A 108,374-nucleotide genomic window follows, 5' to 3' on the forward strand; every position below is an offset into this window, starting at 1 on the left:
GGTATTGGCTGAGTAGATAATATGCGTTCGTACTTGAGACGCGCCTTATGGAGCGACGCGAGGCAGTAGAAATACGTGTCTGCGTCGTCCCTCACTGTGACGAGACGCTCGAAGAACGTCGTGCAATCAAGCCCGGCAATCTTCAAGTTTTCCAGGGACTGATTCGAAAAGAACTCAGGCAGCTGCTTTGGCAGTTCTGGAAAGTGCTTTTGCAGATCAAGATCAGCCACAATCCTGGCAATCAAATAAACACAAATATCATCCGTCAATTCCACAGCTTGTCCGCTACTACCTAGCGATCGGACTTTCTCCAGAATTGCCATTTGCAGCTTTGTCAGTCCCATAAACTCGCCTGATAGCGTCCACCGGTACTCACCCGAAACCGCTTCGTCACTTTTTTGGTGACGGCAGCAAGGGCGGGGCTCATTCCCTCGGACAGCGTAGGAACGAAGCTCAACAATGCTCCACGGGCTTTCGACTTCTGACTCAGCAGCAGATCCTGTTGAAGAACATGGGCAATGCACTGGGCCAAAAGCGGTGGAACAGCGTTGCCGATCAGTTGGATTCGATCCGCTACACGTCCACGGAACTCGAAGTTTACTGGAAACGACTGCAGTATTGCACATTCTCGAATGGACAACGGCCTATCACTTGATGGGTGTATAAACTCGCGGAGAGCCCCGCTGGTGATGGCCTTGGAAGGTTCGTCGCACTTCAATCGCCGAATACCCGCGGGGGCACCGCCACGCCGTTCCGTCGGTGTACCATCCATCACCCTCCGAAAAGCACGTCGTCGATAACTCTTGTGCCATAGCTCTTCTGGCAGATCCTTCATCCGTTCTCCCGGACGAAGAAGCTTTGCCCGTGCCAAATCATCAGCCTTCAGGGGCACGTAATAATGATCTGAAAGCGGAGCCGCCTCTGGGTCTCGAGAAGGCTCCGGCAAATCGCCCAGTGCGTGCAGTAGCGTAACAGCTGGCGCAGACGCTCGCCCATTTGCCAAATGGGCGCCGGGCGCTCCGAGAGCGGAATGCGTCGATCTGGGAAAGCTCGGCTCCCACCCAAGACCGCCTATTGCGATAACTCGCTTGCGATGCTGCGGTACCCCGAAATTCGCGGCATTGACCTTTCGAACATGCACGAAATAACCAGCCTGAATTACTGGTTCTAGCAGTTCCAACACAAAACTGCCGTGGCTTCCGGTTAGAAACCCTTCAACATTCTCGAAGACGAACGCGCGCGGCTTGTGTCGAGCAACTAAGCTTGCGAAGACAGACACAAGCGTGTTTCGGGCGTCATCAGTTCGACGTGTCCCGGCGGAGGAGAATCCTTGACACGGTGGCCCACCTACGATCACGTCGACAGGAGGGAGCTCTAAAGCCCGAGTGATTTCAATCTGTTGACAATCGTGCGTAAAATTCGATTGATACGTCTCAACTGCGGGAAGCCACGCGTCATAGGCTGTTACAACGCGAAAGCCTGCTCGCTGGAACCCCAGGCTCACCCCTCCTGCACCGCAAAACAAATCGACCACGGTGAATGCAGTGTTGCTGTCCTGCTCAACAACTTCAGACGAGACTGGCTTCTTGCATCCTGCCATAAGATTGAATCGTAATGCGATTTGTCAGTAGGTCAACGCGTTACGTCCAGCTTTGCCCCCACCGCCGTCACTGGCTCGCGCACGATTTCGCAATCGGGTAGCGATTCCAAGAACGTTCGCCCGTACGGTTTCGTGGAAATCCTCGGGTCGAGGATCACCACCATGCCGTGGTCGCGGCGGCTGCGGATCAGGCGGCCGAAGCCTTGTTTCAGCTTGATCACCGCCTCGGGCAGTTGGTACTCGACGAAGGGCTTGCCTCCCGAACGACGGATCGCTTCCAACCTCGCCTCCAGTAATGGCCGGTCGGGCACGCTGAAGGGGAGCTTCGTGATGATCACGTTCGTCAATGCGTCGCCCGGCACGTCGACCCCCTGCCAGAAGCTGTCGGTGCCGAGCAATACCGCGCGGGGATTCGCCTTGAAACGCTCGATCATCTGGTGACGCGGCAACCCATCGGCCTGCGAGTAAAGGGCCAGATTGCGCCGCACGAGCCACGTCATGAGTTCCGCTCCCACGCGACGCATCATCTCGTAGCTCGTGAAGAGGACGAAGGCGTGGCCGTCGGTCCGGTCGACGTAACGCTTGACCATATCGACCACGCGACGATCGTACTCGGCGCCGTCGGTGGCCGGGTCGGGCATCCCTTCAACCAACACCAGCTTGGCCTGCTCGCGATAGTTGAAGGGACTGCCAAGCTTCAAGCGCGCCGTTTGGGTCAACCCGACGCGCGATTGGAAGAACTCGAACGACGACTGCTTGCCGACGGCCAGCGTGGCACTCGTCATGACGACGGTCGGCACCTGTGAGAACAACTGCTCGCGCAAGGCCGGGCCGACGTCGATCGGCGCGGCGGCCAGGCTCGTGCGCGGGCGGCGCCCCTGCCGCGTCTCGATCCAGTAGACGAAATCGCCCCAGGCCTGCTCCTGCCAGGCGTTGATCTCTTCGCTCAGTCCCCGCAAACGCTCGCTGGCACTAGTAAAGTCCTGGCGCTGCTCGGTGCTGTCGAGATCCTGTCCACGATCCTTGACCAGCTTCGCCAGGCGATCGAGCACGGGCGAAAGGTGATTCGGAATGGCCTTTGGTTGATCGATGCGGCCGTTCGAGCGGCCATGCGCGGCGTGCCAGTCGCGAATGGCGTCGAAAAACTCATCGCTTCGATCGCGGCATTCGAGCACCAGCTTTTGCGCCTCGACGGCATGATGATGGACGAGCAGCCCCTTGTTCGTGCGATCGTTGTAGAGCTTCGACAGCGTGTACTGCACCTGGCTCGACGTGACCCCGAGGCCCAGGTGGTCGCCGGCGGCGGCCTCCATGTTGTGCGCTTCGTCGAAGATGACGATGTCGTAGTCGGGCAGAATGCTGACCCCCTGCCGGCGCAGGGCGAGGTCGCTGAAGAACAGGGCGTGGTTCACCACCAGCAACTGCGCGTTCTGCACGCGACGGCGCGCGCGGTAGTAGAAGCAATCGGCATGCGTGGGACACTGGCGCCCCATGCAGTTGCCATGCTCGCTCTGCACTTCGTCCCACACCTGGGGCAGCGGCCGGTACGAAAGATCTGAAAGGGATCCGTCCCCCGTGTTTCGTGACCACTCGGCGATGGCGCGCAGTCCCTCGAATTCCTCCTGCTGGCTGAAGATGCCCCCCGCACGAGCAATGGCGTTCTTCATCCGCCGCAGGCTGAGATAGTTGTTGCGTCCCTTCACCAGCACGGCGGCGAACTCGAGGGGGATCACGGCGTTCAAGAGGGGGAAGTCTTTCGACATCAACTGCTCTTGCAGGCTGATCGTATGCGTGGCGATGACGGCGCGGCGGCGGGGGGCCTTGTCGTCGGTCGCTTCGCCGGCGGTGGCCAGAATGGCCGGCACGAGATAGGCAAAGCTCTTGCCGACGCCGGTCCCTGCCTCGACCACCAAGTGGTGGCGATTGTCGATCGCCGCGGCGACGGCCTCGGCCATGGCCAATTGCTCGGGTCGCTCTTCATAGCCGCTCAGGCGCGCGGCGATGCGTCCCTGCGTCCCCAGAATGTCGGCTACCGAAAGCATGAAAAGGGCGATCCGTCGTTGGTTTTGCGCGGCGAGGCGGTGCGCTCAAACTACCACGAATCGAAAACAGGGAGTAGGCGAGGCCGGGAGCAACCGCATCGCAACTCATTCTCGCCTGCCGCTGGCGCTGGGCGTGGCGGCTCGAAGACGGATTTGCTCGCCGTAACGGTCGCCTGGAGCCGTAGGTGAATCGGGGGCAATCTGCTATCTTCCGGCCAGTCCGACGGTGGCGCTATCACCGCGGTAGCGATTCCAGGATCATCAACCCATGCCGATTGAATTCCGCTGCACGAATTGCGAGAAGCTCCTGCGCGTGCCCGACGAGACAGCCGGTCGCCAGGCGAAATGCCCCGCGTGCGACACGGTGCTGGCGATCCCCCACGCATCGACGAGTGGTCCGTCGCTCGCACCGCCGCAGCCTGCGTCTGGCGAGGCGAATCCGTATCAGGCTCCATCTCTGACGAATACCCAGGCCGACCGCAGGACGAGCGCGGCGGGGCCTTTTCCGACCGCGCCGAAGATCGATCCGCTCGCCGTCATCGGCCGGGCGTGGGAGATCTTCAAGCTGAAGATGAGCTTCGTCATTCTCGTCGTCGTGATCGGTTTCGGCCTGCAGTACCTGGTTTCGTTCGCGATCGCCTTCGGCAACATTATGCTGCGAGCGGCCATGCCGGGAATGGGCGTCTATCTCGCTTCCGAGATCGTCTACAACCTGGTCGTCAATGTCTTCAATAGCTGGTTGTGGTTCGGCGTTATCCTGGCACTACTAAGAATGACGCGCGGCGAGCCAACCTCGGTGGGCGATATTTTCCGCGGCGGTCGGTTCTTGCTGCGCGCGATTATCGCCACGATTTTATTGTGGCTGGTTTCGCTGCTGATCGTGGCGCCGTTTGTGGCGCCCGGCGGAATTCTCATGATGGTACGCGGTACGAATGACACCGTGGCCACCCTGGTGCTCGGCGGGGGCTTCTTGCTGGCGATGATTCCGCTGTTGTACGTCTCGATCTCGATCTTGCAGTACCCGTTCCTCATCGTCGACCGCGACTTGGACGCGATCGCGGCCATCACGCTTTCGTGGAAGCTGACGGCGGGAAATCGGTGGCGTTTGCTGGCCCTCTATTTCATCGCGGGGCTACTGGCCATGGGGGGCGTCGTCGTCTGTTGCGTGCCCGCCTTGATCACGATTCCGCTGGCCGTCCTCACCTCGGTGGTGGCCTATCTGACGCTGACGGGTCAATCGTCGATCGAGAGCTTTGCGCGCGAGACCGCGCCGCCGACGGCCTAAACGCCGTTGGGCGATCGTCTTTCAGATGCCGGCGCCGGCCATCAGCTCGAGTTCGACATCAAGGGGGCGCCGGCTGTTTTCTTCGGCATACCAGGCCATGTCGTAGAGCAGCGTCTCGGCGTCGGCACGGCGCGCGTCGCTACGCTTCGATTCCTCGACCGTCACCGTGCGTGGGCGGCTGAAGTGAATGACGTAGCCGCCGTGCAAAGGCGAGTGCGCCATCGGTTGCACGGCGCCACCGGCCGAGACGGCCCGCGAGAGAAGCGTATACGTGCCCGGTTCGGTGGTCTCCCATAGGAACTCCCACATCGTCCACGAATAGCGCGCGGTGGGCCCCACGAGGTTGGCCGATTGCCAACTGCGTCCGCCGTCGGTGCTGACTTCGACCGCCTGGATGGCATCCTCGCCGGCCCAAGCCACGCCGAAGAGGCGATTCGTTCCTCGTCCCAGGCTCTCTCCTTCGAGCGGACGAATGAACTCCGATTTGATCGCCATCGGCCCCACGACGAGGCGATCGCGCCCGCCGAATCCTTCGCGCTCGATGGTGTACTTCGTCGACTGAAAGTAGCCCGTGAAGGGCCGGTCGACCAGCTCGATGTCGGTGAGCCATTTGACGCTGGCGACGCCGTACCAGCCGGGCACCAGCAGGCGGGCCGGCGCGCCATGATTCGGCTCGAGCAGTTCGCCATTCATGCGCGTGACGACGAGCGTATCGGGATCGAGGGCCTTGCGCAGCGGCAGACCCCGCGCGAAATTCATGGGGGCGGGATGATCGGCCTCGCTGCCTCGATCCGCGCCCGTGCCCACGACTTCGACGGCCTCCGGCTCGATGCCGGCCTCGTTCAACAAATCGGCAAGTGGCACGCCCGTCCATTCGGCGTGTCCCACGGCGCCTGCTCCCCACTGCACGCCATGCGCGAGGGGCTTGAGAAAGGAACGTCCGTTGCCCGCGCATTCCATGGTGGCGAAAACGGTGCGTTCGGGCCGCTGCAACAATTCAGCCCAGGAGAGCACGAGCGGCCGGGCGACCAGGCCGCCGATCGTCAGCCGCCAGGCGTGGCGGTCGATCTCGGGGACGCCAAAATGATTGCGGACGAAGAAGAGCCGGTTCGACGTCACCCAACTCCGCATCGAGCCCAGCGGCGTCTCGCTGTTTTCCGGCGCAGACGTGACGAACTTGCGTTCTTCGTGCATGGTAGTTCGTGGAGTTGGAGTTTGTTGTTCGTTGCCTAGTAAATTCCACGGTTGGGCAGTAAGCCGTGCCACTAGCTGGCCTCGTTAAATGCCGGCGGCGTCGCTGAACTCGGTCAGCATCAACTCCTGTCCGCGCGTATTATCGAGGATCGAGTAGGTTCCCATGATCCGCAGCGGCGGCGTATACACGTGCAGCGTGACCAGGTCGGCCGTACCCGCTTGCAAATTCGATACCTGGTGCAGGTCGAGATCCTCGCTACCGATCACCAAGCCGGCGACATAATCGCGCGACTCGACCGCGCGAACCTGGCCATTGGGAGCGAAGTCGAAGCGAGTCTCCGTCATCGTGCCGCGCAGCACGCGCACGGCACAACTCGACCCGGCGTGATCGTGAATCGGAGAACGCTGCCCGTTCAGCCAGCACAGAGCCAGCACGCTGTACCACGGGCCCGTGGCGATCAGGTTGCGCGCGTAGTGGTGTGGCGAAAAGTGGAGGAATTCTGCCAGTTCCTGGAGGTCGACCTCGAGCGTGGCCAGGCGCGCACACAGTTCGTCGAGCGGGGCGCGGCCTTCGAGCCGGTCGAGGTAGTCGAACAACGGGGCAAGCGATGCGAGGGTTGCCGCCATGAGCGATCCCACGAGCAAGTCGAGGTGCGGCGGGGCACAAGGCGTCCGATATCTCGATCGTAGCTCAGCCTTGCGAACGACTCCAGCGCACGGCGCGCCAATTCGCCAACACTCTACAGTAGCTCGTGGATCGGCGTGGGATCTTCCAGCACCGGTGTCGGGCGGCCGCTGTGATCCAGCAAATGTAACGCCGGATCGACCCCCAGACACTCGTAGATGGTGGCGTGGATATGTTCTGGGCGGACGGCGCGGGTTTGAGGGGCGTAGCCCTTGGCGTCGGTCGAACCGACGATCTGCCCGCCGCGAATGCCGCCTCCGCCCAGCAGGCAAAACATGGCATTGCCCCAATGATCGCGGCCGGGCGTGCCCATGCTCCCCGCCGGCCCACCGTTGCCGCCGTCGTTCATGCGCGGCGTGCGGCTGAATTCACCACACAGGATGACGAGCGTGGAATCGAGCATGCCCCGCGCATCAAGATCGGTGAACAAGGCCGAGACGGCGCTGTCGACCAGGGGCAGATAGTTCTCCATGCCCGACTTCAAGTCCCAGTGGTGATCCCAGCCGCCGTAGTGGACGGTGACAAAGGTCGAGCCGGCCTCGACGAGTCGCCGCGCCAAGAGCGTGCTTTGCCCCCAACTGTGGCGGCCGTACATGTCGCGGATGCGCGGGTCTTCGCTCGAGACGTTGAACGCCTCGCGCGCGCTGGGCCCCGAGATGAATTGATACGCATCCTGGTCGAAGCGATCCATCGCGTCGAACAGTCCGTTACGATCGACGGCGCGCGGAATACGGTCGAGCCCGGCGAGCAGAGCACGGCGGTCGTCGAGCCGATCGACGGTCAGCCCACTGGCGAGATTCAGATTCTGTACCTGGAATCCTTCGGCGTTCGGATCGCCACCGGTCTGGAAGGGATCGAACTCGACCCCCATCCAGTTGCCGGCGAAATATCCCGGCGACAGACCGATGCTGCTCGCCAGCGGCACGCTGATGTAGGCCGGCATGTCGCGGCGACGCGGGCCGCGCTCGCGGGCCACGATCGAGCCGAGCGACGGAAACTTGCCCGACGTGTTCGCGCCGCTGACGCCCATGTCCTTCGTGGTGAGCATGCGATGCCCACCCGAGAAGTGGTCTCCCGTGTCGTGGTGCAGCGAGCGCACGATCGAGAACTTGTCGGCGATCTTGGCCTGTTTGGGAAACAGCTCGCTGATCTCGATGCCGGGCACGTTCGTGGGAATCGGTCGCCAGAGGCCGCGTACTTCGGCCGGCGCCTGGGGCTTGAGATCGTACAAATCGAGATGGCTCGGTCCGCCGTCGAGCCAGATCAGAATGGCCGAGGTGTCGCGGCGCGGAGTACCTGCCGCGCGAGAGAGATCCTTGGCGCGCAGCACGCGCCCCAATCCCGCGGTGGCCATGCCCGCCACGCCCAACTGCACGAAGCTGCGTCGCGAGATGCCATCGCAATACCGGCGCGTGCTGCCCATGTCGATCCGCAACATGGTCCGATCCTCTCTTCGTGAGCCCCGAGGAGACAAAAACACCGATCAACGACCGTTGATCGGACAGTATTCTGCTCCCTGCCGGGGAACAAAGTCAAGTCATCGAAACGGCACCCCGCGTGCTCGGAGTTGTTCGTTTAATTCTGGACAGGCTCATCTTGGGCCAGGTCCCCCGTGACGAAGGTCTCGACCTTATTTCGCTGCAGGTGGAGAAACCAGGCGACCGCCGTGGCGATCAGCAAGAAGGCGGCCCCCATGGCCAACGACTCGTAGTTTCGCCTGGACTCGGCCCCGACCTGCGAATACTCGGGGTCATCGGGAAGATAGGTGATCGGCGATTCGCCCACGCGCGCCAGTTCGTGGTACTGGACCTCGCTGACGCTGAATTTCTTGCGATACGCCGTGTCGCTTCCCTCGGGCGTGTAGTCGAAGGTCAACTTGTAGATGGGGCGTCCCCGGTTCGTGTACTCGATCTTCGCCTCGTGAAGTCGACCGACGACCTGACGTCCCACCTTGCCCAGTTGCAGCGAACGATAGAAATCGTAGGCGCCCCCACCCAACAGAATCAGGCCGCCGAGCAGGGCCAGCCATTGCAGGATGAACAGTTTGCGATTCAGCCGCGGATAGACTCGGGGCGGTTGCGGAGAAGCGCCGGATCCGGGCGACGGAATCGATCGAGTTTCGCTCATCGAGAGATATCCCCCAGGAGGTTCGCGGATCGCGGAATCTTATTCACCCCTGCGCCGCCAATGACCCCAGGGCGACCGACGGGAGCCCGGCCGGCGTGCCAGTGATCAGTACATTCGGGCACACTTGCCGCGCAGCCATCAAGTAAGATCCGCGACGGTTCCTCCAAAGGTAGTAGCTTCATCTCCGCGGGCCAATCCCAGGCCGCTACAGCCGCTTCAATCGCTACGATTCACCAGCACTTGTCACGGGGGGGCGAGTTTGCGGCCCCATTTATTGCCCTGCCGAGTTTGTCCGCCTACAGTAAGGGTTTGCGTCGCGAATCGTTAGATTTTGCCTGTTCCGGCAAGGAGGTCGGACCACGCGCATCCGACACCTTCGAAGCGGAAACTATGCAAGCCAAACTCGTGGTCGTGGGCGGCCGCGCCACCAAGCAGGAAGTCGACGTACGACTTCCGTTCGCGATCGGCCGGAGCGATGAGTCGAATCTGACCATCGAGCACCGCTCGATCAGCCGGCAACACTGCGAGCTGCTCGAACGCAACGGCCGGCTCGTCGTGCGCGACGTGGGTTCTGCCAACGGCACCTACGTCGGCGATCGCCAAATCTCTGGAGAGGCCGTGCTCGAGCCGGGCGATACGTTCACGGTCGGACCGCTCACGTTCCGCGCCGTCTACGAAGTGGCCGCAGCCACGGCCGCGCCCGTGGCCGAGCACCCCACGGCCGGCGCCACGCTGCTCGAAGAAGACGCGGCCACCCCGTCGAGCGATTTGTTGGCGTTGCCAGACGAAGCATCGGAAGTGGATTCGTTCGATCTCGAATTATCGGACGATATCGATCTGCCCGAGATCGCGCGGGGCGACTTCGAGGAATCTGCCGCTCCGTCTACGTCCGCATCGCCCGCGGCCGATGCCGCCGATCTCGACCTGCCGCTTGACGACTCGTTCGACGACCTGCGCCTCGACGACGAGTTGCAGGAAGAATCGCTCAGCCTCCCGCTCGATGTCGATGAACCACCAGCGAACGAAGTACCGGCCGATCTGGCCGCCGAGTTGGATCTGGATCTTGCATTGGATCTCGAACCGAGTGAAACGATTCAGTCGTCGGTGAAGTCGGACGAATCGCTCGAGTTGAATCTCGATCTCGACGACGATTTCACCACCGAGCCGGCGATCGCGTCCTCCATGACCGAAGACGATTCGCCGACCGAGATCGGCGAATACGTCGATCTGCGCGGCGAGGACGAATCGCCCTCGGCGCCCGCGTCGGCAGTGCCCGCGGAGTTCCAGGAACTCTCCGATGTCCCCGCCGATCTTCTGGCCGAACTCGAGGCCCAGGCGCCCGCCGAAGAGATCGAGATGACGAGCCTCGAGGCTGCCGCCGAGGCGCCGGAAGCGCCGGCCGAGGAGGCCTCTTCCCCCGTGGAGGGCGAGTTGTCGTTACGCGACTTCAGCGACTTCTCGCACGTCGATGACGCGCCGTCGCAGGAGCTGTTTCTGGTCGATGGCGAAGAGGCGTCCCATCTCGCCGCTGAGATCGAACCGAGTGACGACGCGGAAACGCCCTGGGTCGATCTCGCAGACGAGTTGCCCGCATCTTCGCACGACTCGGTCGCAGAGCCGGCCGAGGAACCCGCGGTCGACGCGTTCGAGGAGGCCTTGCCGCTCGAGGCCCCCCTCGCCGAAGACGAATTCCTGCTCGAAGCTTCGCTTCCCCTCGAGGAAGAGCTCGAGATCGAGTCGGTGGTCGAGAACGCAGCAGACGACGAACTGCCGTTGCTTGATGCCGCGGCACCGGAGCTAGACAACCTTCTCCTTGAAGAGCCGCTGGCCGAGCCGGCGTCTTCCGAGCCACTCCCGTTCGAGGAATCGGTAGCGGAGGAGGCCCCTCTCGCCCCAGCGTCGAGCGCCGACGACGACAACGACCTAGCTCTCGAGTTGAGCGACGAGCTATCGCTCGACGAGGAGCCGGCCTCGCTCGTGGCTGCGTCTCCGACAAGTGAATCCACGGAGCCCGACTTCACCGCCTGGATGTTCGAGGAGTCTCTAGCGTCCACCGAAGAGACACCGACCGAGGTCGCACCGCAGGACGCAGAGCTCCCGTCGCTCGACGAACCGCGCGACGAGCTGGCCGAAGCGCTCTCGCTCGATGCCGAGCTGCCATCGCTCGACGCGGCGATGCCAGCGCTCGGCAACGACTTACCCTCGTTGGAAGCGGAATCGGAGGAGATCGAGTTCGCCGATTTCCCGTCGGACGACGTGGCTCCAGCGAGCGATGCGGTCGCGACGTTCGACGAGCAACCGATTGCTGCGAGCGACATACCGGAACTCGATCTGCCCGGCGTCGAAGGGTCGGCCGAACCGAGCGCCGAAGAGTTTTCCTCGCTCGACGAACTTTCGTTCGAGGAGGAGCTCGACGAGGCGGCCGTGGCTCCGCTCGAGCCCGAGGCAGCGATCGACATCCCTGCGGACGAGCTGAACCTGCCCGCGACGGACACCTCCGCGACGGCCGAAGTGGAAGCCACCTCTGACGACGTGAGCTTCGACGATTGGATTGCCGCCGAGATGTCGACTCGTCCGGCGACGCCGGTCGAGGAGCAGGTCTCGCTCGAGGCACTCGATGAGCCGGTCTTTCCCCCCGTCGACGAAGACTCTTCTCCATTGTCGGCCGATCCCGATTCCGAGTTGAATTTCGACGAGCCGTCGTCCCTCGACGAGGCGATCTCCTTCGATGAAGTGCCTTCGTTCGACGACGGGCCGAAGCTCGAGGCGGGCGCGCCGGTCGACGAGGACGAGTTGAACTTCGAGGATTTCGCGGCCCCAGCCGACGGACATGAAAGAGTCGAACTGCCGGCCGTGTTCGAGGAATCGGCTTCGCTCGATCTGGATGCGCCCGAAAACGAAGTAGCCCAGGCTCCAGTCGAGTTGCCTCCTACCGAACCACCGAAGGCCAAGCGAAGCTGGTGGCCGTTCGGGCGCAATCGCGAGCCGAAGCCACCTAAGCCGGCCAAGGCCCCCAAGCCTGCTAAGGGGAAGAAAAAGAAAGAGAACCAGACGCTCGACGCGACGGCCAGCTTCCCGCTCGACGAAGCGCCGCTCGAAGAGGCCCCCCTTGAAGAGGCACGGGTCGAGCCAACCTTCTTGCCGGACGAAATCGAGTTCTCGCTCGACGATGGCCCCCAGTTTGCCAGCGACGAACCCGTGTTCGACGAGCTCACAAACAGCGGCGTCGGGACGCTACCCAGCGAGCCATCGAGCTTCGCCCCTGTCGACCCGCTCGACGAGTTGAGCTTTCCGCTCGACGACGGTGGCGCGGAGGTCTCTCGCTCGGAGCTCAGCTTCGACGAACCGAAGTTCGAGGAGCCGACGTTCGACGCACCAGCAGTGCAACCATCTGCCCACGAAGCAGCGGAATTCGAGGAACTGAGCTTCGAAGAACCGCTGATGTTTGAGGAGGAGAGTTCGTCAGAAGCAGCCGTTCCGCCGGTGTTCGACGATACGCCGGCGACGCCTGCCGCGCGGCTCGAGCCGGAGCCCCCTACCCCGGCCGCCGAGCAGCCGGCCAAGGCGCGCCGCGGTTGGTGGCCCTTCGGGCGTAAGAGCAAAGCTGCTAGTGCCGCGGCGGATCCGGCGCCGGCCAAACCGAGCCGAGCCGAGAAAAAGAAGTCTCGCGACACGCTGGTGCCCGACGACCTTTCGGCCGCCGACTTGGATCCCGCGTCCTCCCTTGTCGAAGAAAGCGACAGCGAGCGGATCGCACGTCGCCTTTCTGGCCAGCCGCAACCGGTCGACAAGTACCCCAGCTTTGGCGATGATTTGCTGGAACAGACCGAGGCGAGTCGCCCGGCTTCCACGACCGCGGCGCAGGAAGAACTGCCCGCGTTCGATCTGACAGACGAGGCGCCCAACTTCTCGCTCGACGAGGAGGCCGAAGCCCCTTCGTTCGAAATGGAAGAAGAGTTGCCCGAGTTCGTCGACGATAGCGACGCCACGACGACGGCGAACAAGTCGCGTGCGTCGGGGAGCGAGGGAGCCTCGAGCAAGCCGGATGCCTGGACCGACCGCGCGTCGCACGGCGAAGCGCGCGGCCAACGTCGGTCTCCGCAAGATCCAGAAGACGACTGGGATAGTTTCCTCAAGAGCTTCGACTCTTAGCACCCCTTTTCCGCGAGGCAGTACGTGAGCAAGCAATCCCTTCGGCTCGCGTGCCCCTTGCTGTGCCTGCTCGCACTCGTTGCGCGGGGCGGGGCTGCCTCGCACCCCGCGGGCAAGCCGAATCGCCTCTCGCGCGAGACGAGCCCCTACCTGCTGCTGCACGCGCACAATCCGGTCGATTGGTATCCCTGGGGCTCCGAGGCGCTCGAGCGTGCCCGGCGCGAGAAGAAGCTGATCTTTCTCTCCATCGGCTACTCGAGCTGCCATTGGTGCCACGTGATGGAACGCGAGTCCTTCATGGACCCGGAGGTGGCAGCCTATCTCAACGAGCACTTCGTCTGCATCAAGGTCGATCGCGAGGAACGCCCCGATCTCGACGAGATCTACATGACCTCGTTGCAGTATTACCATCGCCTGGTCGGTTCCTCACAGAGTGGCGGCTGGCCGCTGACCGTGCTTCTGACCCCCGATGTCAAGCCCTTCTTCGGCGCTACTTATCTGCCGCCGCGCAATAGCGAGGATCAGGTGGGCCTGCTGACGATCCTCAAGCAGGTGTCGGAAATCTGGCGCGACGAGCCGCAGAAGCTCCAATCGGGCGCCGATCAATTGACGGACATCGTGCGGCGCGCCTTGCGCGAACGGGCCCTGGCCGGTGGTTCGCTCCCCGACGTCTCGCTGGCCGATCAGATCGAGACCGAGCTCGCCAGCGAGTTCGATCCCGAGTTCGGCGGTTTCGGCTACGCCGAGTTCGACGTCCAGCGGCCGAAGTTTCCCGATCACTCGAATCTCGCCTTCCTGCTCGATCGTCTGGAACGGGCCAGAGAGGCCGGCACATCGGAAGAAAAACTCCTCCTGCTGCTCGATACGACTCTTACCGCGATGGCCACCGGCGGTATCCGCGATCATCTCGGCGGCGGATTCCATCGCTACAGCACCGATCGCTTCTGGCGCATTCCGCACTTCGAAAAGATGCTCTACGACAACGGCCAACTGGCCAGCATCTACGCCCAGGCCTTCGCGCTGACCGGCAACGAGCTGTATCGCACGGTCGTCACGGAATTGCTCGCCATGGTCGAGCGAGATTTCCTCTCACCCGAGGGGGCGTTCTACGCCGCGCTCGATGCCGAAAGCGAGGGTCGCGAAGGGGGCTATCACGCCTGGAAGAAGGCCGACCTCGAAGCGGCGCTCTCGGCCGAGGAGTTCGCCGCCTTCGCACCGGTCTATGGACTGACGCGGTCGCCGAATTTCGAAGACGATCTGTACGTGTTGTTGCTCGCGCAATCCCCCGCCGAAGTCGCCAGCCAACTCGGAATCGACGAAGCCGAATTGCAGAGCCGTCTGACGACGGCGCGCGAGAAGCTGCTGGCCCTGCGCCACGAGCGCCCGCAACCACTCACCGATACGAAGATCCTGACCGACTGGAACGGTCTGATGATCGCCGGCTTCGCCGACGCGGGGCGGGTCCTCGACCGCGACGAGTATCTTGCCACGGCCAAGCGCGCGGCCGAGTTCGTCCTGGCCAAGCTGCGCGGCGACGACGGTCGGCTGGCGCACGTCTACGCGGGGGGATCGGCCAAGGCCGGCGCTTACCTCGACGATTACACCAACCTGGTGGCCGGGCTCATCGCGCTGCATCGCGCCACCGGCGACGCGCGCTGGCTCGACGAGGCCGACGCCCTCACGCGGAAGCAGATCGAGCTCTTCTGGGATACCGAAACCGGCGGCTTCTACTTCACGTCAGGCGATCACGAGGACCTGCTGGCCCGCAGTAAACGGGGCGTCGACTCCGCCACGCCCGCGGGCAACGGCGTCGCCGCTCTGAACCTGATCGCGCTGGCGCAACTGCGCGATCAGCCCGATTACCTCGACTACGCCCGCAAGACGATCGCCGCCTTCGGCGGCCTGGCCGAACGGGCGCCGTCGGCGGTGACCACGCTGGCCCGGGCACGCCTGGAACTGGCGCACGAGCCAGACGAAAAGATCGAGGAATAGCCTTCGCCGCAAAGAATGGGATGGGTCCCGGTTGGAATAGCAAGTTTGCTTACTTCACGTGTAGGCCGGCGGCTTCCGCAAGCTCCGCCTCTGTGAGGATCCGGCCATGCGCCACGCATTGCGGGACTACACAAAAATCGATTAGCCTGTGCGAGGGTCCGAGTCGGGGGCATCTCGCGGGAGCGTCCTTCCATGCCACACAATGAGCCCTTGAATCAGGCGCTGCGCGATCCGTTCCTCAGGGATGGCTTCCTTCATCTGCCGGGCTTCTTCGATGTCACGGCCATCGAAGAGCTGGCCGCCGACTTCGAGCGCTACATCGCCGACGTCGTCCCCACGCTGCCGCCGGCCGATGCCTTTTACGAAACCGACGGCTCGCGGCGCGAGCTCAAGCAATTGCAGCGGATCGAAGAACACGACGCCCGGCTCGGGTCACTGCGCGAACGGTCCGAGATTGTCGCCCTGGCCGAACTCTTGCTCGACGGTCCCGTCCGGGCGCTCGGTGTCGAGTGGTTCAATAAGCCGCCCGGGTTGAATCGCCCGACGCCTCCCCACCAGGACGGTTACTACTTCTGCCTGAAGCCTGACGCCGCGATTACGCTGTGGATCGCCCTCGACGATGCCGACGAAGAGAATGGCTGCCTGCGCTACGTGGCCGGCAGCCATTTGCTCCCCATCCGCGAACACGGCCGCAGCAGCGTGCTCGGCTTCTCGCAGACGATTCTCGACTTCGGTCCCGACGATCTCGCGCGCGAATATATCGGCCGCTTGAAACGGGGGGATGCACTGGTCCATCACTCGGGCACGATCCACCGGGCCGAGGAGAATCGCAGCCAGCGACCCCGGCGTAGCGCCGCGGTCGTGTTTCAATCGGTCGCTGCCGTCCGCGACGAAGCGGCCTGGCAACGCTACCTCACATCGTCCAAAGCCCAGCAAAAGGAACTGGGGGCAATCGCCTAGCGTTCTCCCCTACGGCACTCCGCGACTTCGCCCTTTTCCGCGTCTCCGCGCGAGCTTTCCCTCTCCCCCCGCTATGACGAAGAACCGCTCGATCCAGCGCTCGCTCGACCTGTACGAACGAGCCCAGCAACTCGTGCCGGGGGGAACGCAGTTGCTCAGCCGGCGTCCCTACATCTTCGCCGCGGGGGTCGCGCCGATCTTCGCCGAGCGAGGCTTGGGCTCGCGTCTCTGGGACGTCGACGGCGGCGAGTATCTCGACTACGGCATGTCGGTGAGCGCGTGTATTCTGGGCTATGCCGACCCGGTGGTGAACGAAGCCGTGCGCTCGCAGCTCGATCGGGGCGTGGCGTTCAGCCTCAACCATCCCGCCGAGTTGGAGCTGGCCGAGCGGCTCGTCGCGACCGTTCCCTGCGCCGAAATGGTGCGCTATGCCAAGGGGGGCGGCGAAGCGTGTGCCCTGGCGATTCGCATCGCGCGCGGCACCACGGGGCGGGACGTCGTCCTCTTCTGCGGCTATCACGGCTGGCACGATTGGTATCTCGCGGCGAATCATGGCGAGCCCGACGCCCTCGATGCCCATCTACTGCCGGCGATCGATCCGATCGGCGTGCCACAGGCGCTCTCGGGCACGGCCATCCCCTTCCCTTATGGCGATGCCCCCGCGCTCGAGGAGGCCCTGGCGCGGCAGCGGGGCCGCGTGGCCTGTGTCATCATGGAGCCGATGCGTTCCACGTTGCCTCGAGACGGTTATCTCGCCACGGTACGCGAGCTGGTTCACGACGCCGGCGCGTTGCTCATCTTCGACGAGGTGACCACCGGCTTTCGCCACGCGGTGGGGGGCGTCGAAGAGTTCCTGGGCGTCGTGCCCGACATGGCGGTCTTGGCCAAGTCGCTGGCCAACGGCTTTGCCATGGGGGCCGTGGTGGGGAGCCGCGCGGCCATGGAGCCCGCCGCGCGGATGTTCATCAGCAGCACGAACTGGTCGGAGCTGGTCGGCATCTCGGCGGCCCTGGCCACGCTGGGCGAAATTCGCCGCCGCAATGTCCCCGGCATCCTGCGCGACTATGGCGAGCGTTGGATGTCTGGCTTCAATGCCCTCGCAGAAGAACTCGACGTCGACGTGCATCTGCACGGGCTGCCGGCCGTGCCTCAACTCTTCTTTTCGCCCCAGGGTGATCCCGACATCCAACGCAAGCAGGGGGCGTTGTTCTCGCAAGAGATGTGCCGCCGGGGCGTATTGATCCACTCGCATCCCACGCCCAGCGCGGCCCACACGGCCGACGACCTGGCCGCCACGCTCGCGGCGGCGCGTGAATCGCTCCTCGTGCTGCGCGACGCCACGCGTGCCGGCCGGCTCGACACCGTGCTCGAGGTCGGGTTGGAACGGCCGATTTTTCGGCGTTTAGTGACGTAACTCGTGTCCGGCACGCTTCCCTTGCCGATTGGTTTCGTGGCGTATATTTTTGCGGACCGCGACCGCCCCCGTCCGGGGCTCGGTTGCGCGCAGTCCCCGCGAGCCACGCGACGTGAAATCCTTTGTTGACATTCTGGCCACGATTCCGCACACGCCCGCGCTGCGGCGCGTGTGGTGGCTCGTCGCTTCGCTCACGCTCTATTCGATGGTCGTCGTGATCATCGAAAACAACTGGATGGATAACGAATTCGACATTCGTCCGAACATCCATGAGTTCATCGGTATCGTGCTCGGTTTGATGCTCGTCTTTCGCACGAACACGGCCTACGACCGCTGGTGGGAAGCCCGCAAGCTGTGGGGACAACTTACCAACGAGTTGCGCAATCTGACGATCAAGGCGGTAACGTTGATCCCCACATCGCACGAAGAGACCAACGTGCTGGTCGATCTGCTCGTGGCGTTTGAATACTCGCTCAAGGATCATCTGCGCAGCATCGCCAGCCTGGCGTCGCTGCCGGGCTTCGAGCACGACCCGGCCCGCCCCGCGCACGTGCCGGCCTACGTGGCCGAGCGAGTCGATCTGTGGCTGGGCAACCTGCGCCGCGCGGGCCGCATCGACGGCTATACGCTGCTGGCGCTCGACCCGCACGTCCGCGCCTTGATGGATATCTGCGGCGGCTGCGAACGCATCCTGCGCACGCCGCTGACTTACTCGTACCTGCAGTTTCTGCGGCAGAGCATCGTCATCTATCTGCTGGCGCTCCCCTGGGCTCTGGTACACACGGCCGATCGCTGGACGGTGCCCCTCGTGGCGCTGGTGGGCTATTTTTGATCGGCGTCGAGTTGATTGCCGAGACGGTCGAGGAACCCTTCGGCACCGACGAAGACGACCTGCCGCTCGACACGCTCTGCAAGGGCATCGAAGTCAGCCTGCGCGAAATCGCCGAGCGCACGGGGGAACTGGCCGACGACATCGTTCCACCGGCGCCTACCACCTAGGATTCCGGTGGAGGGGCTCGACAAGGCAGGCCACGCAGCCGCCCTCTCCCGCGCGGGCATGATGCAACGAGCCCGTTCCCGTATAGATAAAATCGCCGGCGCGGAGGTGATGAATATCGATAAACATCTCCCCCGCGATGATGTAGCACTGCGATCGGTCTTCCTGCCGCAGCTCGGAGCAGACACTCCCGGGCAGCATGCGAATCAGGGCCGTGTACTGCCCGCGGGAATGATCGACGTGCAGTACCTGCATGGTGACCCCATCGTACGGGGTGTCATGCCACACCGCCTCGCTGGCCCGCACGATCTGGATCGCCGTCTGGGAGGCCTGTGCGACCGGCACTTCGGCGGCTCCTTGCGGATCCGCCGAGGAGGCCTCGACGGGCGCCGGGGGAGGACAGAAGGCCTTGGCCACGGAATCGAGCCGACCTAAGGCCGCCGCACAAGCCGCGCAACCCTCGGTCAGATGCTGATCGAATCGGCGGCGTTCCTCGGGGGTCATCGCCCCGGTCACGTAGAGTGCGGCGAGTTCGGTCGGTCGGCCGAACGGATGATCGGAGGACATGAGTGGGCCTGGTTTTTGGTGCCGGTTGGCTGGGGGCCAATACCGGACATCGCGCAGCTGCCCACCGCGCTACAATGAAAACAACTCAACCAAGAGAATTCCGGCAGGGGGCGGATTTTGGCGGCGGATTCCACGCCAACGCCAAATCTTGTCGACGAAACTGGTGGATCCTCGAAGCCCGACACATGAACTCCGTGCCGAGCAGGTGGGTAACTCCATTCTCAATTTGCTCCCCACTTCGACAACCCACCAAATGGGCGACATTGGTTTCGCCCGCTAGCAGTGCCCGAGTAACCCCCTGTAAGACAACTCTGGCATAAAATCGGGATTGCCGCCAAAAAGTTCGTCGGCTAACAAGCGTGGGTGATGCCCGGCCGGGCGATATCCTGTCCGGTCTCTACGTCGGTTCGTGAAACCTTACCGGTCGAGCGGGGTTACTATCTGAGTGCCTCGTCGACAAGCCGCGGAACCTCGGCCGGGCACAATCAACACAAGCATTAATCTGGCAGTAGGTTACAACGACAATGCTTGCCACAAACCTTGCTCGAATCGCGGGCCGGCCCCGCTCGCCACGTGCTTTTACGCTGGTCGAATTGCTAGTCACCATCTCGATTATTGGCATCCTGATTGGCTTGCTCCTGCCGGCCGTTATGTACGCGCGCGAGGCTGGCCGGCGCGCCACATGCCTTTCTCGCTTGCAGCAGATTGGCCTGGCCATGCAGAACTATGTCGATTCGCACGGCCAACGGGGGGTCTTTCCGTATGCGGCCATGCTGCCCACCTTAACGCCCGACCGCCCGAGTCTGGTGACGGTGCTGGCCCCCTACATCGAGAGCAGTCAGGCAATCTTCGCCTGCCCGAGCGATGCCGCCCCCACCGACGACGACAGCAATGAGGGCAAGAACTACTTCGAGAAGGAAGGCATCAGCTACGAGTACCCCTCGTCGCGACTCGAGGGAAAAACGCGTCGGCAGTTGCTGGTAAACAGCCGCGGCGAAGAAGCCTATTCCTCGTCCGATGTCTGGCTGAGCTACGACTATGAAGAGTTCCATGCGATGCCTGGAACGAAAGGGTCGAGGAATTTCGTTTACCTCGACGGGCATGCTCAACCGTTCTAGAGCCCTGGAAAGATCGATCGATGGCTACGCGCTACGAATTTGCGAAGAAGCGTCCGAGCAAGTCCACTTCAAGTTCTGGACGATGGAAATGGGTCGGGGTGGTCACCGGCCTGCTCGTCGTGGGTGGGTCGACCGTCTGGGGTGCGAAGTACCTGTGGGCTGCCCGCCAGGTGGCCGCCGTGCGCCAGGCGCGCGAACAGCTCTTCAGTGAAGAGATGCGCAATCTGCCCGAGGAAGAGCGACGAGAAAAGTTCAATGCCCTGCGCGAACAGTACGATGCCCTGCCCGAGGCCGCGCGCGATCAACTGCGCGAGGAAGGGCGGCAGCGGTTCGAGCAGATGATGGACAATCGATTGAAAGATTTCTTCGCCCTTCCTCCGGAGCAGCGCGTCGCGGAGATCGACAAACAAATCGACCGCGAGGAACAACGCGCCAAGGAATGGGAAAAACGCCGCGCGGAACGTGAAAAGGAGCGTGCCTCTCGTGGGCAGGAGGGCCAGAGCCAGAACGGAAATCGCGGCAATGGCAGTCGTGGCGATGGCGAGCGCCGTGGCGGAGGTTCGGGCAGCGCCGCACCGGGCGGGGGCGGCCCCGGGGGTGGTGGTGGTGGGGATCGGGGACGTGGCGGCGAGGGGGGGCGGAGCAGCTATCGCGATCCGCAACGCCGCAACGAATGGCGCAAGAAACGCCTCGATAGCACGACACCCCAATCTCGCGCCATGCGTGCCGAGTATCGGCGACTGGCGGATCAACGCCGTCAGCAACGGGGGCTTCCGCCGTCGCGCGGCTGGGGCCGCGGCTAAAGCGCCGTTCGTGTCCCCCCTTTCATCGGCGGTGAACGTGCGCGGCCGCGCTACTCCATTTTGGTAGAGCCTTTTCGGTCGCGCGCTCTACCAAAGCGGTGTAGGCGGCAAGTCGGCCGAGCCGACACGGCCCCTCACGTCCCGTACGAAGAAAAAATTCTATTCTCGTCGTACGCGTCACTTACGACGCCATCTCGAGGCGCGCGTCACTCTCTGGCGCACTGCTTGCCTTAAGGGTCGTCCGTTGCCGGCCGAGTGAGACTCGTCGAAACGAGTCCCTGGCAACGAGCACGACGCACGGTCAAGTTTCCGTGCGGTATCGGGGAAGTGCCCCATGTCTGCCACATTCCCTCGCGGTTTATCGCTCTGCATCGTCGACCCGCGTTCGACCGACTACGACGATCTCATCCGCCTTGCCCAGGCAACGGCACTCGTGGTGCGATTCTTTGCCCGGGCGGGCGAAGCCTTGCGCCGCGAGACCGACGACGAACGGCTGTGGATGGTCAATGTCGACCTGCCTGATCTGTCGGGCTTTGAATTGTGCGAGATGCTGCATCGCCCACCGCGTATTGGTTCGATCGTGTGCCTGGTGTCCGAGGGCTACTCGGCCGACGACGAACGGCGGGCGCGTTGCTGCGGCGCGAGCATCTACACCGGTAAGCCCGTGCCGGCGAGCTTCGTCACGCATTGGATCGCCTCGCTCGTGCCGCGGGCGGGCCCTTTGATTCTATCCACTCCGGCCGCCACTTCTGAAACGGCGGTCGTTCTTCCGCCGCGAAGCGAAGGGTCGCGGCGTCACCTCGTCGCGGCAAGGAGGCCGCGACGCTCTTCAACACCAGGAACCACCACCACGCCTTTCAGGACTCCACCATGCGACTACTCGCCTTCACGCACGAACGATTCGAACTGATCCGTCAACTTGCGATCCCCTGCGTTCGATTGTGGCACGACGAGGATGGCGCCATTCTCTCCTCGGAGCTGCTGCTGGTCAGCACGCTGCTCGTCGTCGGCCTGGTGGCCGGCCTCGATGCGACGCGAACGGCGATCCTGACCGAACTGGCCGATGTCTCGGCCGCGGTCGGCACGATGAACCAGAGCTTCAGCATCGGCGGCACCTTCTCCGAATCGGGCGCCTCGACCGCAGGAAGCCAGTTCGTCGACGCCATCGACCAGGGAGATCCGACGCAGCAGGTCGGCAAGTTCGGCCCGCTGGCCAGCCAGGGCAACTCGTGCATCGTCATCTGCACCACCGCTTTGGGAGAACGTTGAATGCGAGTCGCGCCGTGCCCCGACGCGAAGATGCCTGCGATCGACGCCGCGACGCACCGCGGGATCGGTTGCTCCCCCCTGAGCATCGACGCGCCGTCACACGCACACAACGCGATCGCTGTCGGATGAGGTAGCCCCCCCCAGTCGCCGCGTCTCCTTTCGCAGGAAATGTCCGACGAACTCTCTAGAAGGCCGCTCTGCGTCCCTGCCCTCTGGAACTCGCTCGGGCCAATCCAAGACGACGGGAGCGCGGCGGCTTCGTTGATGGGAAGCGCGAGTACGAATACTGCGCGATCGGCGGCGCTCCGGATCAAGCCAGGCCGTAGCGCCCGTCACTGGGTCCCGGCCGATTCAGACGCTCGATCTCTTCGCGATTCGAACGCGCCGGGGGCTCGCGGGGGGGCAACTGGTTCTCGACCGAAGTGAGAATCACGGCCCACTTGCGGCGTTCGGGACTTGCCAGCGCCGAGCGGTTGAACTGGCGAACCCAGCGTGTGACCGAGGTGAGCGACGTGCCCGTGTCCACACGTTCGATGACTTCGATCTCGCTCGGCGTGTCGGCATCGTGGCGCGGTTCCCAAAACTCCGGCCAACGAACGACGGCAGCCTCGAAACGTCCCATGGTCATGCAATTCGTCCGTACGGTGTCGACAAACAAGCTGTCAGGATGCCCGTTGGAAAAGGGCCTGCCAGCGAAAGACGATTTAAATCCAACGATTGGCTGCCGAATAGCGCGGCCATTCGCCCTGCCGCAACGGCCGGCTGCCCCAGCGGCGCCCGTTGCGATAGCCAAACGGCGGACGCACGGCGAGCTCGCGAATGAGGTTGCCGCGCCGCTCTTGGCGTGACGAGAAGCTCGACCGCGACGGCGTGCGAAAGGCGCCGAACAGCTCTTCGTGCAAACGTTGTTCGATCTCGGCGAAGTCGCGGAGCAACTCGCGGGCGGGCCCCGGCTCGCGTCCCATCAGGTTTTCCTCGAAGCCACGCATCGTGGCCAGCCGCACGTGCATCGCAGGATAAGAATCCCAGAACGACGCCGTTTCCTCCTCGATCAGCCGCCCCTCGAGATAGGCCTGCCCCTCCGTGCTCAGCTCGCGCCAACTACGGGCGAACCAGCGAAACACGTTTTGCGGGCGACCGTTGCCGTGGCGCGAAGCCTCTTCGTCGTACGAGGCGGCGAACGCGTCGAACCGGTGCGCGACGAGCCACTCCTTGATCAGCGTGCGCGCCGCCAGCTCTCCGCCGTAGGCCGCCGCGCTGAAGCAATCGGCACGCAGCTCCTGCTGACGGCGAATCGGCGCCGAGAGCCGCATGAAGACGTGGAAGTACAACCGACAGAAATAGTAGAGCGGATTGATCCAGCAGAGCGGGCTGCGCGCGAGCTTGTCGATCGTCAGGCGGAGCGACTCGAGGAACCGGTAAACGAACACGCCCAGGCTCGTATCGCCCCGGCGGAAGTGCGCCAGCTCGTGTGCCAGGATCACCTTCAATTCGGTGACCGTCAGCACGCACAAGTGGGGCAGCCCCAGGACCAGCACCAGCTTACGATCGGTGGCAATCGAAAAGCGCCGCCGCTCGGTGACATAGCAATCGCCCCCGCAGGCAATACGAATCTCATCGGGGGCGGGGGCATCGACGCGCCGCGCGACCTCGGCCACCTTATCGTACAGTTCGGGATGCTCGTCCCGATCCAGCAGCAGACCATCGACCACGTCGCTCGACTCGTCGTGCAACGTCGTCACCAGCCCGACCATCCCCTTGACCAGCAGCCACACCATCTGCACGCACAGCGGCATCGCCAGCGCCAGGTAGATGGCATAGATGGCCATGCCGATCGGCCCCGACAGCACGCGTTCGTCGACCAGCGCCACGGCCCACTGAATGAGCTTGATGGTCGCCACGACCAACGTGCTGTAGTAACCCAGGATGACCACGAACAGCAGCAAGCGATAGAAATCGATCAGCAACGATTCCTTGCGCCGCGTCTTGCCGAGCGTGACGGGGGGCTCCTGGGGCAGACCGCCGAGCGAGTTGGCTCCCGTCGCATAGCTGCCCTGCCCCGGCGCACGAAACATCGCACGCGCGAGGGTCCACGAACGCGACGCACTATCGAGCCAGGGACGCTGTCGATCCCGTTTCATGAGCGACGACTCTCGAGGCGAATCTGAATCAGATGCGAGGTCCGCCGAACCGGCGGGGGATGGGTGAGTGCCAGTCTACCAGTCGGCTCCCGGGGCCGCCACAAATCGGCAACGCCGGTCTTAACATCGGCCCCGCGGTCAGAGGATGCGCCGCGTCTCGTAATAGCGGCTCAGGGCCCTGACCCGTCGTATCTGATAGGCCACGACCGCCCCCAGCACGAAGAGCATGACCCCGAAGAAGACAGGGCGATCGTAGGCCCGGTCGAAATTCTGCTGCAAATCGACCTGCACCAGGTAGAAATCGGCCACCAGCACCGCGTAGGAAAGGAGCGACATGACGGTGACGAACCACACCAGCCGCACGCGAAACCACAGCCCCGATCCGACAATGATCAGGGGATACCCCACGATCAGCGGGCTGGCATAACCGTCGGCCGTCCGCAGCACGAGCGACAGTAACAGAATATCGAGCGCCCCCCAGGCAAAGATCACCGGCGTCGTCCAGCGCTCGACGCGCATCAGGCGATTCAATACCAGCGAGGCCATCAGCCAGATGGCCATGATCGCCGTCACGCGGTAATGAAAACCGGCGGGCACCGTGGCAAAGCCGTAATAGTTCACCGCCTCGACCAGGCCGAAGACGGCCAGCACCCCCACGCGCGAGGCGAGGGCCGGCGATCGCTGGGCCCAACGCCAGACCTTGGCAGCGACTCCGGGTGGTCGAGCCTCGACCGCTTCGCCCTTTAGCCAGCGTTCGAGATCGTCGGCCAGCGCGGCGGCCGTCTGGTAGCGCTTCTCGCGCGACTTCTCCAGGCACTTCAACACGATCGACTCGAGCGCACGCGGAATAGCCTGATTCCAAAGCCGGGGCGGCGGCGGCTCGCGTTCGATGACCTGCACCAGCGTGTCGAGCGGCGTCGGTTCGCGAAACGGTGGACGGCCGCAGAGCAACTCGTACAGGATCACCCCCAGGCTGTAGATATCGCTGCGTGCGTCTGTATCGATCGAACGGCCGGCGGCCTGCTCGGGGGACATGTAACTTGGCGTACCGGCGATGACCCCCGTCTGCGTCAGTTGCTCCTCGCTGTGGAACATCTTGACCAGGCCGAAGTCGCCGACGAGGGGCTCCCCTTCGCCATCGAGCAGGATATTCGAGGGCTTGAGATCGCGATGCACGATGCCTTGCCGGTGCAGATGCTCGACCGCGCGCGCGATCTTGATGACCAGCCGCACGGCATCGTCGAGCGACAGATCGTGCGGTCCGGCGATCGCGGCCAGGCTGGGCCCCGCAACGTATTGCATCGCGAAGTAGTGCTGCCCCCCCTGCGTGCCAGCGTCGTAGATGTCGACGATGTTCGTGTGTCGCAGGGTGGCCGCGGCGCGAGCCTCGGTCTGAAAACGCCGCAGTTGCTCGGCGCCGGCCAAATGGCTGGCCAGGATCATCTTCACGGCGACAAGCCGCTCGAGACTGCGCTGCCGCGCCTTGAAGACAATGCCCATCCCGCCGCGACCGAGAACCTCCAGCAGTTCGTAATCGCCAAACGAGCACGGTAGCGCGGGCCCCCCCTGCTCGTCGGTGGGCAGCAAGGTCGCGCCGGGCAGGGGCGTCGTGGGAGCCAGATCGCTTTTGCCGGGTGCCGCCCCCCCGTTGTCCGGCGCGAGCCTGGCCAGCGCTGCGAGACAATCGAGCGCCGAAATCCATTCGGGATGCGCCGCCAACAACGCCTCGCGCGAGGGCGCATTCCCCTGATGCAATTGCTCGACGTATCGATCGAGTTCGGCGAACTCGGCCAGATCCTCGGGGGGCAGATCGTGCGCGTCATCGGCTCGTGCCATCATGGGGGGCTGCTCGTGTCAGGCCATCTTCTCTTGCAGCTTCTTGATGGCCCGCATCCACAGCATCTGCACGGCAGGTCGCGTGCGGCCCATGCGCTCGGCAACTTCCTCGAAGCTGAGTCGTTCGAGATTGCGCAACACGATCACCTCGCGATGATCGGGCGAGAGGGTCTCGAGCGCCGCGGAGATCGCCAGTTGATCGTCGCGGCGGGCGATCTGCTGACTGGGCGTTTCGATCGAATCGGCCGGCTCGCCGAAGGCGAAGAAAGTCGACTGATCGGCGCGCTTCGCCGGCACGGCCACCTCGCGCTGCGTGGCACGCTTGGCGGTGCCTCGATAGCGGCGTACGAAATCGGCGGTATTGTGTGCCAGGATCCGCCGCAGCCAGGCCAACCACTCTCCTTCAGTGGCCCCGTGGAAGCGTTCGAAGTCGCGATGCGCCTCCAGGAGCGTCTGCTGCACCAAATCCGACGCGTCGACCTTGGCCTGCAAGTGAGTCTCGATCTGAGTCCGGGCGATCAGTCCCAGGTACGACCGCGAGGCGGCAAACAGGCGATCGCGATCCAACTGCACGCCGCCGCGGGCACGTTCGAGCATTCCGCCGACGTCGAGAAGACTGGAATCGCTCATGGATGGTCCGCGCAGGCCGACGGCGCCGGCTGTTTCGTCACGGGAAGAGAAGTGGGCCACTACGATGCGAGTCTACCTTGCCGCGTGCTGGCACGCCAACGCCGGCACGTCTGGCTCGACGATCGGCGCCCGCGCCGTAAGGCGATAGCTTGCAAAGGCTTGCTCGCAGCGATAGTTTTTTCTTGTCGGCCGCGCGTGATACGAGGCCCGCGCATCGAGCCTTTCATCCTGCCGTGCAATCGCCATGACCGTGTGACCTGCCGGTTCGCCACGGCAACGGACTACTGGTACCAGAGCATGGGGCGCCGCTCGACGTGCGCGCCCGAGAACGACCTTCGCAGCAACTTCACGCCATGAATCGCCAGCCCTTTGCCAAGCCGCCCCGATGGTGGTCGCCGAAGCCGAGCCGCTTCTGGATGAGCGTGTGGCGACCGTTGCGCCGGCGCCAGCAGATCCACGATTACCGCATCACCGAGATCGACGTGCAGGGGCTCGATCATGTCCGCCAGGCGATCGACGCCGGACATGGCATCCTCATCACGCCGAATCATCCCGGCCACGGCGATTGCTATCTGCTCTGGGAGGCGCTCATCCGCCTGCGCCAGCCCTGTTATGTGATGACGGCCTGGCAGGTGTTCGAGATGGCCAAACCGCTCGAACGGCTGATCTATCGCCAGCACGGCTGCTTCAGCGTCGACCGCGAAGGCAACGACATGGCCGCCATGCGCCAGACGCTGCAGGTGCTCAGTGACACGTCGAACCCGATGGTGATCTTTCCCGAGGGAGACGTCTATCACCTGAACGAGCGCGTCACGCCGTTTCGCGATGGCGTGGGCGCGCTGGCACTTTCGGCCGTCAAACGGAGCGGACGTCCCGTGGCGTGCTTTCCCACTTCGTTGCGCTACGAATACACGCAAGACCCGACCCCCGAGCTTAAACGCGTGATGGATCAGCTCGAACAGCGTCTCTATTGGAGGCCCCGGACGGATCTCTCGCTCGAGCAGCGCATCTACCGCTTCGCCGAAGGCATCCTCGAATTGAAAGAGCTCGAGTATCTCGGACGCAATGCGACCGGGACGCTGTCCGAGCGCATCGACCAACTGGCCAAGGAAATCCTCCGCCGGATCGAAGCACATTACGAGGTGCGGGTCGAAGACGAGACGATTCCCGAGCGGGTCAAGACGCTCCGCCGACTGGCGATCGAACGGCGACGAAGACTCTCGTCGGACGACCCCGTCGATCTCGAAGTCGCCCGCGAGCTCGACGACCTGTTCTTCGTCGTGCAGTTGTTCAGCTATCCCGGCGATTATGTCGCCGAGCGTCCGACCATCGAACGCATGGCGGAGACGATCGACAAGTTCGAGGAAGATTTTCTGGGGGCCGCCTCGGCGAGCATCCGGGGGCGCCGCCGCGCCGAGATCCGCTTCGGCGAACCGATCCTCGTCCGCGAGCCGGGCAAGCGCGATTCGGCCCGGGCGCTGGTCCACCAGCTCGAACGCCGCGTGCAGCAAATGCTCGACGATTCGTATCGCCAGGCGAGCAAGGTGCCCGCCTGATCTCCGGACGACGAGCGCCCGACACCGCAAGGGAACACGTATGGATATCTGGCTCCCCTTCTTCTACCACTACGGCGTCGGCGGCGCGGTCTTCGTGCTGAGCCTGATCGTGCTGATCGCCGCGGGCGCCTTGCGGCCGGCCGAACGGGAAGATCGCCGACTGCTCGTGGCCATGGTCGGCGGGCTGGCCCTTTTCATCGCCGGCCACGCCCTGTGGATCTCGCTGGTCAGCACGTAAGACACTGCCCCTCGCCAGTCCGCACGTGCGACAGAAGCGAGGGGGCAAATTGCCCATCGATCTCACCGCTTCGAGCAGAATCACCGACAGCATCCACGCATGAACGCTCACGCCACGCTCCACCCGCTCGACCTTATTGTCCTCTTAACCTACTTTGTGGCGGTCGTGGCGATCGGCTTTCTCGTCGGGCGGTTTACCAAGACCACACACGATTTCTTTCTCGCCGGTCAGCGATTCAGTTGGTGGCTGGTGGCGGTCTCTTGCGTGGCGACCCTCGTTGGTGCGTACAGCTTTGTGATCTACTCCGAATCGGGCTTTCGCTATGGCCTGTGCCTGCTCTACCCCTACATGAACGAGTGGTTCGTCCTGCCGCTCTTCCTGGCGGGCTGGCTGCCGATCATCTACTACAGCCGGGTACAGTCGGTTCCCGAGTATTTCGAACGCCGTTTCGACCGGCGCACGCGCACCGCCGTGCTGATCCTGCTGCTCATCTATCTCGAGGCCTACATCGGCATCAATTTGCTGTCGATCGGCACCTTGCTCGAGGACATGTTCGGTTGGAACATTCTCCTCTCGGCCGCCGTGACGGCGGTCGTCGTGGCGGTCTACATCCACGCCGGCGGGCAGACCTCGGCCATGATGGTCGACCTGCTGCAGGGGTTCTGGCTGCTGGCGGCAGGCGTCTTGGTGTTATTCCTGGGCGTACACTACATCGGCGGGTTCGAAAAGCTCTGGGATGGCCTGCCGCTCGAACATCGCCTCCCCTTCGCGCAGTTCAACCAACCCACCGGCTACAACGCCGTGGGAGATTTCTGGGGCGATGCCATCGTCGGCACGTTTGCCTTCTACATGATCAACCAAGGCGTGCTGATGCGGTTTCTCTCGGCCCGCTCGGTGCGCGAGGGGCGCCGCGCCATGCTCTTCACGGTGATGGTGTTAATGCCCATTGCAGCCGTGGCGGTTACCGGCGCAGGTTGGGTGGGCCGGGCGATGGCCACGCACGAGATTCCTCCGCTCGAGCACGTTGCCGCTTGGGAGACGTCGAGCGACCCAGCCGAGGTGGCCAAGTACGAAAGCACGGCGCGAAACATCTTCGCCATCGTGGCTCGCACGGTCTGCCAGCCTGGCGTCTTCGGCCTGGTAATTGCGGCGGTGATCGCCGCCCTGTTGAGCACGCTCGATACGCTGATCACGGCGGCCACGTCGATCTGCATCAACGATGTCTTCAAGCCGTGGCGGCCCGGTCGCGACGACGCATACTACCTGCGCGCGGCTCGGTTCACCTCGATCGTGGTGACGGCCTCGGGTGTGGGACTGATCCCGGTCTTCATGCGTTCCGAGACGATCTACCAGGCGCTGTCTCTTTTCACCTCGTTGATCTCGCCCCCGTTGGTCGTGGTCGTCTGCCTGGGCATCACCTGGCGGCGGTTCTCCGCGCGTTCAGCTTTTTGGACACTGGTGGTGGGCTCGGCGGCGATGCTCGTTTCGCTCGTCTGGCCGCAACTGGTGGCCCCCTTCGCCCACGGCACCGAGCCCGACCGCTATGGCGACTACCCCTACATGCGGGCGCTCTATGGCCTGGTCGTCTGCGGCGTCATCGCGGCGGTGATCTCCTGGATCGACTGGCGGGTGGGGCCGCGCGACACGCAGGATCGCGAGGGACTCGACATCAACACGCTCGACACGGCGCGGGCACGCTTCAAGGGGGGCCAGCCCAGTACGCGGGGCGTGGGACGCTCGGCGGTGTTCCCCCTGCGCGTGGTCGAGGGGCAGGAGGCCCAGGTGCGGCTGCCGGCCGCCGCGATGGAGCAATTGCAGGCCGAGCCGGGCGATCTCGTCTTCGTCAGCGATCCACGCTGGTGGCTGGGGGGCCTGCGTTCCGCTCACGCCCGGCTGGGGCCGGCGGCGGAGACCGAAGGCGGGCTGCTCATGTCGGCCCAGTGCTTCGACCAGGGTTCGTTGCTGCCGGATCGGCCGGTACGAGTCGAAAAGATCATGTAGGCCGACACCTGGCCGGCCGGCGAAGGACATTCCCAGACGTGCTGGCAGGCGACCTTTCCCCCTGCGTGGACTATAATTATGGCACCTGCCAAAAGGGAGCCCATCGGGGCCGATCGGGCCCGCATTCGCGGAGAAAATAACGTGGCCGACTACGTACCAAGCGTTCTAGGATCGGTGATGAAGGCCGTGGCCTGCACGCCGAACAAGAACTTCGACGACGCCGAATATAACAAAGGTGTAATAGAACCAGCCCGGCGGATCCGGCGTATGATGGAAGAACTGGGCGATGCGCCCCCCAGCACCGCACAGATCCGCGAGGCGATCTCGCTGCTGTTGACCATCTTCGAGACGAAGCAGGTCGACATGGAGGAGCGCGAAGACCGCCTGCGAGAGATCCTCGAGCTGCACCAGCTCGAAGCGGTCTTTCCCGACTTGCTGCCCTTGGCGCGCAGCAGCGGGCGGTAGGGCGCTTGTTTGGAGAACTGTCATGTACGCGTATCAGGGAATCGTACGGGGCAGCACCGTGCAACTTCCCGATGATGTCGATCTGCCGAATGGCACCAGGGTACTGGTGATGGTGCCCGAGCCGACCGGCAGCATCGAATCGCTGCTCGAGGCGCTGGCCGCTCCCGAGCGCTGCACCCGCGAGGAAGTCGACGTGCTCGACGCCGCCGTGAACGAAGGCCGCGTTCCGATGTGGGCCCTGCGCTAGCGCGCGGGCTCGAACCCCCGGCCGGGGTAATCGCTCAAGACACGCTCCCCACGATCAGGCTAGAATAGCCGCCGTTTTCGTCGACGGTGCCGCTCGTTCCAGCCTGAGTATTCGCGCGTGAGCCGCTACCCCCTTTTCGATCGATCCCAGATCGCGCTCGATGCCCTCCAGGAGCGTGGCAGCGATCTCACGCTCGACGGCTGCCTGCGGCTCGAGGCACCGTTCGAGCCCTATCCCCACCCCGAGCTGATCGACATCGTGGAAGCCATCGTCGCCGCGCGGCAGGCGGGGCGCCCAGTGATCGTCATGATTGGCGGGCATCCCATCAAGCTGGGGCTCTCGCGCTATCTGGTCGACCTCATCGAGCGGGGCATGATTACCCTGCTGGCCACGAATGGGGCGGGCATCATCCACGACTACGAGTTGGCCCTGGCCGGGGGCACCAGCGAGGACGTCGCACGCTGGATCCAACAAGGCCAGTTCGGCTTGTGGCGCGAGACGGGGCGGCTCAACGAGATCATCGCCCAAGGAGCCTCGCGTGGCGAAGGGCTCGGCGAGGCCGTGGGCCGCACCATCGAGGAAGAACAGTTTCCCAATCGCGAATTGAGCATCGCGGCCGCCGGCTGGCGGGCCGGCGTGCCGATCACCTCGCACGTCGGCGTCGGCAGCGACATCATTCACGCCCACCACAATTGCAGCGGCTCGGCCCTGGGGGCCACCTCGTACACCGATTTCTTGATCTTCGCCCGGGCGGTGCTGGATCTCGAAGGGGGCGTGTTCCTGAACATCGGCTCGGCCGTCACCGGACCGGAGGTCTACCTCAAGGCCCTCTCGATGGCGCGCAACGTGGCGCGGCAGCGCAACGAGCAGATTCGCCATTTCGTGACCGCCGTGTTCGACCTGGTCGAACTGCCCGACAATTACCGCGCAGGGCCCCCGACCAAAGACCATCCGCAGTATTACTATCGCCCCTGGAAGACGATCCTCGTCCGCACGGTAGCCGATGGGGGACGCAGCTACTACTTCTCGGGCGATCACAAGCAGACGATTCCCACGCTGTGGCGCGAGGTGGTCAATCGTCTTCCGGCGCCGGCCGCAGCTTCGCCAGGCGCGTCTCGAGCTCCGGCAGCCCCTCGGTGATTTCGAGCCCGATCGAGAGCGCCCACAGCGGCGCCGCGCCGAGTTGATCGAGCTCGATCTTGACCAGATCCTTGTGCGTACACAGCACCGCCTCGATCTGTTCGCTCGCCGTCCAACGGCGCAACGACTCGACATCGTCGCGCGTGTAGTTATGGTGATCGGGAAACTCGCGCCAGGCGGCGATTTCCATGCCCGCCAGCTCCAGCGTGCGGCGGAAGCCGGCAGGATTCCCCAGCCCGCAAAACGCGCCTACCCGTTTGCCGCGCAGGCTGTCGAGCGACGCCTCGCGTCCCACGGCCGAGCGAAATCCCCCGGGCGCGTGCCGGCATTCGATCCACAGCGCATCGGGCGCGTGCCGGCGAGCTTCGGCCTTGATCGCGCGCCGGCGTTCAGCGTCGACGAGATCGGCCCGCGACAGGGCCAGCACGCCCGCGCGGCGCAGGCCGGACAGCGGCTCGCGCAGTATGCCGCGCGGAAAGACGTGGCGAAAGCCGAACGGCTCGAGCGCGTCGAGCAACACGATGTCGAGATCGCGTGCCAGCCGGCGATGCTGAAAACCATCGTCGAGCAGGATCAACTGTGTCTCGAACTCTTCGATGGCCATGCGCGAGGCGGCCACGCGGTCGGCGTTTTGCACGTGGGGTACGTCGGGCAGAAGCTGCTCGAGCTCGAGCGCCTCGTCGTTGCGCGAGATCGTCGCTCCATAGCCTCGGCTCACCAGTGCCACGCGGATAAAGTCGCGGCGATACCAGCGCGCGAGCCAGGCCACCATCGGCGTCTTGCCGGTGCCTCCCATGGTGATATTGCCCACGGAAACCACCGGCACGCTGAGGCGGTGCATCTCGGCACGACCGCGGTCGTAGCGTCGATTGCGCCACGACATGGCCAGGGCGTAGGGTGTTTCGGCCACGCGCAGGGCCGCCCGCGTGAGAGATGCACCGACGCCGCGACGCCGCCCGCTCGCCAACTCATAGAAGTCGGAGGCGTTCATGCGAGGTAGCCATCCGTAGCCACAAAGTGGCGCAAGTGAATAGCCCGGAGCGCGAGCCCCGGGATCTCACTAACCCTGGGCGACCTTTTCGCAGATCGCCTCGGCCATGCGGCGCGTGCCGACGGCGGTCGGATCGTTGCGGTCGGCCTTCAGGTCGTAGGTGACGTCCTTGCCTTCGGCGATGACCGTGGCGACCGCCTTTTCCAGTCGATCGGCCGCGCTCGTTTCGCCCAAGTGACGCAGCATGAGCACGCCCGAGAGAATCAGCGCGGTCGGGTTGACCTTGTCCTGACCCTTGTACTTCGGGGCACTGCCGTGCGTGGCCTCGAAGACCGCGCCGTCGGGACCGATGTTCGCTCCCGGCGCCACGCCCAAGCCCCCCACCAGACCGGCCGCCAGGTCGCTCAGCACATCGCCGTACAAGTTCGGCAGCACGAGCACGTCGTACAGCTCGGGCTTCTGCACCAACTGCATGCACATGTTGTCGACGATGCGATCCTCGAACTCGATGTCCGAATACCCCTTGGCCACGTTACGGGCAACTTCGAGAAACAGGCCATCGCTGAACTTGAGGATGTTCGCCTTGTGGACCGCGGTGACTTTCTTGCGCTGGTTGGCCCGGGCGTAATCGAAGGCGTACTTCACGATCCGCTCGGTGGCCGAGACGCTGATCGACTTGATCGAGATGCCGGTCTCGCCGGCGCCGGTCTTGATCTTCTTTTCGCAATGCTGGTTGATGAACTCGATGGCGTCGCCGGTGGCGGGCTTGCCACGTTCGAACTCGACGCCCGCGTACAGGTCCTCGGTGTTCTCGCGGACGATCACCAAGTCGAGTGGCACGTCGGCGTAGTAGGTCCGCACCCCCTGATAAATCTTGCAGGGGCGGACGCAGGCATAGAGTCCCAAGGCGTGGCGCAGGTGGACGTTGATGCTGCGGAAGCCCGTGCCGACCGGCGTGGTGATGGGGGCCTTCAAGGCGCACTTGGTCCGCTGGACGCTCTCCATGACGCTGTCGGGCAGCGGCGTGCCGAGCCGCTCCATGACATCGACGCCCGCCTCTTGGACGTCCCAATTGATTTTGACGCCGGTGGCGTCGATCGTGCGGCGGGTCGCCGCGGCCAACTCCGGACCGGTCCCGTCCCCCGTAATCAGCGTAACTTCGTGAGCCATGTTCGTACCTCGTCGCCGGGCGCCTGCCACCCCAGCCAGAAAGCCAGCCAATATTGATAAGCCGCCCAAACTAACAGAGGGCCGGGGCCGGGGTCAATGAGGCGGCAACAGCCCAGCAGGGGCATAGCCAGGGCATAGCCGGGTGGCACGGACGTTTTTCCGGAGCCGACATGCGACCCCATCGGCCCCGAGTCGGAAATTCGTCCGTGTCGCCACTTGTACTAGCTTTCTCGCGGTCCCTGTTTTCGTCGCCGCCAAAGGTACCAACCTCTCCCAGCCATCAGGATGATTAGCGCTGACAAGAGCACCGCGAATGTCGGATAAGAGATCTGTCCCTTGGCAAAATTCCGGTAGATTCCACGAAACAAGTTGAGGGCCATCAAGAATGCAATGATTTCTAGCGCCCAGCGGATTCTCTGCGGCGTAATTGCATCGAGTAGGCCGACGTCGCTACGCGTGGTCTCACCACCGACACGATTCTTTTCAGACGTCCACTGCCTGACAAAATACGTTACGGTGCCTGCGATCAGAATCAGGGACAACAGCTCGGCTAGCCCGAATCCAAATAGCGCGAATAGGACTGTAGCGATCATGGTGACTGTGGTGTTTTTCAACCAAAACAGCTCGTTGTGCCGTTGGTGCCGTCGTGGTCGTTAATCAAGCTTTTTTTGATTCGTGCAAATTAGTGTTCTTTGCTGCGGCCGCCAGGGCCACCAGTTGCGAAAGAACACTAATCGACACTAATCCCCGCTAATCACTTTAATGCGAGCCCTCGCGCAAAATCGTCTGCTACCCGGCTCGAGCGGAGACTATTCCGGGAACTGCGGATGATCACATTTATCGCTGGGCCATTTGCCCCTGCTGAGTCGCTCGATGATGCGCGGGTCATGGCCGCCGTAGCGAACGGCACCACAGCAGCCAACTTCTACCGCACGAATGGCGCGATCTAGCTCCTCTGTTGTCTCAGGCTGGCGCTTGAAATAGCAGTGATACCCACCATCTGCGGCATCATGGTGGGACATGAGTCCGCGCGCTTCATACTCGGGGGCCATGCAGGCAATACAGTGGCCATCCTCGACGTAAAAGTCGCCCGGCGCGTTCAAGGGGAATCTTGGCTTCGGTTCACTGCTCATTCCGGCATTGTATTCCGATGCAACGCGGCCTCAAACAACTCATCGAACCACCACAGAACTCAGCGGGAGGAGCGGAGTAGCACTGACGATTTTCCGGAGCGGACCTAAGACTTCATCCGTACCGAATCGGAAATTCGAGAGGCTCTCTCTGCACAGGCTAAAGGGCAAAGGCGGCCCAAAACGACAGCACGGCCAACAAGACCAGTATTGGCGAAACCAGGATGAAGAGGGTGAGCGCAAGACACCCGAGGAGCGTGACACCGGAATTCGAGTGCTGGTCCGACATGCTTCCCTCCTGGTATTAGTCGTCGAGCGAAAGCGAAAACGTGCCCTGCCCGACGCCGAAATACTTCGACAGGATCGCGACGTTCTTTCGCGTCAGGGGGCGCTTGCCCGCGAGAACCTCAGAAATGGTCGAGCGTCCAATGCCTGTGTCGCTGACCAATCCGCCCTGGTTGACCCCCTTGGATTCCATCAGGAACCTGAGCATTTCGGCATCGCTGGGCTCTTCGAACTTGACGTGCTCATCTTCGTACAGCTCGATCAGGTCACTGAGCGCGTCCAGATATTCACGCGAACCAGCGTCGAGTTTCGGCCGAGCAAGCAGTCCGTTCAGCACCTTCGAGGCAGACGACAGGTGGCGATCGTTGCGGATCGACGCGAGAGGAAATTCGCGACACAGCGCCAGGTAGGTGTCCAGGGCAGCCGGGTTGTTCTTGATCGAGTTTCTCATGGGGTGGCATTCTTATCGATAAAATTGTGGCGATGGCTTTGAGCGTCGGTCTACGGTGGTTGTTTCTCGCTAGTGGGCTGTCGGGCAGGCCGCGGCGCGGCGAAGCAGTTACAGTCCTTTTTCCACAGCCCCTTGTCGTATTCGCGATGGGTCATCACGTCCCCCACGAACACGCGGTGCGTCCGGTAGTCGATCTTGACGACCAGGCGAAACTTGTTGCCGCGGATATTGAAGACGATGCAGTCGCCCACCAGGTCGGCGCTGCCAAAGGTCACGCGCACGTCGGAGAAGTTTTGCCAATCGGCCTTGTCCGCTGTCTTGTACCAGGCCAGCAGCGCGTCCTTGGACTCGCGCCCCTCGACGGTGCTCCAAACTCCCGCAGGATCGCTTTCGAGATGACTCGCATTCGCCCCGCCCCTTGGTTGATCGGCTACAGTCCTATTCTATGTCTATAAAATAGAAACGCAAGGGAGGTATTTCTAAAAAACAGAAGTCTCTTTAGAAGGACCCGTGGGGACGCTGCTAGCGGTCGGCCTAGGGGGCCTGGGCCAGCATTGTTACCGAGCGACACGACACCGGCGCAAGACGGCAGTGTGGGAGACAACTTTCGCTATTTGGTTTTCGCGATTGTAGGATCGCGCCACCAGTAGTATGCGATTGTCGCTCAACGCCATTCGCAGCGCCTACAACGTCGGGCCGATGCTCCAGGGGACGATCTCTTCTTCGCCGATGCCGTGGATTTCGCTTTTCGTTTGCTTGCCACTGGCGACTTCGAGGATGAACTCGAAGATCTCGCGGCCGCACTCTTCGAGCGTTGTGCCCGTCAGTACGGTGCCGGCGTTGAGATCCATGTCGTCGATCATCCGCTCGTACATCGGCGTGTTTGTGGCCAGCTTGATCGACGGAGTCGGCTTGCAGCCGAAGCAACTTCCGCGGCCGGTGGTGAAGACGATCACATTGCAGCCGCTGGCCACTAGCCCCGTCACGCTCGCCGGGTCGTAGCCGGGGCTGTCCATGATGACGAAGCCGCGCGTGGTGATCGGCGCGGCGTAGTCGAACACGCCCGTGAGCGCCGCACTGCCTCCCTTCGCCACGGCGCCGAGCGATTTTTCGTAGATCGTCGTCAGACCGCCGGCCTTGTTGCCGGGCGAAGGGTTGTTGTCGATCTTCACGCCGAACTTGCCCGTGTACTCCTCCCACCAGCGGATGCGTTCGATCAGCTTCTCTCCCACCGCGCGACTGACCGCGCGGCGCGTCAAGAGATGCTCGGCGCCGTAGATCTCCGACGTTTCGGAAAGCACCGAGGTTCCGCCGGCCGCCACGAGCATGTCACTGGCCACGCCGAGCGCGGGATTGGCGGTCACGCCCGAGTTACCATCCGAGCCGCCACACTCGAGCCCCAGCACCAGCTCGCTCGCCGGGATCGGCTCGCGGCGCACATCGTTCACCTGCGGCAATAATTCGCGCACGGCGGCCACGCCCGCCTCGACCGTTTTTACTGTGCCGCCCAAATCTTGCATGCTGAGCGCGGTGATTTTCGCGCGCGAGGGGGACTCGCCCAGTTGCACCAGCCCGCCGTTCTCGATCAAGTGCGAGATGGTGCCGGTTTCGCAGCCCAGGCCGATGAGCAGGTAGCCGCCGACGTTCGGATGGCGGGCGAAGCCCGAGAGCACGCGTTCGAGCTGGCGGTGATCGTCGCCGCCATACTGCAGCCCACAGCCACCGCCGTGCGTGATCGGCAGAATTCCGTCGACATTGGGGAACTCGCGGGCGAGGGTCTCCTTGTCGAAGCGGCGCGCGATGTACTTGCTGACCGAGGCGGAGCAATTCACCGAGGAGATCACGGCCAGGTAATTGCGCGTGCCGGCGCGGCCATCGCGGCGGCGGAATCCGTCGAACGTGCGGCCGACGATCGGAGCCGGCGGCGCGGGCACGTCGGTCGAGTATTCGTAAACCCGCTCGAATTCGCCGGCCGTCATGTTGTGGACGTGGACCCAGTCGCCGGGCGTGATCGGCTGCGTGGCGAAGCCGATCGTTTGGCCATATTTGAAAACAGGTTCGCCGACGGCAATTGGCCGCAGGGCCAGCTTGTGCCCCAAACCGATCCGCTGCGCGAGCCGCACGCGATACGGGCCGGCCACGATTTCGGCCCCCTCGTCCAAGTGTCGCGCGGCAACGCAGGTGTTGTCCGCGGGATTGAGGTACACGACATCGACGGGGGTCCGCGTGGCGGTGGCTGTCATCGGGATGGCTCGGGATCGCTGGAGAACTGGGGTGCGGAAAGGAGGCTCGTACCTAACTGACCGTGCCGGCGGCGGTTGCGGCGTTCGTTTCAACCGGAAAATCGGTGCCCGCCATGATAGGGTTCGCCGCGGCAACGTCTATAATAGAGTGGCTGAGTGCCGGGCGGGTCAAATTGACCCCCGCCGGCCCTGGAACAGATTCATCCCTGCACGCGACCGCGCCTCACCCGCCGGCGGAAGGGCTATGGCCTCGACGATCGAACCCAACGTGACCTCGCGCCCCGGCGGTGAGCCGGAGAAGCCCAACCAGGGTCGGTACGTCGAGTACGAACAATTCATCGCCGCGCAGATTCGCAAGACGCGCGGCCAGGTGAAGGGGGTCGAGATCGCCGGCGCCATCCTGCGACTGCTGGTCGGCGCGCTCGTCTACCTGCTGGTCGTCGCGTTCGTCGACCACTGGATCCTCTCGCAGGGGCTGGGACTCTGGGGACGGTTGTCCGCACTCGCCCTGTTCATCATCGGCGTGGGGTCCTACCTGGCGCTTTACGTCGCGCCGCTCATCGCGCGACGGGTAAACCCGATCTATGCCGCCCACACGATCGAACAGCATCAGCCGACGCTGAAGAACAGCCTGGTGAATTTCCTGCTCTTGCGCGGCAGCCGGCGCGAGTTGGCCCCGGCCGTCTATCAGGCGATCGAGCAGCGTGCCGCCAGCGATCTGACCCACGTGCCGGTCGATACGGTGGTCGACCGCACGCGTCTCGTGCGATGGTCTTATGCCTTGCTGGTCGTCGTGGCGGTGTTTGCACTCTACGTCCTGCTCTCGCCCAAAGACCCGTTGCGCTCGTTGGCACGGATGATCGCCCCCTGGGCCGATCTGCGTCCCCCCACGCGCGTGACGATCGAGGAAGTCCGACCCGGCAACACGCAGGCCTTCCATGGCGACACGCTGAACGTCTCGGCCAGGGTCCGCGGCGTGCGCTCGGGCGAGCCCGTGACGCTGTTCTACTCGACCGACGACGGCCAGACCGTCGATCGGGCGATCGTCATGAACGTGCCCGACGGCGGGTATAGCCACGAAGCAATCTTGCCCGAGAGCTCGAACGGCCTGCAACAGGGGGTGACTTACTACGTCGCGGCGGGGGACTTTGCCACCGAGCGCTACCACGTCGAGATACTGACCGCGCCGTCGATCCTGGTCGAGGCCGTGGACTACGAGTATCCGTCCTACGCCTCGATTGCAAACGGCCGCGTCGAACGCGTCGGCGACATCAAGGCCCTGGTCGGGACGAAGGTCACGATCCACGGCCGCGCCAATCGGCCCATCAAGTCCGCGCACATCGATTTCGATTGCGACGGCAAGCTCGATCCCCATGGCGTCGACGTGAAGGGGCAGGCCACGAGCGTCTCCTTCGATTTGAATCTCGACGACAAGGGCAACGCCCAGTACGGCAGTTATCAATTGATCTTCGTCAGCACGGAAGACCGCGAGAACCCGCAACCGATTCGCCACACGATCGCCGTGGTGCCGGACCAGCTTCCGACGGTCGAACTGGTGTTGCCCGAGCAGGCGGACCTCGAGGTGCCGCTCAATGGCGTGGTAAACGTGGCGGTACGCGCCGCCGATCCCGACTTCGCCTTGCGCGATGTGCTGCTGCACGCCCGACGCGGCGACGACGTTGTATTGAAGGTCAAACTACTAGACAACGCGCGCCATGAAAAAGAATATCGCGGCGCCTACGTGCTCGATCTGTCGAAACTGACGCCTGAAAAACCGGGCCGACCCAAGCTTGCCGCTGGTGACGTGATCGAATACTGGGCCGAAGCCCGCGACATCAAGCTGCCGAGGGCCGGCCATGCCGAGTCGACACGCTACAAGCTGCGCGTGACATCTCCCACCGATCAACAGCAGCGTGAAGAGCAGCTCGCCGAGGCGCAGCAGGAAAAACAAGAGTTCGAAAAACCGTCGGGGGGATCGGACTCGGGTCAGGGGACGCAGAAGGAAGAGTTCCAGCTCGCCTCGCGCGATCCTCAACAAGAGCGGCAAGATCCGCAGCAACAGCCCGGCAACGAGGAGGCCGCAGAGCAACCGCAGCGCGTCGATCCCGAGCGGGATCCGGCCGCCGCCATGAAAGAACTGCTCAAGCATCAGGAAGAGAAGAAAGAGCAACCTGCGCGCGACGAACAGCCGAACCAACAGCCCGAGGGCGAAGATGGCCCGTCGTCGGAAGGCGATCAGGGACAAGGAAAATCGGGCGAGCAGCAGAAGCCTGGGAGCGAACCGTCGCAGCAGCCGGGCGAACAGCAACAGGGGGAACAAGGCCAGGAGGGGGGCAACTCGCAGGGTGGGCAGTCGGGGGGAGAGCAGTCGAGCGAATCGAGTGGCTCGAGCCCGTCGAACGGCGCCGGTGGCGAGCAAAAGGGAGGCGGACAGTCGCAGGCGCAATCGTCGGCCGGGGGCTCTCAAAGCGACACGTCGAGCGACGGCCAGACCGGCCAGGGAGATAACCAACAAGGGGGCGGGCAGAGCGGCGGCGACGCGGGGACCAACGCCGGCCAGGCCGGCGATTCCAGCCAAGGGGGCAAGCCCAGTGGCAAGCCGGGCGAAGGCCAACCCGACGAGCGCGTGCGCGGCGAGCAGGACGCCCCCGGCGAAGGACGCCAAGAACGCCGCACCGACAAGAACGAAGGGGCCAACGACCAGCCAGGCAGCACCGGGGGCAAGCCCAAGCCCGACGACGCCAACAGGCCGGGCGAGGCCCAACCCAGCGGCAATGCCCAACAGCAAGAACAAGCCGGCCAACAGCCCGGCAAGCAAGGCGCCAGCGGCACCGAGGCCCCTGGCAAAGAGACTGACAAGGCCCAAGGGGAGGGCAAGGCTGGCGAAAGCCAAGAGGATTCGCCGCAGTCCGAAACCCAGCAGAACCAGCCGAGAGAGCGTTCGGGCCAGGGCGCGCAATCGGGTCAGTCGGGAGACGCCAACAAGGCCAAGAGTCCTCCTTCGGACGCAAACGTCAACGACAACGCCCAAGGGGGCGAACCCGACGATCCCAAGGGAGAGAGTGGCGCCGGTCAGGCACAAGGCAACGAGCAAGGTTCCCCCTCGCCACAGGAGCAGAACCGCCCGAAGGAAAAGCAGCAGCAGAGCCCTGACTCGAAGAACAAGGAATCGAGCGAAGCCTCGTCTCCCACCACCAGTCCGCGCGAATCGGACTCGCAGGGGGGCGAAGAGGGAGATCGCTCCGGAGGCGGTCAGGAAGGGGGGGGACAAAAAGCGAATCAAAAGGGGACCGGCGGCGCAGGTCAGAACACCGCCGCCGATGAAGGGGGGGGCGCCGCCGAAGGCTCGGGAGGAGGCCCCACGTCCGACCAGTCGGGCAACAAGCAACCGGGTGGCCAGGGCGAAGGCCAGTCGCAAGGCGCCGGCGGCAGCGGCGGTGAACAAGGCTCAGGCTCGAGCAGTTCATCGAACGGCGGCTCCTCGGCAGGGGGCCAACCGGGCCAGGGCAGCCAGGGAGCAAAACCGGACGCGGGGGACGGCGGCCAGGGGGCCGGCGGTCTTGGCGGTGGCGGCCAGAACAACCACGACGAAGCCGCACCGCGGGGGAGCGATTCGACCCCGGAACCCGGCGGCGACGAGGTCGATCTCGCCGCGGCCCGCAAGGCGACGGATCTCGTCCTCGAGCGACTCGAGGATCAATTGAAAAAGAACGATCTCGACGAAGAGCTGCTCGAGCGGCTTGGCTGGACGCGCCAGGACGTCGAGAATTTTGTAAAGCGCTGGCACGAGCTGCGCGACAAGGCGGGCGATCCCTCGTCCCCCGCCGGCGCGAAGCGCTTCGACGATACGCTGCGCCAATTGGGACTGCGCGGTTCGGGCACGGTGCTCGACGGCAACGAGAACAAACCGCTCGAACAAAAGCAGCTTCGCGAATCTTTCCGCTCGACGCCGCCGGCCGATTATGCCGAGCAGTATCGGGCCTATACGCAAGGACTCTCGCGCGGCCGTCCTTCGCCCCCACCGCAGAACAAATAAGCTGGCATGGACTTGCCCCTTCTTTCCTTTCCGACGCCCCCGCGTTACGTGGCCCCTTTTCATCCGAAGGGGGTGCCGCACCACTTCACGGACGTGCTGATCATCGGCGGCGGTCTGGCCGGCCTGCGCGCGGCGATCGAGATCGATCCCTCGCTCTCCGTGCTCGTCGTGACCAAGCACAGCCTGATGCAATCGAACAGTCGCTACGCGCAGGGGGGCATCGCGGGGGTCATGGATCCCGAGGATCAGTTCGAGAACCACATCGCCGATACGATTCGCGCCGGCGGGGCACTGTGCGACGAAGCGGTCGTCGAAATGGTCGTGCGCGATGCCCCGCGGCGCATCGGCGAGTTGGTCGCCTGGGGCACCAGGTTCGACGAAGCGGCCGGCTCGCTCGCGCTCGGGCGCGAAGGGGGGCACAGCCACGACCGCATCGTCCACGCGCTGGGCGATGCCACCGGACAGGAAGTCATGCGCGCGGTGATCGAACGCGTGAAGAGCCTGCGCCACGTGGCCACCTGGCCCGATACGTTCACGCTCGACTTGCTCACGCACAACGGCGTCTGCCGCGGCGCGCTCGTCTGGCACGAGCATCACGGCAAGACGCTCGTTTGGGCCAAGCAGACGATTCTCTGCACCGGCGGCGCCGGGCAAATCTATCGCGAAACCACCAATCCCGACGTCGCCACCGGCGACGGACTCGCGCTCGCCTATCGCGCGGGCTGCGAGCTGCGCGATATGGAATTCATGCAATTCCACCCCACGGTGCTCTACATCGCCGGCAGCAGCCGCAACCTGATCTCGGAGGCGGTCCGCGGCGAAGGGGCCTATCTGGTCGATCGCACCGGACATCGCTTCATGCCCGACTATGACGAGCGGGCCGAGCTCGCGCCGCGCGACGTGGTGAGCCAGTCGATCGTCGCGCAGATGGAAAAGACGCGCCATCCGAACGTCTATCTCGATCTGAGCCATCTCGACGCCGAACACGTGCGAGCGCGCTTCCCCGGCATCGCGGCGGTCTGCGCCGAGTTCAATCTCGACATTGCCACCGACCGCATTCCGGTGCGCCCCGGCGCGCACTACATGATCGGCGGCGCGACGATCGATCTCGCAGGTCGCACCACCGTGCCCGGCTTGTGGGCGGCGGGCGAGGTCACCTCGAGTGGCCTGCACGGGGCGAATCGACTCGCCTCGAACAGCCTGCTCGAAGGGCTCGTCTATGGCGCGCATGCGGGGGCGGGCGCGTCGGCGGCGGCACTCACTATTGCCGACGACTTTCGCGCCCTGCCGATCGAGAATCGGAGCGTGCCGGAGGTCGGCGAGCCGCTCGATCTGGCCGATATTCGCAATTCGCTGCGTAGCCTGATGTGGCGCAATGCCGGCATTCGCCGCGACGAGTCCGGCCTGCGCGAGGCATACGAGACGGTCGACTATTGGTGCCGTTACGTGCTGACGCGGCAGTTCACGCAAGTCGAGGGTTGGGAACTGCAGAACATGCTCACCGTGGCCCGGCTCATGGCCGCGGGCGCCCTCCAGCGGCAAGAAAGCCGGGGGGTGCATCTGCGGAGCGATTATCCCCAGCCGGACAATCTGCACTGGCGGCGGCACATCACGTTCCGCCGCGACGCCTCGGCATGAACCGCGGCCGAGAGCGCGTCGTACAGGGAACATGCTCCCCCATCCGTCCCGCGGCGAGCGCCCAGCGTGGGTGCTCGCGCGAGGGCGGTATTCGTCCCTTCGGACCGTGGAGCGAACCCGCCGCAGGCCGTGCGGCACACTCGCCAGACGACACCGCGTGCCGCACCCTGGGTGTGCAGCGCGCAAGTGCTTGATTGAGGGAAGCTTGCGAATGCGCTACGGCGTTCGGCCACAACATCGATCGCACTGGACAAGCCGAGCCCTTCGGCTTATACAATCGGCGGCAGGCCCGGCTTTTCCGGGGGTTTTTGCACGGCTGAAGGGGAGCCTGCCGACCTTCCTACCCCCGGCTACCGTGCCGCTGACGAAGCCTGGCCCTTCGTCGCCGAGGCCGGCCTTCCACGCCGCTGCCCCGCGTGGCAACGGACCGTTTTCCATGAGCGGATACTGAATCGTTTTCCCGAGATACGTGCCATGACCGACGCAACACGCGCGCCCATGATCGAGGCGATCGGCCTGTCGAAGTTCTATGGTGACTTCGCCGCCGTTCGAGACATCTCGTTCGAGATCCACCAGGGAGAGGTCGTTGCCTTTCTCGGCCCCAACGGCGCCGGTAAGAGCACGACGATGAAGCTGCTGACCGGCTACTTGTCCCCCTCGACGGGCGTCGCCCGGATCGCCGGCCACGACATGGCGCGAGATCGCCTGGCGGGGGCCCAGCGTCTGGGTTACCTGCCCGAGAACGGCCCGCTCTATCCCGACATGACGCCCCGCTCGCTGCTCTCGTTCTTTGCCGACGCGCGCGGACTCGCCACCGACAAGAAGCACCAGCGCATCGAGACGGTGGTCGAACTGTGCGACCTGGGGAGCGTGATCGGCAAGCCCATCAGCAAGCTTTCGCGCGGCTATCGCCAGCGTGTGGGCATGGCGCAGGTGCTGCTGCACGAGCCCGACGTGCTGATTCTCGACGAACCGACCGCCGGCCTCGATCCGAACCAGATTCGCGAAGTCCGCGAAACGATCCTCAAGCTCGGACAGAACAAGACCATCCTGCTCTCGACCCACATCATGCAAGAGGTGGAAGCGATGTGCAGCCGCGTCTTGTTCGTCAACGAAGGTCGCCTGATTTACGAAGCCAAGATCGACGAAGTGCGTGGCTCGGGCAAGCCGCTCGAAGAACGCTTCCACGATCTCACCGCTTCGACCGCGGGCAAGTAAGCCCCGTGAACATCATCCGACCGCGACGACACCGCTGTCGACCCGAACGCCCCACCAGAGTCACACGCAGTTACCGGTAGAAGCCATGAATGCTCATGTGATCCGCGCGATCTTCCGTCGCAATTTCGTCAGTTACTTCAGCAATCCGACGGGATATGTATTCATCTGCGTCTTCGTGCTGCTGAGCGGGATTGCCGCCTTCTGGCCGAACGAGTTCTTCAACGCCAACCTGGCGAATCTCGACCAACTGAATCGCTATCTCCCCTACATCATGCTGGTCTTCATCCCGGCCATCACGATGAGCATGTGGGCCGACGAGCGGCGCCAGGGGACGGACGAACTGCTGCTGACGATTCCGGCGAGCGATCTCGACGTCGTGCTGGGGAAGTACCTGGCCGCGGTGGCCATCTTCACGGTGTCGCTTCTGTTCTCGATCTCGAACATCGTCGTGCTGAGTTATCTGGGCCAACCCGACCTGGGGCTCATGTTCGGCACCTACTTCGGCTACTGGTTGATGGGGCTGGCGATGCTGGCGATCGGCATGGTCGCCTCGTTCCTCACCTCGAACCTGACGGTGGGCTTCATCCTGGGCGCCGCGTTCAACGCTCCGCTGGCGTTCGCGGCCTCGGCCGACGTGATCTTCAGCCCGAAGATAGCCGCCACGATCAAGTCGTGGAGCTTCGCGGAAATGTTCCGCGACTTCGGCCGCGGCGTGATCAGTTTCTCGGGGGTGGCGTACTTCCTGCTCATCGTGGCGGCCATGCTCTACCTGTCGATGGTCTTGATCGGCCGGCGGCACTGGGCCGGCGGACGCGACGGCAAATCGCTCGGGGGCCATTACCTGGCGCGCATCGTCGCGCTGATCGTGCTCGTGCTGGGGGTGAACGTCGTGCTGGCCCATCACGACGCGCGCCTCGACGTGACCACCGAGCGGCTCAGTTCCCTCTCGCCCAAGACGCAGGCCATCTTGCAGGAACTCGACCCGAAACGGCCGATCCACATCGAGGCCTTCGTCAGCCCCGAGGTGCCCGAGTCGTACGTGCAGACGCGTCTCGACCTGCTGACGATGCTCCGCGAGATCGCGGCCCGGGCCGGAAACGAAATCACGCTCGAGATCCACGACACCGAGAAGTACAGCGACAACGCCCGGCGGGCTGAAACGCTCTACGGTATCCGCGGCCAGCAGGTGGCCTCGCGAACGCGCGGCGCAATGAACATTGAAGAAATCTATCTCGGCGTGGCGATCACGAGCGGCCTCGAGAAGGTCGTGGTGCCGTTCTTCGACCGCGGCATCCCGGTCGAGTACGAGCTCATTCGCTCGCTGGGCACCGTGGCGCAGCAAGAGCGCAAGAAGATCGGCATCCTGACGACCGACGCCAAGCTGTATGGTCAGTTCGACATGCAGCGCATGTCGCCGGGCCGCAACGAGCTCATCATCGACGAGCTCGAAAAACAGTACGACGTCGTGCAGGTGAACGCCGACAACCCGATCACCGAGCGTTTCGATGCCCTGCTGGCCGTGCAGCCGTCGACGCTGTCTCCCGAGCAGATGGCCAACTTCCTCGACGCCGTGAAGCGTGGGCAACCGACGGCGGTCTTCGAAGATCCCTTCCCCTATCTCGATCAGAGCGTGGCGGCGACGAGCCAGCCGCGCTCACCGCAAGGGGGTGGTGGTCCCTTCGGGATGATGGGGGGTCAGCAGCCGCCGCAGCCGAAGGGGAACATCCGCGAGCTGTGGAATCTGCTCGGCATCGACTTCCTCGACTCGAAGGTGGTCTGGCAGAACTACAATCCTTATCCCAAGATCGGCCAGTTCCCCACGGAGTTCGTCTTCGTGGGCGAAGGTTCCGGCGCCACCGAGCCCTTCAACAATAAAGACGCCGTCAGCTCGCAGTTGCAGCAGATGCTGTTCCTCTTTCCGGGGGCGGTGAATCGGCGCAACTCGTCCGAGCTGACCTTCACGCCTCTCGTGCGGACCGGTCCGCGCACGGGTGAGGTCGCCTTCAACGAGATCATCGAGCGATCGTTCTTCGGTGGCGGTGCCTTGAACCCCATGCGGCGTCACCTGCCGACGGCCGAAGAGTACGTGCTGGCGGTCCACATCCGGGGGAAGCGTCCCGAGCCCGCCAACATGCCGCTCCAAGGAGACGGCGCTCCCCCCGGCACGACGAATCAGGCCGAAAGCGGCCCTGGTCCCGCTCCCGCGGCGGACTTCCACGAACATGAGGTGAGTGAAGCTCACGCACATGGGATGGATGAAGCGGCCGTGGCGACCCCGGCTCCCGAAGAGGGGGACATCAACGTCGTCGTCGTGGCGGATATCGACGTGCTCTACTCGGCCTTCTTCGCGCTGCGTAATCGCGGGACCGACCCCGACGCCGAAGTGAATCTCGACCTCGACAACGTCACGTTCGTGCTCAACGTGCTCGACACGCTGGCCGGCGACGATCGCTTCATCGACATCCGCAAGCGCCGTCCGGTACATCGCACGCTGGTACGTGTCGAAGACGCCACCGCCGGCGCGCGAAACGCCGCGGACGAGCAGCGCAAGCTTTTCATGGACGAGTTCGACAAGAAGCAGAAGGAAGAACAAAAGAAGCTCGACGATCGCATTGCCGAGCTGCAGAAACGGACCGATCTCGATCCGCAACAATTGCTGATCGAAATCGACACGGCGCGCACGGCCGGCGAAAATCGCCTGACCCGGGCCACCGAGCAGATGCGCGAGGTGCGCGATCGCGACATCGAGCGAATCGAGTCGGAGCTGGCTTCGACGGTTCGCCACACGCAAGACCGGTATAAGCTGGCGGCGGTGCTGCTGCCGCCGATTCCGCCGCTGGTGGTGGCGGTGGTGGTGTACTTCAACCGGCGCTCGCGCGAGCGTGAGGGTGTTTCTAAACAGCGGCTGCGCTAGCCTCCGCTCACCGGCCGGCGGCCGGTGCCACTTTCCCAGAAGAATGACCTGAAACCGGCTTTCGCCCGAGCGAGCGAACCATAGGTGAAGCGATGAGCGAGAACGTAAAAACGGTGACCTTTGTCGTGGCGGCCCTCGTCGTGGGGCTGGTGGCCTGGAGCTCGCTGCCGGCGGCGCCGCAGCAAGATTCCGACACGCTGGTGGGGCAGTTTCTCTCGCCCGACTTTACCGATCCACTCGCCGGGGCCAGTCTCGAGATCATCGACTTCGACGAAGAGAAGGCCGAGCCGAGCATCTTCAAGGTCGAACAGGTGAACGGCCGCTGGGCCCTCCCCTCGCACAGCAATTATCCGGCTGACGCCGACAAGCAGATGGCCCACGCCGCGGCCAGCCTGATCGATCTCGAGATCCTGCGCGTCGATCCGGTGACGCAGTCCGACTTCGAGCTGTATGGCGTGGTCGATCCGACCAGCGCCTCGATCGGCGCCGGCGGCATCGGCAAGAAGATCACCCTCAAGGACAAGGCCGGCAAAACGCTGACCGAGCTGATCGTGGGAAAAGAGGTCGAGGGACAGCCCGGCATCCGTTACGTCCGCGTGCCCAACCGCGACGTGTTGTTCCAGGTCAAGTTCGACCCCAGCAAGCTGACGACCAGATTCGCCGAGTGGATCGAGGACGATCTCTTGAAGCTCAATCCCTGGGACGTGGAAGACGTCGTCATCGATAACTATTCGATCGACGAGGCGCAAGGGCGCCGCATCCAGGGAGACGTGGTCAAGCTGACCTACAACGACAAAGAGGCGCAATGGAAGCTCGACGGGCTGACGGAAGCCGAAGAGCTCGACGCCACGAAACTGAACGACATGAAGACGGCGCTCGACGAACTGCGCATCGTCGACGTGCGCCGCAAGCCTGCCGGCCTGAGCAGCATGCTCAAGTCGGAAGGCGAGGGACGCATCGATCAGCAGGCCCTCCTCTCGCTCATGAGCAAGGGCTTCTACGTCACGCAAGATGGCTCGCTGCTGTCGAACGAAGGCGAGATCGTCACCACGCTCAAGGACGGCGTTGAATACGTCTTGCGGTTCGGAGAGATCGCCACCGGCACCGAGAGTGACGAGGCCAAGCCGGCCGAAGGGGAAGAACCGCTCGCCACCGTCCACGAGACCGGTCCGAATCGTTATCTGATGCTCACCGTGGGCTTCAATCCGAATAAGATCCCGCCGCCGCAGTTGGAAGAGGTTCCGCCCGCGCCGGGGGCCGCCGCGCCCGAAGGCGAACAGCCCGCCGAGGGAGAGACCCCACCCGCCGCCGAGGAAACGCCCGAGCAAAAGGCCGCCCGCGAGACGATCGAGCGCGAGAACAAGCGCAAGCAGGACGAATACGAAACCAAAATCAAGGACGCGCAGAAGAAGGTCAAGGAGCTCAACGACCGCTTCGCCGACTGGTACTACGTCATTCCGAACGACGTCTATCGCAAGATCAGGCTCTCGCGCGACCAGGTGGTCAAGAAGCCCGAGCCGGACGAGATCAAGAGCGACGCCGACGAGCTCAAAAAGCTCAAGGAAGCCGGACTCGAAGCGTCGGGCGCCGAAGAGGCTACGCCCGAGGAAGAGACCAGGCCCGCAGAACCTGCCGAGCCGGCGCCCGTCGAAGAAGCAACTCCAGCGGCAGAAGCGCCGGCCGCGGAAGCCACCGAAGCTCCCCAACCGCAGTAGTGGTCAGGGGTTAGTGGTCTGCCATCTTTTGGCCGTGTACGTTCCCGCTCGGTGGGTGGCAATTCGGGCAAGACAGGCAGTCGTCACAAAGTGATTCCTTTCCATTGACGTTGCCTGGCAATGGCGACCGCGAGTAATATCCGCCCCTCGTCGGGCGCCCGTTCGGGCCTGCTCGAGACGCCGCGCAGGAAGCGTTGGCGAACAGGGGATCGAAAGGAGTCGTGTCCCGTATGCAGTCGGGTCCCATCGTGTTAGTGCGCGCCGTCGTCATGCTGACCTGTATGATCGTTGTCCCGCTGGTGGCGATCTTTTGGAAGCATTGGCCCGAGGCGATCGACCTTGCCCGCCAGGGAGAATGGTCCGAATTGGCCGACATGGGGCTGAAGATCGTCACGCAGTCGGGTCCACAACCATCGACGACCCACGAACCCTCGCAAGAGGCCCCCGCGTTTGCCGCAGACGCCTCGAGCGCTGCTGCCCTGGCCGCGAATGCCAGCTCCGCCCCAGCGACGACAGCGGCGCTGGGGGCGAATCCTCCGGCCGCGTTGACCTCGGCCCCGCCGCAGATGCTGTCCGAGATGACGGTTAACAACTTCTCACCACCAGCCCAAGCACCGCCAGCGGTCGCCACGGTCGGCTACACGGCGCCCGTCGGCGGTAGCGCCATGACCCCTTCCGTGGGAACTTCGCTCTCCGAAGCGGGTGAGACGGCACAGGCCATGCCGGCGCATTTTGCCCACACCCCTCCCCTGCCCTCGCCGGGACCAGGCAACGACGCGCCGCAGGCCAATCCCTTCCGCGACATGGAGCAACGGCTACGGGCCCTGGGGGCGACGTACTATTTGCTCGAGTCGTGGGGCACGACGGGCAATCTCTATCGCTTTCATGTGAAAATGGCCCTGGCGGGAAACCCCAGCTACAACCGCCATTTCGAGGCCACGGACGCCGATCCGATGATGGCGATGCGACACGTGCTCTCCGAAGTCGAAGCATGGCGCAATGGGCAGCAGCTCTAGCCGCTCCTCTGGCCTGACAAACTCGACGCCCTCTCGTGGAGAGCCTGGGTTGTCGCAACTCGTTCCAATACGGTAACTTGCCATCATTGAGAAGATGAGCCTGCGGGCTCCGAGTCGCGACGAACGAGAATCTCTCCATGCGGCGTCCCTCGCCCGGCCTGGGCTCAACGATGGGCAGCGTTTCCTTGCGTTACCGCCATGCGCTGGTAACAGGGCCGCGCCGGGCCTGGGCCGCGCCGCGAAGCGTTTCTCCAGGTCGATTCGAGTCGCCTGGCGGAGTGTCGCGGCGACCTCGGCCCGTGGCCGGACAACGGGACCCCAGAATTGCCCGGGTCGAGGCGGTTTTGCTGCTGGCCCGCGAACCGTTGGGGCCGCGCAAGTTGGCTCGAATCGCCAGCTTGGCGGATGGAACCGAAGCGCGTACATTAGTCCGACGACTGAACGAGACCTATGACCGGGTTGGCTGCGCTTTTCGGATCGAAGAGGTGGCCGGCGGTTACCAGTTGCTGACTCGGCCGAAGTTCGCCTCGTGGCTGCGGCGGTTGTATCCCCCGCAGATCGAGACGCGATTGAGTAGTCCGGCGCTGGAGACCCTGGCGGTCGTGGCGTATCGTCAGCCGGCAGTGCGTGCCGAGATCGAATCGATTCGCGGCGTGCAGTGCGGCGAGATGCTCCGCTTGTTGATGGAGCGCGATCTCGTGCGGATCATGGGGCGTTCCGAGGAGTTGGGTCGCCCCTATTTGTATGGGACGACCCGGCGTTTCTTGGAACTATTCGGCCTGCGTGACCTGGACGAATTGCCCCGAGCCGAGATACTACGTTTACGCGCGACGCCCCCCGCGGCCGGAGTGACCGCGACACCGGCGATCGCGACATCGTTTTCGCACCCTAGTGGTACCGAGGAGGAGTAGGACGTGACTATGTTAGCGGACCCAGAGCACTTGCTGGACGATCCGAGCGAACGGGACACCACGTGCGGTGGCGTCGTGGCTAGCCTGTTGTCGGTCGTGGAATTCCCGCGCGCGGAAGACGACGACGACTTGGAGGATGAAGACGACGACTTCGAAGACGACGAGGACGATGATGACCTCGACGAAGAAGACGACGACGAGGACGATGATGACCTCGACGACGAAGAAGACGAGTGGGAGGAAGTCGACGACGAGGACGAAGAAGAACTCGACGACGAAGAAGATGATGAAGACGACGACGAAGAGTGGGATGAGGACGAAGAGGAAGACGACGACTGGGACGACGACGAGGATGACGACGAAGACGAAGATGAAGACTGGGAAGATGAAGGCGAGTAGCCTTCTCTCCCGGTAAGTCGGAAGAGCGCGCGGCGTCGGTCCTCGAAACCGACCCGCGCTCGTGCTTCGCGAGGATGGTCGCTCGAGCCGCTCTACGTGCTCAGTCGCGAAGCTGGAACAACCGCTTGAGGGCCTCGAGCAGGCCGTGTACGCTTCCTTGCCGCGCCTCGTCGCGCAGCGATTCCAACGGCGGATGGAGCAGCTTGTTCACCAGTCGGTCGAAAGACTGGCGGACCTCGACGCGGCTGCGATCGTCGAGCTCGGGCAGCTTATTGAAGAGCCGCCGCAGCTCGGCTTCCTTGGGCTCTTCCCAGCCTTGCTTCAGCCGCTGGATGATGGGCCCCGTGGCGCGATGGTGCAATTCGGCCATGAAGGAAGAGGTTTCTTCCTCGATGATGCGTATCGCCCCGGGTAGCTCGCGGTCGCGCTCTTTCTGATTGCGGACGCAGGCCGCGCGCAGGTCGTCGATCGTGTAGAGATACACGCCCAGCATGTCGCCGATGGCGGAATCGAAGTCGCGCGGCATGGCCAGATCGAGCACGAAGAGGGGGCGTTGGTAGCGGGCTTCTTCGATGCGGACAAACTCCGCGCGGCGCACGATCGGCTCTGCCGCGCCGGTGGCCGTAACGACCAGATCGGCGTCGATCAGCAGCCGCTCGAGATCGGTCCAGGGGGCGGCTCGGCCGGAGAACTTGGCCGCCAGCTCGACCGCACGCTGCTGCGTGCGATTCACCACCGTGATGTCCTGCGCCCCGGCATCGCGCAGATAAAGCAGCGTCTCTTCGGCCATTTCGCCGGCGCCGATCGCCAGCACGCGCTTGTCGTCGAAGCGCTCGAAAATCTGCGAGGCGAAATCTCCCACGGCCACGCTCGGGATGCTGACGCGTTTCTGGCTGAGCTGCGTTTCACTTTGCACGCGCCGCGCTACTTTCAAGGCCGCCTGGAAGATGGCGTGCGTGAGCGGTCCCGTACTCTCGCGATCGGTGGCCATCTGGTAGGCCTGTTTCACCTGCGCCAGGATCTGCGGCTCGCCCACGACCATGCTGTCGAGACTGGCCGCCACGGTGAACAAGTGCCGCACGGCGTCCTCGCCGGTCCGTTCGAACAGATCGTCGAAGATCTCGTACAGCTCGATGCCGTGGAATTCGGCCAGGAACTCGGCCACCTGCTGGTGCGTCGGCAGGGCGGCGGGTTCTTCCACCGCCGTGTAAACCTCGACCCGGTTGCAGGTCGACAGGAGCACGGCCTCGGCCTCGGGAAAACGGCGGCGGAAGCGCGCCAGCGCCTCTTGGGCCTGACCGGGCGTAAAGGCCAGCCGTTCGCGGACGGCCACGGGGGAGCGATGATGGCTGCAGCCGACCATCTGGACCTTCATGCCGCGCCCTCCCGCGATGGGATCGCGTCGCGCGCGGGGGCCCCGCCGTGGCCCGATTCGCCCAGCAGCGAGATGCCCAGCGCGAGCACGAGCAGCACGAAGCTCGCCAAGGTGAGGTAGGCCGTCTTGCGCCCGGTGCGCGCCGGCTTGTAGAAGGTGTTGAAGACCGTCACCGCCACGAGCCAACCGACCAGCACCAGCGAGCTGACGATGACCGGGTCGTTCCACGGAACGTATTCGGCCTGCTTGCTGTGATTCACCACATTCAGGACCGCGCCAGATAAGACCCCCAGCCCCAAGAGTATCACGGCCAGGCCGATGGAACGGCCGTTCATGCGCTGTAGCCATTCGAGGCTGGGCAATTGAAAGCGTCGCGTGGGGGGTAGCTTGTGCTTCAGACGATAGGCTCCCACCAAATACATCACACCGGTGACAAAGCCCACGATCAGCGTCACCGTGCCCAGCAGTAACAACACCCCGTGCAGCGAGCCCCACACCAGTGAGGCCCGAGTCTCGGGAAACGGGTGCCGATCGGCCACATAGGCGGCAATGCCTATCAAGGCCAGAACCACCGGCAACAAAAAGAGCCCTAACGGGGCGCGGGGATGGTAGTACATCAGGTATAGATAGAGCACGACCAGCAGCCACGCGGCGACGAGATACCAGTCGAACTCGCTCGACAGCGGCACGGCGGTCTGTGCGGCGCGTTGGGCGAGAAAGATCGTTTGCGCCAGCAGGCCCGCCCCGGCGAACGCGACCATCGCCGCGCCGCGCAGACCGCTACGCAGGAAGAGCCGCGTGACCTCGAGCGCGAGGGCGACCGAGTAACTGGCCGCGAAGCAGATGATCTGGATTTGCCAACTCATGGCCTCTTAGCGTGCCCGGGCGGGGGCGGGCACTTCTTCGACCTCGTTGTCGGCATCCAGGCCATATTCTTTCAGCTTCTTGTGCAGCGTATTGCGATTGATGCCCAGCTTGGCCGCGGCCTTGATCTGCACGTTGTCGCACACGGTCATCACCTGGGCGATTAACTCGCGTTCGACGCGATTGACGATCTTGGCGTGCAGGTTGTCCTCGTGCGGGCCGGCATTCGCCACTCCCTGCTGCACGACCTCGTAGGTGAGCGTTTCCAAGTCGACCGGACGCGAGCGGAATACGCTGCGCTGCTCGCGCCCCAACACGCTGGGGGGTAGGAGATCGGTCGTCAGCTCGTCCCCCACCGCCAGCACGACCGCCCGCTCGATGTAGTTCTGCAACTCGCGGACATTGCCGGGCCAGTGGTAGTCCTGTAAGGCCTCGAGCGCCTCGCGTTCGATGTGGACGACGTAGCGGTCGTTTTCTTCATTGTAATAATTGAGGAAGTGGACGACCAACTCGGGTATATCCTCACGCCGCTCGCGCAGCGGGGGGAGATAGACCGGCACGACGTTCAAGCGATAGTAGAGATCCTCGCGAAAGCGGTCGGCCTCGACCTCGTCGCGCAGATCGCGATTGCTGGCGGCGATGACCCGGGTATCGACGCGGATCGTCTGCGTGTCTCCCACGCGTTCGAACTCGCGCTCCTGCAGGACGCGGAGCAACTTGACCTGCAGCTTGGGAGTGGTGGAGTTGATCTCGTCGAGAAACACGGTGCCGGTGTGGGCCGCCTCGAAGCGTCCCGTGCGATTGTCGATGGCGCCGGTGAACGAGCCACGCACATGGCCGAAGAGCTCGCTCTCGAGCAGGCTTTCGGTAAGGGCGCCGCAGTTGACGCGGACGAAGGGGCCGTTGCCGCGAGGACTGAGTTGGTGGACAGCCTTGGCGATCAGTTCCTTGCCGGTGCCGGTTTCGCCCAACAGCAAGACCGACGTCTTCGAGCGCGCCACTTGCCGGGTCAATTTGTAGACCCGCTGCATGGCTTCGCCATTGCCGATGATGCCAGGGATGGGTGGACCGGATTCGTTCACGTGATAGGATCGCAGACTGCGGCTGCTACTCATCGGTCGACACTCGGACGTTGCGCGGCGAGTTGTCGGCGGGGGGTAGTAAGTTGAATTCAGGTTGGCGGTCTCGCGACCGGGCACAGCCGCTACGGGATGGCGACGGGCTCGGGCGCAGGGGTTTCTCGATCGGCGTGAGGCGCGGTGGGTTCGGCGGTCGCCACGCGAGCTTCCATACAGTCGAGGATCGTGCCCAGCACCTCGCGGACCTGGGCGTCTCCTCCTTCGTGTCCGTGGTATTCGTCGTATTGCAGCAGGATCTCGGCGGACGTCAAACGGGTTCCATTTCGTCCGATGCTCTCGCAGAAGGCTCGTGCGGCAGCTTGCCGCAACTCGATCGTCGTGCCCCCTCGACTGGCCATCTGGACCAGCCCCTGTTGTGACGAGGGGGTCACGTAACGCGAGAGGACTTTCATCGCCGAGGCGGCCAAAGCCGGGTTGTCGAGCGCCGCATGCAAAGCGGGCTCGACATAAGTCAGATCGAATACGTGCCCCTTCTCGCTCGTCAGGCGGTCGAGCCATCCCAAGGCGCCCGCCGCCTGTCGATCGCGTACCTGCTGACCAGGCAACTCGGCGCGCGAACGAGCGAGCAGGTCGGCCAACTGGAACTCGAGCGCCGTGACATCGCGCGGACGTACGATCGAGATGGCACGCGGATCGCGCCGCACGAGCCGTTCGGCCCGCGGCATCGACTCGCTCGAGGCGTAGACCGCGACCGGGATGCGGGCCGTCCGGGTGTCTTTGCGCAACTGGTCGAGCAGATCAACGGCGGTATTGTCGTAGAGCGTGGCCGAGATCAGGATCAGCTCGCAATCGGTCGAGTCGGCGGCAAGGTTGAACAACTCTCGACCATCGACCGACGAGAGCGCCAAGTACCCCATATCATTGAGCATGCCGGCAATCGAGCGACCCACATCGCCGCGCGAATCGGCCACGAGCGCCACCGGCCTGCCCGTCGTGGCAAGAAAGCGAGCAAGCGCCTCGGGGACGAAGCTATCTCCCATGAATCTGCGCGAGGGGGCCAGCTTGAGCACGGCATCGAGTGCCGCGTAACGCAATCGCGGATCGGAATGACGCAAGGCCCTCACGAGCGGCGCCGGTCGCGCGCCGACGGGATCGAGCACGTCGGCCGTGGCGATCTCGCCCAGCAGTCGAGCCGCCGCCGTCGCGGAGCTGACGTCTCCTTCGGCAGGAACGTGGGCCAGCAGATCGACCAGGGCAGCGACGCCCAGTTCCTTCACGGCGTCGATGGCCGCCGCGGGCAGCGGTTGATCGAATCCCACGCGATTCCCGGCGGCGGTGAGCTTCGTCTCGAGATAAAGCCGGCGGATCGTGCGGTCATGCGGGGCGATGCCAAACGCACGAGCGGCCAGATCGGCCGCGACGTCGAGTTCCTCTTGTCGGGCGGAGACCCGTTCCTCGACGAGCCCCGGTTTCTCGGCGTCCCAGCGCCAGACGTTGAGCGGCACGTCGGTGACGGGCTCTTGCAGCGAGAGGACGACGCGGAGCAGTTGCCGCGCACGATCGGCGAGTTGGTCTGCCACGGCGGCGGGTGCCGGCGGCGAAACGCCCAACAGGGCCAGGCTCGTCCCGGCCGAGCGGCGCACCGCCGGATCGGTCGCGGGATCGACGGCCAAGGCCAACAGGACCGCCAGAGGATCTTGTGGCTCGACCTTCATGTTCGGTTCGGCGGCCAACAGGCGACCCACTACCTCGACCCCTTGCGCCGCGAGTGTCGCGTTACCCGATTCGGCCGCCGCGAGGGTCGGGGCCAGGGCGGCTTCTCCGATCGCCACGAGTGCCGTGCGCAGGGCTTCGTGTTCGGCCTCGCGCGCGGGGTCGGCCAATCCCTCGATGACCAGCACGGCCGCCGCCTCGCCACCGGCACGCAAGGTGCGCATCGCGGCGCGACGCTGGGAACGATCGGGTTGCGAAAGCGCTGCGATCGCCGCACTCAAACGTTGAGGATCGCGAGCCAATCGGTCGGCCGCGGCCGTGACCCGGGCCGAGAACTCGCCCCCCATCGGCTGCAACTCGACCTGTCGCGCCAGGCGTAACAAGACGCCCGAGCCGAACTCTTCGGCCAGCGTGGTGAGTTGGGCGTCGTCGAGCGGCTCGGCAGCGAGTCGGGTCAGCAAGGGCCGCGCGGCGGGGGCTTTCTTCAAATCGATAAGGACGTTGACGGCCCGCAGCAATTGAGACGGCGTCGTGGGGTTCGTTTCGAGCAAGGCCACGACATCCGAATCATTCGCCAGGGCAGCGGCTGCTTCGTCGTAGTTGATCGCTGGCGCGGCAGCGGGGGCAGGCGTGGCAAGCGGCGTTTCGGGAGCAGCGGGGTCCGCCGGGGCGGGCGCCGCCGGATCGGCAAAGGGATCGACGTCGTCCTGAGCGTTGACGATCGTGCTCATCGCGGCAAATGCCACGACGACGACCATCCAGCACAACGCCCGAACCGGCAACTTTCTTTCCGCTTGCTCGTCACGGCCAGGCATTACTCCCGCCAAAAGAGCAGGGCCAGTCGTGGGCATGGTGTTTTGGATGGGCATAGGAATGCTCCGCGTGGCCTCTTCTCATCTCCTCGATCTCGCGCGTCTCTGTGTACAAGCGCGCGAAACCGGCTCCCCAGGGCGAAGGACTACTTCGCTCCCGCCGTAGCGGGCTGCGCCGACGACGGCTCGCTCGCTTCGTCGAGCGACAACCGCTGGCGCCAAATGCTAATCTGTCGATCGACTTCCGCCGGGGCCGTCGAGCCGTAGCTCGTAAAGGCGGCCACGGCCTGCTTCGGCCCCAGGACCTTGTAAACGTGTTCGTCGAGCAGTTCGTGCGCCTGGCGAAACTCTTCGACGGGTAGCTCGGCGAGCGCCACGCCTCGATCGAGCGCCTTGCGCACCAGGTTGCCGCACAGGTGGTGGGCCGTGCGCTGCGGCACCCCCAGGCGAATCAGGTGCTCCATCAAGGTCGTCGCATCGAGGTGCCCCCGGTCGAGCCCCGCGGCGATCGACTCGCGGTTCAACTGGGCGCCAGCCACGAGGGGCGCGGCCAGTTCGAGGCAAGCCCGCACGGTGTCGAAGGAGTCGAACAGCGGCTCCTTGTCCTCTTGCAGGTCGCGGTTGTAGGCCAGCGGCAGCCCCTTCACCAGCACCAGCAGGGTCTGGAGATTCCCGATCACGCGAGCCGAGCGACCGCGCGTCAACTCCAGCACGTCGGGATTCACCTTCTGCGGCATGATCGACGAGCCGGTGCAGAACGCCTGGGGCAACTTCAAGAAGCCAAACTCGGTGGTGGACCACAGGATCCACTCCTCGGCCCAGGTGCTGAGGTGGGCGGCAATCACCGTGCAGGCGAAGGCGAATTCGAGGGCAAAGTCGCGATCGCTCGAGGCGTCGATGCTGTTGGCGGCCAACGACTCGAACCCCAGCTCGCGCTGTACGAACTCGCGATCGATGGGCAACGTCGTCCCCGCCAGGGCGGCAGTGCCCAGCGTGAGCATGCCGGCCGAGCGGCGGACATTGGCCAGACGCACGCGGTCGCGCTCGAACTTTTCGCAATAGGCGAGCCAGTAGTGGGGCGCCAGAACCGGCTGAGCCCTTTGCATGTGCGTATAGCCGGGCAGGATCACGTCGCGATCCGCGGCACAGCGGCCGACGAAGGCACGCTGCAACTCGCCAAGCAATTGGTCCAGCTCATCGACCGCGGCACGGACCCACAGTCGCAGGTCGGTGGTGACCTGGTCGTTGCGGCTGCGCGCGGTGTGTAGCTTGCGGCCGACGTCGCCGAGACGCTCGACCAGTGCCCGTTCGATATGCATGTGAATGTCTTCCAGTTCCGTGCGGAACGGGAAGTCGCCGCGATCGATTTCGGCGGCAATTTCAGTCAGGCCGGCGTCGATCTGTGCAAACTCTTCCGACGTGAGCAATCCGACCTGGGCCAACATCTTGGCGTGGGCCCGATTGCAGGTGATGTCCTGCGCGTAGAGCCGCCGGTCGAAGCTGATGCTCTCGCTGAAGGCTTCGACTCGTTGGTCGGTCGCCTGCTGAAAGACTCCACCCCAAGGTTTCTTTGCCACGGCCTTGTTCGACTACCTCCTGGGCAGAGTGCGGAATCATCGCCAACTAATTTAAGCTAAATGGCTTACGTCGAAGTGTCAACTCGTCAGAACGGGCGATGTGCAGACGATTGCCTAGATTCTTAGCACGAACTTCTGCCTTTCCGCCAGGGCCCACGCGGCTGCAAACCGGCCTTGCCGTGCGGTTTGCGCCGGCGGTGGAACAGCCACGCGAGATCGCAACCCCAGGCATGGCCGCCAATACCATGTCGCCCGAACTTGGCGACGAATTGAACGCCGTGCGGATCGTGCGGTTTATGACCTTGCTGGGGGAGCAGGTCTTCCCAGTCGCGCGGGGCCGAACGACGCGGCTGGCGGCAAGGGCGGAGCGGGGGTCGGGCGAGTTCCCAGGAGGATCGCGCGGCGACCCGCCATGGCCCCCGCAGAGCTTGCCGAATCGCAAGACACGACCTTGCGGCGCGAAGCGGTTCGGTCCTTGTGTGGGACATCGCACAAATGCTAATCTCGGTGAATTTTACTGACCGCCACCGGGCTCGCCTTGCGCCAGCTCATTCCGTCGAGAAGGGAAGTCTCCGTGCCGCGCCGCGACGACCTGCATAAGATCCTCATCATCGGCTCCGGGCCCATCGTGATTGGCCAGGCGTGCGAGTTCGATTATTCGGGCACGCAGGCCTGCAAGGCTTTGCGTGAGGAGGGATACGAGGTGGTGCTGGTGAACTCGAATCCGGCCACGATCATGACCGATCCCGAGACCGCCGACCGCACCTACATCGAGCCCTTGACCTGGGAGATAGTCGCCAAGGTGATCGAGATCGAGCGTCCCGACGCGGTGCTGCCCACGCTGGGGGGGCAGACGGGCTTGAACCTGGCGATGGACCTGGCCCGGCACGGGGTACTCGAGAAGTACGGCGTCGAGATGATCGGCGCGCGCCCCGATGTGATCGCCAAGGCCGAAGAGCGGGCCCAGTTCAAAGTGGCGATGGAGAAGATCGGCCTCGAGGTCTGCCGCGGCGAGACGGTCCAGACGCTGGAAGAAGCGCGCCGCGTCGTGCAGATGACCGGGCTGCCCGCGGTCGTGCGTCCCAGCTTCACGATGGGGGGGAGCGGTTCGAGCATCGCCTACAACCGCGACGAGTTCGAAATGCTCGTCAGCCGCGGGCTGGCCGCGTCCCCCATCAGCGAGGTGCTGATCGAAGAGTCGATCCTCGGCTGGAAAGAATACGAGATGGAGGTGATGCGCGACGTCGACGACAACGTCGTCATCATCTGCTCGATCGAGAACTTCGACCCGATGGGCATTCACACCGGCGACTCGATCACGGTCGCGCCGGCGCAAACCCTGACCGACAAGGAATACCAGCGGATGCGCGACGCCTCGCTCGCGGTGATTCGCGAGATCGGTGTCGAGACGGGGGGCTCGAACATCCAGTTCGCCATCGATCCCCGCTCGGGGCGGATGATCGTCATCGAGATGAACCCCCGCGTAAGTCGTTCGAGCGCCCTCGCCTCGAAGGCCACCGGGTTCCCCATCGCCAAGATCGCCGCCAAGCTGGCCGTGGGCTATCGCCTGCACGAGCTGCCGAATGACATTACCCGCGAGACGATGGCCTGCTTCGAGCCGACCATCGATTACGTGGTGACGAAGATTCCGCGTTTCGCCTTCGAGAAGTTCCCCGAGGCCGACGCCACGCTGACCACGCAGATGAAAAGCGTCGGCGAGACGATGGCGATCGGGCGGACGTTCAAGGAGTCGTTCCAGAAAGCGCTTCGCGGACTCGAAGTCGGCAGCTTCGGCTTCGGCTGCGACGCCAAGGATCGCTGGGGGACGCCGCAGCAACCCGCCAAGGACGAGATTCGGGCCAAGCTCGCCTACGGCAACTCGGAACGGGTCTGGTATCTGCGCTACGCCCTGCTGTCGGAGATGACGATCGAGGAGATTCACGATATTACGGGCATCGACCCGTGGTTCCTCGATAACCTGCAAGAGCTGGTCGAGATCGAACGCGAGCTGCGCGCCGTGCCGGCGCTCGAGCAGGTCGACACCGGCCTGTTGCGACGCGCCAAGCAGTCGGGCTTCGCCGATCGGCAGTTGGCGACGATCTGGAACTCCACGGAAATGGATGTCCGCGCCGAGCGCAAGCGCCGCGGCATCGTGGCGACCTTCAAATCGGTCGATACCTGTGCGGCGGAATTCGAAGCCTATACGCCGTACTTCTACTCAACCTACGAAATCGAGGACGAGACCCCCGCCAAGCAAGCGGGCGTTCGCCGCATCGTGATTCTGGGGGGCGGCCCCAATCGCATCGGACAGGGCATCGAGTTCGATTACTGCTGCTGTCACGCGAGCTTCGCGCTGCGCGAGCTGGGCATCGAATCGATCATGGTCAACTCGAACCCCGAAACGGTCAGCACCGACTACGACACGAGCGACCTACTCTTCTTCGAACCGCTGACGACCGAAGACGTGCTCAACATTTGCGACCGCGTGCAGCCCGACGGCGTGATCGTGCAGTTCGGCGGACAGACGCCGCTGAATCTGGCTCGGGCGCTGTCGACGGCGGGCGTGCCGATCATCGGCACGAGCGTCGACACGATCGAAGACGCCGAAGACCGCGAGAAGTTTGCCCGCCTGCTCCAACGGCTCGATTTGAAGCAGCCGGCCAACGGCATTGCCCGCACGATGGCCGAGGCCCGCGCCCAGGCCGAGAAGATCGGCTTTCCGTCACTCGTGCGTCCCAGCTTCGTGCTCGGTGGCCGGGCGATGGAAATCTGCTACGACATGGCGCAGTTCGAGCGTTTCGTGGCCGAGGCGTTTGTCGTGGCCCAGGGCCAGCCGGTGCTGATCGACCGCTTCCTGGAAGACGCGATCGAAGTTGATGTCGACGCCATCTCGGACGGCCAGCGGGTGATCGTGGCCGGCATCATGGAGCACATCGAGGAGGCGGGCGTTCACTCGGGCGACTCGGCCTGTGCCCTGCCCCCCTACAGCCTGCCGATGCAGATCATCGACGAGATTCGCGAAGCGACCCGCAAACTCGCGCTGCACATGCAGGTCAAGGGGCTGATGAACATCCAGTTCGCTATCAAGCGCGAAGAAGGGCTGCCCGTCGTCTACGTGCTGGAAGTGAATCCGCGCGCCAGCCGCACGGTGCCCTTCGTATCGAAGGCCATCGGCCTGCCGGTGGCCAAGGCGGCCGCCAAGGTGATGGCCGGCATCACGCTCGAGGAACAGGGACTCGAAAGCATGCCGATCCCGGCTCACTCGTCGGTCAAGGAAAGCGTCTTCCCCTTCGTCAAGTTCGCCGGCACCGACATCGTGCTGGGGCCCGAGATGAAGTCGACCGGCGAGGTGATGGGCACGAGCGACAAGTTCTCGATCGCCTTCGCCAAAAGCCAGCTCGCCGCCGGCGTCGTGCTGCCCGAAAAGGGAAACATCTTCATTAGCGTCGCCGCGCGCAACAAGTCGGGCGTGGTGGGGCTGGCCTCGAAGCTCGATTATCTGGGCTTCAACCTGATGGCCACCTCGGGGACGGCGCGGCTGCTGGAAGAGGCGAACATCAAGGTCCGCCGCGTGAAGAAGCTGCAAGAGGGGCATCCCAACCTGCTCGATCACCTGATCGACGGCGAGATCCAGCTCATCATCAACACGCCCAGCGGCAAAGGAGCCCGCACGGACGAAGGCCGCATCCGCGCGGCCGCCGTGATGTACGGCGTGCCCTGCATCACCACGATGCAGGCGGCGGAAGTAGCCGTCCGCGCGATGGCCGCCCTGCGCGAGGAAGAAATGACCGTGCAATCGCTGCAAGATCGCTTCTGCGAGGCGCAATAACTTGCGTCATAGCCGGTTCACTGCTCAATTCTGCATTGCGGGAGCGCTTCATGGGCTTTGTCCGTCAGGCCTGACGAAGCTGACGTGCCAGCAAGGTCAGCGAAATCGGAACGGCGCAGGCACTGACGGCGGCTGCCAGAGCGGTAATCTCGGAAAGGTTCACGTTGAGCGATCCCTGAATTGACGCAAGAGGTTTCAGGCCAACGTATACTCGACCGTTCCTTGACGGGCAATATGACTCAATCGCCGGGGCCGTTGCAGCCGCGAATTTGCACAAGCTGGGGGACGGCAAGAGCTTGCCGTGAGGCAGCAACGATAGGCGAACGACGCGATTAAGGAGATCGATCGTCACGGATCAGCAGGATAGACGATCGTTCCATCGGGATGAACGATCGCTCCTGGAGTCAGGCGGGCAGGCTCCAGTCGGCCCTGACCCATGATATGGAAAACGGATTCTCCGGAGGCGATCAGATAATCGGCGATGATGCGCCGATGGCATCGCCACCACACGGCTTCCGAACACATGATCGCGCAGCGCCGTGTGCGTCCTTCGTTCAGCAGGCGCTGGAATGCTGCTTGGAACTCTGCCGTGAGCGCGTAGTCGGCATAGTTATGGAAACTCTCGTGCGTCCAGAAACCGTTGATGTCCGGTGACAGGTGTTTGCCCTTCCCGCGACGGCCGCCGAGCTCCTCCGCATGTTCGTAGGTGATGCCCACGGCAGCCAGGGATTCGGGAAGTGCATCGAGGTTGAATTGCGGATTGGACCTCGACCTCGGGAACTTTCTGACGTCGACGACGCAATCAACATGGGGCCCGCGCAGCAGTTCAAGAAAGTCTTCGAGACTGCGATTCGAATGGCCGACGGTAAACAAGGGAAGCTGCATACGTCGCCTTCGTCACGCATAGTCGAGGGCGTTCCCCTTATGGGCCGCGATATGGTCGGTCTTGTCGCTTTTGATCTCGTATTGGGGATCGTCTTCCGAGGCGTGATGGACGTAACCCTTGTAGTTAAAGTCGGAAGTATGAACGGCGATAATCGTCCCCGACACGCGGCCTGCCTCGGAATTCCAGTGGACGTGGTCGCCGATCTTGAACCTCTTTGTCATCGTCTCGACTCCTCAAGATCTGTTTTCATGGTCCGTCCAAACGCTAGGTCCGATGGAGCGTCCCTCGACGGCTATCGCTTTCCTGTTCAGGGCGGCGCCGCACGGTCGTTATTTTTTTCCTCCGGAAGTGAGCACGACCGAAGCCTCGGTTGTCAGCACCCGAAAGGTGAACGTCTCCAGAAAGTACAGTTCGACCACCGTGCTGGAATGGCTCGCGTAGCCAATTGAAATATCCTGACCAATGTCCAAAGAGAAATCGCCGCCCCGAGTCGTGAGCACGAACCCGCCTTCAATGGCGGGGGCCCAGATGATGCCGCCGTCCACGATCCGCTCGATATGGTGAAATACCGGGTAGCCTTCGTCGCTTTCTCCGCTCGCAGCGGTATACGCATCGGCGCCGAGCACCAGCGCATACGGTCCGTTGACGCCGGCAAGTCGCAGTTGGCTGACCGCCTCCACAATCGCCCCTGGATAAGCCTTCGCATTCGACGGAAGCACAGCGCCAGAGTTGCTACTTTCTGCACAAATGCCCTGGATGCCACCCGCGGCATATCCGTTGAAGACAGCGCGATCTTCGGCGAAGGCGATTTTTCGCGCGGCTTCCTTCACCGGCGACCAGTCGGAATCGGTCGCGCCGCGCTCCACGTCGTCAATTTCCTGCCGCGCAAGTTCGAACGGAACGCATAGTTCGATCAGCGTTTGCGCGTCGCGGCGGGCGGCCTGAACCCCGTCGCCGGGGGCTTGAATCTGGTGAAGATGCCCAGTGCCGACCGCCGACAGTTCAAGACCTTGAGGATCTGGAACGTCAACGACCCGTCGCGCCGCCAGATGACGCTTGAGCGTGCGGGACGCCTCGTCCTCGATCTGAGCCCAGGCTTTGTCGGAAATCGGAGCAAGCTCCCGATGGAGATTATTCACTTGTTTTGCCTTCTTTCTTCAGAGAACCGATGCCGAGCGACCCGTCTGTTGAGGCCGAGCGCGCTGGTGGCCTGTCCGCCGCCTTCGGCTTCACAGCGACGTCAGTACTAGTCGCTAGAGAAATTATCTCCGGCGTTACCTTGTCGAGGAAGGTTGCCGAAGGCACGAAAAACAACGTGCCGGTAATTGCACGGCTGAAGTCGAGCAGCCGATCATAGTTTCCCGGAGGTCGACCGACGAACATATTCTGGAGCATCTGCTCGATCCGGTGGGGGGACCGAGCGTAGCCGATGAAATAGGTGCCGAACTCGCCCTTGCCCACATCACCGAACGGCATGTTGTCGCGGACGATTTCAAGCTGTTCGCCGTTCTCAATGATCGTCGTCAAGGCGTTATGGGCACAGGTCGGCTTGACGCTGTCGTCCATTTCGATATCCGACAATTTGTATCGCCCGATGATTCTCTCTTGTTCTTTGATGGGCAGTGCGTTCCACCCCTTCAAGTCGTGCAGATACTTTTGTACGACCACATAACTACCGCCCGCGAAGGCGGCATCTTCTTCGCCGATGATCGTGGCGTTTACCGCCGCTTGGCCCGTTGGATTCTCCGTTCCATCGACGAAGCCGACGAGATCGCGGTCATCGAAGTAGTTGAAGCCATGCACTTCGTCGACTATGGAAACCGCGCCGTCCAGCCGTGACATGATCTGTGTCGCCAGTTCGAAGCACAGATCCATTCGGATGGAACGGATATGAAAGAGAATGTCGCCCGGCGTTGAAACCGCTTGATGCATGCCGTGGACTTCGCGGAAAGGATGCAAGTCTTTTGGTCGCGGTGCGCCGAAGAGCCGATCCCATGCGTCGGAGCCAAACGCCATGACGCATGAAAGCCGCCCTTCGAGGTCGCGGAAACCGACGGCACGCAGCAGCGCGGCCAGGTCGCCGCACAAGGCGCGTACCGCGGCATCGCTTTCCTTACGAGGGTTGATCGTGGCGACGAGAAAGATTGCGGCCCGCGTGAGTTGGTCTACGACTGGTTGTGAAACGGCAGATGGCAAGCCTAACTCCTTGCTGTCCTTTTCAGATTGCCTCATGTGACGTTGGATATCGCAGACGCGGGGCGAAAAGTTTGAGTCTACGCAGCACCGCACCACCGTTGCTTCTCGCGTCGGCCGCGTCGAAATGCACTTCCTTCAATACCATAGCTTCAAGGCGCACAATCCGCGATGCTCCAGACGCCATAAATGGCAAGGTCGCGTTAGCACTGATACGGTGCTCATGGGGTTCTCTCGAGTTCTTCATCTGATCTAGAAAGTAGGTCAGGCACTCCGTACCTGACAATCAATCGAGTTGCCACGTCGAACGATCGTCAGGTACGGGGTACCTGACCTACAAGCTGATTTCTAGTAGTCGGCGCTTGATATTTGGTAAGCTAGTCTCCATGCCTTGATTTGGAGACTTTCAATGGTGGCACTTAATTCCGCGTTCGCGCGTCGCGTTGCCTTGTGGCCCCTAACGTGCCTGGCGCTCTCGGTCACTTTGCTCGCCGGCTGCCAGGCGAAGCAGGAGCTGCGCTTTGGCGGGTATGTCGAGGCCGAGAAGATCGAAGTCGGCTCGCGCGTTGGTGGACGCATTGAAGAGGTGTTCGTCGAAGAGGGGGACGAGGTGCAGGCGGGGGACGTGCTCGTGCGGTTCGAGACGGTCGGCATGCGGGCGCAGCTCGACGAGGCCCGTTCGCGCGTCGGCCGCTTGCAGGCTGAATTGGAAAAAGCGGTGGCTGGCCCGCGCCCGCAAGAGATCGCCCAGGCGCGCGAGCAATACGCCGCGGCGGGGGCGCGGCTGAAACGCGCCACGAACGATCACAAGCGGGCACTCGAACGGGGCGAACGCTTCACCACGAAGGCAGAGCTCGACGAACTCGAAACCCTCGTGCAGGTGGCGCAGAACGACGAACGGGCCTTGGGCGAACAGGTGGCCATGCTCGAGGAAGGGACCCGCGCTGAGGACATCATCATCGCGCGGCGCGCGCTCGAAGAGGCGCAAGCCCACGTCGTGATGCTCGAGGATCAACTCGACGAAGGGGTCGTCAAGGCGCCCGTCGATGCGACCGTCGAATCGTCCGACCTACAGCCGGGGGACCTCGTCGCGGGAGGCGCGCCGCTGGCCACGCTCGTGCGCAGCGATGAACTGTGGGTGCGCTGCTTCGTGCCGACGACGAAGATCACCTTCGTACACCCTGGCCAGGAAGTGACGGTCGAGGTCGATTCGCGGCCCAACGAGCTGTTCAAAGGGCGCGTGCTGCGGGTGAATCGCGTGGCGGAATATACGCCCCGCAACGTGCAGACCTTCGACCAGCGAGAGGACCAGGTCTTCGGCGTCAAGGTGCGGGTCGAGGATCCCGCGGGCGTGTTGCGCCCCGGCATGGCGGCTACGGTGCTCGTGCCGGAGGACGGGGGTGTTACGGCAGCGCCGGCGAAACCTGCTCCGGAAACGCCGCCATCTGCCCAGCCGGCCGCGGAGAGCTCTGCCCCGGCAAGCGCGGTACCCTCGAGCGAGGCTGCTGCCCCTGCGACAGTGGAAGAACCGACGCCTGCGCCATCCGCAATTCCGGCCGCGACGCCATGACGGCACCGCAGAGAGAACGCGAATCGCCGATTCTGTGGTGCCGCGATCTGACGAAGACGTTCGGCACGTTCACGGCTGTGGACCGCGTTTCGTTCGAGGTGCCGCGGGGCTCCATCTTCGGCCTGCTGGGCCCCAATGGATCGGGCAAGAGCACAATCATCCGCATGCTGTGCGGTCTGCTGACGCCCACTTCGGGCGAGGCTGGACTGGACGGCGTCAACGTGGTCGCCGAACCCGATGCGGTGAAGCGGCGCATCGGCTACATGTCGCAGAAATTCAGCCTCTATCGCGATTTGACGGTCACCGAGAACATTCTGTTCTACGGGCAGATCTACGGTCTGCGGGGCAAGCAGCTTGCCGCCCGGCGCGACGAGGTGGTCGAGATGGTGGGCATCGGCGACTACCTCGATCGATTGGCGGGCAACCTGAGCGGCGGCTGGCAGCAACGGCTGGCCCTAGCGTGCGCGCTGCTGCACAAGCCGCCGATGGTCTTTCTCGACGAGCCGACGGCGGGCATCGATCCCGTCGCGCGGCGCCAACTGTGGGACCTGCTCTTCGAGTTCTCGGGACAGGGCACGATGTTCCTGGTCACCACACACTACATGGACGAGGCCGAGCGTTGCAGCAACGTGGGCTACCTCTATCTGTCGAAGCTCATCACCTGCGATAGCCCCGCCGTCCTCAAGCAATCGGAGGTGGTACACGAGCCGGGGACGCACTGGGTCGAGATCGAATGCGATCAGAGCACGCGCGCCTACGTGCTATTGCGATACATGCCGGGGGTGCGCCGGGCGACGATCTTTGGCCAGTCGCTCCATCTGCAGATCGAAGCGGCAGCGCGGCTCGAGTCGCTCGTGGCAGCGCTCGAAGCGGAAGGCGTGCGGGTGTTTCGCACGGGGGAAGTGCAGCCATCGCTGGAAGATGTCTTCGTGGCGCTCACCGAACGACACACCAAGGCCGCCCAGGAGCGCGTCGCAAGCCGGTAGACCAATCGCCGCGAACGCGGTCTTATCGCTTCGCGCACGTTCACTCGATCGCGGCAGGCACCGTGTCCGGCGCCGATTTCTGCTCAGCGTGAAGACGTCGCGGCCACATCATGCGCGAGGGAGTCGAAATCGGTATCGAATCGCACGCTGATGACGCGCCAGGCGTCGGCCTTCGGCAGACTGTCGGCGGCGCTGGCGGAACCGTGGTAGAAGGCAAACTTCCAGACGACGGGAAAGTCGGCCGACTTGTAAAGGTACGTCAGCAGCACCAGGTCCTGGCCGATCCGCTCGGCCCCGACCCGTTCGAAGCTCTGATATTTGCCATACTGCGTACGCAATTGGCCGGTCTTTTCGACGAGCGCCGCGACCGCATCCTTTTGCTGCGCCAACCGGCCGCCAGCCAGCAAATCGAGATAGGCGCGTTCGGTATCGCCGATCGAAACGGCCTCGAGGAATCGACCGGCGCGGGCATCGAGCGCCGCGATCGTCGCATCGTCGGTCGCCGCGGGCTGCTGGGCCGTCGTGGCCAGGGTTCCCACGGCGAGACTCGCCAACAGGGCCGCGGCAATGAGAACAAGTCGACTCCAGGTCATGGTGCAAAATCCTGATACGATTCCGCGCGATCTTGGCGCGAGGCGTGGAGAGTTCAAACGGGCCAGCCGCCTATTGCACCGCGGCGCGCGTCTCGGATCAAGCGGTTTCGCGCGCGGCGTGCTGGGCCAGCGGATGCGCCAGGACGATGTCGCGCCACTCGGCCGCGGCAAAGAAGGAGCCCGTCAGGCAAACGAGGTCGCCGGGCTGTGCCGTGCGGCGCACTTCGTCCCACGCGGTGGCGATGTCGGGCAGCGTGCGACACGGCGTTTGCGAAACCTCGGCCGCCATGCCCAGCAATTCCTCGGGGGGCAGGCTGCGCGGATTCGTCGTATAGCGAGTGAAGACCACTTCGTCGAAGGCGGGGAGCAGCAGGGCCAGCATCGCGGCGACGTCCTTATCGCGCGACGTGGCGAACACCAGCTTGCGCCGCTGTGCGGAGAAGCTCTCGTCGAGCGTCTGCAGCAGCGCGGCGACCGAAGCCCCATTGTGGGCCGCGTCGAGCACGATCGTCGGCCGTCGCGATAGAATCTCGACCCGCGCCGGACAGATGGCCGCTTCGAGCCCTTGCCGCAGCGCAAACTCGGCGAGGCGATGCTGCTCCGTCTCCAAAAGGGCCAGCGTGGCCAGCGCCACGGCCGCATTGGCCGCCTGATGCCGGCCAGGCATGCCGAGGACAAGCTCGTGCAGCACACGGTGACGGTTTCCCGCGTGCAGCGACCAATCGAGCGTGCTGTGCGCGGCGGTCGCATCGAGGCGACGTGCCGGGTGGTATTCGCAGGAAAAATCGCGCCCCAGTTGCCAAAGTTCGCAGCCGCGCTCGCCGCAGACTTCGGCAATGACCGGCTGTGGTTCTTCGCCCAGCACGCCGCTTACCACGGGCACGCCCGGCTTGATGATGCCGGCCTTTTCGCGAGCGATCGAGCTGAGAGTCGGCCCCAACTGGCGCATGTGGTCGTAGCTGATGCTGGTGATCACGGCGACGCGCGGCTCGACGACGTTGGTCGAATCGAGCCGGCCGCCGAGCCCCACCTCCAGCACGGCCCAATCGACCTCCTGGCGGGCAAAGAAGACGAGCGCCATCGCCGTGGTGATCTCGAAGTAGGTCAGTCGCCGGGCGGGGTCGCTTTCGTCGACGTCCATGGCCTCGACGGCGGGGCGCACCTGTTCGACCAACTCGACGAACTGCTCGGCCGAACAGGGACCCTCGGCCAGTGCCATGCGTTCTTCGATACGCGCCAGGTGGGGCGACGAGAAGACGCCCACGCGACGTCCGGCGGCCGAGAGCATGGCGGCGATCATGGCCGACGTCGAACCCTTGCCCTTCGTGCCAGCCACGTGAATGATCGGCAAGCCGCGGTCTGGATTGCCCAGTCGGTCGAGCAGCGCGCGCATCCGATCGAGCCAGAACTCGCGTTCGCGGTAGGGCACCGTGGTGAAGTTTTCGTAATTGACCCGCGCGAGCAGGAACTCCTGGGCGGCGTCGCGCGCGGCGGGGAGAACGATGTTCGACATACGAACCCGGCGGATATTTCCCAAGACGAGTGCGTGCAGTGTACCTGCCGCGTCTGACGATGTCTTGGGGCCGCACGGCCTCGAATTCCGTCCGCGCAAGCATGAAGGCCGGCCGAGGGCGGGATCTCGGGCCGGCCTTCTTCATAGGTAGGTACGGAGGCGAGGCGTCAGGTAGGAGAAAAGGGGGGAACGTAAGGCACTCACCTCAGACGGCGCCGCGGGAAGCGGGTCACTTCCCTGGGCTCGTCCGGGCAAGTCTATCCGCAACGGTGGGCGCTTAGACACCTACCGGTTGGCAGCAATACGGGCGTTCTTGAGCTTCGCCACGAAGCGACTCGCAGAGACGACGGCACTGGTCGAGGTCGCGCTGGATCATGTCCGCCAGCCGACGCTCCCCTTCGCCTTCGGTATGCCGCCATTCGTCGTAGCACGACTCGATGTGCTCGAGAATGTCACGCATCCAGAGAAACTTGTGGTGCCGGTCCATGGAAGACTCCTCCTGACGAGGCTCATCGGTTTCCGTCCATTCGACGCGATCGCCTGTATTGCACGGCGCGTGCCAAATGCGGCCACAGAGGCTCAACGCCGCAGGCTCCAATTCGCGCAAGTCTTTTTCCCTGCGCGAATTGGAGCATTTCGAAGCGGAGCTTCAGCCGGCGCCCAGGAAGCTGCTTTCTCGGAGTTCCTGGTAAGTTTTACCAAGCGTGGGTAAAGAAGAGGGTAGCGAGCAGGCTATTGGCCCTGCCAGCGTCACTTCACCACCTTTTCCATGTTGACGACTTCCTTGCCTGCCCGAGTCGACAGTGCTCGCCAGACGCTCAACTCGACCGAATCGTTGACCGAGTGGACCGAGCCATCCATCATGACAACGTTGACGATACCGGAGTGATAGCTGCGGGCCGTCACCGCGGCGAAGGTTTTCTTCGTCAGATCCTTGCCTTCTTGCTGGTTGGACCAGTCGACGTCGTAGCCAGCGTCCTCCTGGGTGACCCAAACCTGGTAGTTGGGGGTAAAGACGGTCGTGAAACCGCATTGGTGTACGCGGCCGTCGACCCCTTCGGTGTGCCCTGTGTTGCTCATCAACTCGGATCCCATCTTGGCGTCTCCGCCCAAGGTCTGGATGTCGGCAGGGCTCGTCGGCAGGGTGGGATCGGGGTTGGCCTTGCCGGCGTTGCGGTAGTACGGCGTGTAGGCCTTGGCCTCGCTGGCACACATCGTGTTCGACATGCCATCGAGGAAGTCCGAAGGGCGATATTTGCTGTTCGGTGCAAAGGCCCCGTCACCACCGCGATTCGAGTGGGGATCCCACACGAACCAGACACCAGAATTTACCACGTAATTCAGCGGGTAATGTTCCGGGGCATTCGTGGTCGTGTTGATACGTTGCACGTCGTTCGCTTCGTCGGGACAAATGAAAGCGTCGAGCCGTAGCGTGCGGATGAAGGTGCCGTCGGGCATCGTGGCCGAGCCATACGGCTTGGAAAAGTCGATCTGATCGAACAGCGTGCTGCCTTCCATGTAGGGCAGCAGCCGGGGCTGAACGGACCAGCCGTCGCCGAGCGCCGCACCGCCGCTCGCCGAACGCGCGATGCACGTCGTGGGGGGAAATGAGCCCTGCGATTCTTGATAGTTGTGTACCGACAAGCCGATCTGCTTGAGCTTGTTGATGCATTGAGCTCGACGGGCCGCTCCACGCGCTGCTTGAACAGCCGGCAGGAGCAAGGCGATCAGGATACCGATGATCGCGATCACGACGAGGAGTTCGACCAGCGTGAAACCCGGGCGACGTGGCGTGGCTTCATGCGAGGATGCCGAACGGGACAAAACAGAAGCCGAGCAAACGTAACGAGGGGAGCGACGCCCAGATCGAGCGCCAGAGAGGGCGAGCAGCATGCGAAACTCCTGTGCTGTTTCCCGTCTGGCGGCAGCTACTGCGGGACATGTAATTGAGTCTCAATCTCACGAAGCTTGGGTTTTAACAGGTCGCACTCACCTGTCAACGGTGTATGAGGACCCCGCTACCTATCCGCAACTTGGGAGGATAGCCCAACATTTCGGCCTCGACGGGCGGTCATCGTCTCCGGAAATACACCACAAACCATTCTGGAAAAACAACTTATACTGCGGACCACTTCTCTCGACAGCCTCGCTGCTCACGCTCAAGGCGTGGCAAATCCACGCCGATAGCATCGATAGGACCCTTAGGGATTGCGCCATCGACACGATCGGGGGGATCGTCAGGGCGCACCCCACTTCCCATCTGTAGCCGTTCCGCGACCACCGTCTCTTGCCCGTCGTCCGAGTTCTTCAGCAAGAAACGTGACCTGTCGTCGCAACGACGAAAGCGAGTTCTCGCATGCATTCTTCGCCAACCACTTCGTCGGCTCTCGGCGGTGGACACGATGCCCGGGCGATGGCGCTGGCCGTCGGACTAGGCCTGCTGGCGGGCTTTGTCACCGGTCCCAGCTTGACCTTGTTGTGCATCTTGCTGGCGGTGGTGTTATTCAATGCCCACACGCGCACCTTTATCTTCGCTTGGGGCACAGCCTGGATGCTGAGTTGGCCGCTACGGCCCTTCACCGGCGGTTTGGGGAAGCTGCTGCTCGACGATACCTGGTGTGCGGACGTGCTGCGTCATTGGGACGAAAGCCTGCTGCCGGTGCTGCTCGATTGGCATCGCTACACGACCTTCGGTGGCCTGCTCCTCGGCAGCTTCCTCGGCGGGATCGCGGCCTGGCGCGTTTACTGCGCGTTGAGCATGCCGTGCGGCGCGCCCCAAGAGGCCCCAGAAGGCCCCCCGACTCGCCCGTCCTTCGAAGTACGACTGTGTACTCAGTTGCGACGTTTTCTCGTGCAGAGCCCCGACGAGTTGGCGTGCGAAGCACGCTGGCTGCGTCCTTGGGGCGTGCCGGTGGCAGCCCTGTGCTTGTGCCTGATCACGCTGGTGGCTACCTGGCTCGTGCCCCTTTCGATGCGGCGTGCGTTCGTCGAGCGACTGTCCGTGCTCAATGGCGCCGAGGTAACCACGGGCGAGCTATCGCTCGATCTTTCCACCGGTCGCCTGGTCATCGACGACCTGCGTCTGGCCGATCCCGCCGCGCTCGATCACGATCGTTGGCGCGTCGGTCGCGTCGAAGGCTCGCTCAGCATCGGGCTGTTGGCGCGTGGCCGACTCGAATTCGAGACCTTGAAGCTCAGCACGATTCGCGAGAACGTGCCGCGGGCCGAGCTGGCTCAGTTGCGCGGCAACCGCACGGTACACACGGTCATTCGCGGTCTCGAAGAGCCGGTACTGCTGACTCCGTCGGCGGTCGAGGTTTCCAACGATGCACGTACTTCGGAACTCCCCCTCAGTTCGCTGACACGCGACTGGAATTCGCTGGCCGAGCGTCTCCAACTGGTGCGCCGGGTGGTTTGCGGCGTAGAAAGCCTGCATGAACTCGAAATGACGGGCAAGTCGAGCGCCACTCAGTTCGCGCCGATCCGCGGGCGGGCTTGCTTCCACGCGCGCGAACTGACCGTCGAAGGCCTCGCGCGGCGATGGGGTTTCGGACCCAAGTCCTTGCTCACGATCAAGCACTTGAGCAGCGATCCCGGACACGGCGCTCGTGCCACGGAACTGACCCTCGTCGCCCCTGAGTTGGCCGCCGAGATGCGTGCCACGCTGCAATTGCTCGACGACTCTCCTCGACATGATCTGGCACTCGAGATCTACGATTTGCCGCTCGTCCGCGTCTGCCATCCCGACGGCGTGGGGCGTTACCTGGCGGTATCCTCCGGCGTGGCCGACCTGCGGGGCACGGGCACCTGCGATCGTGACGGCTTCGAGCTTTTCGTTCGCGCCGAAGCACGCGGCCTCGAGGCACGGTTCACCACCGATGAGCCGCTCGCCGGTGTTTCGCCGGTTGCCTGGAACGAGGCCTTGCGCCGCTTGAACCCCCTGCGTGGAAAGTTTGTGCTGGGGGGCAAATGGTCGTCGCCACGTATCGCGCTCGACAACGACGAGGTGGTCGCGGATCTGAAGGGACAACTCCGTGCCGTCAACGAACAGGCGCTCGTCGAGATCTTCGAACGACATCGATCGCAACACGTGGCCCAATCGAAAGCCGTCGACACGGCAACGGCGAGCAATTCGCCGGCCGTGCCCGAAGGGGCGTCGAGCACGACGGAGGAAGTCGCCCAGCAGGCATCGCCGGCCGGGGCGGCACCGGAGCAACCTGAAGATCGCTACGCACGCTACCGTCGCTATCAGGCGCAGACCGAGTCGACCACAATAACCGCAGCAGCCACGCCGAGCGTTGCGAGCACGGCGGCAGCTAGCGCGCCCGCGGCCACTCCAACAGCTCCCGTTGCCACGGTGGAGAGCAATCCGCTTTTTCAACAGATGGTTCCCACGGCCACGCCTGCGCCGGCCGAAGCGGATGGCGTCTGTAAATCGTGCATGACGGAATCGGATGGTGGCAACTATCTCCCCCCCGGCACGGAGATTCACGCCCCGCAGGTGTCGATCGACGGACCGACGCAGGTGGCCGCCGATACGGTCACGGAGCCCAACCCTGAATCGAACGCGACGACAGAACCCGCCGCGCCAATCGCCAGCACGGAAACGATGGCGGCTGGCGAACCTCCCTTGCCCGAGACCACCGTGGGCATGGCGACGCCGGCCAGCGTATTTCCGACGCAACAATCGCAGGCGGCTTCCATCTATCGTCCCTACTATGGCTATGGCGCGGCAGCGAATCCCTCTGCTGGCCCCTCGGCGACGGTGACGTCGCAGACGGTGCCGGCGAGTGCGACCGCCGCGGCCACGGCCAGCCAGCAGGTGGCGCCCGCCTCGACGGCGACGTTCAACGGCGTGTCGACCGGTTACGCCGACGGCACGGCGCAGGCCTTGCCGCTCGAAGGGGCACACGATTCCGCGGATTACGCAGACGACATGGAAGAGCCGGCCAGCGCCGATGGCATGACGGGGCGAGCCCGCGCGGCTGGTTCGCGAGTCGCGGCCTGGACGGGGGGCATGGTTTCACGGATGCGAGGCTGGTGGCCGCGACGCACGACCGATGAGGAACGTGCCGCGCTCGCTGGAGATCATGTCGCTCTCGATCCCTGGGCCAGTGAGAACGCCGCCGTCGAATCAGAAACCGAGTCCGCGCCGGCCACTCCCACCGAGCCGGAAGTTCCCACCAACACAGCAACGACACCGCCGGCGCCGACGGACCATAGCGCCATGGCGACGACCGTCGCGGCCGAGCCTATGGCGCCCACGACCGCGCCGACGTGCGAGACTCATCCGCCGACGACCACCGGCCTCGAGCTCGAGGCGCAGCGTCCCTCGGTGTGGCAGCGGATGCAGTTCTGGCGGAGTTGGCGTTAAGCCCCCCGGCCGGCCAGAAAGACCGCGTGCGAAGGTTCACCTGGCGTCGTGAAAAATGATGCCCAGCGTGTAGCGCTCCCCCGCGCGCAGGCGGCTGACGCCGTGGCGCATGTTCACGCGGTAGTGGCCGCGCGTGCCTTGCACGGGGCGCTCGCGGACGGGAAAGATCACCCCCTGCCCTGCTCGCAACGGCACCACTTCGACGCGCGACTGCATGCGCGGCCGTTGCTCGGTGAGCACGAACTCGCCACCGGCGAAATCCCGTTCGGGCTCGGAGAGCAGAATCGCCACCTGCAGCGGAAAGACCTCGTCGCCGTAGACATCCTGATGCAGGCAGTTGAAATCTCCCGCTTCGTAACGCAAGACGAGCGGTGTGGGACGCTGCTGGCCAGCGGCATGGCAACGGGCCAGGTACTCGTCGTGTGCGTCGGGATAAGCCGACTCGAGGCCCAGCGTCCTGTTCCAACGATTGGCCAACTCGGCCAGCGGCGGATAGAACGCCGCGCGCAGTTCGGCGACCAACTCGGGCAAGGGATAGGCAAAGTACTTGTACGCGCCACGTCCGTAGCCGTGTTGCTCCATGACCACATGCTTGCGAAAGGGGGCGTCCTGCGCAAATGCTCGTCGCAACTCGACACATTGTCGGACCGACAAGAGGGGGCCTACGACGGCGTAGCCTTGCTCGTCGAGTTGCGCGGCGATGGCCGTCCAAACGAGCTTGCCGATCTTGCGCTGCAACACCGTGGCGGGTTGGGTAGACTTCGCTTTGGCCATCTGGCTACTCCCCTCGATTCAGGCGCATCACCCCATTGGAACCGCAGCAAGTCGTTTGACGGAGTGAGGAGCACACGGCAAATCAGGTGCGACTCATCCTCCGCGTGCTCGACCAGACCAGCAGATAGCTTGCCGCCAGAAGAACATGGACGGCGTCGACGCGTCGCAACGCGCCGTCGGGGCTCCAGGGCAACAGGTGCAGGCCAAATGCCACGCCCAAGAACAACCCCACGGCGACTAGCGCCGCCGCCATCGCTCGCGGTTGGCGTTCGCGCCGGGCATACCAGGCCAGCAACAGCAACGCCACCAACAGCGACACGCCCAGCAGGGTCGTGAACGTGTCGAGCAGGGGCGAGTCGCGCAGTAGTTCGATGGCCGCCACCCCCACCACCGACAACACGACCGCCCCCCAGCGCGACCAGGGCCAGGGACCGTAGAGCGCGGCCAACACACCGATGGCGAGTGACAGCATGCCCGGCCCACCGGCCACGTCCGAAAGCCAACCATGCGCCGGCGCCACTTGCGTGAAACCACCCAGGTTGAATGCGCCGACGAGCGCCGCCGCCGCGATCCACAGCATGCCCGCGAAGAAGAAATCGTTCCGCGCGCGGGTACTGCCGATGGCCAGAACGACGCAAACGACGCTCAACCCGAAGTCGAGCAAACCGGAGACGAGTGGCATAGGCGGCGGTACTCTCAGAAGAACCAATAAATCGACGCGTGACGGCGCGGGCCGACGAGTGCAACCTTACTGGCCCCGCACGCCGGTAAGGCGGCGGATGTACTGCACCTCGTCCGGGCGATAGGCCGATCCGTCGCCTCGGAAAATATCGTGGAACCAGAGCTCGGGCTCGGCCGTGTACTGGCGGTTCCAGGAATCCCAGGGATAGATCGTCTGCGACTTGCCGGCCACGAAGCCCCAACAATAAGCGCCGATGCCCTGCTCTTTGAAATAGGCCAGGATCGGATCGAAGTAGCTGTTGTTGCCGCGGGCCATGAACTCGGTGCATAGCAGCGGACGGTCGAACCGCTGCAGACTGGCGACACGTTCCTTGACCTGTGGCAGCGAGTCGTAGGTGTGGAACGAAATCACGTCCGATTCGCTCGTCATGCAGCGATCGATCTCGCTCATCCGTTCGTCACTCGACCAGTCGTGCCACCACAGGCCCGTGGTGAGAGGGGCCGCGGGATTGGCACCGCGCGCCCACTCGAACGCCTTGCGCAGAAGCCCCAGGGCCGCCTGCTCCTTGTTGGCCAGCTCGACCTTGCCGTAGCTGTTCGTGTTGGGATTATCGGCCTCGTTGAAGAGATCCCACACCTGCACGCGTGGATCGTCGCGATAGCGGCCGATCACCCCCACGACATACGGCTCGAGCGCCTCGAGACGTTTCTCGTCGGCAAGGATCTCGGCGCCGGGACTCTGGACCCAGCCCGAGTTGTGCAGATGAGGGCGCGGGGCTGGCTGGGTACCGAGTTTCGGGTGCGGATCCCACACGCCGTCGAACAGTACGAACATCACGCCGATCTTGTGCCGCGCGGCGATCTCGAGGAACTGATCGAGACGCTGGCAGAACCCCTCGGCGTCCTGCTGCCAGAGTTGATCGTGCAGAAAGACTCGCACGGAGTTGAAACCCAACTCCTGCGCCCAGCCCAGCTCCTGCTCGATCGTCCTGGGATCGAAGGATTCAGCTTGCCACATCTCGAGCTGATTGATGGCCGAGCGTGGAATGTAGTTGCAGCCGACCAGCCAGCCGGTCCGCTGCTGCCACGCGCGCGCCTCCTCGACCGTCCAGCGTTCGCGCGCTTCGACCGCCCGAGATGCCAGCATTCCCATCATCACGACGACGCACCACCAACGACAACGTACCTGCACGGTCTACTCCCAAGCTTCGTGATTCGCGATTACTGAAGGAACGATTCCATCCGACGGTCGCGCCGCGGCCAGTGCAGCTTGACGACGAACACGCTGGTATTGTAGCTGCCGAGATCGCCGCCGTCGTCGAAGGTCCAGGGAGTACCTCGTCGAAATGCGGCCCGCCGGCAGTCGAGGAGACCCAGGCACGACGATCGTTGGTGCAAAAGGCTCGCAGGCCGTAGCGATGGTGGCCGCCATCGCCAGGCTCGGCACGCCGGCGAAGGGCAGATATACTGGCCCGACGGGAAGCCGTCGGCAGTCACTCACGATAGGAGTATTTGGCGGATGAGCCTCATGCGGAAGTTTGCAGTCCTGGCCCTCTTGTTCCTCGGCATGAGCATCGCCCGACTCGGTGAGACATCGGCGGCTGATCCGGTGCGCCCCTTGGCGTCTTCGATCGCGCGCAGCGTGGTTTTCGAGCTGACCTTTGACAACCACGACCTGGTCTGGCTCGGCGATCCCGCTTCCCCTACCACCTCGGTACACGTCCGGGCCGGCGCGCGTCCCCTGGCCACCGATTTGTGCGTCACGACGATGGCCGAAAACCACGCCCAGGCAGGCCGCCGCTATCTCCGCGAGGCCCGCATTACAAGCGACGGCAAAGAACGCACGGTGCGTGCCTTTACCACGCAGCGCGAAGTGACCATTGGTACGATCGACGCGCAAGGCCGGTTCCTGCCGAACGACTCCTACCTGCAGAACAAGAACCTGCTGCCGAGTTGGCCGCAAGACGTCTCGGCCCTCGAGTACGATGCGGAAGAAAACGCACTGTACTACACGCTCGAAGGGGGCGGTCCGGCGATCCGCGAAACGCTCGATTTCCTGCCTCTCGACCTGCGAGACGGCAACGGACGTCCCATCGCGGGCGAATACTCGATCGCGTACGAGCCCGCCGAAAGCGACGACCGCAGCGCGGCGCCGGTGGTGACACTGAACTTCGAGCACGCTGGTAAGTCGATTCCGCTGGCCACGGCCACGCTGCCCCAGGCCTTTCGGCGCGACGATCTGCAGTTGGAGTCGTACGACAACGCATCGGGCACCTATCTGCCCGAAACGGCCTACCGTCCGGGGGGCGAGCGCGACGCAACCGCCCAACCGAGCGCCACGCTTTCTGTCGCGGGCAAGTTCACCGCGGCCATCAATGCCGGCGGACCCAACCTGGTTTTCAAGGCGGGGCAGGCCGATCGCTCGATCGCACTCCGCCGTCCGAAGATCGAGATCGACGGCAACTTCGACGACTGGCGCAACGTGGCCGGCATCGACGACCAGCGTGGAGACGTTGTGCCCTATCTCGAGTACGTGCCCGACGTCGACCTGCTGGAGTTCAAAGTGGCCCACGACGACGAGCACCTCTATCTCTATGCCCGCGTGGCGGGGCAGGTCGGTCGCACGCACCCCCACGGCGGGCGGGCGTACTTCTATGCCTATATGGACGTCGACCAGAATCCCGAGACCGGCTTCCTGCCCACCCGCGACGACGACTGCTACTACGGCGTCGACATCGGCGACGATTGCGAGGTGCAGTTCGAGTTCGTCGACAACAAGTTCCGCAAGACCTTTTACGGCTTCTGCGGTATCGGCGGCAACGAGAACGTGCTCAAGCAGCAGGTGACGCTCGGCAAGAGCATCTACGGCCGGCTGGACGAGCAGGGCAACGAACGCCCGAACTATAAGGCAGAATATACGTTCCGCGCTGGCAAGACCGAGATTACCGAAGATCTCAAGCTCGGTACGAGCGACTCGATCCTGCTGGCGATCTCGCCCGACGGGCGCGAGGTGGAGGTCGTTTCTTCCTTGGCCGGCTTCCTGAAGGATCCCCAGGGAAAGCCCACCGTGCAACTTGGCCAAACGATCGATATCGCGGCCGGCATGGAGAGCGACAGCAAGGCCTATCCCGGCAAGACACGTTGGGGCGCCGACAGCACGCCGGCGATTCGCGGTTATCGCCTCGAACCGAACTCGACAGCCAGTCCCTAGGCTGACGGATAGCACCTATTCGATGCTTCTCGTGCAGGGCTTATTGAACCGCAACGCGGCACACGACAAGATAACGTTGAGACTCGCGTGAATGCTCGACCGTCGTGTTGCCGACGGTCGCCGCGCGGGGCGAGGGTCCGCTGCTCGAACACTGAGCAGCCCGAAAGGAGTTCATCATGGCCGGAGTCGACCGTCTGGTGCAGCGCATCCGCGACGAGTTTTCAGCCAGCGAAGCAAGCATCAAGCAATTCCAGCAACAGCAAACCGATCTGCACCAGGCGCGTGAGAAGCGCGAGGAGCAGCTCGAACAACTGTTTGGCCAGTTGACCGACGTCTGGCGTCCGCGTCTCGAGGCGTTGGCCAAGGAATTCGGCGATCGCCTGCAAGTGCAGCCGGCGGTAAACCGCGGACGTCGTCAGGCGACCTTCGAGGTGAAATCTCCTGTCGCCTCGATCAAGCTGGGCTTCACCGCCTCGGGCAATACCGACGTGACCGAGCTGGTGCTGACCTACGATCTCGACATCCTGCCGATCCTGATGGAGTTCGAGCGTCATGCCGAGATCTCTTATCCCTTGGATCAGGTCGATCCCGACCAGGTCGCGCAGTGGTTCGACGATCGCATCGTGGGCTTCGTCAAGACTTATCTCGCGCTGCACTCCAACCAGTACTACCTCAAGGATTTGATGGTCGAAGATCCCGTCGCGCACGTCAGCTTTCCCAAGTTCGCGGCGGGGGCCACGCGCGAGCGCGGCGGCAAGACGCTGTATTTCGTCAGCGAGTCGACAGCGGCCGAGTTCGACGCGCAGAACAAGTCGTAACGCGGTTGTTTCACCGGTTACCGGTCAACGTCCTCCCCTCGTAAGAGTCGGTCCTTTCGCACGACCGCATCCATGAGCGAACCCACGACGAAGTTGAAGAGGAAGAAGTACGAGAAAGAGCTCCGCAAGCTACAAGCCGAATTGTGCAAGCTGCAAGAGTGGGTCAAGCACACGGGGCAGCGCATCATCGTGGTCTTCGAGGGGCGCGACGCTGCGGGCAAAGGGGGGACCATTCGCGCCATCACCGAACGCGTCAGCCCACGCGTCTTCCGCGCCGTCGCCTTGCCGGCACCGTCGGACCGCGAAAAGACGCAGATGTACATGCAGCGTTACATGGCCCACTTTCCGGCCGCGGGCGAGATCGTCATCTTCGATCGCAGTTGGTACAACCGCGCCGGCGTGGAGCACGTGATGGGCTTCTGCACGCCCGAACAGCACGCGGGCTTTCTGGCGAAATGTCCGGAAATCGAGCAGTACGTCGTCGAAAGCGGGATCCGGCTGATCAAGATCTGGCTCGAGGTGAGCGACGAGGAGCAGAAGCGCCGCTTCGAGGCCCGCATCGACGATCCTTTGCGCCAGTGGAAGCTGAGCCCGATGGATCTCCCCTCGCGAAGCAAGTGGTATCAGTATTCGAGGGCCCGGGACGAAATGCTCGCCGCCACCGACACCGCACACGCGCCGTGGTACATTCTCCGTTCAGACGACAAACGACGCGCCCGGTTGAACTGCATCACGCACCTGATCCGCGAGATCCCCTACAAGCCCGTGCCGCGTGAAAAGGTCGGTTTGCCCAAACGCTCGAGCAAGGGGCAGTACGACGACGTGGCCTCGATCGCGAAACGCAAGTTCGTCCGCGAAGTTTACTGAGGACCATCCGAGAAGAGATGACACTCACTTGCCCCAACGGCCCCCCTTTCCGCCGGAGTGCGCTATCATGATTCGACGTCGACCCGCGATCGGCCCCGCTGGGAGCGTCGCTGCGCTCGGGCTGATTGCCGTTGTCTTGCCACTGGTCGCGGGCTGCGAAACGGCGGCCGAAGTCGTTTCCCCGGTGCAAGTGCCCAAGGTCACGGTGGCGCCGGTCATCGAGCATGAGACCATCGACTACGACGAGTACACGGGTCGCACCGAAGCCTCCGCCGCCGTCGAAATTCGAGCCCGCGTCTTCGGCTACTTGAAAGATACGTTTTTCAAGGATGGCGACATGGTGCAGGAAGGCCAGCTTCTCTTCACGATCGAGCCCGACGAATACCAGGCCATCCACGAGCAATCGCTGTCGAAGATCGCCGTCTGGGAATCGAAGCTCGAATTGGCGCAGGCGCAGCTCGAACGGCGCAAGGTGCTGCTACCCAAGGGAGCCATCAGCCAGGAAGAGTTCGAGGAATACGTCGCCACGGTGCGCGAGGCGGAAGCCGCGCTAGCCGCCGCCAAGGCCGACGCCAATAAAACGTCCATCGATTTGAAGTACACCGAGGTTCACGCTCCCATCAGCGGCCGCATCGATCGAGCTTACGAAACCAAGGGAACGCTACTCACCGGAGGAATCGGCGCCGGCACGCTGCTTACCAAGATCGTTAGCGAGCAGCCGATGTACGTCTACTTCGACGTCGACGAGCGCTCGCTCCTGCGCTACATGCGCGAGCGGAAAAGCACGAAAGAAACGGCCCCCGGCAGCCTGAGAGAACTGGGCGTGCCCTGCTACGTGCAACTGGCCGACGAAACGGACTTTCCGCACCAGGGGGAACTCGATTTCGCCGATAGCGAGGTCAACACCAGCACGGGCACGGCCCGCGTACGCGGCGTGTTTCCAAACGAAGATCGCTCGCTCGTCAGCGGGCTCTATGTTCGCGTGCGCGTGCCGGCGAGCGAGCGTTACCAGGCCATGCTGATTCCCGAGCGGGCGCTCGCCACCGATCAAGACATCAAGTACGTGTACGTGGTCGGCCAGGAGGGCATCGCCACGCGGCGCAACGTCGAACTGGGGGCCCAGCGCGGCGATCTGCGGATCATCACCGCGGGGCTCGAACCTGGCGAGCAAGTCATCGTCAAGGGGTTACAGCGCGTGCGGCCGGGCCAGAAGGTCGAAGCCGAGACGGAGACCACCGCGGCCTCGTCCGCGGTGGCCGTTGAACCCGCGGCAACGAACGAGCGCGCCACCGAACCGCCCGCCCCGGCAGAGGAGCGGTAATCGGCATGGCCAGCTTCTTTATCTCGCGGCCGATCTTTGCCGCGGTCATCTCGATCATCATCACGCTCGCCGGCGGCATCGCCGTGATGTTGCTGCCGGTGGCGCAGTACCCCGAGATCACGCCCCCCACGGTGCAGGTGAGCTGCACTTATCCCGGCGCGAATGCCAAAGTCGTGGCCGAGACGGTCGCCGCCCCGATCGAGCAACAGGTGATCGGCGTCGAGAACATGCTCTACATGAGCTCGCAGAGCACGAACGACGGCGGTTACAACCTGACCGTGACGTTCGAGGTAGGCACGAATCTCGACATGGCGCAGGTGCTCGTGCAGAACCGCGTCAACCTGGCACTGCCCACCCTCCCTTCTGAAGTCAAGCAGACGGGCGTCAGCGTCAAGAAGAAGTCGCCCAGCATCTTGCTGGTGGTGAATCTGATCTCGCCGACGGGCAAATACGATCAGCTCTACCTGAGCAATTTCGCCACGATCCGCCTGCGCGACGAACTGGCCCAGGTAAAGGGGGTCGGCGACGTTACGTTCCTCGGACAACTCGACTACAGCATGCGGGCCTGGCTCGATCCGAATCGCATGGCCGCGCGCAATCTGGCTGCCAGCGATGTCGTCCAGGCGCTGCGCGAACAGAACGTGCAAGTCGCGGCCGGCGCCTTGGGCCGCCCGCCCGTGCCGACGGGGCAGGCGTTTCAATACACGCTGAGCACCATGGGTCGGCTCGTCGATCCCGAGCAGTTCGCCGACATCGTGTTGAAAACCGGCGAGGATGGACAGGTCACGCGGCTGCGCGACGTCGTCAGCGATCAACGCATCGCTCCCGACGGCCGCACGGTCGGCGGCATTCAACTCGGCGCCAAGAACGAAGACACCTCGTGTACGCTCGACGGTCAACCGTCGGTCGGGTTGGGGATCTTCCAGCTCCCGGGCTCGAACGCGCTGCAAACGGCCGAAGGCATTCGCCTCCGCATGGAAGAGCTGAAACGCACCTTCCCCCCCGATGTCGACTATGCGATCGTCTACGACACGACCCCCTTCATCAACGAGTCGATCGCCGAGGTGTTCAAGGCGCTGCGCGACGCGATCATCCTCGTAGCGCTCGTGGTGCTGATGTTCTTGCAGTCATGGCGGGCCACGCTGATTCCACTCATTGCCGTACCCGTGGCCATCGTCGGCACGTTCGCCGTCATGCTCGGTTTGGGCTTCAGCCTGAACAATCTCTCGTTGTTTGGGCTGGTGCTGGCCATCGGCATCGTCGTCGACGACGCCATCGTGGTGGTCGAGGCGGTCGAACATCACCTCGAACATGGCATGCCGCCGAAGCAAGCCGCCCTCAAGGCCATGAGCGAAGTGTCCGGCCCGATCGTGGCCATCTCACTCGTGTTGATGTGCGTCTTTATTCCCTGTGCGTTCATCACGGGTATCACGGGGCAATTCTTCCGGCAATTCGCCCTGACGATCGCCGTGTCGACCTTCTTCTCGGCGGTGAATTCGCTCACGCTCAGCCCAGCCTTGTGCGCCCTGCTCCTGCGAGCCAAGCACGAGCAACGCGATCCGCTCACCCGCTTGTTGAACCTCGTACTGGGCTGGTTCTTCCGCCTCTTCAACACCGGCTTCAACAAGACGGCCGATCTCTACTCGCGCGGCGTGGGGCTGCTGTTGCGCGGAAGCGCGATCGTGCTGCTCGTTTACGCGGGGCTGTTGTTTCTCACGTATCTGAGCTTTACCCGAGTGCCCACCGGTTTCATCCCGCCCCAAGACAAGGGCTATCTTCTCGTCGACGTGCGCCTGCCCGACTCCGCTTCGCTCGAGCGCACGCAGGCCGTGATGGCGCAGGTCGACAAAATCGCACGGGGGGAGGGAACTCCGGGCAATCACACAGCACACGACGCGCACGACGGCCATCAAGCAGCCGGCGGGGGCATTCCTGGCATTGCCCACACGATCGTGATCTCGGGCCAGTCGTTCGTGCAGAACGCGATCGGCTCGAACTACGGCTCGATTTACGTCATTCTCGACGAATTTCACCATCGCCACGGCGCCGACATGCATGCCGACGCGATCGCGGCGCAACTGCGCGACGCCTGCTACCGCGAGGTGCAAGAGGCCTCGGTGGCGGTCTTCGGCGCGCCGGCCGTCGATGGCTTGGGCAATGCCGGCGGTTTCAAGCTGATGGTCCGCGACGTCGGAGACCTCGGGCTCGACCTGCTGCAAGAGACCTCCGAAGATCTCGCTGCCGAAGGCAACCAGCAGCCAGGCATCGTCGGCATGTACACGGCCTTCCGCGCGCGGACGCCACAGATGTACGTCGACGTCGACCGCGAACGCTGCAAGCAGATGGGAGTCGCGCTCGACGAAATCTTCCTCACGCTGCAGCTTTACCTGGGGGGCTACTATACGAACGACTTCAATCAATTCGGCCGTACCTGGCAGGTGAACCTGCAGAGCGATCCTGATTTCCGACTCACGCCCGAACAAGTTCGCCAATTGAAGGTTCGCAACGCCCAAGGCGAAATGGTCCCCTTGGGAAGCGTCGTCCACATCAGCGACACGGGGGGCCCGGCGATGGTCGTCCGCTACAACGGCGTCACGGCAGCGGCGGTCAACGGGGGCTCGCTGCCCGGCGTCAGTTCGGGCACCGTCATCAAGACCATCGAACGCATTGCCGAACAGGTCTTGCCGCAGGGCATGAATTTTCAATGGACCGAGTTGACCCTGCTGCAGATTCTGGCGGGCAATACGGCCATCGTCGTGTTCGGCCTGGCCGTGGTGCTCGTCTTTCTGGTGCTGGCCGCGCAGTATGAAAGTCTCAGCCTCCCCTTTGCCGTGATCCTGGTCGTGCCGATGTGCCTGCTCTGCTCGATCGTGGGGGTGGCCATGGCCGGCATGGATATCAACATCTTCGTGCAGATCGGCTTCGTGGTATTGGTCGGTCTGGCTAGCAAGAACGCGATCCTGATCGTTGAGTTCGCCAAGGAGAAGACGGCCCAGGGGGTGGCGGCGGCCGACGCGACGGTCGAAGCCTGCCGCTTGCGCCTGCGACCGATCATCATGACGTCGCTCGCTTTCATCCTGGGCGTGGTCCCCTTGGCGTTGGCCGTGGGTGCCGGCGCCGAGATGCGCCGAGCGCTCGGCATCGCTGTCTTTTCCGGCATGTTGGGGGTCACCCTGTTCGGCATCCTGCTGACCCCGGTGTTCTTCTACATCGTGGTGCGTCTCGTCGGCACGAAGTCGTCCGCTCAAAGCGATACCGATCCTCACGCCTCGGTCGCCATCGTTGAGCCAACCGCGGGCAATGGAGAAATGACCGGCACTTCCCCTTCGTCCACAATCCCTGCTCCTTGATTCACCGCGAGCAAGAAAGTCTCCCAATGAAATTCATGGTGGAATTGAAGCTGAAGCCGGGCGGCAAGAACAAGTTGCTCGAGGCGTTCGATCTGCGCGGGCCAAATCGCTATCCGGGCGTGAGCTTTCGCGATGCGTGGATCGACACGCGTTCCGAGTTGATGTTCATCCTGGGAGAGAGCAACGAGGAATCGCTCGTGGCTCAGGCCTGCGAGACCTGGCGGGAGCATGGCGAATTCACCATCCACCCGGTAATCTCGGTCGATCAGGTGTAAGCGCGCCTTGGCCGGTGCGCGGATTTGACCCTGCCTTTTGCCGTCGGCCGATTGACCGAGAATGAACGAAGTCCCGGCCGGGCTGGTTGTGCCTGCTCACCGGGCGCGGTTCATACGGGTGTCTTCGTCCGTTGCGAGACAAGCGAGGTCATCTAGTGCCTTGTCAGAGCCAAAAGTTCGGGTGCCTGGTCCTCGCATCGCGAGCGCGTGGAACTTGGGAACCCGAAAAACAGGGTTTCACGCTGCCCTAGGGGGTAGCACCGACGAGTTTCCGCAGATGGCGGTGAAACTTTTCTCGCGCAAGTCGGAAGCTCGTCGGTGTCGCGCAGCGACAAGAGGTTCGTTTCGACCGGACCGACGTTGTGGCGAGGCTGTGCTGCTGAAAGGTGCCTGCCCGATCGACCCTCTTGTTGCTGCGCAACACCGACGACGGTGCGACTCGAGTCTGTTGTCGTGCGCGACGTCGCGCCGCACCATCGTCGGTGCCACCCGGCTGGGGAACCCGAACTTCTGGTTTTGGCAATGCACTAGCAGTCGAAAAACTCAACTGCTACATCGCAGGGATGCGCACCAGCGCGACGCGAAAGCCAATGTGGTCGTAGCGCCGCCCGGGCTCGAACCGCTGGCGAAACGCCGAGCGACTGGCCCAAGCGTCGTCGGCCCAGCAGCTTCCCCGGCGCGAGCGGGAATAGTCGCCTGTGTCGTTCTTGGTGGCGGTTGCCTGCGCGTCGTGCAAATCGGGGTCGACGCCGCCGGGATATCGCCCATGAAACCAGTCCCGGCACCACTCGCAAGTGTTCCCATGCATGTCGTACAGTCCCCACGGATTCGCCGGGTAACTGCCGACCTTGGCGGCGCGACCGAGCGTCGGCCCCGGCTCGCCACCGTTGTAGGGTTTGTCCCCCTTGATGTTTGCCTGCTTGCTGCCGATCGACTTGCCGAACGAAGTGGCCGTGGTCGTGCCCGCACGGCAGGCGTACTCCCATTGGGCCTCGGTCGGCAGGCGAAACTCCCAACCGGCCGGCAACTCGCCAGCCGCGCGAGCGACCTCAGTCAGCTTGGCGCAGTAACTCTCGGCCTCGGCAAAACTCACGTTGCCAACGGGGAGGTCGTCTCCCTCGGGGAGCTCGGTCGTGAATTCTCCCGGCAACTGTCCCATCACGCGCTTCCAGTCCCCCTGGGTTACCTCATACGTGCCCATCCAGAACCCGCGCGTGAGCGTGATCGAGACCTGCGACTCGAACGGACGGCGCTCGGGTTCGCTGCGCGGACTCCCCATGTCGAACCGATCGGGCGGGCACCAGCAGAGCGCCATCCCGGCGACGTTGCGCTGCTGGCCGGCCTCATTTCCCGCAAAGTCCGCCGCGGACGATTCTGGCGACGACTCTTGAGGCGACCCAGCGGGCGACTTCGGCGCCTGCATCCCGGCTAGTTGCGTGGCCGCTCGGTTCGTACGGTATTTTTCCTCGACGTAACTGCGGAGCGTCTGGGTTCCAAGCCCTTGACCATAGACCAATTCACCCCCGTAGTGCGCGGTCACGACAGCCGTCGCCGAACCACCCAGCGCGGCGCCAAGCGCCAGCAACAATGCGCCCAGCCGCAATCCGCCGGCAAATCGCCACCGCAGTGGTAGAAGCGCCACGATCGCACCCAGCGCTCCGCCGCCGGCGAACTGCTTTAACCTCTCGGCATACGTCGTGTGTTGGTGTAGAGATTCCCAGGCTGCCCCCGGCACGCCGTCGATCCCGTACGGAATTTGCCGCTCGGCCATTTCGCCCGTCCGCTCGCTCACGCTGCATAACATGAAGATCACGACGAAGAGCGCGAGCAGTTGAACGCGAGGCGTCCATCGGTTGCGCAGTGCCATCGCTAATACCGCGGCAGGGATCGAGACGACGAACAGCACGATGGGAAAATGCACGACCGCGGCGTGTGCCCGGGCCGGCTTTGCGACGTCGGCCAGCACCGCGCGCGACAACTTGCGAACATTAGCGCCGGCGCGCTCAGGCCGCTCGTCGACTTGCGCCAGGATCGTGGCCGTCCCGTCCGGATCGAGACGTCGAACTCGCGGATACCAGTCGGCGCGATCGTCCGACGCGACATAGTCGTATTCGAGCACATAGAGCGTCTCGCCCACCACGGCTACCCCCTGGGGAGACCAACGATCGGTGGCGCGCAGGGCCACCGACACCGTGCCGTCGGGCGTAATGCGGAGGACCGCGCTACAGCTTGGCGCGGCAACGTAGACCGTTCCGTCTCCGGCGACATCCAGACCATAGAGGCTCGCTTCGGCGCGGAAATTTTTCAGCCCTTCGGGGCGCTCGCAATCAGGAACGACAACGTTCTCGGCGACGGTCGAAACGGTGCCGTCCGGCGCGATGCGGCGGACAGCCTGCTGCTCGGTGTAATAGAGCGAGCCATCGGGCCCGGCCGCGATGCCATAAATCCACTCGGGATTCACTTCCTCCCCTTGGTAGCCGATCTGGCGCGCCTGGGGCAGATCGGCCAGCGGCTTCGCCCCCTCGCCGGCGGCCATCCGCAGGATCCGCACGCGACCTTTGGCTGCGACCTGTGGATAGTAAAACGCGCCGTCGGCGCCAATGGTTACGGGATAATCTCGCGCCACGATAAGCGTCGGATCAATGCGAGCGACTTCAACATCGCCCGGCTCGAGACTCGCGAAATGTTTGTGCTCGAAGGATTGTTTGCGATCGATCGCCAGGAAGTGCCCGCCCGTACCGGCTTGGGCCGTCAGGCGGCCGGCAGGATCGATCTGCCAGATTCCATAGCCGGTATCCATGAACCAGATATACCCGCGCTGATCGACGACGATGCCCGAGCCCGGATGGGCGAGCGCCGGCGCAGCGGTCATCGTCAATAGCAGGGCGCCGACGAAGCGGGCCATGGCACATCCAGTGGAACGTATCATCGTCTCCCCTCGCGCTTGTTGCGGCGTCCCGTCCGGCGGAGAGCTCCACCGCACATTTCGCCGGGTTACGACTCATCCTACCGTCCATCTGTTTCCTGCAAGAAATGGTTTATTATTGCCGCTATAATGGTTTTTGTTGTTTTACCGGGATCTCTCAGAGGCGCGCACGGTGAGCTCGATTCCCTCGTTGTCGACCGACCAGGTGGCCGCGTTCGTCGAACTGGCGCGGCAGGGGAGTCTTCGTCGCGCGAGCGAAGTCTTGTTGATTACGGAACAAGGAGTGCGCAACCGGCTGATCGCTCTGGAAGCGCGACTGCGGGTTGAGCTCTACCGCAAAGGGCGCGGTCTGCGCCAAGCGACGCCGCTGACGGCGCAGGGCCGTCGGTTCCTGCCGCACGCGATCGCGTTTCTCGATCGGGCCGGGGAATTAACCGAACTGTTCAACCCGGCGGCGCCGCCGCGCGAGGTGCATGTCGCCGCCAGTCAGTACTTGATGCGTTACGTGCTGATTGACACCGCGCGGCGGTTTCATGCCCGGTTTCCGCAGATCCGCATTCGCTTGAGCGTGCATGCCGAGCAGGAAATCGAAAGTGTGCTGCTGCGCGATCCAGACGTAGCCCTGGGGGTCGCCGCGCCTTACGAGCCCCCCGCCGAATTGCACTACCTTCACGTTTTCTCGATGGACTGGAGCCTGATCACGCCCCCCCGCCATCCCCTGGCGCGGCGCAAGACGGTCAAGCTGAGCGACCTCGTCGCGGAACCCTTGATTGTGTTTGAGCGCGGTTCGACCGGGCGCCAACATGTCCTCGACGCCTTTCACGAACAAGGCTTGTCACCGCACGTGCGGATGGAAACGACGACGACCGAGATCGTCGTGCGGATGGTTGAGGCCGACCTCGGCGTTTCGATTGTTCCCTTACTCCCCGGCGGCGTGGTGACGCGCGGCTGCCGCGTGGCGACCCGTCCCATCGCCGATCCGATTCGCCCGATCCACTCCGGCGTCCTCACCCGCCGTGGCGAGACGCTGTCTCCGGCCGCTGGCGAATTTGTCGGCTTCATCCGTGGCCGTCAGCGGATGCGGTACCACTTGCCGGCCTCGCCGCCGGACAGCATGAAAAAGCAGCGGTAGCGTGGCGTTTGATCGCGTTTTGGCCCCGCCTTCAAGAGCGGCGGCTACTGGCCACGTTGCGAACGCACAACGGGTCTGCACGCATTTGGTGATTCCCGGTTAGCGGCACGGTGAGCGCACTGGTATCCGCATCATTGACGGCCGTGGCCGTATGATCCAGTATCCTCTACAGCCTGAAGGTGTCGGTCGTGGAAGAGATGGTCGCGGCGGCGCGCGGGTTGTTTCAAGCGCCGGCCAGCGAAAAGGGAGCAAGCCATGCGCACGAGCAAGATCCTGGAAGGCCTCCAGGCGAGCATCCTGCTGGGAATGTTCGCCGCGTCGGCGATCCTCTGGGGGCAGGCGCCCGAGCGGATACCGGTGCATTGGAACCTGGCGGGCGAGCCCGATCGCTATGGGGGCAAGTTCGAGGGGCTCTTACTCGCGCCGCTGATTGGGCTGGGGCTGTACTTGTTGCTGCTCGTGTTGACGTGGATCGCTTCAAGGTACAGTACCCACGAGTCCTTTGCGCGCGGCTCTCAGATCATCCGCCTGGCCCTGGTCCTCTTCTTCGCGCTGATCCATGCGACGATCCTGCTCGTGGCCTTCGGGCATCCGGTCGACGTGTCGTTCGTCGTTCCGCTGGGCCTGGGAATCCTGTTCTGCATTCTCGGAAACTTCCTAGGCAAAATCCGTCCCAATTGGTTCGTGGGAGTGCGCACGCCTTGGACTTTGTCGAGCGCCGCGAGCTGGCAAAAAACGAACCGGCTGGCGGGCCGGCTCTTTCTGTTGACCGGCGCGGCGCTGATCCTGTTGGCGATGGTACACAACGCTTGGACGCTGGCGATCGTGCTCGGCATGGTAGCGTTTATGGTGATCTGGCTGCCGATCTATTCGTATCGCATTTGGCGTCAGGATCCTGAGCGTGTGACGAAAGTCGATCCGCAGCCCTGACAACCGGAACCAGGAACTCGACCTAGGCGATCGTAGTTGACCGCAAGAGGCGCAACGAGCCCTACGTCATCCAATCCTTCGATCACTCGGGCAAACGTCGTACGGCCTGCGGCGAAGCGAGCATCGCAGATTGCTACTCATTCCGATCGTGCTGTGTCCGGCGTTGCGGTAGGTTCGCCAACAGATGCAGCACCGCGCCGGCCATTGCGAGGTAGATCGCGATCCGCGACCAGGGGCGCGCGAGCCCCGTCAGGTAGGGCTCCGTGCAGAACGCCGCAACGAAGAGCGGCGGCCCCGCGAGCAGTGCGGCCGATCCAAGCAGTTGCAGGACACGCCGCCAGGGTGATTCGGCTTGTCGCAGATACAAGCCCATCACCGTGTTGATCACGGCCGACAGCAGCACGTAGATATGCGTCGAACGATACAGCATCCGCACCGTGTGGTCGTAGCCGCGCAGATGTTCGTGGAACCGGTCCATGTAGAGACCGGTCGCCAGGAAAGCGGCGATTCCGGCAAGACCAACAGAGAGGTGTGCGGTACGGATCCGTTTAAGCATGCGAAAAGCCAATCTCGGTGACGAAGCCCGTCGGCTCTGTCAGACAATCGCTAGTTCGACGAGGTTCGACTTTTTCACCGTGGTCGCGTCGGATTCGCCTCCCCTGCGGGCCAACGGACTCGACTGCGGGGGGATAAGCTCGAATTCGCGAAGCAGGAGAACCGACATGGCAAAACCGAAGCGTAAGCTCACTGCCGCCGAGAAGCGAGCACGGCGCGAGCGAAAGCGGAAGTCTATGATCGTTTTCTCCGAACCTCTTGTCTGTGGACGACTTCTGACGCGCCTGACGCTCCGTCGCCTCCGTCCAATCTGAGCGATAACATGGGAAGGCTTCCCATGTTATCTGCATAGGGGGGTCCTTCGTCCCACGGTGAGCATGAAAGCGAAGCTTCCAACCGCGAGAATGACCACAGAAGACGGTTCGGGAACAATGGCGATCGTTGCTACGCGGAAACCAACAACGTTGTTGGCGCCCGTCGGGTTGCCGCTGTCCCGGTGCGAGGCTGCCAGAACGCTCGCACTGCTTTGCCATGCGCCCCCGAGCGTGCCCCGGTACTCACCGCCAGGCTTGCCGTCAAACAGTGCCTCGTTCCATTCCCACACGTTACCGCCTTGGTCGAATGTGCCATAGGGGCTCAGCGAGTCGACATACGCTCCTACGTCCGAGAGGGCGCCGATGACGTTCGCAAAGTTGGCCGAGTTGCTGCCGCCGAAGAATTGCTGGGGCTTCATACCAGGCGCGCGCACATTCATTCGCTGAGTCTAATTTCTCCGATACCTTCGTCTTTTCTTCCGCCTTGCCATGTGGTGGAATACTTGAGCTGCATCACTCTACCATCGTTCGACAATCGCCCTGAAACTTCCGCGGTAAGCCGCCCCGGCAGCGTTTCGCGCCATTTGATGTCTGCTCCCACGATGACGCCCTCGATGAGAACTGGATTGCGGTTTTCGCCGTTGGAGAAGCGCTTTCCCATGAATCGGTTGTCCGTTCTCGAGTGTACATGGACATAATACGAGCTCCCTGGCACACCTGGCCGAGACGTCCTCGTTCCGCTCCACTTCGTGCCTGCTTGAAAGTGAGCGGACGCCCGCTCGGCTGCTAACATTTGAGCATTCGGCTTAGGTTGTAAGCCCGTGATGCCACCGGCCGCTAATCGTTGACCGGCAGCATTGGCGATCTGGACCTTGCGCAGGCGAGCGGAGGCACCTTTCGTCGCACCAATTCCGACGCCGCAGCCTTGCAGATAGCGGGCGTCATCATGTCGGTCAAATACTCGCACTCCATCGAGTTCGATGTTCTCGCACTTCGAGCCTCGAACGGAAATACGAACTTGATGCCACTTCGCTGGTATTTCCAGTTCCTTTTTCAGGACGGGAACTGCGCTACGAGCAGGCCCAGAGTTGCAGTGCAACTCGACACCGTCGCTACGAATCCTCAGCTCGCGAAAGTGGTACGGATTCGCAACATTAAAAAGAACTTGAACACTTGAATCTTTAAGCGGGGGAGTATGCACTTCGCACGTTATATCGTAGTCGCGCCAGGGCAGATGTCGAAACGTAAGAAAGCCCCATTTACTGTTGTCGTCAAGTTGAATGATCTCGTCTTGTTCGACCTTCCATGCACCAGCAAATACTCGAGCTGCGCCCAATTCCTGCGGCAGGGGAGTCCATTCTCCCCGCCTGAAACCGTCCAGCTCTAATTGAAGGGCCACCGCCCCCTCGACGTCACCGGCCTTGGTCAGCTCTTGAATGGACTGCAGGTAAGAGTCTTCAACCCTCTTGAGCCATTTCTTGAGTAGCCTCAACGGAGGCTTGCCTGTCGCAGACGCTGGCAGCGTACCGTCCATGACAAAGGCCGCTGTTTCGTCGCGGATTGCTTGAACGGCATCAAGGTCACCATTTTTTTGTGCCCTTTCTTCCAGGAGATGCAATGCCTTGAGCAACTCTACTCGGGCATCATCGAACGATTGTTTTGCACCAGCAAGATTACCCTCGGCAGTGGGCGCGTCCGCGCCGCACGACCAATCCAACGGAATGAGGACAAGAAACAACAGCCGCAAGAAGATTCTGACCATTGATAGCGCCCTGTTTTTGTGACGTCCGAATCTCATGAAGCGTCGCATGATGTGCTTCAGCACCGTTTACTTAAATTACGACCACTCAGTCTTTTCTTGACTGTCCACCGTTATCTCAGCGATAGCGCATTAAGCCGAGGTCAAACGGATTGCTATAGGGGGAGGGCACGCCGACGACGCTTGCGATGTCCGGCATAGGCCACCAAGGCCAGCCCGCCGGTCGCAGCAACGAAGAGCGAGCTGGGTTCGGGCACAGAGAAAGTTTGGATGCGATACAAACTGATTCCTCGGCGCGTTTCCAGTCGACGCTGTAAATCCTACGAACGCGTGACTACTACCGACAATGGATGGAATATTAATTTGAGAGGTCACACTGTATTTATCGAGTGTCACTGTATCAGTAAGCGCATGTGTTAAATTCAGGCCATCGTAGGAGATATTGACGGCGATGGGATTCCCAAGACTGAGATTCAAAGGGCTGGTGAGTGACCCAAGCCCCGATTTGCTCCCATTTTGAAACAGTCCCGCCCGTCCGTTGCTATCTAATTCGATGGTGAGCGCAATGCTTTTATTGATGCTAGTGGCGTACCCCAAGTCAGCGGAAGCATTGCCGAGAGCGTCGATACCGGCATTGCTGTTCTGAATTACGAATGTAAGCCCAACATTCCCTGATACCCCAACGTTTTGATAGACGTATGATGCTTCAAAGTATGAAATGGGCTGTGGTGTTTTGTGGAACATGCTACGTCGCTGAATACTCGACAGTGCGTTCGTGATTTGGATGCGGTCGTTGGCAATCGAAATGGTTGGCGCAGATCCGCCGTCCCCCTGATTGATCTCCCACTCCGAGAAGTTGCCGAAGCTGGTAAAGCCGATGCTTTCTGCCCGCACGTGCGTGACCAGGGTCAGAACCAAGACAATCGCAGTGGGGAAAAGGCGGTAATTCAGGGTCATATATCCCTCGGGACTAAAGAGGACTTCATTTACGGATTGGAACGAGATCGCGCGCAGCAAGGTCGCGGGCGCGAGGTGGGGCAGGGACGGCCGCAAGAGAGGGCGCCGATCGACTCCACAGTCGATCAGTGCGAAGCGCGGCTTGTCGGATGGGTCACTAGCAGTCCCAGTGATGAGAAAGACAAGGCAACGAGGCCCGTCTAGTACATACATGCGCCAAGGACGCCGAACGGACATCGTTTCGCCATTCCAGGCGAATAATCCGTGGGCGAAGAGTGGTATGCGCCAGGACCGGAAACCGGACATGTTCGTGAAATGCGAGTAATTCCCGACTGTTGGCAGGCCGCGAGGCATCGCGGCCCTCGGTCGCCGGGGTTGAATCGCCCATTCCTGCATAGGACAATGTGGCTCGATTCGACACGCGGCGCATTTGGGCAGTTAGGGGCAGGGAATGTCGACATATCCGTCTTCGGCCCGTCAGAGCAGTTCGACTTCGCACTCACGCTCCGGCCGCGGAGTACGCCCCTCTGCTCATTTAGATGGCCTCGTCGTCGAGGCGCAGCGCGGTTCCGCCGAAGCACTTGACCTGCTCATCGCCGAGCTTTCCAAGCAGCTTTGGGCGGAATTAACGACACGCCGCCGCTCCCGCCGGGCAAACCCTTCCCACGGCTCGTCCGACCTGGTGCAGGACACCTTGATCCGGGCTCGCGAGCAATTCGAGAAGTTCGAACGCAGCACGTTCGCGGACTTCAAACAATGGGCGCGTAAAGTGCTCTTTCGGCGAAGGCAGGAATGGACGCGCAACCATCTTGCCCGCAATGCCGAGCGGCATAAACGCATGATTTGGAGCGTTGTTCTCGCCCGCGGGGACGGCCCGCACGCGAATGACACCGCGCTGAGCATCGAGCAGCGCGAAGAACTCGACCGGGCGTACGCACTGTATCAGTGCCTCAAGCCGAATGAGCAATGCGTGATCCATCTGCGCCTCTTTGAAGGGCTGAGCTACCAGCAGATCGCGATGCTAACGAACTCGACCGCCGAAGCGGCCCGCAAGGCGTATGACCGCGCGCTAGACAAGCTTCGCCGGAGCTACGCTAACGATGACACCGTTTGATCGGCCGAATGTCGATTCGGCGGGGGGCGGCTCAGCGAGTTCGCTGGAGCCGGACGACTTCATGTCATCCAACGTGATGCAGTTTCTCTTTTGGCTGAGCAGGCTCTACACCGATGCATCCCGCTCGACGAGCGCTCCCCATCCGAGCACTTGGCCACAGTCGTTCGGGCGCTTTCAACTGGAGTCGTTGCTAGGAAAAGGCGCCTACGGCGCGGTGTTTCGCGCGATTGATTTGGAACTAGATCGCGAGGTTGCCCTGAAGATCGCCTGGCCGGCCGTGTTGATGGACGAGGAAGCGGCCCAGCGGTTCATCGAAGAACCCAAGACCGTGGCAGCGCTGCGCCACCGTGGCATCGTCGAGGTGTATGACTCGGGCAGCGTCGAGATGGCAAGATACATCTCGCTGGAACTGATCGAAGGTCCGACACTGGCGGATTGGCTGTCCGACCATGAGATTATTTCCCCAGGCATGGCAGCCGAGTTGATCCACTCGGTGGCCGAGGCCGTGCAGTTTGCGCACGAGCAGGGCATCGTGCATCGCGATCTTAAGCCCAGCAACATCCTGTTACGATCGTCCGACGCGGAAGGAGGTCAACTCCCCTTCGAGCCGGTCGTGACCGACTTCGGACTGGCGCGCCATGCGCGTACCGCACCGTTGTCGGACCTGACCACGACGGTGGCCATCATCGGCACGGACCGCTATATGTCGCCCGAGCAGGCGGCTGCGCGGTCGGCCGAGGTCGGCCCCGCGTCCGATGTGTTTTCTCTCGGCGTCATGCTCTACGAGTTGATCGCTGGAAGGCGTCCGTTCGAGGGAGAGTACGCCGACGACATCCGCCGACAGATCCTGGAAGCCGAACCGCCATCGTTGCGAACCCTGCGTCCGCGCGTGCCGCGAGATTTGGCGGCGATCGTCTCGAAGTGTCTGGAGAAAGAACCGCAACGCCGGTATGCCGATGCCGGTGAGTTGGCAGAGGATCTACGACGGTTTCTCGCTCATGAACCGATCCGTGCCAAGCCGACGCCCCTCTGGCGGCGCACCTGGAAGCTGGCGCGCCGTCGGCCGGTTGCTACCCTCGCTGTATTGGCCGCGCTCCTGGTAGCGGTCGTGTTCGTCGGCGGGTGGTCGGTTGTCGCTGGCCAGCGTGCCGCCTCGACGCGCCGCATCGAGATGGCCGAGACTGCCGCCGCCGAAACAGACCGCCACGATCGCCAGATGCAGTACGTATCGAGCATCCGGCGTGCGGCCGACGCCGGGCGTCGTGGCAATCATGTGGACCTCTCGACAGCACTTGCCGACGCCTCGCAGTTGGCGCATGGCGAGGTGCGCCGCGATGTGGCTTACGAGTTGCTCGCCAGCCTGTTGAAGCAGGCGACCTCACGCTCGTTCGACGCGCACGAAGGGCGCGTGTTGGAAACGCAGTTCAGTCCCGACGGACGCTTGCTGGCCTCGCTTGGGGAAGATGGACTGATCCGGCTCTGGGATACCGACTCGTGGCAGCCTTTGATGACGGTGGAGGGGCCTGAGGAGAGCACTGTCGCATTCTGCTTTTCGCCAGACGGCAAGTGGCTGGCGCGGGGTCTGACAGACGGACGTTTGCACGTTCACGAAGTCGCAGGCTCGGTGATCTCACCGGTTGTGCATGAAGTTGCGGTGTTCGACGGTCCAATACACGCTTTGTGTTGGCTCGACAAGGCGTCTTATATTGCTGTGGGGAGCAGCGACGGGCGGATCGCGATGGTCGATCGCGACATCTGGAAAGTGCAGAATCAGTCGGAGCTGCCGATCTCGCACTTCCAACGGCTCGACGGCAACCGGCATGGAGGCGTTATCCGACGCATTGCCGATTGCTCTACGCGAGGGTGGTTGATCACTGGCACGGCCATAGCGGGTCTGCACGTCCTACAAGTGCCATCGCTCGAACCGGTCCAATCTTGGCAGGACATCGATAGTTTGACTGACTTCTACATCTTGGCCGAATCGCCGCCGCGTCTAATCTCGGCGGGCGGAAGGCCGGTATTACGCGTGTGGGATTTCGAGAGCGGCGCCTTGTTGCACGAGTTGGCCACGACCCATCGCATCGAGCGATTCCAGCGCTGCGTCGATCAGGACCAGGTGGCCGCGGCTATGTTCAATGGCGTCGTCGAGTTGATCGACGTTCGCGACTTGCTGGAGGGGCGCGAAACCGCCAATCGTCGCTTTCTGCGATATGACGGCGTACCCAGCGCCGTCGATCAAGCCGCACAGACCAGGCAACTTGTCGCAGGCGGTCGCGATGGCACGATTCACGTGTGGAGTCTTTTGTCCGAAGCAACGGACGAAGTCACTCTACCGGATCAGCCGTCAGTCAGTGTGTTCTCACCGTGCGGACGATATCTGGCGGTGGCGTGCTTCGATGTTGATGCGCTCGAAGGAGTAACAAGTAAGGATGTAACGTCGCTCGACGAGTTATTACCCACTTCCTTGGTGACCGTGTACGACGGTCGCACTATGCAGAGGCTCTGGTCGATTGAAGCTTGTTCTTCGTTGGATCACGACGTTCATTGGTCGCGTTGGCCCATCGCATTCAGCGCGACGGGGGACCGCGTTGTGTTCCAGCGTCACTCGGGCGAATTCGGCGAGCACGATCCTCAAACGGGCGAACTCCTACAGCAGTATGCCGCATGGCCGCTTACCCACTTCAATGGGATCGCCCTGCCAGGTGATAAGTCGGTCACCGTGCTGCGAGGAGAAGTGCGGAATTCCGCTTCTGGCGAGCGATTGCCGCAGAAAGAACGTCGTACTGGGTCGATCGTGATCGACACTCGAACGGGCACTCTGCTCGAACAGCATGACAATTCCCTCTCCAGGCGGAGCTTGGGTGTCTATCCCACGGTCATTGGCGACGCGTGGATCGACCTGCTCGACCCTGCGGGACCTCTGGTCGCGCCCCCGAAGTCGGCGTTCCCGCGAATCGCCCTGAATCGGCCGCTGGATGGCGTGTGGTGTGGTGCGATTTCTTCCGATGGCCACACGTTTGCGGCTAGCGGCGAAAGTGCGATCTTTCTTTGGGATGTAACTCGTGGCGGACGTCCTGTAAAGATCATCGGGCATTCAGCGATCGTGATCAATCTTCAGTTCTCGCCCGATGGAAGCACCTTGATTAGCCGCTGTATTGACGGCGTGGTGCGTATGTGGAACGTCGCGACACGAGAAGAACTGCTCGCCATCGGTTCGAAAGCTCGCCCCGTGACATGTTTCGGCCTGAACTCGGCTGGAGATACTCTTGTGCTCGGAAGCAAGCGAGCAGAAAAAGAGTATGTGCTCGAAGTACACCGATTCAGCCCGAACTAGATGCCGCTCTTTGGCATCTGACTGATCGCCTGATCGGCTTGCAGCCCGTTAACCCAAGTTAGAGACTTTTGTCGTTCGGCGAAGGACTTAGGTGTGATTTGGGTTGGTTTATTTCACTGCATCAGCGCGCAACTTGATGGTCTGCCGGGGCTGGCGTAAACTGGCGGGGTTGTCCTTCTTTTGGGGTCGGTGAGGCGAGGCGGTCGGGTGGCCAGGTCAGCTTTCGCCCCCCTGCCCTTGTGTCTGGAGCACTGCCATTAGCGTCGCCACTTTGACAGACGTCGCCTTTCAGAAGTGCATCCAGCCAAGCTGCGGGGCGACCTACGGAATCGACGAGGTCCGCGTCGCCTGCCAGGCCTGTGGGCAGTTGCTCGACGTCAAGTACGACTGGGACCGACTCAAGCCCCCTTCGTCGTTCAGCTTCTTCGAACAGAAGTGGTCGCGACGGGGCGATCCGCTCGCTTTCAGCGGCGTCTGGCGTTTCCACGAGTTGCTCCCCTTCGCCCCACCCACGCAAGTCGTCACCATCGGCGAAGGCCAAACCCTGCTGCAGTCGTCCGACTCGGTGGCGAAGTTCGTCGGCCAGAACGCCGGGCGGCTCTTTCTGCAATACGAGGGAATGAATCCCTCGGGCAGTTTCAAAGACAATGGCATGTCGGCCGCCTTTACGCACGCCCGCACGATCGGGGCCCAGCGTGCCGCGTGTGCCTCGACCGGCAATACGAGCGCCTCGCTGGCCGCCTACTGCTCGGTCACGCGATTGCTCAAGGCAGTGATCTTCGTCGGATCGGGCAAGATCTCGTACGGCAAGCTCTCGCAGGCCCTCGACTACGGCGCGCTGACCGTGCAGATCGCCGGCGACTTCGACGATGCCATGGCCCGGGTCAAAGAGGTCTCCAAAGAGCTCGGCATCTACCTGGTCAACAGCGTCAATCCGTTCCGGCTCGAGGGGCAGAAGACGATCATGTTCCGCGTGCTCGAGGCGCTCGGTTGGGAAGTGCCCGACTGGATCGTGGTGCCTGGCGGCAACCTCGGCAACTCAAGCGCCTTTGGCAAGGCCTTCCAAGAGCTCCGCGAGATCGGCCTCATCGATCGCCTGCCCCGTCTGGCCGTCATCAATGCCGCGGGAGCGAACACGCTCTTCGAACTGTACGAGCGGCGCGGACTTCGTTGGAACGGCGGAACGCCAAATTCCGAAGTATCGCAGCGCTACTACGACGAGCTCGATGCCGAAAAACGCCGCGCCTCGACCATCGCCAGCGCCATCGAGATCAATCGGCCGGTGAATCTCGACAAGTGCCTCCGGGCGCTCGAGTGGATGAACGGCGTCGTCCGCGAAGTGACCGATCAGGAGATCCTCGACGCCAAGGCCCAAGTCGGCGCGGGAGGACTGGGCTGCGAACCGGCCAGCGCCGCGAGTGTGGCCGGCGCGAAGTTGCTCGCGGCCGAAGGCATCATCCAGCCCGACGAACGTGTCGTCTGCATCCTGACAGGCCACCAGCTCAAAGATCCCGATGCCACGGTGGCCTATCACACCACCGACCAGGAATTGTTCAACAAGAAGCTCGGCAGCCGCGGCGTGAAGCGCGCGGCCTACGCCAACCGCGCCGTGGCGGTGGCCAACGACCGGGACGACATCATCAAGGCGATTCAACTCTATAGTTGACGAAATCGCGACGGAGCGCGCCTGTGAACGCTGAACGTAAAGTGCGGGTCGCCATTCATGGCGCCGCCGGTCGCATGGGGCAACGGCTCGTGGCCCTCGGGAACGCCGATCCCGCGCTCGAAATCGTCGCCGCGCTGGAACGCACCGGCCATCCGCGCCTGGGCGAGGACGCCGGCGCCATTGCCGGCGGCGGCACGCTCGGCGTCCCCCTCTCGGACGATTGGACCGGGCCGGTCGATGTGGTGATCGATTTTTCCGTGCCGGCGGCGGCGCTCGCCCTGGTGAGCAAGTGCGTCGAACGCGGCACGCCCGTCGTCGTCGCGACCACCGGCTTCGAGGAAGATGGTCGCAAGGCGATCGCCGATGCCGCCCAGAAGATTCCCCTGCTCTGGTCTCCTAGCATGAGCCTGGCCGTGAACCTGGCGATGAAGCTCACCGCGACCGCGGCCAAAGCGCTCAAGGATCATCCCAGCGGCGTCGATGTCGAGATCATCGAACGCCACCACCGTTTCAAGGAAGATGCCCCCAGCGGCACCGCGCTCAAGTTCGGCGAGATCATCGCCCAGGCAGCGGGGCTCACCTCGCATACGCATGGTCGCGAAGGCCGTCCCGGCGTGCGGCCCCGCCACGAGATCGGTTACCACGCCGTGCGCACGGGCGATAACCCCGGCGAACACACGATCGTTTTTGGTCTCTTGGGCGAGACCCTGGAGTTGGCCGTCAAAGCCAGCTCGCGCGATTGCTATGCGCAGGGGGCACTGGCCGCCGCGAGATTCCTCGCCGGAAAACCCACCGGCATGTACGGCATCGAAGATGTGCTCGGGCTTTGACCCATCATGGCCAAGTGCGAAGAAGGCTATCTCTGCGACGTGTGCGGCGGCGACGTCGAGGAGATCGTCGACAGCGACCTCTACCTGCGCTACGTCATCGGCATGGTCGATCCCGAAGAGTTGCACACCACGCGCGAGCGCCACATCCGCTGCAACCCTTCCCTCGCGCAGTTCATCGTCGACGGCGAGTTCGAACCGATCGCGGTCGAAGGCCCACTCGACAAGCGACAGATGGATCCAGCCTTCGTCCGCGAGCGCGAGTCGCTCGTCACCCGCGGCTGGAGAAGGTTGCGCCAGATCACCGGGCAAGAACTATCGCTGATCGACTATCCGCTGCCCGAGATAAAGGCGCGGCTCGAACAGCGATCGTGAGCGGGGAAAATGGTCTTCTTCAGGCCACCCCCAAAAAAAAGTGGCACAGGCTGCCAGCCTGTGCAGATTGCTTATTGACTTCAAGACCGGTGACTACTGCACACCACTCTGCACAGGCCAGCGGCCTATGCCACTTCTCATCAAGAAGTCGCTTTGCCTTCTCATCAATCAATGTTGGCTTTGCGCCGCGAGCGCCAGCGCCCCATGCACGACCATATCCTCCCCCAACTCCGCTGGCACGATGTGGTACTTGCCCAGAAACGGCGGGAAGACATAGCGTTCCACTTCACGACGTATCGGCTCGAAGAATAACTCCTCTCCGAGCAGCGAGACACCGCCGCCGATCACCACCGCCTCGGGCGCGACGAGCGTAATCATCTGCGCGATGCCCCACCCCAGCGCCTGCCACGCGCGATCGAGCACTTGCAGGGCGAGCCCGTTGCCCGCCGCGGCAGCTTCTCCCACCAGCCGCGCCGTCAGTCGATCGACCCGCCCGTCGCAGCGTTCGAGCAGATCGCCGGCGAAGGCCTCGTCCGCCTCTTCCACTTCGATCAATCGCTGGCGTACGTCCTCGGGACGGCGCGCGCCAGGCTGGCCACGCAGCGGACCGATGCGATGCGAAACCGGTTCGGCCAATCGCGATTGTGCCGCCGCGGCGATACCCCACCCTGCGGCGTACGACTCGAGAATCGCTTCGGGATTCTCGGCCGAGAGTCCGGGCCGCAGGTGACCCAACTCGGCCGCACCCGCGCCGGCACCACGATAAATGCGCCGGTCGATGATCAAGCCCCCGCCGATGCCCGTGCCGACTGTGACGTAGAACACCGGATTGAATTCGCGTCCCGCGCCGTACACAGCCTCGGCCAGTCCGGCCGCGTCGGCATCGTTCGCCATGACCGCGGGCAGACCGAGCGTATCGCGGCACCACTCGACCAGCGGAAAGTCGTCCCAGCCGGCGACATGATGGCTCTTGACGGTGCGGCCGCGCGCGGGATCGACCGGCCCGCCAAAGCCGATGCCCACGTGGTCGATCGCATGCCGCGCGATCAGTTCGCGTGCGCGGGGGACGATCTCGTTCAGGATGCCCGACGCGCCGGCTTCGCGATCGACTTCGAAGCGCTCGAGCGCCGCCAGCGGCGGACCCGTTCCAGCCCCGATGCCAAGCTGAATCTTCGTGCCACCGATTTCGATACCCAGCAGCATGCGTGTCTCCGCAGAGGTTCGCCGCGGCCGGAACCGAGCGGTCTAAACGGCGGCCGATTGGCCGTTCAAGGCGTAGCGTCCTTCGCGATTGATGCGGGCAAAGACATCGTTCAGCACGAAGTGGAAGAGCGCCAAGTGGATGCTCTCGACCATGCCCATATCGTCGAGCGGTACGTGCAGCCCCGACTGCGCCATCGTTCGCAGCTTGCCACCGCCGAAGCCCGTCAGCCCAAACGTCTTCAGTCCGTGGCGATTCGCCCAATCGACGGCGGCCAGAATATTGGGACTATTGCCCGAGCCGCTGATCGCAATCAGTAGATCGCCGGCACGACCATAGTTCATCAACTGCTGGACGAAAATCTGGTCGTAGCCGCAGTCGTTGCCGACGGCGAGGATCCAACCGAGGTTGTCGGTTAAACTCATCACCTTGAGCCGCTTCTTCGACTCGTCCTTCAGATCGCACTCGCGGAGCGAGCTCTTGCCCAGGTCTTCGCTCATGTGCGTGGCGGTGGTGCCCGAACCACCATTGCCGCAGATGTAGACGAACTGCTCGTTCTGCCAGGCGTGGTAGATCAGGTCGGCCATCAGCACGATTTCAGCACGATCAACGCGGTCGATCTCGGCGTGCATCCGCTCGATGTACTGATCGACATTCAACTTGGCCCCAAGCATGGGGAGGATCTCCAGGGGGTCGGATCGCTCGTTTCTTCCTCGAATCTTATCAATCTGCTAGCAGACCGGCTAGGCAAGCGAGGCCGATCTGGCTGCGGTAATCAAAGGGCTCGCGCCGCAATCGGCGAATACCGTCCTTGGCCCATTCGCAGGATCAACCTATGCTAGAACCGGGGTTTCGGAGGGCAACGCATCTCGACGTCGGGCGTGCCGCGTGTCACGAACCATCAGTTTGATCTATCTCGCGTTCCTCACGCTGCTCTTGGTCGTGCGCAATCCGCTCGATTGGTTTGGTCAGCAGGAACTGATCGTCTCGGCCTTCCGTATGCTGGGATTCATCGTCCACTTTGCGACGTTTGTCGTCCTCGCCTTCTTGATGCTGATGGCACGCTGGCCCCTCAGCAACGCCACCTTGCTCGGATTGCTGGCCGTGTACGCGGGTTTCACCGAGTTGATTCAAGGTCCGATCCCCAACCGCAGTCCGGAGTGGGGCGACTTCCTCCAGGATCTGGGCGGTTTGGCCGTCGGAACCATCCTCTGGTTCGTGGTCTCGCGCTGGTGGATCTCACCACGCGCGACGGTTGCCGAGAGTACCCTTTCTCCCGCGACCGAAACGGGCATCCGGGCTTGAACCGTCACTTGGTCGACGTGCTCGGTTCGTCCACTGGCCGCGCGACGAGATGACCTTGGGGTTGCGATTCAACGTCGCGCATCGACCGCAGCCAGCCCGAGGCGATCTGTCGATGCCCCGCCGCTGACAAGTGCATGGGGTCGCCGAACAGGAACCATTGCCGCGAGCCTTCGGTCGTCGCGAACCACGGGCGTGCATCGTGGTACTTGATGCCCCGCTCGCGGAGATACGCGGCCAATTGCTCCTGGGGCGCCCACAGATCATCGCGTTCGGCGCGCAGTTGATACTCGTACGGCAGCAGCACCACGTCGAAGCGGGCGCCGTGCTGCTCGGCCAGCCGCGCCATGGCCTCGATGCGATCGAAGCCGAGGATGCTCCCGCCGCCGGCATCTGTGTAGCGGGCGTAGTCGCACCAGAAGTAGGTCTGGCTGCGATCGGTCAATTGTCCCTTGAGCAACAGATAGAGCTTCGAGCGCGACCGCAGCAGGCCGCGCAGACGTTCGCCGAAACCGCTCTGTTCGAGTGCCAGGTTCGCTACCGAGCCCGCTTCGCAGCGCGGCGCGGTCGATACCTCGCCCGAGACGTCCTCGAGGTCGTTCAAGCAGTAGAACAGCGTCACGCGGGCGATCGACGGATCCTGACGCAACATTTCGCCGGCTTTGGCAAGTTGGCCGTCGAGATTCATGCCCACGACGGAAGCATTGCGCAAGTGTACCTCGGGCAGCGCGCGCTCCACGCGTCCGACGAACGTCTCGGCCGCGGGCACGCCCACGCCAAACGCGACCGAGTCGCCGAGAATCAGCCAGGTTTGCCTGGCCGGCTTGCGATACTCCAGGTCGCGGCACCCCGACTCGTCGATGTGGACGTACTCGCCAAAGCAATAGCCGCTGGCAGAGGGGTGCCATTGATAGCCTGCTTGTGCGGTGCGCACGAGCAGCGTCGCATCCGTGTCCTGAAAGTTCACCGCGGGAAACAAACAACGCGTGCCAAGCTCTGCCAAGGCGAGCATGGCGCAGCTCAAAACGCCGGCGAATCCCAGCGCCAGTAGCCGCCATTTCCACCGTCGGCGATTTCCTTGCGAGGGCAAAGCGAGCGACACGCGGAGTCCTTTCCCTATCCGTTCAGCCCTTCCCCCTCGACCACGACGCGCGCAAAGCGAGCGCAGAGGGAGATGCTGGAGCCGATTCCTAGGCGAGCTTCACGCGAAGTAGTGCCGCGCGACTCGCGATTCCCGCCGCGAGGATTAACGCATGGGCGGGAAGAAGTGCATGTGATTCATGAAGCCGCTGACGTGGCCGGTGCCTCGCACCTGCTGGGATTCGCCCGTGGTACGCGAAGCGCCCATGCGGTTCGACGAACTGATATCTTGTTGGATCTGCTGAATCTGCGCGGCCTGCCGTACCGCCGCCTGACGCTGCTCCACCATCGGCCGCACCAACGTCTGATAAGTCGGGGGACCGTTGAAGTTACGCTGCGTCAAATTGAGATAGGGACTCACCGTCGGTCGATTGATCGTGTTCTGCATCGGATTGATCGACGGCGGACGATACTGAGGAAACTGTGCGACGGCAACTCGCGCCGATCCTGCCAGCAACAGCAGGCTGAAGAGCCCGATCAAAATAGCCGGATGGTGTCTTCGCATCGTTACCTCCGTCGGAGCATCGTGTCGTGACGCGACGTTCCTTCTTGGCACGGTCCTTCTCGTGAATCCTACGCCGCACGAGCGGGCCAGACAAACGAAT

86 protein-coding genes are annotated in these 108,374 nt (G+C 63.4%); 43 read left to right on the top strand and 43 right to left on the bottom strand.

Features of this window, described 5'->3' with window-relative positions:
* The 3 genes from KF708_19540 to KF708_19550 all read right to left on the bottom strand — a co-directional run.
* Positions 1–344 (bottom strand): hypothetical protein (locus tag KF708_19540; GenBank protein ID MBX3414887.1); only part of this gene is annotated, 344 nt, incomplete at its 3' end.
* Complete coding sequence (locus tag KF708_19545) at positions 335–1,600, bottom strand: DNA cytosine methyltransferase (protein MBX3414888.1); 1,266 nt, start codon at positions 1,598–1,600, stop codon at positions 335–337. The genes KF708_19545 and KF708_19540, both read right to left, overlap by 10 nt.
* Positions 1,601–1,632: 32 nt before the next feature.
* Positions 1,633–3,642, bottom strand: a complete 2,010-nt coding sequence (locus KF708_19550; GenBank protein ID MBX3414889.1) for a DEAD/DEAH box helicase family protein — start codon at positions 3,640–3,642, stop codon at positions 1,633–1,635.
* A gap of 268 nt (positions 3,643–3,910) precedes the next feature.
* Here KF708_19550 and KF708_19555 point away from each other — a divergent pair, with 268 nt between their 5' ends.
* Positions 3,911–4,927: a hypothetical protein gene (locus tag KF708_19555; GenBank protein MBX3414890.1), complete on the top strand. Its 1,017-nt coding sequence runs from the start codon at positions 3,911–3,913 to the stop codon at positions 4,925–4,927.
* Between the two features lie 21 nt (positions 4,928–4,948).
* Here KF708_19555 and KF708_19560 read toward each other — a convergent pair whose 3' ends face one another.
* The 4 genes from KF708_19560 to KF708_19575 form a co-directional block, all read right to left on the bottom strand.
* Positions 4,949–6,121, bottom strand: coding sequence for a sulfite oxidase (locus tag KF708_19560; GenBank protein ID MBX3414891.1), 1,173 nt, complete (start codon positions 6,119–6,121; stop codon positions 4,949–4,951).
* Positions 6,122–6,205: 84 nt separating this feature from the next.
* Positions 6,206–6,748, bottom strand: coding sequence for a cysteine dioxygenase family protein (locus KF708_19565; GenBank protein ID MBX3414892.1), 543 nt, complete (start codon positions 6,746–6,748; stop codon positions 6,206–6,208).
* A 113-nt stretch (positions 6,749–6,861) separates the two neighbouring features.
* A complete protein-coding gene (locus KF708_19570; GenBank protein ID MBX3414893.1) occupies positions 6,862–8,244 on the bottom strand; it encodes a DUF1501 domain-containing protein in 1,383 nt (460 codons plus the stop codon).
* A 137-nt stretch (positions 8,245–8,381) separates the two neighbouring features.
* Entirely contained in the window at positions 8,382–8,933 is a 552-nt protein-coding gene (locus tag KF708_19575) for a hypothetical protein (GenBank protein MBX3414894.1), read from the bottom strand.
* Positions 8,934–9,323: 390 nt separating this feature from the next.
* Between KF708_19575 and KF708_19580 the strand changes: the two genes are divergently transcribed.
* The 6 genes from KF708_19580 (at position 9,324) to KF708_19605 (ending at position 18,450) form a co-directional block, all read left to right on the top strand.
* The gene (locus KF708_19580; GenBank protein MBX3414895.1) at positions 9,324–13,085 is read left to right on the top strand and encodes an FHA domain-containing protein; all 3,762 of its coding nucleotides are present in this window, start codon (positions 9,324–9,326) and stop codon (positions 13,083–13,085) included.
* Positions 13,086–13,109: 24 nt separating this feature from the next.
* Positions 13,110–15,077: a thioredoxin domain-containing protein gene (locus tag KF708_19585; GenBank protein MBX3414896.1), complete on the top strand. Its 1,968-nt coding sequence runs from the start codon at positions 13,110–13,112 to the stop codon at positions 15,075–15,077.
* Positions 15,078–15,269: 192 nt separating this feature from the next.
* Positions 15,270–16,037 carry a phytanoyl-CoA dioxygenase family protein gene (locus KF708_19590; GenBank protein MBX3414897.1) on the top strand — a complete coding sequence of 256 codons (768 nt, stop codon included), beginning with the start codon at positions 15,270–15,272 and terminating at the stop codon, positions 16,035–16,037.
* A 73-nt stretch (positions 16,038–16,110) separates the two neighbouring features.
* Positions 16,111–17,451 carry an aminotransferase class III-fold pyridoxal phosphate-dependent enzyme gene (locus KF708_19595; protein MBX3414898.1) on the top strand — a complete coding sequence of 447 codons (1,341 nt, stop codon included), beginning with the start codon at positions 16,111–16,113 and terminating at the stop codon, positions 17,449–17,451.
* A gap of 112 nt (positions 17,452–17,563) precedes the next feature.
* The gene (locus KF708_19600) at positions 17,564–18,283 is read left to right on the top strand and encodes a hypothetical protein (protein ID MBX3414899.1); all 720 of its coding nucleotides are present in this window, start codon (positions 17,564–17,566) and stop codon (positions 18,281–18,283) included.
* The gene (locus KF708_19605) at positions 18,280–18,450 is read left to right on the top strand and encodes a hypothetical protein (GenBank protein ID MBX3414900.1); all 171 of its coding nucleotides are present in this window, start codon (positions 18,280–18,282) and stop codon (positions 18,448–18,450) included. The genes KF708_19600 and KF708_19605 overlap by 4 nt, the downstream gene beginning before the upstream one ends.
* On the opposite strand, the gene KF708_19610 is transcribed toward KF708_19605, so the two are convergent.
* A complete protein-coding gene (locus KF708_19610) occupies positions 18,440–19,015 on the bottom strand; it encodes a cupin domain-containing protein (GenBank protein ID MBX3414901.1) in 576 nt (191 codons plus the stop codon). The two genes, KF708_19605 and KF708_19610, sit on opposite strands and share 11 nt — an antisense overlap.
* A 524-nt stretch (positions 19,016–19,539) precedes the next feature.
* Here KF708_19610 and KF708_19615 point away from each other — a divergent pair.
* The 4 genes from KF708_19615 to KF708_19630 all read left to right on the top strand — a co-directional run bounded on the left by KF708_19615 (position 19,540) and on the right by KF708_19630 (position 22,205).
* Positions 19,540–20,133 carry a DUF1559 domain-containing protein gene (locus tag KF708_19615; GenBank protein MBX3414902.1) on the top strand — a complete coding sequence of 198 codons (594 nt, stop codon included), beginning with the start codon at positions 19,540–19,542 and terminating at the stop codon, positions 20,131–20,133.
* 20 nt (positions 20,134–20,153) lie between these two features.
* Positions 20,154–20,936: a hypothetical protein gene (locus tag KF708_19620; GenBank protein MBX3414903.1), complete on the top strand. Its 783-nt coding sequence runs from the start codon at positions 20,154–20,156 to the stop codon at positions 20,934–20,936.
* Between the two features lie 334 nt (positions 20,937–21,270).
* A complete protein-coding gene (locus KF708_19625) occupies positions 21,271–21,846 on the top strand; it encodes a hypothetical protein (GenBank protein MBX3414904.1) in 576 nt (191 codons plus the stop codon).
* Positions 21,807–22,205, top strand: coding sequence for a hypothetical protein (locus KF708_19630; protein ID MBX3414905.1), 399 nt, complete (start codon positions 21,807–21,809; stop codon positions 22,203–22,205). The genes KF708_19625 and KF708_19630 overlap by 40 nt, the downstream gene beginning before the upstream one ends.
* Positions 22,206–22,515: 310 nt before the next feature.
* On the opposite strand, the gene KF708_19635 is transcribed toward KF708_19630, so the two are convergent.
* The 4 genes from KF708_19635 to KF708_19650 all read right to left on the bottom strand — a co-directional run bounded on the left by KF708_19635 (position 22,516) and on the right by KF708_19650 (position 26,812).
* On the bottom strand, positions 22,516–22,833 hold the full coding sequence (locus KF708_19635) for a hypothetical protein (GenBank protein ID MBX3414906.1): 318 nt from the start codon (positions 22,831–22,833) through the stop codon (positions 22,516–22,518).
* A 76-nt stretch (positions 22,834–22,909) separates the two neighbouring features.
* Complete coding sequence (locus KF708_19640; GenBank protein ID MBX3414907.1) at positions 22,910–24,346, bottom strand: M48 family metalloprotease; 1,437 nt, start codon at positions 24,344–24,346, stop codon at positions 22,910–22,912.
* A gap of 138 nt (positions 24,347–24,484) precedes the next feature.
* Positions 24,485–26,185 (bottom strand): serine/threonine protein kinase, encoded by a 1,701-nt coding sequence (locus tag KF708_19645; protein ID MBX3414908.1) that lies wholly within the window; start codon positions 26,183–26,185, stop codon positions 24,485–24,487.
* A 15-nt stretch (positions 26,186–26,200) separates the two neighbouring features.
* Positions 26,201–26,812 (bottom strand): sigma-70 family RNA polymerase sigma factor, encoded by a 612-nt coding sequence (locus tag KF708_19650; GenBank protein MBX3414909.1) that lies wholly within the window; start codon positions 26,810–26,812, stop codon positions 26,201–26,203.
* Between the two features lie 353 nt (positions 26,813–27,165).
* Between KF708_19650 and KF708_19655 the strand changes: the two genes are divergently transcribed.
* From KF708_19655 to KF708_19680, 6 genes are all read left to right on the top strand, one after another.
* Complete coding sequence (locus tag KF708_19655; protein ID MBX3414910.1) at positions 27,166–28,368, top strand: 1-acyl-sn-glycerol-3-phosphate acyltransferase; 1,203 nt, start codon at positions 27,166–27,168, stop codon at positions 28,366–28,368.
* Between the two features lie 40 nt (positions 28,369–28,408).
* Positions 28,409–28,606 carry a hypothetical protein gene (locus KF708_19660; protein ID MBX3414911.1) on the top strand — a complete coding sequence of 66 codons (198 nt, stop codon included), beginning with the start codon at positions 28,409–28,411 and terminating at the stop codon, positions 28,604–28,606.
* Between the two features lie 99 nt (positions 28,607–28,705).
* Positions 28,706–30,607 carry a sodium/solute symporter gene (locus KF708_19665; GenBank protein ID MBX3414912.1) on the top strand — a complete coding sequence of 634 codons (1,902 nt, stop codon included), beginning with the start codon at positions 28,706–28,708 and terminating at the stop codon, positions 30,605–30,607.
* Between the two features lie 141 nt (positions 30,608–30,748).
* A complete protein-coding gene (locus tag KF708_19670) occupies positions 30,749–31,072 on the top strand; it encodes a hypothetical protein (protein MBX3414913.1) in 324 nt (107 codons plus the stop codon).
* A gap of 22 nt (positions 31,073–31,094) precedes the next feature.
* Positions 31,095–31,319, top strand: coding sequence for a hypothetical protein (locus KF708_19675; protein ID MBX3414914.1), 225 nt, complete (start codon positions 31,095–31,097; stop codon positions 31,317–31,319).
* Positions 31,320–31,436: 117 nt separating this feature from the next.
* Positions 31,437–32,459: a hypothetical protein gene (locus KF708_19680; protein MBX3414915.1), complete on the top strand. Its 1,023-nt coding sequence runs from the start codon at positions 31,437–31,439 to the stop codon at positions 32,457–32,459.
* Here KF708_19680 and lpxK read toward each other — a convergent pair.
* The 6 genes from lpxK to KF708_19710 form a co-directional block, all read right to left on the bottom strand.
* Entirely contained in the window at positions 32,392–33,450 is a 1,059-nt protein-coding gene (lpxK, locus tag KF708_19685) for a tetraacyldisaccharide 4'-kinase (protein MBX3414916.1), read from the bottom strand. The two genes, KF708_19680 and lpxK, sit on opposite strands and share 68 nt — an antisense overlap.
* 69 nt (positions 33,451–33,519) lie before the next feature.
* Entirely contained in the window at positions 33,520–34,620 is a 1,101-nt protein-coding gene (locus KF708_19690; GenBank protein MBX3414917.1) for an isocitrate/isopropylmalate dehydrogenase family protein, read from the bottom strand.
* 221 nt (positions 34,621–34,841) lie between these two features.
* Positions 34,842–35,234, bottom strand: a complete 393-nt coding sequence (locus KF708_19695) for a hypothetical protein (protein MBX3414918.1) — start codon at positions 35,232–35,234, stop codon at positions 34,842–34,844.
* A gap of 820 nt (positions 35,235–36,054) precedes the next feature.
* Positions 36,055–36,486 (bottom strand): hypothetical protein, encoded by a 432-nt coding sequence (locus KF708_19700; protein ID MBX3414919.1) that lies wholly within the window; start codon positions 36,484–36,486, stop codon positions 36,055–36,057.
* Positions 36,487–36,536: 50 nt separating this feature from the next.
* Positions 36,537–36,821, bottom strand: a complete 285-nt coding sequence (locus KF708_19705; GenBank protein MBX3414920.1) for a type II toxin-antitoxin system HigB family toxin — start codon at positions 36,819–36,821, stop codon at positions 36,537–36,539.
* 348 nt (positions 36,822–37,169) lie between these two features.
* Positions 37,170–38,729 (bottom strand): altronate dehydratase, encoded by a 1,560-nt coding sequence (locus KF708_19710; GenBank protein MBX3414921.1) that lies wholly within the window; start codon positions 38,727–38,729, stop codon positions 37,170–37,172.
* Positions 38,730–38,973: 244 nt separating this feature from the next.
* On the opposite strand from KF708_19710, the gene KF708_19715 reads away from it, so the two are divergent.
* From KF708_19715 to KF708_19750, 8 genes are all read left to right on the top strand, one after another.
* Entirely contained in the window at positions 38,974–42,765 is a 3,792-nt protein-coding gene (locus KF708_19715; protein ID MBX3414922.1) for a hypothetical protein, read from the top strand.
* A gap of 6 nt (positions 42,766–42,771) precedes the next feature.
* On the top strand, positions 42,772–44,403 hold the full coding sequence (gene nadB / locus KF708_19720) for an L-aspartate oxidase (protein ID MBX3414923.1): 1,632 nt from the start codon (positions 42,772–42,774) through the stop codon (positions 44,401–44,403).
* Positions 44,404–44,901: 498 nt separating this feature from the next.
* Positions 44,902–45,621, top strand: coding sequence for an ATP-binding cassette domain-containing protein (locus KF708_19725; protein ID MBX3414924.1), 720 nt, complete (start codon positions 44,902–44,904; stop codon positions 45,619–45,621).
* 85 nt (positions 45,622–45,706) lie between these two features.
* On the top strand, positions 45,707–48,535 hold the full coding sequence (locus tag KF708_19730; GenBank protein ID MBX3414925.1) for a Gldg family protein: 2,829 nt from the start codon (positions 45,707–45,709) through the stop codon (positions 48,533–48,535).
* A gap of 92 nt (positions 48,536–48,627) precedes the next feature.
* Complete coding sequence (locus KF708_19735; protein MBX3414926.1) at positions 48,628–50,250, top strand: DUF4340 domain-containing protein; 1,623 nt, start codon at positions 48,628–48,630, stop codon at positions 50,248–50,250.
* Between the two features lie 230 nt (positions 50,251–50,480).
* A complete protein-coding gene (locus KF708_19740; GenBank protein ID MBX3414927.1) occupies positions 50,481–51,266 on the top strand; it encodes a hypothetical protein in 786 nt (261 codons plus the stop codon).
* Positions 51,267–51,589: 323 nt separating this feature from the next.
* The gene (scpB, locus tag KF708_19745; protein MBX3414928.1) at positions 51,590–52,177 is read left to right on the top strand and encodes an SMC-Scp complex subunit ScpB; all 588 of its coding nucleotides are present in this window, start codon (positions 51,590–51,592) and stop codon (positions 52,175–52,177) included.
* Between the two features lie 3 nt (positions 52,178–52,180).
* On the top strand, positions 52,181–52,576 hold the full coding sequence (locus tag KF708_19750) for a hypothetical protein (GenBank protein ID MBX3414929.1): 396 nt from the start codon (positions 52,181–52,183) through the stop codon (positions 52,574–52,576).
* A 100-nt stretch (positions 52,577–52,676) separates the two neighbouring features.
* On the opposite strand, the gene hemA is transcribed toward KF708_19750, so the two are convergent.
* From hemA to argH, 5 genes are all read right to left on the bottom strand, one after another.
* The gene (gene hemA, locus KF708_19755) at positions 52,677–53,951 is read right to left on the bottom strand and encodes a glutamyl-tRNA reductase (GenBank protein MBX3414930.1); all 1,275 of its coding nucleotides are present in this window, start codon (positions 53,949–53,951) and stop codon (positions 52,677–52,679) included.
* Positions 53,948–54,817, bottom strand: coding sequence for a cytochrome c biogenesis protein CcsA (gene ccsA, locus KF708_19760; GenBank protein MBX3414931.1), 870 nt, complete (start codon positions 54,815–54,817; stop codon positions 53,948–53,950). Before ccsA ends, hemA begins: the two co-directional genes overlap by 4 nt.
* A 6-nt stretch (positions 54,818–54,823) precedes the next feature.
* Positions 54,824–55,930: a sigma-54-dependent Fis family transcriptional regulator gene (locus KF708_19765; protein ID MBX3414932.1), complete on the bottom strand. Its 1,107-nt coding sequence runs from the start codon at positions 55,928–55,930 to the stop codon at positions 54,824–54,826.
* A gap of 89 nt (positions 55,931–56,019) precedes the next feature.
* Positions 56,020–58,365 (bottom strand): hypothetical protein, encoded by a 2,346-nt coding sequence (locus tag KF708_19770; GenBank protein MBX3414933.1) that lies wholly within the window; start codon positions 58,363–58,365, stop codon positions 56,020–56,022.
* Positions 58,366–58,565: 200 nt separating this feature from the next.
* Entirely contained in the window at positions 58,566–59,996 is a 1,431-nt protein-coding gene (gene argH, locus KF708_19775) for an argininosuccinate lyase (GenBank protein ID MBX3414934.1), read from the bottom strand.
* A 574-nt stretch (positions 59,997–60,570) separates the two neighbouring features.
* Here argH and carB point away from each other — a divergent pair.
* Positions 60,571–63,825: a carbamoyl-phosphate synthase large subunit gene (gene carB, locus KF708_19780; GenBank protein MBX3414935.1), complete on the top strand. Its 3,255-nt coding sequence runs from the start codon at positions 60,571–60,573 to the stop codon at positions 63,823–63,825.
* A 348-nt stretch (positions 63,826–64,173) separates the two neighbouring features.
* On the opposite strand, the gene KF708_19785 is transcribed toward carB, so the two are convergent.
* The 4 genes from KF708_19785 to KF708_19800 form a co-directional block, all read right to left on the bottom strand.
* Positions 64,174–64,710: a DUF488 domain-containing protein gene (locus KF708_19785; protein MBX3414936.1), complete on the bottom strand. Its 537-nt coding sequence runs from the start codon at positions 64,708–64,710 to the stop codon at positions 64,174–64,176.
* Between the two features lie 12 nt (positions 64,711–64,722).
* On the bottom strand, positions 64,723–64,932 hold the full coding sequence (locus KF708_19790) for a DUF2945 domain-containing protein (protein ID MBX3414937.1): 210 nt from the start codon (positions 64,930–64,932) through the stop codon (positions 64,723–64,725).
* A gap of 108 nt (positions 64,933–65,040) precedes the next feature.
* Positions 65,041–65,850: a bacteriocin family protein gene (locus tag KF708_19795; GenBank protein MBX3414938.1), complete on the bottom strand. Its 810-nt coding sequence runs from the start codon at positions 65,848–65,850 to the stop codon at positions 65,041–65,043.
* Positions 65,843–66,907: a Dyp-type peroxidase gene (locus KF708_19800; GenBank protein ID MBX3414939.1), complete on the bottom strand. Its 1,065-nt coding sequence runs from the start codon at positions 66,905–66,907 to the stop codon at positions 65,843–65,845. The genes KF708_19795 and KF708_19800 overlap by 8 nt, the downstream gene beginning before the upstream one ends.
* A 445-nt stretch (positions 66,908–67,352) precedes the next feature.
* On the opposite strand from KF708_19800, the gene KF708_19805 reads away from it, so the two are divergent.
* Together KF708_19805 and KF708_19810 are read left to right on the top strand one after the other, a co-directional pair.
* Complete coding sequence (locus KF708_19805) at positions 67,353–68,474, top strand: HlyD family efflux transporter periplasmic adaptor subunit (GenBank protein ID MBX3414940.1); 1,122 nt, start codon at positions 67,353–67,355, stop codon at positions 68,472–68,474.
* Positions 68,471–69,460 carry an ABC transporter ATP-binding protein gene (locus KF708_19810; GenBank protein ID MBX3414941.1) on the top strand — a complete coding sequence of 330 codons (990 nt, stop codon included), beginning with the start codon at positions 68,471–68,473 and terminating at the stop codon, positions 69,458–69,460. The genes KF708_19805 and KF708_19810 overlap by 4 nt, the downstream gene beginning before the upstream one ends.
* A gap of 83 nt (positions 69,461–69,543) precedes the next feature.
* Here the strand turns inward: KF708_19810 and KF708_19815 are convergent, their stop codons facing one another.
* The 4 genes from KF708_19815 to KF708_19830 all read right to left on the bottom strand — a co-directional run bounded on the left by KF708_19815 (position 69,544) and on the right by KF708_19830 (position 73,459).
* The gene (locus tag KF708_19815; GenBank protein MBX3414942.1) at positions 69,544–70,053 is read right to left on the bottom strand and encodes a hypothetical protein; all 510 of its coding nucleotides are present in this window, start codon (positions 70,051–70,053) and stop codon (positions 69,544–69,546) included.
* 97 nt (positions 70,054–70,150) lie between these two features.
* Positions 70,151–71,566, bottom strand: coding sequence for a bifunctional folylpolyglutamate synthase/dihydrofolate synthase (locus KF708_19820; GenBank protein MBX3414943.1), 1,416 nt, complete (start codon positions 71,564–71,566; stop codon positions 70,151–70,153).
* A gap of 277 nt (positions 71,567–71,843) precedes the next feature.
* Positions 71,844–72,053 (bottom strand): hypothetical protein, encoded by a 210-nt coding sequence (locus tag KF708_19825; protein MBX3414944.1) that lies wholly within the window; start codon positions 72,051–72,053, stop codon positions 71,844–71,846.
* 263 nt (positions 72,054–72,316) lie between these two features.
* A complete protein-coding gene (locus KF708_19830; protein MBX3414945.1) occupies positions 72,317–73,459 on the bottom strand; it encodes a DUF1559 domain-containing protein in 1,143 nt (380 codons plus the stop codon).
* Positions 73,460–73,922: 463 nt separating this feature from the next.
* Between KF708_19830 and KF708_19835 the strand changes: the two genes are divergently transcribed.
* Entirely contained in the window at positions 73,923–76,940 is a 3,018-nt protein-coding gene (locus KF708_19835) for a hypothetical protein (protein ID MBX3414946.1), read from the top strand.
* Between the two features lie 36 nt (positions 76,941–76,976).
* On the opposite strand, the gene KF708_19840 is transcribed toward KF708_19835, so the two are convergent.
* From KF708_19840 to KF708_19850, 3 genes are all read right to left on the bottom strand, one after another.
* Positions 76,977–77,714, bottom strand: a complete 738-nt coding sequence (locus KF708_19840; protein ID MBX3414947.1) for a 2OG-Fe(II) oxygenase — start codon at positions 77,712–77,714, stop codon at positions 76,977–76,979.
* Positions 77,715–77,796: 82 nt separating this feature from the next.
* The gene (locus tag KF708_19845; GenBank protein MBX3414948.1) at positions 77,797–78,396 is read right to left on the bottom strand and encodes a hypothetical protein; all 600 of its coding nucleotides are present in this window, start codon (positions 78,394–78,396) and stop codon (positions 77,797–77,799) included.
* 66 nt (positions 78,397–78,462) lie between these two features.
* Positions 78,463–79,587: an endo-1,4-beta-xylanase gene (locus tag KF708_19850; GenBank protein ID MBX3414949.1), complete on the bottom strand. Its 1,125-nt coding sequence runs from the start codon at positions 79,585–79,587 to the stop codon at positions 78,463–78,465.
* Between the two features lie 336 nt (positions 79,588–79,923).
* Between KF708_19850 and KF708_19855 the strand changes: the two genes are divergently transcribed.
* The 6 genes from KF708_19855 (at position 79,924) to KF708_19880 (ending at position 88,237) form a co-directional block, all read left to right on the top strand.
* Entirely contained in the window at positions 79,924–81,606 is a 1,683-nt protein-coding gene (locus KF708_19855; protein MBX3414950.1) for a hypothetical protein, read from the top strand.
* Positions 81,607–81,782: 176 nt separating this feature from the next.
* Positions 81,783–82,424 (top strand): hypothetical protein, encoded by a 642-nt coding sequence (locus KF708_19860; GenBank protein ID MBX3414951.1) that lies wholly within the window; start codon positions 81,783–81,785, stop codon positions 82,422–82,424.
* Between the two features lie 72 nt (positions 82,425–82,496).
* Positions 82,497–83,291, top strand: coding sequence for a polyphosphate kinase 2 (ppk2, locus tag KF708_19865; GenBank protein ID MBX3414952.1), 795 nt, complete (start codon positions 82,497–82,499; stop codon positions 83,289–83,291).
* A gap of 67 nt (positions 83,292–83,358) precedes the next feature.
* The gene (locus KF708_19870; GenBank protein ID MBX3414953.1) at positions 83,359–84,612 is read left to right on the top strand and encodes an efflux RND transporter periplasmic adaptor subunit; all 1,254 of its coding nucleotides are present in this window, start codon (positions 83,359–83,361) and stop codon (positions 84,610–84,612) included.
* Positions 84,613–84,617: 5 nt separating this feature from the next.
* Positions 84,618–87,962: an efflux RND transporter permease subunit gene (locus KF708_19875; protein MBX3414954.1), complete on the top strand. Its 3,345-nt coding sequence runs from the start codon at positions 84,618–84,620 to the stop codon at positions 87,960–87,962.
* 26 nt (positions 87,963–87,988) lie between these two features.
* Positions 87,989–88,237, top strand: coding sequence for a DUF3303 family protein (locus KF708_19880; protein MBX3414955.1), 249 nt, complete (start codon positions 87,989–87,991; stop codon positions 88,235–88,237).
* 550 nt (positions 88,238–88,787) lie between these two features.
* Here KF708_19880 and KF708_19885 read toward each other — a convergent pair.
* Positions 88,788–91,166, bottom strand: a complete 2,379-nt coding sequence (locus tag KF708_19885; protein ID MBX3414956.1) for an SUMF1/EgtB/PvdO family nonheme iron enzyme — start codon at positions 91,164–91,166, stop codon at positions 88,788–88,790.
* A 169-nt stretch (positions 91,167–91,335) separates the two neighbouring features.
* Here KF708_19885 and KF708_19890 point away from each other — a divergent pair, with 169 nt between their 5' ends.
* Positions 91,336–92,295, top strand: coding sequence for a LysR family transcriptional regulator (locus tag KF708_19890; protein ID MBX3414957.1), 960 nt, complete (start codon positions 91,336–91,338; stop codon positions 92,293–92,295).
* A gap of 255 nt (positions 92,296–92,550) precedes the next feature.
* A complete protein-coding gene (locus KF708_19895; protein ID MBX3414958.1) occupies positions 92,551–93,225 on the top strand; it encodes an SdpI family protein in 675 nt (224 codons plus the stop codon).
* 133 nt (positions 93,226–93,358) lie between these two features.
* Here the strand turns inward: KF708_19895 and KF708_19900 are convergent, their stop codons facing one another.
* From KF708_19900 to KF708_19915, 4 genes are all read right to left on the bottom strand, one after another.
* Positions 93,359–93,781: a hypothetical protein gene (locus tag KF708_19900; GenBank protein MBX3414959.1), complete on the bottom strand. Its 423-nt coding sequence runs from the start codon at positions 93,779–93,781 to the stop codon at positions 93,359–93,361.
* A 339-nt stretch (positions 93,782–94,120) separates the two neighbouring features.
* Positions 94,121–94,513, bottom strand: a complete 393-nt coding sequence (locus KF708_19905; protein ID MBX3414960.1) for an SUMF1/EgtB/PvdO family nonheme iron enzyme — start codon at positions 94,511–94,513, stop codon at positions 94,121–94,123.
* Between the two features lie 17 nt (positions 94,514–94,530).
* Positions 94,531–95,904, bottom strand: coding sequence for a hypothetical protein (locus KF708_19910; GenBank protein ID MBX3414961.1), 1,374 nt, complete (start codon positions 95,902–95,904; stop codon positions 94,531–94,533).
* Positions 95,905–95,985: 81 nt separating this feature from the next.
* The gene (locus KF708_19915; GenBank protein MBX3414962.1) at positions 95,986–96,810 is read right to left on the bottom strand and encodes a hypothetical protein; all 825 of its coding nucleotides are present in this window, start codon (positions 96,808–96,810) and stop codon (positions 95,986–95,988) included.
* A 451-nt stretch (positions 96,811–97,261) separates the two neighbouring features.
* Here KF708_19915 and KF708_19920 point away from each other — a divergent pair, with 451 nt between their 5' ends.
* The 5 genes from KF708_19920 to KF708_19940 all read left to right on the top strand — a co-directional run bounded on the left by KF708_19920 (position 97,262) and on the right by KF708_19940 (position 104,126).
* Positions 97,262–97,924, top strand: a complete 663-nt coding sequence (locus tag KF708_19920; GenBank protein ID MBX3414963.1) for a sigma-70 family RNA polymerase sigma factor — start codon at positions 97,262–97,264, stop codon at positions 97,922–97,924.
* The gene (locus KF708_19925; protein MBX3414964.1) at positions 97,911–101,258 is read left to right on the top strand and encodes a protein kinase; all 3,348 of its coding nucleotides are present in this window, start codon (positions 97,911–97,913) and stop codon (positions 101,256–101,258) included. Before KF708_19920 ends, KF708_19925 begins: the two co-directional genes overlap by 14 nt.
* Before the next feature lie 256 nt (positions 101,259–101,514).
* Positions 101,515–102,924, top strand: a complete 1,410-nt coding sequence (gene thrC / locus KF708_19930) for a threonine synthase (GenBank protein ID MBX3414965.1) — start codon at positions 101,515–101,517, stop codon at positions 102,922–102,924.
* Between the two features lie 74 nt (positions 102,925–102,998).
* Positions 102,999–103,754, top strand: a complete 756-nt coding sequence (dapB, locus tag KF708_19935) for a 4-hydroxy-tetrahydrodipicolinate reductase (GenBank protein MBX3414966.1) — start codon at positions 102,999–103,001, stop codon at positions 103,752–103,754.
* 6 nt (positions 103,755–103,760) lie between these two features.
* Entirely contained in the window at positions 103,761–104,126 is a 366-nt protein-coding gene (locus tag KF708_19940; protein MBX3414967.1) for a hypothetical protein, read from the top strand.
* Between the two features lie 168 nt (positions 104,127–104,294).
* Here KF708_19940 and KF708_19945 read toward each other — a convergent pair whose 3' ends face one another.
* Complete coding sequence (locus tag KF708_19945; GenBank protein MBX3414968.1) at positions 104,295–105,329, bottom strand: ROK family protein; 1,035 nt, start codon at positions 105,327–105,329, stop codon at positions 104,295–104,297.
* A gap of 42 nt (positions 105,330–105,371) precedes the next feature.
* Positions 105,372–106,001: an SIS domain-containing protein gene (locus KF708_19950; GenBank protein MBX3414969.1), complete on the bottom strand. Its 630-nt coding sequence runs from the start codon at positions 105,999–106,001 to the stop codon at positions 105,372–105,374.
* A gap of 214 nt (positions 106,002–106,215) precedes the next feature.
* Here KF708_19950 and KF708_19955 point away from each other — a divergent pair, with 214 nt between their 5' ends.
* A complete protein-coding gene (locus tag KF708_19955; protein ID MBX3414970.1) occupies positions 106,216–106,632 on the top strand; it encodes a VanZ family protein in 417 nt (138 codons plus the stop codon).
* Positions 106,633–106,636: 4 nt separating this feature from the next.
* Here KF708_19955 and KF708_19960 read toward each other — a convergent pair whose 3' ends face one another.
* A complete protein-coding gene (locus KF708_19960) occupies positions 106,637–107,731 on the bottom strand; it encodes an SGNH/GDSL hydrolase family protein (protein MBX3414971.1) in 1,095 nt (364 codons plus the stop codon).
* 144 nt (positions 107,732–107,875) lie between these two features.
* Complete coding sequence (locus KF708_19965; GenBank protein ID MBX3414972.1) at positions 107,876–108,274, bottom strand: hypothetical protein; 399 nt, start codon at positions 108,272–108,274, stop codon at positions 107,876–107,878.
* Positions 108,275–108,374: the final 100 nt, after the last annotated feature.

The sequence above is a fragment of the Pirellulales bacterium genome, assembly GCA_019636335.1.
Taxonomy (GTDB): Bacteria; Planctomycetota; Planctomycetia; order Pirellulales; family JAEUIK01; genus JAHBXR01.

Excerpts from the sequence above, each read along its gene's own strand:
- KF708_19545 (MBX3414888.1), bottom strand. The coding sequence starts at position 1,600 with ATGGCAGGATGCAAGAAGCCAGTCTCGTCTGAAGTTGTTGAGCAGGAC.
- KF708_19550 (MBX3414889.1), bottom strand. The coding sequence starts at position 3,642 with ATGCTTTCGGTAGCCGACATTCTGGGGACGCAGGGACGCATCGCCGCG.
- KF708_19555 (MBX3414890.1), top strand. The coding sequence starts at position 3,911 with ATGCCGATTGAATTCCGCTGCACGAATTGCGAGAAGCTCCTGCGCGTG.
- KF708_19560 (MBX3414891.1), bottom strand. The coding sequence starts at position 6,121 with ATGCACGAAGAACGCAAGTTCGTCACGTCTGCGCCGGAAAACAGCGAG.
- KF708_19565 (MBX3414892.1), bottom strand. The coding sequence starts at position 6,748 with ATGGCGGCAACCCTCGCATCGCTTGCCCCGTTGTTCGACTACCTCGAC.
- KF708_19570 (MBX3414893.1), bottom strand. The coding sequence starts at position 8,244 with ATGTTGCGGATCGACATGGGCAGCACGCGCCGGTATTGCGATGGCATC.
- KF708_19575 (MBX3414894.1), bottom strand. The coding sequence starts at position 8,933 with ATGAGCGAAACTCGATCGATTCCGTCGCCCGGATCCGGCGCTTCTCCG.
- KF708_19580 (MBX3414895.1), top strand. The coding sequence starts at position 9,324 with ATGCAAGCCAAACTCGTGGTCGTGGGCGGCCGCGCCACCAAGCAGGAA.
- KF708_19590 (MBX3414897.1), top strand. The coding sequence starts at position 15,270 with ATGCCACACAATGAGCCCTTGAATCAGGCGCTGCGCGATCCGTTCCTC.
- KF708_19595 (MBX3414898.1), top strand. The coding sequence starts at position 16,111 with ATGACGAAGAACCGCTCGATCCAGCGCTCGCTCGACCTGTACGAACGA.
- KF708_19610 (MBX3414901.1), bottom strand. The coding sequence starts at position 19,015 with ATGTCCTCCGATCATCCGTTCGGCCGACCGACCGAACTCGCCGCACTC.
- KF708_19615 (MBX3414902.1), top strand. The coding sequence starts at position 19,540 with ATGCTTGCCACAAACCTTGCTCGAATCGCGGGCCGGCCCCGCTCGCCA.
- KF708_19620 (MBX3414903.1), top strand. The coding sequence starts at position 20,154 with ATGGCTACGCGCTACGAATTTGCGAAGAAGCGTCCGAGCAAGTCCACT.
- KF708_19625 (MBX3414904.1), top strand. The coding sequence starts at position 21,271 with ATGTCTGCCACATTCCCTCGCGGTTTATCGCTCTGCATCGTCGACCCG.
- KF708_19630 (MBX3414905.1), top strand. The coding sequence starts at position 21,807 with ATGCGACTACTCGCCTTCACGCACGAACGATTCGAACTGATCCGTCAA.
- KF708_19635 (MBX3414906.1), bottom strand. The coding sequence starts at position 22,833 with ATGACCATGGGACGTTTCGAGGCTGCCGTCGTTCGTTGGCCGGAGTTT.
- KF708_19640 (MBX3414907.1), bottom strand. The coding sequence starts at position 24,346 with ATGAAACGGGATCGACAGCGTCCCTGGCTCGATAGTGCGTCGCGTTCG.
- KF708_19645 (MBX3414908.1), bottom strand. The coding sequence starts at position 26,185 with ATGATGGCACGAGCCGATGACGCGCACGATCTGCCCCCCGAGGATCTG.
- KF708_19650 (MBX3414909.1), bottom strand. The coding sequence starts at position 26,812 with ATGAGCGATTCCAGTCTTCTCGACGTCGGCGGAATGCTCGAACGTGCC.
- KF708_19655 (MBX3414910.1), top strand. The coding sequence starts at position 27,166 with ATGAATCGCCAGCCCTTTGCCAAGCCGCCCCGATGGTGGTCGCCGAAG.
- KF708_19660 (MBX3414911.1), top strand. The coding sequence starts at position 28,409 with ATGGATATCTGGCTCCCCTTCTTCTACCACTACGGCGTCGGCGGCGCG.
- KF708_19665 (MBX3414912.1), top strand. The coding sequence starts at position 28,706 with ATGAACGCTCACGCCACGCTCCACCCGCTCGACCTTATTGTCCTCTTA.
- KF708_19675 (MBX3414914.1), top strand. The coding sequence starts at position 31,095 with ATGTACGCGTATCAGGGAATCGTACGGGGCAGCACCGTGCAACTTCCC.
- lpxK (MBX3414916.1), bottom strand. The coding sequence starts at position 33,450 with ATGAACGCCTCCGACTTCTATGAGTTGGCGAGCGGGCGGCGTCGCGGC.
- KF708_19690 (MBX3414917.1), bottom strand. The coding sequence starts at position 34,620 with ATGGCTCACGAAGTTACGCTGATTACGGGGGACGGGACCGGTCCGGAG.
- KF708_19700 (MBX3414919.1), bottom strand. The coding sequence starts at position 36,486 with ATGAGAAACTCGATCAAGAACAACCCGGCTGCCCTGGACACCTACCTG.
- KF708_19710 (MBX3414921.1), bottom strand. The coding sequence starts at position 38,729 with ATGACAGCCACCGCCACGCGGACCCCCGTCGATGTCGTGTACCTCAAT.
- KF708_19715 (MBX3414922.1), top strand. The coding sequence starts at position 38,974 with ATGGCCTCGACGATCGAACCCAACGTGACCTCGCGCCCCGGCGGTGAG.
- nadB (MBX3414923.1), top strand. The coding sequence starts at position 42,772 with ATGGACTTGCCCCTTCTTTCCTTTCCGACGCCCCCGCGTTACGTGGCC.
- KF708_19725 (MBX3414924.1), top strand. The coding sequence starts at position 44,902 with ATGATCGAGGCGATCGGCCTGTCGAAGTTCTATGGTGACTTCGCCGCC.
- KF708_19730 (MBX3414925.1), top strand. The coding sequence starts at position 45,707 with ATGAATGCTCATGTGATCCGCGCGATCTTCCGTCGCAATTTCGTCAGT.
- KF708_19735 (MBX3414926.1), top strand. The coding sequence starts at position 48,628 with ATGAGCGAGAACGTAAAAACGGTGACCTTTGTCGTGGCGGCCCTCGTC.
- KF708_19740 (MBX3414927.1), top strand. The coding sequence starts at position 50,481 with ATGCAGTCGGGTCCCATCGTGTTAGTGCGCGCCGTCGTCATGCTGACC.
- hemA (MBX3414930.1), bottom strand. The coding sequence starts at position 53,951 with ATGAAGGTCCAGATGGTCGGCTGCAGCCATCATCGCTCCCCCGTGGCC.
- ccsA (MBX3414931.1), bottom strand. The coding sequence starts at position 54,817 with ATGAGTTGGCAAATCCAGATCATCTGCTTCGCGGCCAGTTACTCGGTC.
- KF708_19765 (MBX3414932.1), bottom strand. The coding sequence starts at position 55,930 with ATGAGTAGCAGCCGCAGTCTGCGATCCTATCACGTGAACGAATCCGGT.
- KF708_19770 (MBX3414933.1), bottom strand. The coding sequence starts at position 58,365 with ATGGTCGTCGTCGTGGCATTTGCCGCGATGAGCACGATCGTCAACGCT.
- KF708_19785 (MBX3414936.1), bottom strand. The coding sequence starts at position 64,710 with ATGCAGCTTCCCTTGTTTACCGTCGGCCATTCGAATCGCAGTCTCGAA.
- KF708_19790 (MBX3414937.1), bottom strand. The coding sequence starts at position 64,932 with ATGACAAAGAGGTTCAAGATCGGCGACCACGTCCACTGGAATTCCGAG.
- KF708_19810 (MBX3414941.1), top strand. The coding sequence starts at position 68,471 with ATGACGGCACCGCAGAGAGAACGCGAATCGCCGATTCTGTGGTGCCGC.
- KF708_19815 (MBX3414942.1), bottom strand. The coding sequence starts at position 70,053 with ATGACCTGGAGTCGACTTGTTCTCATTGCCGCGGCCCTGTTGGCGAGT.
- KF708_19820 (MBX3414943.1), bottom strand. The coding sequence starts at position 71,566 with ATGTCGAACATCGTTCTCCCCGCCGCGCGCGACGCCGCCCAGGAGTTC.
- KF708_19825 (MBX3414944.1), bottom strand. The coding sequence starts at position 72,053 with ATGGACCGGCACCACAAGTTTCTCTGGATGCGTGACATTCTCGAGCAC.
- KF708_19830 (MBX3414945.1), bottom strand. The coding sequence starts at position 73,459 with ATGCTGCTCGCCCTCTCTGGCGCTCGATCTGGGCGTCGCTCCCCTCGT.
- KF708_19835 (MBX3414946.1), top strand. The coding sequence starts at position 73,923 with ATGCATTCTTCGCCAACCACTTCGTCGGCTCTCGGCGGTGGACACGAT.
- KF708_19840 (MBX3414947.1), bottom strand. The coding sequence starts at position 77,714 with ATGGCCAAAGCGAAGTCTACCCAACCCGCCACGGTGTTGCAGCGCAAG.
- KF708_19845 (MBX3414948.1), bottom strand. The coding sequence starts at position 78,396 with ATGCCACTCGTCTCCGGTTTGCTCGACTTCGGGTTGAGCGTCGTTTGC.
- KF708_19855 (MBX3414950.1), top strand. The coding sequence starts at position 79,924 with ATGCGGAAGTTTGCAGTCCTGGCCCTCTTGTTCCTCGGCATGAGCATC.
- KF708_19860 (MBX3414951.1), top strand. The coding sequence starts at position 81,783 with ATGGCCGGAGTCGACCGTCTGGTGCAGCGCATCCGCGACGAGTTTTCA.
- ppk2 (MBX3414952.1), top strand. The coding sequence starts at position 82,497 with ATGAGCGAACCCACGACGAAGTTGAAGAGGAAGAAGTACGAGAAAGAG.
- KF708_19870 (MBX3414953.1), top strand. The coding sequence starts at position 83,359 with ATGATTCGACGTCGACCCGCGATCGGCCCCGCTGGGAGCGTCGCTGCG.
- KF708_19875 (MBX3414954.1), top strand. The coding sequence starts at position 84,618 with ATGGCCAGCTTCTTTATCTCGCGGCCGATCTTTGCCGCGGTCATCTCG.
- KF708_19880 (MBX3414955.1), top strand. The coding sequence starts at position 87,989 with ATGAAATTCATGGTGGAATTGAAGCTGAAGCCGGGCGGCAAGAACAAG.
- KF708_19885 (MBX3414956.1), bottom strand. The coding sequence starts at position 91,166 with ATGATACGTTCCACTGGATGTGCCATGGCCCGCTTCGTCGGCGCCCTG.
- KF708_19895 (MBX3414958.1), top strand. The coding sequence starts at position 92,551 with ATGCGCACGAGCAAGATCCTGGAAGGCCTCCAGGCGAGCATCCTGCTG.
- KF708_19900 (MBX3414959.1), bottom strand. The coding sequence starts at position 93,781 with ATGCTTAAACGGATCCGTACCGCACACCTCTCTGTTGGTCTTGCCGGA.
- KF708_19905 (MBX3414960.1), bottom strand. The coding sequence starts at position 94,513 with ATGAAGCCCCAGCAATTCTTCGGCGGCAGCAACTCGGCCAACTTTGCG.
- KF708_19910 (MBX3414961.1), bottom strand. The coding sequence starts at position 95,904 with ATGCGACGCTTCATGAGATTCGGACGTCACAAAAACAGGGCGCTATCA.
- KF708_19915 (MBX3414962.1), bottom strand. The coding sequence starts at position 96,810 with ATGACCCTGAATTACCGCCTTTTCCCCACTGCGATTGTCTTGGTTCTG.
- KF708_19920 (MBX3414963.1), top strand. The coding sequence starts at position 97,262 with ATGTCGACATATCCGTCTTCGGCCCGTCAGAGCAGTTCGACTTCGCAC.
- KF708_19925 (MBX3414964.1), top strand. The coding sequence starts at position 97,911 with ATGACACCGTTTGATCGGCCGAATGTCGATTCGGCGGGGGGCGGCTCA.
- dapB (MBX3414966.1), top strand. The coding sequence starts at position 102,999 with ATGGGGCAACGGCTCGTGGCCCTCGGGAACGCCGATCCCGCGCTCGAA.
- KF708_19940 (MBX3414967.1), top strand. The coding sequence starts at position 103,761 with ATGGCCAAGTGCGAAGAAGGCTATCTCTGCGACGTGTGCGGCGGCGAC.
- KF708_19945 (MBX3414968.1), bottom strand. The coding sequence starts at position 105,329 with ATGCTGCTGGGTATCGAAATCGGTGGCACGAAGATTCAGCTTGGCATC.
- KF708_19950 (MBX3414969.1), bottom strand. The coding sequence starts at position 106,001 with ATGCTTGGGGCCAAGTTGAATGTCGATCAGTACATCGAGCGGATGCAC.
- KF708_19965 (MBX3414972.1), bottom strand. The coding sequence starts at position 108,274 with ATGCGAAGACACCATCCGGCTATTTTGATCGGGCTCTTCAGCCTGCTG.